The sequence below is a fragment of the Kitasatospora cinereorecta genome (genome assembly GCF_024172095.1).
Lineage (GTDB): Bacteria > Actinomycetota > Actinomycetes > Streptomycetales > Streptomycetaceae > Kitasatospora > Kitasatospora cinereorecta.
In genome coordinates, this window is sequence record NZ_JAMZDX010000005.1 from 57672 (window position 1) to 171101 (window position 113430).

The 113430-nt window shown below is 73.7% G+C and carries 100 protein-coding genes and 1 pseudogene (2 of these 101 running past the window's edge); 54 read left to right on the forward strand and 47 right to left on the reverse strand.

Going from position 1 to position 113430, the window contains the following annotated elements; all coding sequences use genetic code 11:
* Nucleotides 1-566, forward strand: partial view of a DUF6707 family protein gene (locus FHR36_RS25940; protein ID WP_253800855.1) — the 3' portion only. It extends 190 nt beyond the left edge of the window; the window shows 566 of its 756 coding nt (coding positions 191-756); the start codon falls outside the window, past its left edge; it ends in the stop codon at nt 564-566.
* Nucleotides 567-644: 78 nt separating this feature from the next.
* Nucleotides 645-935 (forward strand): hypothetical protein, encoded by a 291-nt coding sequence (locus FHR36_RS25945; protein ID WP_253800857.1) that lies wholly within the window; start codon nt 645-647, stop codon nt 933-935.
* 28 nt (nt 936-963) lie between these two features.
* Here FHR36_RS25945 and FHR36_RS25950 read toward each other — a convergent pair whose 3' ends face one another.
* Nucleotides 964-1968 carry a chitosanase gene (locus tag FHR36_RS25950; protein ID WP_301330733.1) on the reverse strand — a complete coding sequence of 335 codons (1005 nt, stop codon included), beginning with the start codon at nt 1966-1968 and terminating at the stop codon, nt 964-966.
* A gap of 206 nt (nt 1969-2174) precedes the next feature.
* Between FHR36_RS25950 and FHR36_RS25955 the strand changes: the two genes are divergently transcribed.
* Nucleotides 2175-2330 carry a DUF6131 family protein gene (locus FHR36_RS25955; RefSeq protein ID WP_253800860.1) on the forward strand — a complete coding sequence of 52 codons (156 nt, stop codon included), beginning with the start codon at nt 2175-2177 and terminating at the stop codon, nt 2328-2330.
* A 22-nt stretch (nt 2331-2352) separates the two neighbouring features.
* Here FHR36_RS25955 and FHR36_RS25960 read toward each other — a convergent pair whose 3' ends face one another.
* The 5 genes from FHR36_RS25960 to FHR36_RS25980 all read right to left on the reverse strand — a co-directional run bounded on the left by FHR36_RS25960 (nt 2353) and on the right by FHR36_RS25980 (nt 10488).
* The gene (locus tag FHR36_RS25960; protein ID WP_253800862.1) at nt 2353-2787 is read right to left on the reverse strand and encodes an ATP-binding protein; all 435 of its coding nucleotides are present in this window, start codon (nt 2785-2787) and stop codon (nt 2353-2355) included.
* A complete protein-coding gene (locus FHR36_RS25965) occupies nt 2787-3155 on the reverse strand; it encodes an STAS domain-containing protein (protein ID WP_253800864.1) in 369 nt (122 codons plus the stop codon). Before FHR36_RS25965 ends, FHR36_RS25960 begins: the two co-directional genes overlap by 1 nt.
* Before the next feature lie 158 nt (nt 3156-3313).
* Nucleotides 3314-5557, reverse strand: a complete 2244-nt coding sequence (locus tag FHR36_RS25970; protein ID WP_253800865.1) for a SpoIIE family protein phosphatase — start codon at nt 5555-5557, stop codon at nt 3314-3316.
* A 6-nt stretch (nt 5558-5563) separates the two neighbouring features.
* Nucleotides 5564-9394: a HAMP domain-containing protein gene (locus tag FHR36_RS25975; protein WP_253800867.1), complete on the reverse strand. Its 3831-nt coding sequence runs from the start codon at nt 9392-9394 to the stop codon at nt 5564-5566.
* A gap of 167 nt (nt 9395-9561) precedes the next feature.
* A complete protein-coding gene (locus FHR36_RS25980) occupies nt 9562-10488 on the reverse strand; it encodes a YhjD/YihY/BrkB family envelope integrity protein (protein ID WP_253800870.1) in 927 nt (308 codons plus the stop codon).
* Nucleotides 10489-10748: 260 nt separating this feature from the next.
* Between FHR36_RS25980 and FHR36_RS25985 the strand changes: the two genes are divergently transcribed.
* Nucleotides 10749-12188, forward strand: a complete 1440-nt coding sequence (locus FHR36_RS25985; RefSeq protein ID WP_253800872.1) for an MFS transporter — start codon at nt 10749-10751, stop codon at nt 12186-12188.
* A gap of 63 nt (nt 12189-12251) precedes the next feature.
* Here the strand turns inward: FHR36_RS25985 and FHR36_RS25990 are convergent, their stop codons facing one another.
* The 4 genes from FHR36_RS25990 to FHR36_RS26005 all read right to left on the reverse strand — a co-directional run bounded on the left by FHR36_RS25990 (nt 12252) and on the right by FHR36_RS26005 (nt 18601).
* The gene (locus FHR36_RS25990) at nt 12252-12626 is read right to left on the reverse strand and encodes a hypothetical protein (protein ID WP_253800873.1); all 375 of its coding nucleotides are present in this window, start codon (nt 12624-12626) and stop codon (nt 12252-12254) included.
* Between the two features lie 124 nt (nt 12627-12750).
* Complete coding sequence (locus FHR36_RS25995) at nt 12751-16434, reverse strand: protein kinase domain-containing protein (protein WP_253800874.1); 3684 nt, start codon at nt 16432-16434, stop codon at nt 12751-12753.
* A gap of 102 nt (nt 16435-16536) precedes the next feature.
* On the reverse strand, nt 16537-18144 hold the full coding sequence (locus FHR36_RS26000; protein WP_253800876.1) for an alpha/beta hydrolase-fold protein: 1608 nt from the start codon (nt 18142-18144) through the stop codon (nt 16537-16539).
* A 211-nt stretch (nt 18145-18355) separates the two neighbouring features.
* Nucleotides 18356-18601 carry a hypothetical protein gene (locus tag FHR36_RS26005; RefSeq protein ID WP_253800878.1) on the reverse strand — a complete coding sequence of 82 codons (246 nt, stop codon included), beginning with the start codon at nt 18599-18601 and terminating at the stop codon, nt 18356-18358.
* Nucleotides 18602-18751: 150 nt separating this feature from the next.
* Here FHR36_RS26005 and FHR36_RS26010 point away from each other — a divergent pair, with 150 nt between their 5' ends.
* Nucleotides 18752-21094: a helix-turn-helix domain-containing protein gene (locus FHR36_RS26010; RefSeq protein ID WP_253800880.1), complete on the forward strand. Its 2343-nt coding sequence runs from the start codon at nt 18752-18754 to the stop codon at nt 21092-21094.
* An 81-nt stretch (nt 21095-21175) separates the two neighbouring features.
* Here the strand turns inward: FHR36_RS26010 and FHR36_RS26015 are convergent, their stop codons facing one another.
* Entirely contained in the window at nt 21176-23506 is a 2331-nt protein-coding gene (locus tag FHR36_RS26015; protein ID WP_253800882.1) for an ABC transporter permease, read from the reverse strand.
* Nucleotides 23503-24234: an ABC transporter ATP-binding protein gene (locus tag FHR36_RS26020; RefSeq protein WP_253800884.1), complete on the reverse strand. Its 732-nt coding sequence runs from the start codon at nt 24232-24234 to the stop codon at nt 23503-23505. The genes FHR36_RS26015 and FHR36_RS26020 overlap by 4 nt, the downstream gene beginning before the upstream one ends.
* A gap of 133 nt (nt 24235-24367) precedes the next feature.
* Between FHR36_RS26020 and FHR36_RS26025 the strand changes: the two genes are divergently transcribed.
* Nucleotides 24368-25591 carry a sensor histidine kinase gene (locus tag FHR36_RS26025; RefSeq protein ID WP_253800886.1) on the forward strand — a complete coding sequence of 408 codons (1224 nt, stop codon included), beginning with the start codon at nt 24368-24370 and terminating at the stop codon, nt 25589-25591.
* Nucleotides 25591-26271, forward strand: coding sequence for a response regulator (locus FHR36_RS26030; RefSeq protein ID WP_253800888.1), 681 nt, complete (start codon nt 25591-25593; stop codon nt 26269-26271). The genes FHR36_RS26025 and FHR36_RS26030 overlap by 1 nt, the downstream gene beginning before the upstream one ends.
* Before the next feature lie 34 nt (nt 26272-26305).
* Here the strand turns inward: FHR36_RS26030 and FHR36_RS26035 are convergent, their stop codons facing one another.
* A complete protein-coding gene (locus FHR36_RS26035) occupies nt 26306-26848 on the reverse strand; it encodes a hypothetical protein (protein WP_253800890.1) in 543 nt (180 codons plus the stop codon).
* 453 nt (nt 26849-27301) lie between these two features.
* Here FHR36_RS26035 and FHR36_RS26040 point away from each other — a divergent pair, with 453 nt between their 5' ends.
* Nucleotides 27302-29728, forward strand: coding sequence for a protease pro-enzyme activation domain-containing protein (locus tag FHR36_RS26040; RefSeq protein WP_253800892.1), 2427 nt, complete (start codon nt 27302-27304; stop codon nt 29726-29728).
* Nucleotides 29729-29988: 260 nt separating this feature from the next.
* Here FHR36_RS26040 and FHR36_RS26045 read toward each other — a convergent pair whose 3' ends face one another.
* On the reverse strand, nt 29989-31617 hold the full coding sequence (locus FHR36_RS26045) for a COG4705 family protein (protein WP_253800894.1): 1629 nt from the start codon (nt 31615-31617) through the stop codon (nt 29989-29991).
* Nucleotides 31618-31700: 83 nt separating this feature from the next.
* Between FHR36_RS26045 and FHR36_RS26050 the strand changes: the two genes are divergently transcribed.
* Nucleotides 31701-32369, forward strand: a complete 669-nt coding sequence (locus FHR36_RS26050; protein WP_253800896.1) for a response regulator transcription factor — start codon at nt 31701-31703, stop codon at nt 32367-32369.
* Nucleotides 32366-33709, forward strand: coding sequence for a sensor histidine kinase (locus FHR36_RS26055; protein WP_253800898.1), 1344 nt, complete (start codon nt 32366-32368; stop codon nt 33707-33709). Before FHR36_RS26050 ends, FHR36_RS26055 begins: the two co-directional genes overlap by 4 nt.
* Before the next feature lie 43 nt (nt 33710-33752).
* Here FHR36_RS26055 and FHR36_RS26060 read toward each other — a convergent pair.
* Nucleotides 33753-33951 (reverse strand): annotated as a pseudogene (locus FHR36_RS26060) (mycothiol transferase); the annotation flags it as partial.
* A 213-nt stretch (nt 33952-34164) separates the two neighbouring features.
* On the opposite strand from FHR36_RS26060, the gene FHR36_RS26065 reads away from it, so the two are divergent.
* The 4 genes from FHR36_RS26065 to FHR36_RS26080 all read left to right on the forward strand — a co-directional run bounded on the left by FHR36_RS26065 (nt 34165) and on the right by FHR36_RS26080 (nt 43616).
* Nucleotides 34165-36480 carry a family 20 glycosylhydrolase gene (locus FHR36_RS26065; protein ID WP_253800900.1) on the forward strand — a complete coding sequence of 772 codons (2316 nt, stop codon included), beginning with the start codon at nt 34165-34167 and terminating at the stop codon, nt 36478-36480.
* A 352-nt stretch (nt 36481-36832) separates the two neighbouring features.
* On the forward strand, nt 36833-37336 hold the full coding sequence (locus tag FHR36_RS26070; protein WP_253800902.1) for a universal stress protein: 504 nt from the start codon (nt 36833-36835) through the stop codon (nt 37334-37336).
* 541 nt (nt 37337-37877) lie between these two features.
* The gene (gene dnaE / locus FHR36_RS26075; RefSeq protein WP_253800904.1) at nt 37878-41435 is read left to right on the forward strand and encodes a DNA polymerase III subunit alpha; all 3558 of its coding nucleotides are present in this window, start codon (nt 37878-37880) and stop codon (nt 41433-41435) included.
* A 234-nt stretch (nt 41436-41669) separates the two neighbouring features.
* Nucleotides 41670-43616, forward strand: a complete 1947-nt coding sequence (locus FHR36_RS26080; RefSeq protein WP_253800906.1) for a potassium transporter Kup — start codon at nt 41670-41672, stop codon at nt 43614-43616.
* On the opposite strand, the gene FHR36_RS26085 is transcribed toward FHR36_RS26080, so the two are convergent.
* A complete protein-coding gene (locus tag FHR36_RS26085) occupies nt 43591-44652 on the reverse strand; it encodes a LacI family DNA-binding transcriptional regulator (RefSeq protein ID WP_253800908.1) in 1062 nt (353 codons plus the stop codon). The genes FHR36_RS26080 and FHR36_RS26085 overlap by 26 nt on opposite strands.
* 232 nt (nt 44653-44884) lie before the next feature.
* Here FHR36_RS26085 and FHR36_RS26090 point away from each other — a divergent pair, with 232 nt between their 5' ends.
* On the forward strand, nt 44885-45265 hold the full coding sequence (locus FHR36_RS26090; RefSeq protein ID WP_253800910.1) for an MmcQ/YjbR family DNA-binding protein: 381 nt from the start codon (nt 44885-44887) through the stop codon (nt 45263-45265).
* Between the two features lie 22 nt (nt 45266-45287).
* Nucleotides 45288-45953, forward strand: a complete 666-nt coding sequence (locus FHR36_RS26095; protein WP_253800912.1) for an MOSC domain-containing protein — start codon at nt 45288-45290, stop codon at nt 45951-45953.
* A 41-nt stretch (nt 45954-45994) separates the two neighbouring features.
* On the opposite strand, the gene FHR36_RS26100 is transcribed toward FHR36_RS26095, so the two are convergent.
* Together FHR36_RS26100 and mptB are read right to left on the reverse strand one after the other, a co-directional pair.
* A complete protein-coding gene (locus tag FHR36_RS26100) occupies nt 45995-47212 on the reverse strand; it encodes a glycosyltransferase 87 family protein (protein ID WP_253800913.1) in 1218 nt (405 codons plus the stop codon).
* Nucleotides 47209-48756 (reverse strand): polyprenol phosphomannose-dependent alpha 1,6 mannosyltransferase MptB, encoded by a 1548-nt coding sequence (gene mptB / locus FHR36_RS26105; protein ID WP_253800914.1) that lies wholly within the window; start codon nt 48754-48756, stop codon nt 47209-47211. Before mptB ends, FHR36_RS26100 begins: the two co-directional genes overlap by 4 nt.
* Nucleotides 48757-49052: 296 nt before the next feature.
* Between mptB and FHR36_RS26110 the strand changes: the two genes are divergently transcribed.
* The 3 genes from FHR36_RS26110 (at nt 49053) to FHR36_RS26120 (ending at nt 51152) form a co-directional block, all read left to right on the forward strand.
* Nucleotides 49053-49937 carry a GNAT family N-acetyltransferase gene (locus tag FHR36_RS26110; RefSeq protein WP_253800915.1) on the forward strand — a complete coding sequence of 295 codons (885 nt, stop codon included), beginning with the start codon at nt 49053-49055 and terminating at the stop codon, nt 49935-49937.
* Nucleotides 49934-50797, forward strand: coding sequence for a lysophospholipid acyltransferase family protein (locus FHR36_RS26115; protein WP_253800916.1), 864 nt, complete (start codon nt 49934-49936; stop codon nt 50795-50797). Before FHR36_RS26110 ends, FHR36_RS26115 begins: the two co-directional genes overlap by 4 nt.
* Nucleotides 50798-50885: 88 nt before the next feature.
* The gene (locus FHR36_RS26120; protein ID WP_253800917.1) at nt 50886-51152 is read left to right on the forward strand and encodes a metal-sensitive transcriptional regulator; all 267 of its coding nucleotides are present in this window, start codon (nt 50886-50888) and stop codon (nt 51150-51152) included.
* 33 nt (nt 51153-51185) lie between these two features.
* Here the strand turns inward: FHR36_RS26120 and FHR36_RS26125 are convergent, their stop codons facing one another.
* Nucleotides 51186-51470: a metal-sensitive transcriptional regulator gene (locus tag FHR36_RS26125; RefSeq protein WP_253800919.1), complete on the reverse strand. Its 285-nt coding sequence runs from the start codon at nt 51468-51470 to the stop codon at nt 51186-51188.
* A 44-nt stretch (nt 51471-51514) separates the two neighbouring features.
* On the reverse strand, nt 51515-52897 hold the full coding sequence (locus FHR36_RS26130; RefSeq protein ID WP_253801911.1) for an MBL fold metallo-hydrolase: 1383 nt from the start codon (nt 52895-52897) through the stop codon (nt 51515-51517).
* Between the two features lie 182 nt (nt 52898-53079).
* On the opposite strand from FHR36_RS26130, the gene FHR36_RS26135 reads away from it, so the two are divergent.
* From FHR36_RS26135 to FHR36_RS26145, 3 genes are read left to right on the forward strand one after another with little or no spacing between them, the layout of a single operon-like run.
* Nucleotides 53080-53460: a rhodanese-like domain-containing protein gene (locus FHR36_RS26135; RefSeq protein ID WP_253800921.1), complete on the forward strand. Its 381-nt coding sequence runs from the start codon at nt 53080-53082 to the stop codon at nt 53458-53460.
* On the forward strand, nt 53457-54233 hold the full coding sequence (locus FHR36_RS26140; RefSeq protein WP_253800923.1) for a sulfite exporter TauE/SafE family protein: 777 nt from the start codon (nt 53457-53459) through the stop codon (nt 54231-54233). The genes FHR36_RS26135 and FHR36_RS26140 overlap by 4 nt, the downstream gene beginning before the upstream one ends.
* A 43-nt stretch (nt 54234-54276) precedes the next feature.
* Nucleotides 54277-54858, forward strand: coding sequence for a rhodanese-like domain-containing protein (locus FHR36_RS26145; protein WP_253800925.1), 582 nt, complete (start codon nt 54277-54279; stop codon nt 54856-54858).
* A gap of 102 nt (nt 54859-54960) precedes the next feature.
* Here FHR36_RS26145 and FHR36_RS26150 read toward each other — a convergent pair whose 3' ends face one another.
* On the reverse strand, nt 54961-55170 hold the full coding sequence (locus tag FHR36_RS26150) for a hypothetical protein (RefSeq protein ID WP_253800927.1): 210 nt from the start codon (nt 55168-55170) through the stop codon (nt 54961-54963).
* Nucleotides 55171-55552: 382 nt separating this feature from the next.
* Nucleotides 55553-56386, reverse strand: a complete 834-nt coding sequence (locus tag FHR36_RS26160) for a pentapeptide repeat-containing protein (protein ID WP_253800929.1) — start codon at nt 56384-56386, stop codon at nt 55553-55555.
* Nucleotides 56387-56598: 212 nt separating this feature from the next.
* Between FHR36_RS26160 and FHR36_RS26165 the strand changes: the two genes are divergently transcribed.
* Together FHR36_RS26165 and FHR36_RS26170 are read left to right on the forward strand one after the other, a co-directional pair.
* The gene (locus FHR36_RS26165; protein ID WP_253800931.1) at nt 56599-57027 is read left to right on the forward strand and encodes an avidin/streptavidin family protein; all 429 of its coding nucleotides are present in this window, start codon (nt 56599-56601) and stop codon (nt 57025-57027) included.
* 122 nt (nt 57028-57149) lie between these two features.
* Nucleotides 57150-58958 (forward strand): SpoIIE family protein phosphatase, encoded by a 1809-nt coding sequence (locus FHR36_RS26170; protein WP_253800933.1) that lies wholly within the window; start codon nt 57150-57152, stop codon nt 58956-58958.
* 19 nt (nt 58959-58977) lie between these two features.
* On the opposite strand, the gene FHR36_RS26175 is transcribed toward FHR36_RS26170, so the two are convergent.
* Nucleotides 58978-59946 carry a hypothetical protein gene (locus tag FHR36_RS26175; protein ID WP_253800935.1) on the reverse strand — a complete coding sequence of 323 codons (969 nt, stop codon included), beginning with the start codon at nt 59944-59946 and terminating at the stop codon, nt 58978-58980.
* A 239-nt stretch (nt 59947-60185) separates the two neighbouring features.
* On the opposite strand from FHR36_RS26175, the gene FHR36_RS26180 reads away from it, so the two are divergent.
* On the forward strand, nt 60186-60767 hold the full coding sequence (locus FHR36_RS26180; protein WP_253800937.1) for a hypothetical protein: 582 nt from the start codon (nt 60186-60188) through the stop codon (nt 60765-60767).
* Nucleotides 60768-60804: 37 nt separating this feature from the next.
* Here FHR36_RS26180 and FHR36_RS26185 read toward each other — a convergent pair whose 3' ends face one another.
* Nucleotides 60805-63600 (reverse strand): TIM-barrel domain-containing protein, encoded by a 2796-nt coding sequence (locus tag FHR36_RS26185; RefSeq protein ID WP_253800939.1) that lies wholly within the window; start codon nt 63598-63600, stop codon nt 60805-60807.
* Between the two features lie 296 nt (nt 63601-63896).
* On the opposite strand from FHR36_RS26185, the gene FHR36_RS26190 reads away from it, so the two are divergent.
* The 4 genes from FHR36_RS26190 to FHR36_RS26205 all read left to right on the forward strand — a co-directional run bounded on the left by FHR36_RS26190 (nt 63897) and on the right by FHR36_RS26205 (nt 69342).
* Entirely contained in the window at nt 63897-65141 is a 1245-nt protein-coding gene (locus FHR36_RS26190; RefSeq protein WP_301330735.1) for a glycosyltransferase family 4 protein, read from the forward strand.
* A complete protein-coding gene (locus FHR36_RS26195; protein WP_253800941.1) occupies nt 65138-66295 on the forward strand; it encodes a glycosyltransferase in 1158 nt (385 codons plus the stop codon). Before FHR36_RS26190 ends, FHR36_RS26195 begins: the two co-directional genes overlap by 4 nt.
* A complete protein-coding gene (locus FHR36_RS26200; protein WP_253800943.1) occupies nt 66295-67230 on the forward strand; it encodes an SGNH/GDSL hydrolase family protein in 936 nt (311 codons plus the stop codon). Before FHR36_RS26195 ends, FHR36_RS26200 begins: the two co-directional genes overlap by 1 nt.
* Nucleotides 67231-67296: 66 nt before the next feature.
* Complete coding sequence (locus FHR36_RS26205) at nt 67297-69342, forward strand: phosphocholine-specific phospholipase C (protein WP_253800945.1); 2046 nt, start codon at nt 67297-67299, stop codon at nt 69340-69342.
* Nucleotides 69343-69434: 92 nt separating this feature from the next.
* Here FHR36_RS26205 and FHR36_RS26210 read toward each other — a convergent pair whose 3' ends face one another.
* Nucleotides 69435-70109, reverse strand: coding sequence for a TetR/AcrR family transcriptional regulator (locus FHR36_RS26210; RefSeq protein WP_253800947.1), 675 nt, complete (start codon nt 70107-70109; stop codon nt 69435-69437).
* 141 nt (nt 70110-70250) lie between these two features.
* On the opposite strand from FHR36_RS26210, the gene qcrB reads away from it, so the two are divergent.
* Nucleotides 70251-71897, forward strand: a complete 1647-nt coding sequence (gene qcrB, locus FHR36_RS26215; RefSeq protein ID WP_253800949.1) for a cytochrome bc1 complex cytochrome b subunit — start codon at nt 70251-70253, stop codon at nt 71895-71897.
* Nucleotides 71898-71907: 10 nt separating this feature from the next.
* Nucleotides 71908-72363 (forward strand): PPOX class F420-dependent oxidoreductase, encoded by a 456-nt coding sequence (locus tag FHR36_RS26220; RefSeq protein ID WP_253800951.1) that lies wholly within the window; start codon nt 71908-71910, stop codon nt 72361-72363.
* Nucleotides 72364-72387: 24 nt separating this feature from the next.
* Here the strand turns inward: FHR36_RS26220 and FHR36_RS26225 are convergent, their stop codons facing one another.
* Nucleotides 72388-72924 (reverse strand): GNAT family N-acetyltransferase, encoded by a 537-nt coding sequence (locus tag FHR36_RS26225; RefSeq protein ID WP_253800953.1) that lies wholly within the window; start codon nt 72922-72924, stop codon nt 72388-72390.
* Nucleotides 72925-73009: 85 nt separating this feature from the next.
* On the opposite strand from FHR36_RS26225, the gene FHR36_RS40030 reads away from it, so the two are divergent.
* Nucleotides 73010-73945, forward strand: coding sequence for an NAD(P)-dependent oxidoreductase (locus tag FHR36_RS40030; RefSeq protein WP_253800955.1), 936 nt, complete (start codon nt 73010-73012; stop codon nt 73943-73945).
* Between the two features lie 61 nt (nt 73946-74006).
* Here the strand turns inward: FHR36_RS40030 and FHR36_RS26235 are convergent, their stop codons facing one another.
* A complete protein-coding gene (locus FHR36_RS26235; RefSeq protein WP_253800957.1) occupies nt 74007-74765 on the reverse strand; it encodes a crotonase/enoyl-CoA hydratase family protein in 759 nt (252 codons plus the stop codon).
* Between the two features lie 123 nt (nt 74766-74888).
* Between FHR36_RS26235 and FHR36_RS26240 the strand changes: the two genes are divergently transcribed.
* The 3 genes from FHR36_RS26240 to FHR36_RS26250 all read left to right on the forward strand — a co-directional run bounded on the left by FHR36_RS26240 (nt 74889) and on the right by FHR36_RS26250 (nt 77211).
* Nucleotides 74889-75962, forward strand: coding sequence for an SPFH domain-containing protein (locus FHR36_RS26240; RefSeq protein WP_253800959.1), 1074 nt, complete (start codon nt 74889-74891; stop codon nt 75960-75962).
* A gap of 1 nt (nt 75963) precedes the next feature.
* On the forward strand, nt 75964-76863 hold the full coding sequence (locus FHR36_RS26245) for a hypothetical protein (RefSeq protein ID WP_253800961.1): 900 nt from the start codon (nt 75964-75966) through the stop codon (nt 76861-76863).
* Between the two features lie 117 nt (nt 76864-76980).
* Nucleotides 76981-77211, forward strand: coding sequence for a DUF6296 family protein (locus tag FHR36_RS26250; RefSeq protein ID WP_253800962.1), 231 nt, complete (start codon nt 76981-76983; stop codon nt 77209-77211).
* A gap of 36 nt (nt 77212-77247) precedes the next feature.
* On the opposite strand, the gene FHR36_RS26255 is transcribed toward FHR36_RS26250, so the two are convergent.
* Complete coding sequence (locus FHR36_RS26255) at nt 77248-77823, reverse strand: TerD family protein (RefSeq protein ID WP_253800963.1); 576 nt, start codon at nt 77821-77823, stop codon at nt 77248-77250.
* A gap of 176 nt (nt 77824-77999) precedes the next feature.
* Here FHR36_RS26255 and FHR36_RS26260 point away from each other — a divergent pair, with 176 nt between their 5' ends.
* The 3 genes from FHR36_RS26260 to FHR36_RS26270 all read left to right on the forward strand — a co-directional run bounded on the left by FHR36_RS26260 (nt 78000) and on the right by FHR36_RS26270 (nt 79932).
* Nucleotides 78000-78395 carry a BlaI/MecI/CopY family transcriptional regulator gene (locus FHR36_RS26260; protein WP_253800964.1) on the forward strand — a complete coding sequence of 132 codons (396 nt, stop codon included), beginning with the start codon at nt 78000-78002 and terminating at the stop codon, nt 78393-78395.
* A gap of 3 nt (nt 78396-78398) precedes the next feature.
* On the forward strand, nt 78399-79328 hold the full coding sequence (locus FHR36_RS26265) for a M48 family metalloprotease (RefSeq protein ID WP_253800965.1): 930 nt from the start codon (nt 78399-78401) through the stop codon (nt 79326-79328).
* A gap of 235 nt (nt 79329-79563) precedes the next feature.
* Nucleotides 79564-79932, forward strand: a complete 369-nt coding sequence (locus FHR36_RS26270) for a UBP-type zinc finger domain-containing protein (protein WP_253800966.1) — start codon at nt 79564-79566, stop codon at nt 79930-79932.
* Between the two features lie 13 nt (nt 79933-79945).
* Here FHR36_RS26270 and FHR36_RS26275 read toward each other — a convergent pair whose 3' ends face one another.
* Nucleotides 79946-81427 (reverse strand): purine-cytosine permease family protein, encoded by a 1482-nt coding sequence (locus tag FHR36_RS26275; RefSeq protein WP_253800967.1) that lies wholly within the window; start codon nt 81425-81427, stop codon nt 79946-79948.
* 164 nt (nt 81428-81591) lie between these two features.
* Here FHR36_RS26275 and FHR36_RS26280 point away from each other — a divergent pair, with 164 nt between their 5' ends.
* Nucleotides 81592-81906, forward strand: a complete 315-nt coding sequence (locus FHR36_RS26280; RefSeq protein ID WP_253800969.1) for a MazG-like family protein — start codon at nt 81592-81594, stop codon at nt 81904-81906.
* A gap of 33 nt (nt 81907-81939) precedes the next feature.
* Here FHR36_RS26280 and FHR36_RS26285 read toward each other — a convergent pair whose 3' ends face one another.
* The gene (locus FHR36_RS26285) at nt 81940-82071 is read right to left on the reverse strand and encodes a DUF6126 family protein (protein ID WP_253800972.1); all 132 of its coding nucleotides are present in this window, start codon (nt 82069-82071) and stop codon (nt 81940-81942) included.
* Between the two features lie 125 nt (nt 82072-82196).
* Here FHR36_RS26285 and FHR36_RS26290 point away from each other — a divergent pair, with 125 nt between their 5' ends.
* Entirely contained in the window at nt 82197-82997 is an 801-nt protein-coding gene (locus FHR36_RS26290) for an SGNH/GDSL hydrolase family protein (RefSeq protein ID WP_253800975.1), read from the forward strand.
* A gap of 171 nt (nt 82998-83168) precedes the next feature.
* On the opposite strand, the gene FHR36_RS26295 is transcribed toward FHR36_RS26290, so the two are convergent.
* Nucleotides 83169-83579: an organic hydroperoxide resistance protein gene (locus FHR36_RS26295; protein ID WP_253800977.1), complete on the reverse strand. Its 411-nt coding sequence runs from the start codon at nt 83577-83579 to the stop codon at nt 83169-83171.
* A 122-nt stretch (nt 83580-83701) separates the two neighbouring features.
* On the opposite strand from FHR36_RS26295, the gene FHR36_RS26300 reads away from it, so the two are divergent.
* Nucleotides 83702-84160, forward strand: coding sequence for a MarR family winged helix-turn-helix transcriptional regulator (locus FHR36_RS26300; protein WP_253800978.1), 459 nt, complete (start codon nt 83702-83704; stop codon nt 84158-84160).
* Between the two features lie 48 nt (nt 84161-84208).
* Here FHR36_RS26300 and FHR36_RS26305 read toward each other — a convergent pair whose 3' ends face one another.
* Complete coding sequence (locus tag FHR36_RS26305; protein ID WP_308199642.1) at nt 84209-84481, reverse strand: DUF2630 family protein; 273 nt, start codon at nt 84479-84481, stop codon at nt 84209-84211.
* A gap of 176 nt (nt 84482-84657) precedes the next feature.
* Between FHR36_RS26305 and FHR36_RS26310 the strand changes: the two genes are divergently transcribed.
* The gene (locus tag FHR36_RS26310) at nt 84658-85047 is read left to right on the forward strand and encodes an SCO5389 family protein (protein WP_253800979.1); all 390 of its coding nucleotides are present in this window, start codon (nt 84658-84660) and stop codon (nt 85045-85047) included.
* A gap of 9 nt (nt 85048-85056) precedes the next feature.
* Here the strand turns inward: FHR36_RS26310 and FHR36_RS26315 are convergent, their stop codons facing one another.
* Together FHR36_RS26315 and FHR36_RS26320 are read right to left on the reverse strand one after the other, a co-directional pair.
* Nucleotides 85057-85617 carry a type 1 glutamine amidotransferase domain-containing protein gene (locus FHR36_RS26315; RefSeq protein WP_253800981.1) on the reverse strand — a complete coding sequence of 187 codons (561 nt, stop codon included), beginning with the start codon at nt 85615-85617 and terminating at the stop codon, nt 85057-85059.
* On the reverse strand, nt 85614-86240 hold the full coding sequence (locus tag FHR36_RS26320; RefSeq protein ID WP_253800983.1) for a TIGR03086 family metal-binding protein: 627 nt from the start codon (nt 86238-86240) through the stop codon (nt 85614-85616). The genes FHR36_RS26315 and FHR36_RS26320 overlap by 4 nt, the downstream gene beginning before the upstream one ends.
* Before the next feature lie 85 nt (nt 86241-86325).
* Here FHR36_RS26320 and FHR36_RS26325 point away from each other — a divergent pair, with 85 nt between their 5' ends.
* Nucleotides 86326-87264 (forward strand): carbohydrate kinase family protein, encoded by a 939-nt coding sequence (locus FHR36_RS26325; RefSeq protein ID WP_253800985.1) that lies wholly within the window; start codon nt 86326-86328, stop codon nt 87262-87264.
* A gap of 30 nt (nt 87265-87294) precedes the next feature.
* On the opposite strand, the gene FHR36_RS26330 is transcribed toward FHR36_RS26325, so the two are convergent.
* The gene (locus FHR36_RS26330) at nt 87295-87861 is read right to left on the reverse strand and encodes a DJ-1/PfpI family protein (RefSeq protein ID WP_253800987.1); all 567 of its coding nucleotides are present in this window, start codon (nt 87859-87861) and stop codon (nt 87295-87297) included.
* Between the two features lie 298 nt (nt 87862-88159).
* On the opposite strand from FHR36_RS26330, the gene FHR36_RS26335 reads away from it, so the two are divergent.
* Nucleotides 88160-88960 carry a tyrosine-protein phosphatase gene (locus tag FHR36_RS26335; RefSeq protein WP_253800989.1) on the forward strand — a complete coding sequence of 267 codons (801 nt, stop codon included), beginning with the start codon at nt 88160-88162 and terminating at the stop codon, nt 88958-88960.
* Nucleotides 88961-88993: 33 nt separating this feature from the next.
* Here the strand turns inward: FHR36_RS26335 and FHR36_RS26340 are convergent, their stop codons facing one another.
* Entirely contained in the window at nt 88994-89992 is a 999-nt protein-coding gene (locus FHR36_RS26340; protein WP_253800991.1) for a PHP domain-containing protein, read from the reverse strand.
* A 151-nt stretch (nt 89993-90143) separates the two neighbouring features.
* Here FHR36_RS26340 and FHR36_RS26345 point away from each other — a divergent pair, with 151 nt between their 5' ends.
* Nucleotides 90144-91094 carry an AurF N-oxygenase family protein gene (locus FHR36_RS26345; protein WP_253800993.1) on the forward strand — a complete coding sequence of 317 codons (951 nt, stop codon included), beginning with the start codon at nt 90144-90146 and terminating at the stop codon, nt 91092-91094.
* A gap of 381 nt (nt 91095-91475) precedes the next feature.
* Here FHR36_RS26345 and FHR36_RS26350 read toward each other — a convergent pair whose 3' ends face one another.
* Complete coding sequence (locus FHR36_RS26350) at nt 91476-94370, reverse strand: ATP-binding protein (RefSeq protein WP_253800995.1); 2895 nt, start codon at nt 94368-94370, stop codon at nt 91476-91478.
* Between the two features lie 191 nt (nt 94371-94561).
* Here FHR36_RS26350 and FHR36_RS26355 point away from each other — a divergent pair, with 191 nt between their 5' ends.
* Nucleotides 94562-96097: an MFS transporter gene (locus FHR36_RS26355; RefSeq protein ID WP_253800996.1), complete on the forward strand. Its 1536-nt coding sequence runs from the start codon at nt 94562-94564 to the stop codon at nt 96095-96097.
* Between the two features lie 106 nt (nt 96098-96203).
* Here FHR36_RS26355 and purB read toward each other — a convergent pair whose 3' ends face one another.
* On the reverse strand, nt 96204-97643 hold the full coding sequence (gene purB / locus FHR36_RS26360; RefSeq protein WP_253800997.1) for an adenylosuccinate lyase: 1440 nt from the start codon (nt 97641-97643) through the stop codon (nt 96204-96206).
* A 105-nt stretch (nt 97644-97748) separates the two neighbouring features.
* Between purB and FHR36_RS26365 the strand changes: the two genes are divergently transcribed.
* Complete coding sequence (locus tag FHR36_RS26365; RefSeq protein WP_253800998.1) at nt 97749-98102, forward strand: DUF6204 family protein; 354 nt, start codon at nt 97749-97751, stop codon at nt 98100-98102.
* Nucleotides 98103-98135: 33 nt separating this feature from the next.
* Here FHR36_RS26365 and FHR36_RS26370 read toward each other — a convergent pair whose 3' ends face one another.
* The 4 genes from FHR36_RS26370 to FHR36_RS26385 form a co-directional block, all read right to left on the reverse strand.
* Complete coding sequence (locus FHR36_RS26370) at nt 98136-99038, reverse strand: DUF2797 domain-containing protein (protein WP_253800999.1); 903 nt, start codon at nt 99036-99038, stop codon at nt 98136-98138.
* Nucleotides 99039-99109: 71 nt separating this feature from the next.
* Nucleotides 99110-99577 carry a MarR family winged helix-turn-helix transcriptional regulator gene (locus tag FHR36_RS26375; RefSeq protein ID WP_253801000.1) on the reverse strand — a complete coding sequence of 156 codons (468 nt, stop codon included), beginning with the start codon at nt 99575-99577 and terminating at the stop codon, nt 99110-99112.
* 76 nt (nt 99578-99653) lie between these two features.
* Nucleotides 99654-100091 carry a DUF3037 domain-containing protein gene (locus FHR36_RS26380; RefSeq protein ID WP_253801002.1) on the reverse strand — a complete coding sequence of 146 codons (438 nt, stop codon included), beginning with the start codon at nt 100089-100091 and terminating at the stop codon, nt 99654-99656.
* Nucleotides 100091-100846 carry a HipA family kinase gene (locus FHR36_RS26385; RefSeq protein ID WP_253801004.1) on the reverse strand — a complete coding sequence of 252 codons (756 nt, stop codon included), beginning with the start codon at nt 100844-100846 and terminating at the stop codon, nt 100091-100093. Before FHR36_RS26385 ends, FHR36_RS26380 begins: the two co-directional genes overlap by 1 nt.
* A 105-nt stretch (nt 100847-100951) precedes the next feature.
* Between FHR36_RS26385 and FHR36_RS26390 the strand changes: the two genes are divergently transcribed.
* Both FHR36_RS26390 and FHR36_RS26395 read left to right on the forward strand, forming a co-directional pair.
* Entirely contained in the window at nt 100952-102310 is a 1359-nt protein-coding gene (locus tag FHR36_RS26390) for an NAD(P)/FAD-dependent oxidoreductase (protein ID WP_253801005.1), read from the forward strand.
* A 114-nt stretch (nt 102311-102424) separates the two neighbouring features.
* A complete protein-coding gene (locus tag FHR36_RS26395; RefSeq protein WP_253801006.1) occupies nt 102425-103831 on the forward strand; it encodes a glycoside hydrolase family 47 protein in 1407 nt (468 codons plus the stop codon).
* Here FHR36_RS26395 and FHR36_RS26400 read toward each other — a convergent pair.
* Both FHR36_RS26400 and FHR36_RS26405 read right to left on the reverse strand, forming a co-directional pair.
* On the reverse strand, nt 103828-104985 hold the full coding sequence (locus tag FHR36_RS26400; RefSeq protein ID WP_253801007.1) for a GDSL-type esterase/lipase family protein: 1158 nt from the start codon (nt 104983-104985) through the stop codon (nt 103828-103830). The two genes, FHR36_RS26395 and FHR36_RS26400, sit on opposite strands and share 4 nt — an antisense overlap.
* A 190-nt stretch (nt 104986-105175) precedes the next feature.
* The gene (locus FHR36_RS26405) at nt 105176-106519 is read right to left on the reverse strand and encodes an aminotransferase class I/II-fold pyridoxal phosphate-dependent enzyme (RefSeq protein ID WP_253801008.1); all 1344 of its coding nucleotides are present in this window, start codon (nt 106517-106519) and stop codon (nt 105176-105178) included.
* A gap of 35 nt (nt 106520-106554) precedes the next feature.
* On the opposite strand from FHR36_RS26405, the gene FHR36_RS26410 reads away from it, so the two are divergent.
* The 4 genes from FHR36_RS26410 (at nt 106555) to FHR36_RS26425 (ending at nt 110200) form a co-directional block, all read left to right on the forward strand.
* Complete coding sequence (locus tag FHR36_RS26410; RefSeq protein WP_253801009.1) at nt 106555-107217, forward strand: pyridoxamine 5'-phosphate oxidase family protein; 663 nt, start codon at nt 106555-106557, stop codon at nt 107215-107217.
* Between the two features lie 10 nt (nt 107218-107227).
* On the forward strand, nt 107228-107851 hold the full coding sequence (locus FHR36_RS26415; protein ID WP_253801011.1) for an FMN-binding negative transcriptional regulator: 624 nt from the start codon (nt 107228-107230) through the stop codon (nt 107849-107851).
* 153 nt (nt 107852-108004) lie between these two features.
* Nucleotides 108005-109420 (forward strand): sugar porter family MFS transporter, encoded by a 1416-nt coding sequence (locus tag FHR36_RS26420; RefSeq protein WP_253801013.1) that lies wholly within the window; start codon nt 108005-108007, stop codon nt 109418-109420.
* An 87-nt stretch (nt 109421-109507) separates the two neighbouring features.
* Entirely contained in the window at nt 109508-110200 is a 693-nt protein-coding gene (locus FHR36_RS26425) for a dienelactone hydrolase family protein (RefSeq protein ID WP_253801014.1), read from the forward strand.
* Here the strand turns inward: FHR36_RS26425 and FHR36_RS40035 are convergent.
* From FHR36_RS40035 to FHR36_RS40045, 3 genes are all read right to left on the reverse strand, one after another.
* On the reverse strand, nt 110197-110850 hold the full coding sequence (locus FHR36_RS40035; protein ID WP_308199643.1) for a hypothetical protein: 654 nt from the start codon (nt 110848-110850) through the stop codon (nt 110197-110199). The two genes, FHR36_RS26425 and FHR36_RS40035, sit on opposite strands and share 4 nt — an antisense overlap.
* Nucleotides 110851-111052: 202 nt before the next feature.
* Nucleotides 111053-111232 (reverse strand): hypothetical protein, encoded by a 180-nt coding sequence (locus tag FHR36_RS40040; RefSeq protein WP_308199644.1) that lies wholly within the window; start codon nt 111230-111232, stop codon nt 111053-111055.
* A 109-nt stretch (nt 111233-111341) separates the two neighbouring features.
* Nucleotides 111342-112340, reverse strand: a complete 999-nt coding sequence (locus FHR36_RS40045; RefSeq protein WP_253801015.1) for a serine protein kinase RIO — start codon at nt 112338-112340, stop codon at nt 111342-111344.
* Nucleotides 112341-112611: 271 nt separating this feature from the next.
* Between FHR36_RS40045 and FHR36_RS26440 the strand changes: the two genes are divergently transcribed.
* Nucleotides 112612-113430, forward strand: the 5' portion of a protein-coding gene (locus FHR36_RS26440) for an MFS transporter (RefSeq protein WP_253801016.1). Its footprint extends 450 nt past the window's final position; the window shows 819 of its 1269 coding nt (coding positions 1-819); it begins with the start codon at nt 112612-112614; the stop codon falls past the right edge of the window.

Consider the following 113430-nt stretch of genomic DNA (forward strand, 5'->3'; position numbering starts at 1 on the left):
ACCTCGGACGGGCCGTCACCGCCCGGGCGGCCGCCCTGGCCGCCGAGCCCGGCCTCCCGCCCGCGCTCCGCACGGCGGCGCGCGCGGTGACCCGGGTCCGGCCCCGGTCGGCGAAGGAGCTCCGGGCGGTGGACCGGCTGGCGTACGCGTGCGAGGCGGCGGGGCGGGTCGAGGAGGCGCAGCGGGTGGCGTCCGCGCTGCTCGGTGTCCCGTTCGACGGCGACTTCGAGCTGTGGTCGCCGGTGGAGGGCGCCCTGGCGCTGCTCTGGCTGCACGCCGGGCCGGCGGACCGCCCCGGCCTGCGCGCGGTGCTGGACGTCGACACTCGCATCCCCCTGGTGGTCGACGCGGCGCTGGCCCGCCGACTGGACGGGGACCTGCTCCGGGAGGAGCGGATCGAGGCCCTGCTTGCCACCGGCGAGCACCGCGACGCCGCCGTGTGGGCGGCCGCGGACGTGCGGGAGCTGACCGTCATGCTGGCCTTCGGCGGCTCCGCCCTCTGGCCGCCCGCCCGGATCGCCGGACGGCGGGCCGAGCGACTGGCCCAGGTCCGCGACCTGGGGTGACGCGCGGTCCCACACGTGGCCGGAGATCGTCCCGGGGCGCACCATGGCAGCAGGGTGTGGCCACGCTGGAGACGGGTGATGGACGAATTCTTCAAGGCGGGCAAGGTCTACCGGCACTACGTGGCCGGCCGGCCCAGCGACCGGGGCGTCTTCGTCGTCGTCTACGTCGGACGGGCTCCGCGCGAGTTCGAGCGCCACGACGAGGAGGGCGGCGTCGCCTTCGGCTGGCGGCGCGGGCGCGGCCCGGACGGTGAGGTCCACCCGATGGGCGCCTACAGCACCCCCGACTTCGGCGGCTGGATCGAGCTCGACGACTCCGAGCTGCTGGACGCCCTCGGCCAGCCCCAGCCCGCCCCCGGGGAGCAGTGAGCCCGGGCAGCAGTGAGCCGGGGCGGGCTCAGCGCGCCACCGCGTACGAGTCCCCGTAGATGGTCCACCTCAGCGGGGTGGCCAGGGTCAGGTTCCCGGCCTTCAGGAAGACCTCCTGGATGGTGTCGATCCGGCTGGTGTCCTGCCGGGAGGCGTCGGACTTCATGACCGCCCGCCGGACGCTCAGGAACGCCTCCAGGTAGGCGGTCTCGTCGCCGCCCTGGGCCGGCGGCTTCGCCTTGGCGAGAGCGGCCGCGCGGATGCCGGCGAAGCTCTTCGGGCCGCTGCCGGGGCCGTGCATCACCATCGCGTCGTAGTAGGCGAACTGCCCGAGGGCCCGCAGCCCGTCCGCCTTGGCCTGGGCGACCGCCGGGTTGAAGTAGACCCGGTCGCGCTCGTCGTCCTGGGCGCGCCGGAAGGCCGGGTCCTGGGCGGCGGTGTGCCAGTCCGCGGTGAAGCCGGGATCCAGGCCCTGGTGCGAGTCGCTGCCGTTGACCTGCTGCAGCGCGGGCAGGTAGCGCACCAGCGGGTTGTCGGGCTCGAGTGCCTGGTAGTGCTTCACCAGCCGCAGCATGTCGTCGGTGGCGGAGGTGAAGCCGATGATGCCGCCGGTGTAGCCGCGGCCGTCCTGGATGTCCTCGATGTACGTGTACTGGGCCTTCCAGTCCAGCGAGGAGTTCTCGGCGCTGGAGACCAGCTCCTGGGCGATCTCCTTGAGCCGCGGGCTGTCCAGGTCCGGCGAGGCGGGCCGGGTGCTCGACGGTGCGGCGGGGACGCTGCTCGCGGTGGGGGTCGCCGGCGCGGGTGTCGCCTCGGCGGGGGCGCCCGCTGCGGCGGGGTCGGTGGTGCCCGGATCGGGGTCGGCCGGGCGGCCGGTGCTCGCGGCGGCGTCCGGTGCGCCGCCGTGCAGCCGGGCCACGCCGACCGCCGCGGTCACGCACCCGGCGACCAGGACGGCCACGACGGCGACCCGTCGTCTGCGTCTGCGCCGGGCTCTGGCGCGGGCCCGGGCCGCGAGACGTCGATGGCGCATTTCCGCCCGTACTCCGATCGGTGGTTCCGGTGCCGCCCGCGGCCCGTCGCTGCCGGCGGGGCCGCCCGCCCCGTCCGGCGGCGGACCGATAGTAGACGGCTCCGGGGGCCGGGATGCGCCCCGCCCCCGCACACGGAGTGACGGAACGACGTGTTCGTACCGAGATCCCGGGTACGCGCGGTGGCGAACCAGCTATGGAGGCCCTCATGATCCTGCTCGGAGTGATCCTGCTCATCCTCGGCCTGATCACCGGTATCGGTGTGCTCTGGACGATCGGCGCCATCCTGCTCGTGGTCGGCCTGGTCCTCTGGGTGGCCGGAGCGCTCGGCCACGAGATCGGCGGCCGCCGTCACTACTGGTGACACCGGACTGGACGGAACCGCCTCAGAAAGGCGGTAGCACCGTCAGCAGCCAGACCGCCTTGCCCGGCCCGCGGGGTTCGCTCCCCCAGGCCAGGGCGAGGCGGTCGACCACCAGCAGCCCGTGCCCGCCGGGGTCGGCCGGCGATCGGTCGGTACGCAGCACCGGCGGGTGCGGACTGCGGTCGACCACCTCGATCCGCAGCACCTCGCCGGGACGGCTGACCCGGCTCAGCAGCAGCTCGTACGGTCCCTCGGCGTGCATGCAGGCGTTGGAGACCAGTTCACTGACCATCAGCAGGACGTCGCCGACGGCGTCGGGCTCCCCGTGGCGGTTCCGCTCCGTCCAGCCCCAGTCGCCCAGCACCGTCCGGGTGAAGGCGCGGCTGCGCGCCACCGCGCCGGTCCGCTCGGGCAGCACGAGGGTCCGCGTTCCGTCGGGGTCTCCGGCGCCGTCCATCAGCCCGGTTCGCCCGTCAGGGCCTCGTCGAGCGTGGCGAACACCTCGACCACCTCGTCGGCGCCGGTGATCTCCAGCATCCGGGCGACGATCGGGGTCGGGGCGGCGAGCATCAGCCGTCCGCCGGCGGGTTCGGCTCTCAGCCGGGCGCGCAGCAGCAGGTTGAGGCCGGTGGAGTCGCAGAAGGACAGGCCGGAGCAGTCGACCACGATGCGCTGCGGCGGGTCGGCGAGGCGTTCCTCCAGTGCGTCGCGCAGCGGGCCGACGCTGTCGTGGTCGAGCTCGCCCTCCGGCCGGAGCACCAAGGCGCTCCCGTGGTCGCGGACCGACACCGTGAGCTGGAGGGCCGGGGCCGCCTTCGGGTCCATGCGCTGACCTCCTCGTTTCCACCATAAGACGGGCGGGCGCGCCGCTCATCCGGCCCGTCGGCTGCTCGCGGGCCGCCCGGACGCTCCGGTGGATGCTCTGCGTCTGTCCGATCCCGCGCGGGGCATGCGTGGGCGCGGCCGCCGATCGCGCCGGACGGTCAGGCGAGCACCTGGACGGCGATCAGGCAGGTGTCGTCCTCGGTGTCGGCGGCGCTGAGCTCCAGCACGGTGTCGAGCAGGGCGTCCAGGTCGTCGCCGGTCCGGGGAAGGCCGTCGGCCAGGTCGCGGAGCGAGTCCTCGACGGACCGGTCGCGGCGTTCCACCAGTCCGTCGGTGTAGAGCAGCAGGATGTCGCCGACGTCCAGCGGTACGGTGTGCTCCTCGTAGTCCTGCTCCGGGTCGGCGCCGAGCAGCACGCCGTGGGGCAGCGGCAGCGGGTCGGCCCGGCCGCCGCGGAGCAGGATCGGCGGGAGGTGGCCGGCCCGGGCCCAGCGCAGCCGGCGGCCGTCCCGGTCGTAGCGGGCACAGACCACGGTGGCGGTGGCCGCGTCGGGGAGTCCGGCGGCGGTGAGGTTGAGCCAGCGGAGCAGCCGGCCCGGTCCGGCGCCGGTGGCCGCCAGCCCCCGCAGGGCGTTGCGCAGCGTGACCATGCCGGTGGCGGCCTCCACGCCGTGGCCGGCCATGTCGCCGATGACCAGCAGGGCCCGGCCGCCGGGCAGCGGAACGGCGTCGTACCAGTCGCCGCCGACCCGCTCCTCGCGGGCGGCCGGGCGGTAGCGGACGGCGGCGCGCAGGCCCGCCCGGTCCAGTGGCGGCGGCCCGGTGGGCAGGATGGCCTTCTGGAGGCGCAGGGCGAGGCGGTGACGTTCGGCGGCCTCCTGCTCGCTGTCGGCGAGCCGCTCGCGGGTGGCGGCGAGGGCGATCTCGGTCCGGTGCTGGGCGGAGACGTCCTGGTAGGCGCCGCGGACGGCGACGGTGCGGCCGGTGGCGTCGGTGACGGGTTCGGCAATGACCCGGACGTAGCGGACCGGGCCGGTCGGGTGGACCAGCCGCAGGACGGCGGAGGCTTCCCGGTGCCGCGACAGGACCGAGCGCACCACCCGCCGGGCGGCGTCGCGGTCGTCGGGGTGGACGTGGCCGGGCAGCGCGCCGAGCGGCATCGGCGCGGAGCCGGGGGTGATCAGGTGCAGCTCGTACAGGCGGGGGCTCCAGTGGATCTCGCCGGTGCGCAGGTCCTCCTCGAACCCGCCGACCCGGGCCAGGCGCTGGGCCTGGGCGAGCAGTTCGGCCTGCCGCCGGTCCTCCTCGGTGAGGCGCCAGACCAGCAGCAGCCGTTCGCCGTCGGGCGCGGCCGCCAATCGGACGGTGGTGGCCCGGGGCGTGCCCTCGACGGGGAAGGTGAGCCGCAGCTCGGTCGGCTCCAGCGGCCGGCCGGCCCGGTGGACGTGCACCAGGCGGTCGAGCAGGCCCTCCGCGGCGGCCATGGGGTAGGCCTCGCTGAGCAGCCGGCTCTCCAGGGTGTGCGGCGGGCGGCCGGCCGGGTCGGCGAAGGAGCGGTTGACCCGCCGGATGCGGAAGTCGGTGACGGCGCCGTCCGGTTGCAGGACGGGGTCGAGCAGCAGGGCCGGGTCGAGGACGGCGTCGACGGTCGCCGTCTCCGGTCCGCCGGTCCCGGACCGAGGCACGTCGGGCGGCTGCGCCGCCGGTGCCGGCTCCCCCGGTCCGGGGTCCTCGGCGAGTGCCAGGGCGGCCACTTCGGCGAGCGCGGCCAGCCGCCGGCGGCCCGCGGGCGCCGGCGCGTCGGGCCGCTCGGGCCAGGCGAGTTCCAGCACCCCGGTGAGCCGCCCGCGCCGCTGGAGCGGCAACGCCATCCGGTACGGGGCGAGGGCCAGCCCGGGTGCGGGCCGGTCCGGGCCGTCGGGGCCGAACTCGGCCGCCTCGCGCGCCACCCGCTGGGCGGCGGTGTCGACGTCGGGCGGCACCCGGTCCCAGCCGGCCAGGTCGTCGGCCCGGAACCCGGCGGATCCGACCAGGACCAGCGAGCCGCCCGGGCCGAGCGTCCACAGGATCACCCCGGTGGCGCCGGCCATCGGGGCGGCGCCGGCCAGCACCGCGGCGGCGGCCGGGTCGCCCTCGCGGGCCCGGTCGTCCGCCGGCTCCGGCACCGGCCGGACCTGGGCGGAGGCGGCGGGGGCGGCGGTGTCGGGTGCCAGTTCGGCGACGATGTCCGCGGCCAGCTCGGGGACGGTGAGGTGGACCCGTTCGGCCAGTTCGGCCAGCTGCCGGGCGGCGTCGGCGGGCGGGCAGTGCAGGCGCGCGGCCAGGACGCCGGTGGCCATCGCGACCAGCCATCCCGGGGGGCGGGCCTCGGCGGCCGCGGTCGGCGGGTCGGTGGCCGGCATGGCCGGTCAGCGGTCCAGCCAGTGGTGGATCCGGCCGAGCAGGTGGTCGGTGTCCACCGGTTTGGTCAGGTGGTCGTTGGCCCCGGCGGCGAGGCTCTTGGCGCGGTCGCCGGGCATCGCCTTGGCGGTGACGGCGAGGATCGGGATGGCGGAGAACTCGGCCATGTCGCGGATGGCGGCGGTCGCGGCGTAGCCGTCCAGGCCGGGCATCATGAGGTCCATCAGGATCAGGTCGGTCTCCGGGTTGCGCCGCAGCAGGGCCAGGCCCTCCCGGCCGTTCTCGGCGTGCAGCACCCGGGCGCCGTGCACCTCCAGCACGTTGGTGATCGCGTAGACGTTGCGGATGTCGTCGTCGACCACCAGGATCGTCCGGCCGGCCAGACCGCCGGGGCGGGCGGCCGGTCCGGCGGCGGCCTCGGCGGGGTGGGAGGGCGCGCTGTCGGCGACCCGGATGATCCGCTCGCGCAGGTCGTCCAGGCCGGTGGCGGCCTCCAGGCGCTCGCCCGCGGGCAGTTCGGCACCGTCCGCGAGTCCGGCGGCGTAGCCGAGCACCGGCCGGTCGACGCCCTGCCGGTCGAGGTCGGCCAGCAGCCGGCCGGCGCCGTCCTCGGGCAGGGCGAGGTCGAGGACCAGGGCGGTGACGTCCGGGTCGCCGGCGGCGGCGAGCGCGGCGTCGTGGTCGCCGACCGCCCGTACCTCGAGCCGGGGGTGGCGGCCGGCGATGCTGCTCTGGGCGAGCAGGGTGAGCAGGCCGGGCGGGTCGGCCTCGACCACCAGCAGCCGCCGCGGGGCCGCCGCGGCGCGCTCCACCGCGCCCGGGGCCGGATGGGCGGCGACGGGAATCCGGAGGGTGAAGCAACTGCCCTTGCCGGGCGCGGACTCGGCGGTGATGGTGCCACCGAGCAGGTGGGCGAGTTCACGGCTGATCGACAGGCCGAGGCCGGTGCCGCCGTAGCGCCGGTTGGTGGTGCCGTCGGCCTGCTGGAAGGCGCCGAAGACGGTCTCCAGGTGCTGCTCGGCGATGCCGATGCCGGTGTCGCGCACCCGGAAGGCCAGGCCGGTGTCGGTGCGCGGCCCGGGGTGGCCCGGTTCGCCGGGCTCGATGAGCAGGTCGACCCGGCCGCGGTCGGTGAACTTCACCGCGTTGGAGAGCAGGTTGCGCAGGATCTGGCGCAGCCTGGCCTGGTCGGTGACCAGCTCCGCGGGGACGCCCGGGGCGGTGGTGACCGCGAAGTCGAGGCTTTTCTGCTCGGCCAGCGGCCGGAAGGTGGACTCCACGTACTCCAGCAGCTCGCGCAGCGCGAACGGCTCCACGCTGACGTCCATCTTGCCGGCCTCCACCTTGGAGAGGTCCAGGATGTCGTTGATCAGCTGGAGCAGGTCCGAGCCGGCCGAGCGGATCACCTCGGCGTACTCGACCTGCTTGGGCGTCAGGTTGCCGGTGGGGTTGCCGGCCAGCAGCTGGGCGAGGATGAGCAGGCTGTTGAGCGGGGTGCGCAGCTCGTGGCTCATGTTGGCCAGGAACTCCGACTTGTACATCGACGTACGGGTCAACTGCTGCGCCCGCTCTTCGAGTTCACGCCGGGCTTGCTCGATCTCCAGGTTCTTGGCCTCGATGTCGCGGTTCTGCGCGGCCAGCAGGTCGGCCTTCTCGGCCAGTTCGGCGTTGGAGTAGCGCAGTTCCTCCTGGCCGGCCTGCAACTCCTCCGAACGGGACTGGAGTTCTACGGTGAGCCGCTGGGACTCCTGGAGCAGCTCGTCGGTCCGGGCGTTGGCCAGCAGGGTGGACAGGTTGGTGCCGAGGTCCCGGGCGAAGCGGTCCAGGAAGTCGCGGTGCAACGGGGTGAAGGCGTGCAGGGTGGCGATCTCCACCACGCCGAGCAGTTGTTCCTCCACCACGATCGGCTGCACGATCAGCTCCCGCGGATCGGCCGCCCCGAGGCCCGAGGCGATCACCGCGTACCCGGCCGGCAGATCGGTGACGGCGATGACGGACCGGCTACGGGCGCTCTGCCCGACCAGTGACTCCCCGACCGCGAAGCGCTGCGCCCCGGCGTGCCGCCCGTACGAGCCGACCAGCACCAGCTGCGGGCCCTGCGCGCCCTCCTCGGCCAGGTAGAACGCGCCGTACTGGGCCGAGAGCAGCGGGCACAGCGCGTCCAGGACCAGCTCGGCGACCACCGCCACCTCGCGCTGCCCCTGGAACAGCGCGGTCAGCCGGGCCAGGTTGGTCTTCAGCCAGTCCTGCTCCTGGTTGGCGGTGGTGGTGTCGCGCAGCGACTCGACCATCGCATTGATGTTGTCCTTCAGCTCGGCCACCTCGCCGGAGGCGTCCACGGTGATCGAACGGGTCAGGTCGCCCTCGGCGACCGCGCTGGCCACCTCGCCGATCGCCCGGACCTGCCGGGTCAGGTTGCCGGCCAGCTCGTTGACGTTCTCGGTCAGCCGCTTCCAGGTGCCGGAGACGCCCGCCACCTCGGCCTGGCCGCCGAGCCGTCCCTCGCTGCCCACCTCCCGCGCCACCCGGGTCACCTCGGCCGCGAACGAGGACAGCTGGTCGACCATGGTGTTGATGGTGGTCTTCAGCTCCAGGATCTCGCCCCGGGCGTCCACGTCGATCTTCCGGGTCAGGTCGCCCCGGGCCACCGCCGTGGTCACCTGGGCGATGTTGCGGACCTGGTTGGTCAGGTTGTTCGCCATCGAGTTGACGTTGTCGGTGAGGTCCCGCCAGGTGCCGGCCACCCCGCGCATCCGGGCCTGGCCGCCGAGCACGCCCTCGGTGCCGACCTCGCGGGCCACCCGGGTCACCTCGTCGGCGAAGGCGGAGAGAGTGTCGACCATGGTGTTGATCACCCCGGCCAGCTCGGCCACCTCGCCCTTCGCCTCCACGGTGACCTTCTGGGTGAGGTCGCCCCGGGCCACCGCCGTCGCCACCTGGGAAATCGAACGGACCTGACCGGTGAGGTTGTCCGCCATCACGTTGACGTTGTCGGTGAGGTCCTTCCAGGTGCCCGACACACCCCGGACGGTCGCCTGCCCGCCCAGGTTGCCCTCCGTGCCGACCGCCCGCGCCACCCGGGTCACCTCCTCGGCGAACGCCGACAGCTGGTCGACCATGGTGTTGATGGTGCTCTTGAGGGCCAGGATCTCGCCCCGGGCGTCCACCGCGATCTTCTGGGTCAGGTCTCCCTGCGCCACCGCCGTCGCCACCTGCGCGATCGCCCGCACCTGGCTGGTGAGGTTGCCCGCCATGGAGTTGACGGAGTCGGTCAGATCGCGCCACGTGCCGGAGAGGTCCCGGACGTCCGCCTGGCCGCCGAGCCGCCCGTCGGTGCCCACCTCCCGGGCCACCCGGGTCACCTCGGCCGCGATCGCCGACAGCTGGTCGACCATGGTGTTGACGGTGTTCTTCAGCTCCAGGATCTCGCCCCGGGCGTCCACGTCGATCTTCCGGGTGAGGTCGCCGTGCGCCACCGCCGTGGTCACCTGGGCGATGTTGCGGACCTGCGCGGTGAGGTTGCTCGCCATCGCGTTGACCGAGTCGGTCAGGTCCCGCCACGTGCCGACCGCCTGCGGCACCTCCGCCTGGCCGCCGAGCCGGCCCTCGGTACCGACCTCGCGGGCCACCCGGGTCACCTCGGAGTTCAGCCGGGCCAGCCGGTCGGCCATGTCGTTGAAGACCTCGGCCGTCTCCCCGAGCAGCCCCGGTCCCGGCGGCAGCCGCAGGCCGAAGTCGCCGTCGCGGACCGCGGTCAGCCCGGCCAGCAGGCGGCGCAGGCCGTCCTCGGAGGCGGCCCGCGCACCGCTCTGGTCCCGGTGTTCGGCGGGTTTCTTCACGGGAACCCCGGCTGTCTCGGCATCCACGGGCGGCGCCGCGCCGACCGACCGCCGGACCGGCGCCCCTGCTCTCACTCTCGCATGTTTGTCCGCCTCCGACGTACTCGCACCTCGTTCCCGCGACCCGGATCACCGGACCGCCGGCGCGCCGTCGTCTCCCCCGGGCTTCACCGCCCCGCCCGGTCGCCCCGCTTGCCGCGGCGCAGCCGCCCGGCGGTGGGCCGCCGCCCGGCCCGGACCGCCGTGCCGCGGCGGGTCCGGGCCAGGGCCGCGGCCGCGAACGCGCCCCGCCGGGCCCGGGCGGCCAGCGTCGCGGGGTCGAGGAAGCGGCCGGCGAGCGCGCCGCCGTACACCGCGTAGCCCACCCCGATCAGCCAGGACTGCACCACCAGCACCGTCCCCACCGGCCCGTACGAGACCGCCTCGCTCGCCAGCATCGGCGCGAACACCAGCCGCGAGAAGATCCGCAGCCCGAACAGCGCGAGCACGGTCGCCACCGCGCCCGGCAGCAGCCGCGGCCAGGGCACCCGGCCGGCCAGCAGCAGGTGCTGCAGCCACCAGAAGAACAGGGCGCCGACGATCAGCATGACCAGCACCCGCGCCAGCGGCTGGGCGGCGGTCCCGCGCCCCGGTACTCCGCTCCAGGCGGCCACCAGGATGTAGCCGATCAGCCCGACAAGGGCGACCGCCTGTCGCCAGACGCCGTGCCAGGGGGCGGCCGGGCGGCCCCAGATCCGCGCGTAGGCGTTCTGCACGGCCGCCATCAGGGAGAGGCCGAAGACCGCGAGGGCCGCCAGGCCCAGCCCGGTGGTGGTGCTCAGCACCTGCCGCCGTGAGGCGAACAGCTGGTCGACCGAGCGGGCCTGGCGGCGGGAGAGCCCGAGGCCGTCGATGATCCAGTCGGCGATGCCGCTGCCCCGGGTCGGCGAGGCGGCCGCGATCACGATCAGCAGCGGCACCAGGGTGACGAAGCACAGCGCGGCGAACGCCATCGCCCGGTGCAACAGCTCGATCTCCCGCCCGTGCCGCCACACCGCCCGACCGGCGTCCCCCAGCTGCCGGCGTCGCGGCGGCCGGGACGCACTCCTACCCATACCCGACGCCTGCCCGTCCGCCGGTCGCCCAACCCCCGCCGCCGCCGTGCCGGCGCCGTTCCGCCGCGGGGATCGGCCGGTGTGAGCCGTGCGGTCGCGGGCAGACGACCCGGCGCGCGCGGAGACTCCGCGCGCAGCGTACGACGGAGGCCGTCATGGTCGACACGGGACGTTCGTCAGGAGCGGGAAGCATCTCGGGACAGGCACGCCGCAGGCCCGGCCGACTCGATCCGGGGGTCGCGGAGCTCGATCGGGGGGTCGTGGAGACGGACGTACCCGCCCGGTTGGACCGCCTCCCGTGGTCACGGTGGCACTGGCGCATCGTGATCGGCCTCGGCACCGTCTGGATCCTGGACGGCCTCGAAGTCACCATCGTCGGCAACATGGCGGCCCGGCTCGCCCACAGCGGCAGCGGTATCAGCATCACCACCGCCCAGGTCACCACCGTCGCCGCCGCCGTCTACGTCGCCGGCGCGTGCAGCGGCGCGCTGTTCTTCGGCTGGCTGACCGACCGGCTGGGCCGCAAACGCCTCTTCATGGTGACCCTGGCGGTCTACCTGGCCGCCACCGCGGTGACGGCGCTGTCCTGGACCGCCTGGTTCTTCTTCCTCTGCCGCTTCTTCACCGGCTTCGGCATCGGCGGCGAGTACGCGGCGATCAACTCGGCCATCGACGAGCTGATCCCGGCCCGGGTCCGCGGCCGCATCGACCTGATCATCAACGGCAGCTTCTGGATCGGCGCGGCTGTCGGCGCGTTCGCCTCGATCGCGCTGCTGAACACCGTCCTGTTCGCGACGGACGTCGGCTGGCGGCTGGCGTTCGGCATCGGTGTGGTGCTCGGCCTGGTGATCCTGCTGGTCCGCCGGCACGTGCCGGAGAGCCCGCGCTGGCTGTTCACCCACGGCCGCCCGGACGAGGCCGAGCGGGTGGTCGCCGACGCCGAACGGACCGTCGAGCGCGAGACCGGCGCCGAACTTCCGCCGGTGGAGGGCGATCCGATCCGGATCCGGGAGCGCGGCCCGATCGGCTTCGTCACCATCGCCCGCACCCTGGTCTCCAGCTACCCCAGGCGCACCACCCTGGGCCTCGCCCTCTTCATCGGCCAGGCGTTCCTGTACAACTCGATCACCTTCGGGTACGCGGTCATCCTGACCGGCTTCTTCAAGGTGCCGGAGGGCAACACCGGGTACTACTTCGCGGTGATCGCCGTCGGCAACTTTCTCGGCCCGCTGCTGCTCGGCCGCTTCTTCGACTCGGTCGGCCGAAAGCCCATGATCGCCGGCACCTACATCGGCTCCGGTGTGCTGCTGTTCGCCACCGCCTGGCTGTTCCACCGGGGCTCCCTGGACGCCACCACCATGACGGCCTGCTGGACCGGCGTGCTCTTCCTCGCCTCCGCCGGGGCCAGCGCGGCCTACCTGACCGTCAGCGAGATCTTCCCGCTGGAGACCCGCGCCCTGTGCATCGCGTTCTTCTACGCAGTGGGTACGGCGGTGGGCGGCATCACCGGCCCGCTGCTCTTCAACGGCCTGGTCAGCAGCGGCAACGTCGGCGACGCGACGCTGGCATTCTGCATCGGCGCCGCCCTGATGGCGATCGCGGGCCTGGTCGAGGCGGTGATCGGCGTCAAGGCGGAGCGGCGCAGCCTCGAATCGCTCGCCTCGCCGCTGAGCGAGGTCGGGAGCAGCGCCCCGGCCTGACTCCCCGGCCCCGGCGTGGCCCCGGCTTGATGCTGTCGCTGCCCGCCGGGGCCGCGCCGGGCGCTACTGCGGGGCGAGGACGTCCTGGTGCGCCCCGTCGAGGACGAAGCCGTTGTCGAACCGGACCCGGACCGTCACCCGACGCCCCCGCTCCCGGTGCGCGGCCCACTCGACCTCCAGCGAGGCGATCTCCGCCGCCAGCCGCTCCCGGCTCGCCGCCGGCATGGTGTGCCCGTAGTCCTCGAACAGCGCCTTGAGCCGCTGGTACTCGCGGACCGCCTCGCTCTCCGGGAGTTCCCCGTCCACCCGCTCGACGGTGCCCTCGAGCCCGGCGGCCAGCGACAGGAACCCGACGGCGGCCTCGGGCTCCCCGGCGACCGCCTCACCGATCCCCAGGTCCGCCACCAGCCTGACGCGCCGTCCTTCCTCCAGGGCCATCCGTCCACTGCCTCTCGATCGATCACCGCCGCGAGCCCGTCCGGCCCACGCCACCGGCCATTATCCGCCGTCGCGAGCTCCCGGGCCGAGCACGGTGCGCCTCGGACAGGCGCACTCGTCCACATCATCGCCTCGGTCCGCACGTCGGTTGATAGGGCAGTCCGGGAATGTACTCCGCCCACTGTTCCCGGCTGAGCGGGCCGACCTCGGCGCACATCGCCTGGGCGATCGCCGCTTGGCCGATGGGGACCGTGTACGTCGCTCCGTATTCGTCGATGGCGGTGAGCCGGGAACCGTCCGGTGAGAAGGAGAGCGCGACGACCTGGTTCACGATGCCGTTGATCGCCACGCCCACGAGGCTCTGGCGGGTGAGGTCCCACAGCTTCACCTGGAAGACCGACCCCGACTCCTGGGCCACCGCGTACAGCGTCGCATCGGGCGACACTGCGCTCGCGGCCGCGCTGCCGTGATTCGGCTCAGCCGGTGTGACGGTGCCGACGCGCAGCGGCTGGCCCTGGGGCTTGAGGGTCTGGGCGTTCCAGGTCCTCAGGTACGGCTGGGTGGCGGTCGGGTAGGCGAACAGCGAAGCCCCGCTGCTGCTGAGCGCATCCGCCTGCAGGTCGGACGGGCTCGGGACGAGCACGTCCCCGGCGGGGAAGGACACGCGTCCGAAGTAGGGGGTGGCCGTCACGGACTTTCCGTCGGGCGCGAAGAAGACCGCTGGATCGGGCATGGTCGTGGTGATCTCGCCGACCGACGTGTGAATCTTGCGCATGGTGCGCAGGTCCCAGTAGTCGAGCGTCGTGGCGTACCCCGGACCGGGCCCTGCGACCACGACCCCTTCGACGGCCATGAACCTGCCGTCGGGTGAGAAGGCCGCCGCGTACCACGTCAGGTTGTAGTCCGGCAGCTCGCCCCGCTGCGGGATTCCCGGCGCGCCGGTGTCGTAGAGGTCGATGCCACTGCCGTTCCATCCCGCCAGCAGGCGCCCGTCGGCGCTGAGTTGGATCCGCCCCGGCCGGCTCGGGAGGGTGCGCGTCCGGTCCGTGGAGGCGACGGCCCGGATGTCGGTCACGTCGGCGGCAAGGGGGGTGGCGTCCACCACCAGTTTGGCCAGGGCGACGGTGGTGCGGTCCTGGCTGACGGCGGATGTCGTGTAGCTCGACCACTTCTCGGACGCCGCGGGCGGCGCCGTGATGGCGCCGATGCCGAGGATGCGAACGGTGTCGTCCTTTCCGAGGCACACGAGTTGCGAGCTGTCGCCGGTGAACCGGTACGGGGTTTCGGGGGCGCATTCACTCGCCGCCGAGGAGTACGTCAGCACGGGCCGGGACGGGTCCCGGAACGACGCCGTCGGCGTCTTCCAGACCGTGCTGCCCAGGTTGAGGAAGCGTCCGTCCTGGCTGAACGTCAGCGGGTAGGAATGGGACCCTGCGACCGTGTTCACCGGCGCGTCGACCAGCGTGAAGTGGTTGAGCGGCTTGCTCCGGTCCGCGAGGACGACCGTGGACTGCCCGGTGGCCACCGCGACCCACTGCCCGTCCGGGCTGAAGGCCGTCGCGCTTCGGACATCGGCCGGCTTGACGCCGAGTCCGGGAGCAGGCAGCGGCTTCCCCTCCGGGAGGCTCACCCACGTGAACGGGGCGGCGCCCTGGGGGGTGAAGAAGGAGGCGGTCTTCTCGTCCGGGGAGAAGGACGCGCCCTCCCAGGGGGAGAAGAAGCTGGAGACCGAGGACAGCGAGCCCGTGCGGAAGACCGCCTTTCCGGCCCGGGTGTCCCACAGGGACATGGCGTCACCGCTGACGGCCAGGTAGTTCCCGTGCGGGCTGAGGGCGATCCGGGCGTCCATGCCGTCCGGGATCGGGACGCGGAAGGCCGACGTCCCGGCGGCCGGGGCGAGGTGCGCAAGGTCGAGCATGAGGACGGTGTCGTCCTCGCCGAGGATCGCCGCCCGGCCGCCGTCACCGGAGACCGCGACCCGCAGGACGTTTCCGGGTGCGGTCCAGGTGCCGGTCTGCTTGCGGGTCCGCAGGTCCCAGACCTCCACGCTCGCTCCGGTCGCCCTGAGCAGGGTGCGGCCCGATCCGTCGATGGCGGCGGGAGCGATCCCGCGCTTGGTCGGGACGGTGACCGGGACGGTCGGCAGCCGGAACGCCGCGGCCTCCCACTGGCTGCGCAGCTCCAGCAGGGTGGACCAGGCCTCGGGGGTGTCGCCCAGGCTCTCGGCCGCGACGGCCAGGCGGCGGGCGAGTTCGGGATCGCTGACCCGCAGGGCCTGCGCGCCGGCGGCGACCTGGGCCGAGGTGAGGCGGCCGAGTTGGCGGGTCAGCTCCTGCTTCTGGTCGGCCAGCGTGAGCTTCTGGCCCAGGACCGTGTGCCACTGATCGTAGGCGACGCCCGCCCCGGTCACCGCGGCGATCAGCAGCAGGGCCAGCACAGCGCTCAGCGCCACGCGCAGGCGGCCGCGGCGGCGGCCCAGGGCAAAACCGCCCTCCAGGAACTCCCGCTCGGTCCGGCTCAGGACGAGATTGCGCCGGCCGGTGGCCGCCCAGTCCCTCGCCTGTTCCAGGGGCGTGCCCTGGAGCAGGTCACCGCGTTTGCGCCCGTGGTCGGCCCAGATCCGGGACGCTTCGGTCAGCCGCTGATGAACCGCGAGGCCCTCGCGTTCCTCCTGCACCCAGTCGCGCAGCCGGGGCCAGGACCGGATCAGGGCCGCGCTGGCCAGGGTCACCGTGCCGTCCTCCCAGTCCAGGACGCCGGCCTCGGTGAGAGCCGCGATGACCTTCTCCACCACCCCGTCCGTCAGTCGGCCGTCGTGGAACTCCTCCGGCCGGGCCGCCCGCAGCGTGTCCTCGGCCCGCTCGCCCGCCGCGACCAGCCGCAGGAGTATCGAGGGCACGGCCTTCTGCTCCTTGGGGTCCAGCCCCGCGAACGTCACCTCGGCCGCCTCGGCACGCGACGGCACGGCGTCCTCGGGAACCGCCGCACGCGTGACGCGCTCGACGACGCCGGCCAGATCCGCACGCCCGACCAGCGACAGCAGGAGTTCCTCGGCGCCGGGACGTGCGTCGGGACTCTTTCCGAGCGCGGCGCGCACCAGGGCGTCCAGGGGCTGTGGCAGCCCGGAGGTGTCGGGCTGGTGCGTGGCGACCTGGTCGGCTATCGCCCCCACGCTGGTGCCCTCGAAGGCGTCCCGTCCGGTCGCGGCGAACAGCACCACCGCGGCCCAGCCCCAGACGTCGACCTTCCTGTCACCGGGCTCGCCGCGGTACCGCTCCGGCGGCATGTAGCGCAGCGTGCCCATCGGCACGCCCGTCGTCGCGGTGCCCTCCATGATCCGGGCGATGCCGAAGTCGATCACGCGGGGGCCGTCCGGTCCGAGCAGGATGTTCTCCGGCTTGAAGTCACGGTGCACCACCCCGGCCCGGTGGATCGCCACCAGGGCCGCCGCGAGGCCGACCGCCAGTCGTCGGAGCTCCTCCGGACCGTAGGGACCGCCGGCGTTCACCGCGCGCCGCAGATCCGTGCCGTCGACGAACTCGCTGACGACGTACGGGGTGGCGGCGTCCAGGTCGGCTTCCAGCACCTTGGTGGTGCAGTAGGGCTCCACCTTGCTCCACGCCTGGATCTCCCGCCGCAACCGCTCACGGTCCGGCCCGTCCACCGCGCGCAGCACCTTGACCGCCACCCGCCGGCCGTCGGCGCCGTAACCCTCGTAGACGACGCCCTGGCCGCCCGAGCCGAGCCGGCCGTCCAGATAGAAACGCCCCAACTGCCGCGGGTCACCCGGCAGCAACGGTTCGGTCACTTCGACTCCCTTGGTCCTGAGCGTGGTTCTCGAGCGACTGCGGGCGGACGACGCCGGGACCCGGCCGGACAGCGGCTCCGACCGGGTCCCGACGCGCCCGCGCTACGCGGGGGCCATCGGCAGGGTCCACTGCTGGTCCGTGCCGCCGCCGCAGTCCTGGATGACGGTCTGCGTGCCCGCGCCGCCCCCGTTCGCGTCGGCGAGGCAACGGCCCGACGGCGGGTTCAGCAGCGTGCCGTTCGGCTGCGGCACCCACTCCTGTCCGCCGGTGCCGTTGCACGCGGCGAGGTCGACGTTGGTGCCGTTGCCGGTGCCTCCGCCGGACACGTTCAGGCACTTGCCGAGCCCCCGGACGGTGTGGCCGTAGCCGACGGTCCAGCTCTGCGCCACGGTGTCGTTGCAGCCGTACACCTGCACGGGCGTGCCGTCGGTGAACGCCGCGCCCCTCACGTCCAGGCACAGGCCCCGATCGGCGACAGTGACCCGTCCGACGGCGGTGGCCGGCGTGGCCGGGGCCCCGGCGAAGGCGGTCCGCATGCGCGGCAGCAGGTCCGCAAGGTCCTGGTCCCAGCACGAGCGGTCGTGGTTCCCGTCGCAGGAGCCCCAGCCCTGGCCGCCGCCGAAGTCCACGAAGTACGGGTGCTGACCGGCGCTCACCAGGGCGGCGTTGAGGTGCTGCGAGGCGCTCTCCAGCCAGAACTCGGAGCTGGCGATGTTGCCCTTGCCGTTGCCGACGTAGATGGAGACGTTCATGTCGGCGAAGGCCGCGGCGTGCTCGGTCGGGTCGGCCGCGTTCCACAGCGAGTCGTCGAACGGCGGAGTGACCACCGAGAACGGGTACGGCGTCCCGTACATCGCGTCGGTGTTGGAGACGCTGGGCTCGTAGGGGTCGCTGACCGGGTGGCAGGCGCTCCAGGCCCTGGGCCCGGGGGCGAGGAGCGAGACCAGCGCGGCCGGCAGCTGGGTCTTCCGGTTGGTCATGGAGGCGACCATGACCTCACGGAAGATCATCTCGTTCCGGGAGATGTCGGCGTCGCCGGACAGGGTGGCGACCTGGCTGAACAGGTCCGGGTGCACCTGGGCCAGGTGCAGCGCGCCGAAGCCGCCCATGGAGATCCCGGCGATGCCGCGGTGCGCCCGGTCCGCCAGGGTGTGCAGGTTGGCGTCGATGAACGGGACGACCTGGTTGATCTCGAAGTTCTCCCAGTTCTGCGCACCGGCCTCGGTGTTCTGCATCAGCCAGTTGGTGTACCAGCCGCGCGAGCCACCGTCGGGCATGACGATGATCATCCCCGAACTGCTCCTGATCCCGTCGAACTTGGGCATCCGGTCCCCGTTGAAGTAGTCGCAGGGGTCGCCCGGGGAACCGTGCAACAGGTACAGCACCGGGTAGCGCTTGCCGGGGTCGGCGTAGTAGTCCGACGGCAGCACGATCCGGAGGTGGTGTCCGACCGTGCCAGGGGCGTTGGCGACCTGTGCGCTGGTCACGGTGATCCGGAAGTCGGTGGCGGTGTCGGCGGGGATGTTCGGGTTGCCGAACAGCGACGGGTCGTCGCTCCTGGGCACCTGCTTCAGCCCGAAGCCGTCGGCGAGCACCGGCGTGGCGCCGGGGGCGTCGGCATGGGCGGCGGTGGGGCCGGTGAACAGGCCGGTGACGGCGCCGATCACGGTCAGCAGGGTGGCCAGGAACGTGGCCAGGCGATGTTTCATGAGGTCCTCCTGGACGACGAGGGACGTGCGGGGGTGGTGGTGCGGACGTCTGGGTGTGCCGAGACCGTGCGGTGGTCGGTCCGACCGCGCGGTGGCTTCACCCACCCTGGGCGCGCGGCCCCCCGATCAACAGGTCAGCCGACCGGTCACATGCGACCGGTCCCGGGCACCCCGACCGACCTGGGCCTTCACGGTCCCGGGCGCCGGTGAGTCAGAACGGGTGCCGCCGGGCGGCGACGAGCGCCACCAGCACCACGAGCACCACCAGGACCGCGTAGACGGCCGCCAGGCACGCCCGTCGGCCACCGCTCCACCGCCGTCCCGCCTCACGGTGCCCGCCCGGCGCGATGCCGTCGTGCCGGCGCCTGTAGTGCTCCAACTGCACCGGGCGGACCTCGAGATCGCCGCCCCATGGTGTCTTGAACCCGCACTCCCCGCACCAGTACCGGTACTTCAAGTCGGCTCCTCCGCCTGTCCACTCTGTTCCGGACAGCGCAAAGCGTCGCCTTCCAGGCCGATATGACACCAGGTCAGAGCACCGGTCATGAATGACCGGGCGGCGCGGTAGTCTTCGCACCAACAACTTACCGGCGCGTAGGGGGCCGTGGTGACGGAGCTGGGCGCTACCCTGCGGGGCCTGCGGTCGACGGCGAAGCTGACGCAGGAGCAGCTGGCGGAACGCTCGGGCGTCAGCGTGCGCACCATCCGCCGGCTGGAGAACGGTACGCTGCCCGACGCCCGCCTGGCCACGATCAACCAACTCGCGGCTGCGCTCCAGGTGTCACCGCAGACGCTGAGCCCGCCCGCCGCTCTGCTCGACGGCTCGGGAGCCGAGGCGATCGCGCCCCCTCCCCCGGCCCTCACCGGCAGGTCTCCGTTCCAGGTCCACGGTGTACTGGAGGAAGCGGCCGGTGAGCTGGCCCGGGAGATCAGGCGTCGCTGGCGGCGCGAGGAGGACCAACGGCAGGTCCGGGACCCGTTCCAGCTCCCGGTGCGGTGGCGTCCGGCGCCTGCGGACCTGGTCGACCGGTGGGACAACGTCCAGCGGCTCGGCCCCGGAGCGGTCGCGGAGCCGCTGGACCTGTCCGGCGATCTGCCGGACGTGGCGCGGGTGTACCGCCGCATACCGTCCGGTCGCCTGGTGATCCTCGGCCGGGCGGGAGCCGGCAAGTCGATGCTGGCGGTCCGCCTCGTGCTGGACCTCCTCGAGAGCGGCTGCTCGCAGATACCGGTCATCTTCGGTCTGGGCGCCTGGGACCCGACCGCGACCTCGCTGCCGGACTGGCTCGTCGGCCAACTGCTGCGCGACCACCCGCACCTGGCCGGCCGCACCCCGGGCGGTACCAGGTCCCTGGCCGAGGCGCTGATCCACGGCGACGCCGTGCTGCCCGTCCTGGACGGCTTCGACGAGATCGCCGAGGGCCTGCGTGCGGCGGCGCTGCGGGAACTGGACACCACCTCGACGGCCCTCGTGCTGACCAGCCGACGGGAAGAGTTCGCGGACGCGGTCCGCGCCACCGGGACCCCGCTGGTCTGGGCCGCAGGCATCGAGCTCGGCGACATCACCCCGGACGACCTGGCGCACTACCTGCCCAGAACCGCCCGCAGCGGCAACGGCCAGGGCTGGGACCCCGTTCTCGCGGCAGCCCGGGAGCCGGGACACGCCGCGGGCACCCGCGTGGCCGAGGCCCTCAGCACCCCGCTGATGGTCGCCCTGGCCCGCGTGCTCTATGCCGACGGGACGGGCCCGGACCCCGACGAACTCCTGGACCCCGTCCGGTTCCCCGACACCCGCTCCCTGGAGGAGCACCTCCTGGCAGGCTTCGTGCCCGCCCTCTACCGGAGCCGCGCACCCGAACGGGCCACCTCCGGCCGGCCGCCCAAGGCCTGGTCCGCCGAGCAGGCCGGGCGATGGCTCGGCTACCTGGCCCACGGCCTGGCCACACCCGAGGCCGACCGGCACGATCTCGCCTGGTGGCAGATCGGCGACAACCTGCGCCGCACCTCCCGCACGCTGGCGGTCGCGCTGACCGCGGCGGCCACCGTCACGGCAGCAACCTGGTCGGTCGCCTGGCTGACGCCGCTCGCCCCGGTCGAGGTCCTCCTCCTCGGCCTCCTGCTCGGCCCCGCGGCCGGCCTCGCCTTCGGCCTGGCGCACGCCCTCACGATCAGGCCCGGCGGACGACCCGGCATCGAGCCCTCGCGCACCCGACTGCGCCTGCGCCGACACCGGTCGGTGGTCCGCGGACCGCGCCGGGCGCTCGTCGCCCACCTCGGCGGCGTCCTTGCCGGCGGCTTCGCGATGGGGGGCGGCACAGCCCTCTCCATGACCGTCGAGCGGAGCCTGTACTACGGCTTCCCGCTCACCGCCCCCATGGTGCCCGAAGCGACGGCGGTCAACATCATCTTCTTCGGACTGGTCTTCGCAACGGCGGGGATCCTCGTCTTCGGCCTCCTCGGCGCCCTCGAAGCACCGCTGGACACCAGCTCCGCGGCAACGCCCTCCTCCCTCCTCGCCGCCAACCGCACCGTGGTGGCCCAGCAACTCCTGCTCCTGGTACCGCTGCTGACGATCACGATCGCCGCAATCGGCCAAGCGCTCGTCATCGCCCTGCAGGGCGCCCTCGGCCCCCTGAACTGGGGGATGGCCGGACTCGAAACCGGCGCCATCGCCGGAATCGGCGGCGCGGCCGCTTACGTCTTCGCCTTCACCGCCTGGGGCCAGTGGCTGGCCCTGGTCCGCTTCTGGCTTCCACTCACCGGCCGCCTGCCCTGGAACACCTCCGCCTTCCTGGACGACGCCTACCACCGCGGCGCCCTCCGCCGCTGCGGCGCGGTCTACCAGTTCCGCCACGTCCGCCTCCAGCACCACCTCGCCCGCGCCCACCGCCGACACGACGACCGCTTCGCAGACGCAGACCTGTCGGCACCGGCCACCGACGCCGAGTAACTAAGCTGCGGGTGCCAGGGTCCGAGCAGCCTGCTGCGCTCGCCCTGGCACCCGCACCGCCGACAGCGGAATCCGCTGCCCCTACTCCGTCCGCAGGACCTCCGCGACAGGCGCCTTGGCCGCGCCCCGGGCCGGGAGGTAGGCGCCCAGCACGGCGATCACGGAGCCCGAGAACGCCAGCAGCGCCACCGTCGGCCAGTTCCACACGTGCAGCAGCGAGTCGGGCAGGTCGAGCCCGGTGCCGCGTCCGGTCATCGGGATGATGATCCGGTGCGCGAGGATCCCGAGCGGGGCGCCGACGATCCCGCCGACCGCTCCGAGCGCTGCCACGGATGTCACCACCATGGCGATCACCTGGCGCGGCGTCATGCCGATCGACTTGAGCATCCCCAGGTCCTTGCGCCGCTCGCGGGTGTTGAGGACCACCGTGTTGAACACGCCGAGGCCCGAGACGATGATCAGCATCACGGTGAGCGTCGAGACCACGCTGATGATGACCTTCTCGATGGTGTCGGAGGCGTTGTTCACCGCCGCGTTCAGCCCTGGGTCGGTGCGCGCGACCGCAGCGGCGTAGGCCTGCGGGTCGGTGCCCTTCGTGAGCTGGACGGAGAAGCTCTGGGCACGCCGGACCGGGCTGAGCGGGATGAACCGGTGCCAGTCGAGGGTCGTCACGTCCCAGCCGCCGACGATCTCGCCGACGATCTTCTGCGGCTGCGGCCCGTCGCTCGAGTCCAGGGTGATCGTGTCGCCGAGCGAGACCTTGTGCCGGTGCCAGAACTCCGACGAGACCACCACCTCGTTCGGTCCCTCGATCCAGCGTCCCCGGACGAGATCCGGGTGCAGCTGCGCCGTGTCGCCGCTCTCGACGCCCACCCGGAGGATGGCCGACGAGCCCGTCATCCGGGTTTCCAGCGCGCTCTGCGCGGACACGTGCGCGGTTCCGGGCAGCGAGCGCAGCAGCGCGAAGACCTGGTCGTCCGAGTGGGTCGGGCCGGGCGGATTCCACTGGGGGTCGGAGAGGTCGATGCGCACCTGGATCCTGTCGGTCTGGTTCTGCAACTGCCCGAACCTGACGACCGAGGCCGAGATGCCGAGCGCCATCGTCACCGTCATGACGCCGAGCACGACGGTCGACAGGGTCAGCGCGGTGCGACCCGGCCGGGCGAACGGCCAGCCCAGGCCCAGGCTCACCGGCCGGGGCAGGCGTGATCCGCCGAGCCTGCGCTGGACCATAGGTCCGCGTCCGGTCTGCTGGACGCTGCCCGCGCTGATGGCGACGGCGGCGGGGAGGCGGCGGGCGCGCATCGCCGGGATCAGCGCGGACAGTGCGACGAGTACCGGCATCCCGATCAGCACGACCGGGTGGACCCACGTGGGGACGGCAGCTCTGTCGAGGACGAGATCGCTGCCGAAGATGCCGAAGAACGCCTGGCGCACCAGCTTCCCGCCGACGAGGCTGCCGATCACCGAGCCGAGCGCGCAGCCGATCACCGCCGGGAAGGTGACCATGACGAGGTAGACCGCCGTCACCTGGTTCGGCGTGAACCCCAGTGCCTTGAGGACGCCGATGTGCCGGAAGCCCGAGACGACCGCGCCGCTGACGACGTTGCCGACGATCAGCACCGAGACGATCAGGCCCAGGACGCCGAAGACCGTCAGGAACGGTACGTAGGTGTTCGGGCCCTTGGCGAGGTTCGCCTTGATGGCCAGGTAGGTGCTGGTCCCGGTGAGGGCGTCGGACGGCAGGCCCTGCGTGGCGGCGGCCGTGCCGGCCTTCAGCGCCGCGTCGGACCCGGCGTCCCTGAAGCGGTACATCATCTGCAGCGAGGCCGAGTGCAGGGCCCGGGCCTGGTCCGGCGTGACCCAGCCGCCAGCGGACTGGCTGGCCGAGGCGGCGTAGCCGACGATCTTGAGACGCACGCCGTCCGGTGTGACGACCTCGTGCTCGGACTTGATCTGCATCGGACCGATGTACGACGGCTCGTTCATGACGATCTCGCCGGGACCGGTCGCCCAACGGCCGGCGCTGAGTACGAGGGTGTCGACCGGGGTGTCCGGCCGGTCGCGGCCGACGAGGGTGAACGAACCCGGCAGCCCGGCCGGATGGTCGCCGGTCTCCGAGGGCGAGTGGAGGACGGCCTCGGGGTAGGGACCGGCCACGGCCTCCACCTCGGGGGCGTTCGCGGCGTGGACGATCTGCGCGGCGGTCGCCTTCGAGCTGTCGAACTCGGCGACGACGTGTGCGCCGCGCGCGGCACTGTAGGCCTGGTCGAAGGGGCCCGACACGGCCGCCAGCAGGCCCAATGTGGCGACGGCCATGGCGCTGGAGACCAGGACGACGACGCCGAGGACGAAGGTCTGGAGTCTGCGGCGCTTCACCGCCGCGCGCGAAGCCCGCCAGACGGCGCTCATCGGGCGGCCTTCGTGGCCACCGCGTGGTTCACCGAGCGGTCCCGGGCGATGCGCCCGTCCGCGACCTCGACGACCCGGCGCGCGCACTGCGCGGCGAGCCGCGGGTCGTGCGTGACGATCAGGAGCGTCTGACCGAGCCCGTTCAGGTCCATGAGCAGCTGCATCACCTGGTCACCGGACCGGCTGTCCAGGGCGCCGGTCGGCTCGTCGGCCAGCAGCAGCGCCGGCCGGTTCATCAAAGCCCTTGCCGTGGCGACCCGTTGCCGCTCGCCGCCGGACAACGAGGCGGGGTGGATGTCCTTCCGGTCGGCGATTCCGAGTTCGCCCATCAGTTCCGAGGCGCGCTTGCGGGCAGTGGACGCCTTCTGCCCGACCAGTTGGCCGGCCAGGGCGATGTTGTCCAGGGCCGGCAGGTCGTCGAGCAGGTTGAAGAACTGGAAGATCATGCCGATCCGGCGGCGCCGGAACAGGGCCAGGCCCTTCTCGCTGAGCCCGACCAGGTCCTCCCCGCCGACGAGGACCGATCCGGAGGTCGGCCGGTCGAGCCCGGACACCATGTTCAGCAGGGTCGACTTCCCGGAGCCCGACGGCCCCATCACGGCGACCGACTCGCCGGCGCCGATCTCCAGCGAGACGCCGTCCAGAGCCGCGTAGTCCCCGAAGTCCTTCCGCACGTCCGTCAGTTGGACGACGATGTCGTGTTCCTCGTAACCGTCAGTGTTCGTCATGGGGAGAACACTGCCGACCGCCCTGGTCCACCGGCATCGGAGCGTCGTCCACGCCCCGGGGCGGGGACACCGACCCGGGGTGTACACCCGCGGTCCGATGCGCCCCCGATGATCACGTGGCTACGATCGCGCCATGCCCACGACCCCGACCCCGACCCTGCTCCAGCGCGTGCCGCCCGGCGGATGGACGGCACTCGCCTGGTGCGTGTCCACGCTGTACTCGTTCATCGTCCAGATCCGCTGGCCCGGGGAGTCGTGGGGGCTCGAGTACGAGAAGAGCCGGAACGTCCACCCGTTCTTCATGCTCCCCCGCGAGCAGACCGCCCTGTGGATCGCCGTCGCCCTGCTGTGCGCCGGCTGTCTCCTGCTGAGCCGCCTGCCGGTGGGTGCGACGGCCTTGCTGGTCTCCAGCGCGCTCCTCCTGACCAACGGCCCCTTCCACACCACCAGCATCGCGCCCGAGCAGTACCTGCCGGTCTGCGTCGCGCTCTGCTTCGTCGCGGCCGCCGGCCCACGGCGGACCTCCCTGTTCGCCACCGGCATCGCACTCGCCGGCGTCCTCGGCTACATCGGCGTACGGCTGGCGCTCGGGCTCGCCGTCGGCACCTCGGTCGAGGCCGTGCTGCTGATGATGATCGTCGTCGCCTGGGTGGTCGGGAACGCGCGCCGCCGGGAGCGGGCCCATGCGGAGGAGATGCGCACGCAGGTGGCGGTGCAGGCGGTGACGGCCGAGCGACTGCGGATCGCCCGCGAGTTGCACGACATGGTCGCGCACAGCATCGGCGTCGTCGCGATCCAGGCCGGTGCCGCCAAGCGCGTCATCGAGACCCAGCCGGAGGCCGCCCGCAACGCCCTCGGCGTCATCGAGGACACCGGCCGGGAGACGCTCGCCGGGCTGCGGCGCATGCTCGGCGCCCTCCATGACGCCGAGTCCGGCGACGCCGGGAAGTCGCTCGCCGGGCTGGCGGACATCGACAAGCTGGTGGAGAACGTGCGGAGCGCCGGTGTCCGGGTGGACGTCGAGTGGCGGGGCGAGCGGCGTCCGCTGCCACCGGAGGTCGACCTGTCCGCGTTCCGCCTCATCCAGGAGTCCGTCACCAACGTGGTGAAGCACTCCGGAACGCACCAGTGCCGCGTTTCGCTGATCTTCGATCCGGCGGACCTGTCCGTCGTGATCGTCGACAGCGGACCCGGAACCGGCCGGAGCACGGGCGCCGGCACGGGCACGGGCACGGGCTACGGCATCGCCGGGATGCGTGATCGAGTACAGCTGCTGCACGGCGAGTTCACCGCCGGTCCACGTCCCGAGGGCGGCTACCGTGTGACGGCCCGTCTCCCCATCCCGATGGAGGTCTGATGCCGGTCCGTGTCGTGCTCGCCGACGATCAGCCGCTGATCCGCGCCGGTCTGGTCATGGTGATCACCGATGTTCCGGACATCGAGGTCGTCGGGGAGGCCGGGACCGGTGCCGAGGCCGTACGGCTGGTCCGGGAGCTGAGTCCCGACGTCGTCGTCATGGACATCCGCATGCCCGGCATGGACGGCATCGAGGCAACCCGGATGATCACGAAGGACACCGGCCCCCCGCACGTCATCGTCCTGACGACGTTCGACGACGACGACAACGTCTACAACGCCCTGCGGGCCGGGGCTTCGGGATTCCTCGTCAAGGACATGGCCCTGGACGACATCATCACGGCGATCCGGGTCGTGGCCGCAGGGGACGCGCTGATCGCGCCGAAGGTGACGCGCCGCCTGATCGAGGAGTTCGCCGACCGTCCACAGCGGGCCACCGCCCCGCGGCCCAAGGAGATCCACGGGATCACCGACCGCGAGCTCGAGGTGCTGACACTGATCGGCCGAGGGATGTCGAACGCCCGGATCGCCGAGGCGATGTTCATCAGCGGCGCAACCGTCAAGGCCTACGTGACCCGGCTGCTGGCCAAGCTCGACGCCCGCGACCGCGTCCACCTCGTCATCCTCGCCTACGAGCACGGCCTGGTGGCGCCGACCGGAGGGTCCGGCGCCACACGCTGAGGTCGGCGGCGGGCCGAGCACGGCGGTCCGCGGTTCAGCGCGGAACGGTCGGCTCCGGCACGCCGAACGCGGGCTCGGCCGCCGTCGCCGTCACCCACATCGGAAGCTGCGCCACGGCTACGGCCGGTGAGGCAGGGGAGTCAGGGCCGATCGCCCCCTTCGGGAAGAACGCCACCCGGCAGCGGCGGCACAGCCAACCCGCCTGCCACACCAGGTGGCGCCGCTGCCAAATCGCGTGCTGCGCCCCGGCTGCGTCCTCGGCCGCCCGGACCCGTCGCTGCCTCGTCGCCAACTGCACGACCAGTCCCGCCAGGGCCATGGTCACGGCGATGATCACCGGGACGACGACATAGCCCACGAGGTAGCCGGGGTCGGAGATGTCCGCCGGAAGGCCGCGGCTCATGGTCTGTGCCCAGCCGACGGTGAGCAGGGCCGCCCCGGCGTAGAGCGCGATGGCGGGCTTGCTGCGCGCGACCGCCGCCCGCGCCGACGGCGGTGGTGGCGGCGGCAGGAGCAGGCTGTGCTCCGCCGGCCCGAGCGGGTGGCCCTGGTCGGTCAAGGCATGCGGCACGCTCACGGCCCGGTCGGACTCGGCGCACCGGGGGCAGACAGCGTTCATCGGTCGGTACTGCTCCTGGTTCTGAGGCTGCACGTGAGCGGACGGCGTGACCGCGCATGACAGCACGGGTGTCCGGCGGCCGATCAGATGATCGGATGCAGACCTTACCGCGACGCCGACCCCGGGCGCGGAGCCCGCCGCGAGGGCAGTGGGCGGTCTTCGCCACGTCATCCCCGCACTTCAGCGCCGCCCCCATCGCGCCACCCGAATTCCCAGAAATCCCCAGACTGCTCTCATTTCTCAAATGAGCCGAAATCCACCCCAATTCACTGTTTCAAGTTGCACCTTCACACTTGACTGTTATTTAGTTCCCGATTGCTGACGCATGGTCGATTTCCGCGACACCGGGGTGAAGGATTCGTGGAAGCACCTTCGGACCCTGAACGCCCCACACTTTCAGGAGGAGCCCCCGTGCGTCCCCGCTCGCTCGCCCTTGCCTCGGCACTCGCCGTCCTGCCGCTGACCGTGGTCTCGCTCGGCGTCTCCACCGCCCAGGCGGCACCAGCCCCGCAGGCCACCTCCCGGGTGACCCTGCAGAACACCGTGACCCCGGCGGTGGCCCGCTCGCAGAAGCAGGGCGACCTGCCCGCCGACCGGACGCTGTCCGTCTCGGTCAACCTGAAGCTGCGCAACACCGCCGACCTCGACCGCTTCCTCACGGCAGTCAGCACCCCCGGAACCGCCGAGTACGGCCACTACCTGACGCCGGCACAGTTCACCGCCCTCTACGGCCCGACCGAGGCGGACGTGGCGCAGGTCCGCGCCTACCTCACCGGCCAGGGCCTGACGGTCGACTCGGTGAGCGCCAACCGCCAGGTCGTGAACGTCCGCGGCACCGCGGCGCAGGTGGCGAAGGCCTTCGGCACCCATGAGAGCTCGTACAGCGACCCGCAGCAGGGCGGGCGCACCTTCTTCGCCAACGACGCCGCGGCCAGCGTGCCGGCCGAGCTGGCCGGCGTGGTCGAGGGCATATCGGGCCTCGACAATCACACCGTGCGCACCACCCGGATCGCGCAGCCACAATCGCAGGTGGCTGGCGCGTCCACCCCGCACGCGGCCCCGAGCGGCCTCGGACCGGCGCAGTACGACGGCGCCTACAACCTGGGCAGGCTCGGCACCGACGGCACCGGCACCACGGTGGCGCTGTGGGAGTTCGACGGCTACCAGTCCAGCAACCTCTCCACCTACAACAGCCAGTTCGGCCTGTCCGGTCCGGCGGCCTCGACGGTCTCGGTGGACGGCGCCAACTACGACTCCGCGCCGGGTGACGGCCAGGGCGAGGTCGAGCTGGACTCCGAGATCGTCCGCGGTGTCGCGCCCAAGGCCACCCAGCTGGTCTACGAGGCCCCGAACAGCGACCAGGGCGAGATCGACATGGCCGCCCAGATCGTGTCGGACAACCGGGTCTCGGTCGTCTCGATCTCCTGGGGCTCCTGCGAGCCGGACACCACCGCCTCCTCGATGACCGCGGTGAACAACTCCTTCAAGCAGGCCGCCGCCCAGGGCATATCGATCTTCTCGGCCTCCGGTGACGACGGCTCCCGCGACTGCACCCGCTCCACCAGCGGCTCCGGCGTCAAGGCGGTCGACTTCCCGGCCTCCAGCCCGTACAACACCGGCGTCGGCGGCACCAACCTCAAGCTCAGCGGCAACGCCTACTCCTCGGAGTCGGCCTGGTCCACCGCCGGCGGCGGCGTCTCGACCCAGTTCGCCAAGCCGAGCTGGCAGACCGGCACCGGGGTGAGCGGCACCATGCGCACCGTCCCGGACGTGTCCTCCGACGCCGACCCGGCCAGCGGCTTCGCGATCTACAGCGCGGGCGGCTGGCAGGTCTACGGCGGCACCTCGGCAGCCGCGCCGCTGTGGTCCGGCTACACCGCGCTGTACAACCAGAAGGCGGCCGCGGCCGGCAAGTCGGTGCTCGGCGAGGCCAACCCGAAGCTGTACGCGGTGGCCAACAGCACCAGCTACGCGACGACGTTCCACGACGTCACCACCGGCAAGAACCAGGACTTCTCCACCAAGGCCGGCTACGACCAGGTCACCGGCTGGGGCACCCCGGTCGGCGACGCACTGGCCAACGCCCTGCTGGGCACCGGCACGGGCGGCGGCAACACCGTGACGGTCACCAACCCGGGCAGCCAGAGCGGCACCACCGGCACCGCGGTCAGCCTCCAGCTCAGCGCCACCGACAGCGCGTCCGGCCAGACCCTGACCTACAGCGCCTCCGGCCTGCCGACCGGCCTGTCGATCTCCTCGACCGGTCTGATCTCGGGCACCCCGACCGCCGCCGGCACCTACACCGTCACGGTCACCGCCACCGACACCACCGGGGCCGGCGGCAGCGCCAGCTTCACCTGGACCATCGGCGGCACCTCCGGCTGCACCCCGGCGCAGCTGCTCGGCAACGCGGGCTTCGAGACCGGCTCCGCCGCGCCCTGGACCACCACCAGCGGAGTGGTCGACAACTCGGCCTCCGAGGCGGCCCACGGTGGCTCCTGGAAGGCGTGGCTGAACGGGTACGGCTCCGCCCACACCGACAGCGCCTCGCAGACCGTCACCATCCCGGCCGGCTGCAAGGCCACCCTCAGCTACTGGCTGCACATCGACACGGCTGAGACCACCACCACCACGGCGTACGACAAGCTGACCGTGACCGTCAACGGCACCACGGTGGCCTCGTACTCCAACCTCAACAAGAACACCGGCTACGCCCAGAAGACCGTCGACCTGTCGGCCTACGCGGGCCAGAGCGTCACCCTGAAGTTCAATGGCGTGGAGGACTCCTCCCTCCAGACCAGCTTCGTGATCGACGACACCGCGATCCAGACCAGCTGACAGTCGCACAGGACGCGGGGCCCGGCGGAGGAACCAACCGCCAGGCCCCGTTTCGCATGCCGGAACTCCGGCCGGACGCTTCCGTCTCCCCCGTATCCGGAACGGCGGGCACCGTCGGGGGTGCGGCTGGGCCGGGCGGAGCTGATCGCGACGGCCGGGGCGACCGCACCCTGTACCTGCCCGGGCAACGAGGTGCAGGTCGGGCAAGGACGCGCGGTAGGGGCCACGGCACCGGGCGGCAGGGTGCCGCCCGGGTCTTCTCAGCCGAGGGAGCCGAGGAGGGTGTTGAGCGCCGTGACCTCGGTGGCCTTGTCCGGCTTCGGGGCGCGCAGCGCTTGGAGGACGCGGTCGATCTGGCCGTCGAGGAGGGTCCAGGCCTGCTGGTTCTTGGGCTGCAGAGTGGCCTGGTCGTCGTCCCACGCCTTCTCCAGGTCGGTGATCCGACGGGTCGCGCCCGCCTGGTCACCGGAGTTGAGCTTGGCCAGGGTGTCAGCGGTGATCGTACGGAACTTCGCGATCTCGGCGGGCGGGAACGACGCCGCGGCCTGCTTCGGTGCCGGGCCGGCGGGTGCGGGGGTTTCGGCGGCGCCGGCCGCCGTGGCCGATGGCTGGGCCGTGGTGGTGGCGCTGAGCGAGGCGAGAAGGACGTTGAGCGCGTCCGTCTCGGTGGCCTTGTCCGGCTTCGAGGCACGCAGCGCCTTCAGTACGCGGTCGATCTCGCCGTCGAGGAACGTCCAGGCCTGCCCGTTCCTGGGCTGCAGAGTCGCCTGGTCGTCGTCCCACGCCTTCTCCAGGTCGGTGATCCGACGGGTCGCGCCCGCCTGGTCACCGGAGTTGAGCTTGGCCAGGGTGTCAGCGGTGATCGTACGGAACTTCGCGATCTCGGCGGGCGGGAACGACGACGTCGCCTGTTCCGGGGTGAGAGGGGTGAGCGGGGCGGACGCCGACGCCGGCGCATCGCCTTCCTCGCTCGCCACGGCGGCGTGCGGCTGCTGGTGCGCCCAGACGAGGAGCGCCGCGGTGGCGGCCGCCACGACGGCGTAGTAGCCGAGCATGATCCGTTCGCGCGCCGGGTTCGCCAGGCGTGCGGTCCGGTCCCGGCCGTGGGTCTCGATGACGTCGCTGCGGCTGCGGGTGAGGTGGAGGACCGTGGCGAGGATCGCGGCCAGGAAGACCACGCTGGTCACTGCGGTTCCCAGGCCCAGGCCGCCGTCGCTGCCGGGCGAGGCGAGCCAGTCGCCGAGGTTGGCGCCGAGCGGGCGGGTGAGGATGTAGGCCAGCCAGAAGGAGAGCACCGCGCCGGCGCCCAGGCGCCACGCGAGCACGATGGCCGCGATCAACCCGAGCGGGAGGAGCACGGAGACACCGGGGGGCCAGCCCGTGAGCTCGAGGGTCCAGTCGCCGGTCGCGGTGCCGAGGGCGAAGGTGACCAGGACCGCGAGCCAGTAGAAGAGCTCGCGGGGGCGGGTGACGATGCTGTGGATCGACAGGGTCCGCTCGCGGGCGTACCAGATCCCGAAGACGACGGCGAGGACAAGGGCGAACACACTGCTGCTCACCGCGAGGGGGACGCCCTGGCTGTCGGTGAGGATGTCGGTGTAGAGGGTGCCGGTCACGCTCAGCACCACGACGGTCAGCCAGTACACGAACGGGACGTAGCGCCTGGTGCCGAGCTGCCAGCCCAGGGCGCCGGCCAGCACGACGGTGAAGATCAATGAGGTGCTGATCAGGCCGACACCGAGCGTCATGTTGATCCAGTCGGCGAAGCTCTCGCCGACCGTGGTGCACAGGATCTTGATGACCCAGAACCAGATCGTGACCTCGGGCACCTTGTTCAGCAGCCCTTGGACGTCGGTCTCGGCGGAGCGCCGGTCCGTATTGGTAGCCATGGGGGCGAGGCTCGCATCCCGATCCTGAACGCAACCTGAGCACCGGTTCGGGGACACCACCCGGCCGGGCCATACTGGCCCGCGTGACTGCCTACCGGGTGCTGGTCGTCGAGGACGACCACGGACTTCGCGACGTGCTCGCCCGAGGCCTGCGCGAGGAGCACTTCGAGGTGTCCACCGCCGTCGACGGGGCGGGCGCGCTGCGCGCGGTCCACGACCGGGTGGACGCCGTGGTCCTGGACATCGGCCTGCCCGACTCCGACGGGCGTGACGTCTGTCATGCCATGCGCGCGGCGGGCTTCGACGCACCCGTGCTCTTCCTCACCGCCCACGACGTACTGCCCGACCGGCTGTCGGGCTTCTCCGCCGGGGGCGACGACTACCTCGCCAAGCCCTTCCACCTGGCCGAGCTCGCCGCCCGGGTACGCGCCGCGATCCGCCGCAACGGGCGCGAGCCCGGTGTGGCGGTCGACGGCCTGCGGCTGGACCCCGTTGCGCACGTGCTGCGATCCACGGGCGACGATCCGGTGGCCCTCACCCCGACCGAGTTCCGGCTGCTGGCCTGCCTGATGTCCACACCCGGCGCTGTGGTCCGCAGACGGACGCTGCTGCGCGCAGGGTGGCCCGAGGGTGCCCAGGTCAGCGACAACACCCTGGACCAGTACCTGGTGCGGCTGCGGCGCAAGCTGCGGGAGGCGGGCAGCACACGGGGCATCCTGACCGTACGCGGTGTGGGGTACCGCCTCGCATGAAGACCAGACGAGCCCCCGCCACGCTGCGCGGCCGCCTCGCCCTGCTCGCGCTGGCCACCACCGCGATCTGGGTCGCCATGCTTACCGCCGTCTTCAACGTGGAGCTGGGGGCACGCCTGCGCCAGCAGGCCGACGACCTGGTGCGCACCCGCGCGGCGGCAGTGGCCGCGACCATGGAGGCCCAACCGGACGGGCGGATCGTCGAGCACGAGCCGGCCGACGACACCGCGCTCGACGTCGGAATCTGGATCTACCAGGGCACCACAGCCATCCAGCGCCCCAGCGCATCGAGCGCCCTCCAGGACCGGGCGGACCGCCTGGCCGGACACGGAGAGACCTCCACGGACACGTCGGAGCCGCATGCCTTCCGGCTGTACGCGCTGCCGGTCATGGCCGGGGATCGACAGGTGGGCACGGTCGTGGCCTCGGTCGGCCTGGACGCCTACCGGTTCACCGCCCGCTCCGTCCTGGCCGGCTCGATCGGGCTCTGCGTCCTGCTGCTCTCCGGCATCTACCTCGTGACCCGCACGGTCGTCGGCCGGGCCCTGCGGCCGGTGAGCGAGATGAGCGCCCAGGCCTCCGAGTGGAGCGAGCACGGCACCGCCCGGAGGTTCGGCGCCGACGGCCACCTCGCCGAACTCGCGGGGCTCGCCGGCAACCTCGATCAACTCCTCGACCGGCAGGCCGCGATGCTGCGCCACGAGCAGCAGCTGACGGCCGAGCTCTCCCACGAGCTGCGCACTCCCCTGGCCAGGATCACCGCCGAGACCGACTGGCTCACCGCCCGCCCCCGGAACGCCGACGACCGGCGCACCTCGCACGAGGCCATCGCCGCTGCCGCCGCCCGGATGCAGCGGATCTGCGAGACGCTGCTCTCCGAGGCCCGGACGCGCACCGGTCAGGTGCCCGGTCGCTGCGCGGTGGAGGACGTGGCTCGCGCACTGGCCGAGCGCAGCTCCCAGGAACACCCCGATGCCCCGCCCGTCACCGTGGTGGGCGACGGCGCGACCGCCGGGGTCTCGGCCGCCCTCATGGAGCGCATCCTCACGCCGCTGCTCGACAACGCCCGCCGCTACGCGGTGCGCCGGATCACCGTGGAGTCCGAGCGGCGGCCCGGCGGGGTGCTGGTGGCGGTGGTCGACGACGGCTGCGGCGTTCCCGAGAGCGTGGGCGCGGCCGTGTTCGAGGCGGGCCGCCGCGCCCACCCGGACGACGGCCACGACGGCGCCGGGCTCGGCCTCCCGTTGGCCCGCCGCCTCGCTCGCGCCGCCGGAGGCGACCTCACCCTCGCGCCCACGTCCGACGGCGCGAGGTTCGTGGTGTCGCTTCCCACAGGCTGACGGCCGGGCGGACGAGGCCGGTTTCGTAGGCGGCGATGACGAGTTGCTCGACCTCCGCCATGTGCCGGACGAGGCCGGTCAAGGTCAAGCCGGACGGTGGCACGGAAGCGACGCCGGCCTGCTCATCGTCCAGGCCCTCGCACTTCATGGCGAGAGTGGCGCGGTGAAAAGTCGAGCCGGCTTTCGAGCGTCATGCGCTCGTCGGTGTTCAGCGGCGGCAAGGGGCGGTCGACAGTGCTCATCGGACGCCAGGACAATCCAGCCTCGAATACGTATTTCTGATTGATAGTCAGCATCATCTTGCACAATTGCTCACCCATCACCATCATCGAGCAGTAGCGACCACCCTTCGGTCGACCGCCTCCTGGCATGCCCGCCACAAGCACCTCATCGCAACCACCAACTCCCGTACCTGATCGTCCAACCGCTCCGATCACTCGTCACTGGGAGACCACTTGCGCCTGCTCCGGCTCCTGACTGCCGCGGTCTGCGCCGCCGGCACCCTCGTCCTGCCTGCTGTGACCGCCGCCGGCCCGGCGGCCGCCGCCACCACAACGCCCCAGACCGTCCCGGCACTTCGCCAATGGACCGCCGGCACCGGCGCCGGCTACACCTTCACCGCCACCACCCGGATCGTGGTCGACCCGGCCTACACCGCCCAACTCGCCGACGAGGCCGCCACCTTCGCCGACGATCTCGGCACGCTGGAGGGCCGGACGGTGAGCGTGGCCACCGGCACGGCCGCCGCCGGGGACATCACCCTCACCCTCGGCGACAGCTCGCTCCCCGCCGAGGGCTACCGGATGACCGTCGGCTCGTCGATCGCCCTCCAGGGCTCCACCGACACGGGGGCCTTCTACGGCACCCGGACGGTTCTCGAACTGCTCCACCAGTCGGTCACCGTCCCGGCCGGTACGGCCGTCGACTGGCCGACCAAGCCCGAGCGCGGCTTGATGATCGACCAGGGCCGGAAGTTCTTCACCGTGGACTGGGTGAAGCAGCACATCAAGGAGCTGGCCTACCTCAAGCTCAACTACTTCCACTTCCACCTCTCCGACACCTTCGGCTTCCGCCTGGAGAGTTCCACCCACCCCGAGATCGTCTCCGCCGACCACTACTCCAAGCAGGACATCGCCGACCTGGTGGCGCTCGGGCAGAAGTACCACGTCACCATCGTCCCGGAGATCGACACCCCCGGGCACATGAACGCGATCCTCGCCGCCCACCCCGAACTGAAGCTCAAGGACCGCAACGGCACCGCCAGCGCCGAGTTCATCGACCTCTCCCTGCCCGGGAGTTACACGCTGATCAAGGACCTGGTCACCGAGTACCTGCCACTCTTCCCCGCCCCCTACTGGCACATCGGCGCCGACGAATACGTCACGGACTACAGCCAGTACCCGCAGCTGCTGTCCTACGCCCGCGCCAACTACGGGGCGAGCGCCACCGCCAAGGACACCTACTACGGGTTCGTCAACTGGTCCGACACCCTGGTCCGGGCCGCCGGCAAGACCACCCGGATGTGGAACGACGGCATCAAGTCCGGCGACGGCACCGTCACGCCCAACTCCGACATCCTGGTCGAGTACTGGTACAACTACGGCCTCACCCCTCAGCAGTTGGCCGCCGCCGGGCACACCGTCGCCAACGAGTCATGGACGCCCACCTACTACGTGCTGGGCGGCGCCAAGCCCGACACCACGTGGATGTACGAGACCTGGACCCCCGACCTCTTCCAGGGCAGCAACACCCTCACCGACGGCAGCCGCAACCCCGGCTCACTGATCCACGTCTGGTGCGACAACCCGACCGCCGACACCGAGGACCAGATCGCCGCCGGCATCATGTACCCGCTGCGCGGCCTCGCCCAGCAGACCTGGGGCTCCCCCAAGCCCGTCGCCACCTACGCCGCCTTCACCCCAATCATCGCCGCCGTCGGCCACAATCCCGCCTGGCCCGGCCTCGCCCAACCTGGCAACCTCGCCCGCAACAAGCCAACCACCGCCTCCAGCACCGAGACACCGAACTTCCCCGCCGCCCTCGCCACCGACGGCGACGGCGCCACCCGCTGGTCCAGCGCCTACAGCGACCCGCAGTGGTTGCAGGTCGACCTCGGCTCCACCCAGACCGTCGGCCGGGTCGTCCTGCGCTGGGAGGCGGCGTACGGCAAGGCCTTCCAGATCCAGGTCTCCGACGACGCCACCACCTGGCGCACCATCTACACCACCACGACCGGCACCGGCGGCGTCCAGGACCTCGGCGGCCTCACCGGTACCGGCCGCTACCTCCGCCTGTACGCCACCCAGCGCGGCACCACCTACGGCTACTCCCTCTACGAGTTCGAGGCCTACGCTCCCGGCGGACTGGCCGGCACCCACACCCTCACCGCCGGCGGCAAGGCGCTCGACGACCCCGGTAGCTCCACCAAGGCCGGCACCCAGTTGATCACCTGGACCCCGCACGGCGGCGCCAACCAGCAGTGGCAGCTGACCCCCAACGCCGACGGCAGCTACACCCTCGTCAACTCCGCCTCCCAGCTCTGCGCCGACGTCAACGGCGGCTCCACCGCCGCCGGCGCCGCCGTCATCCAGTGGACCTGCACCGGCGCCGACAACCAGCGCTGGCTCTTCACCCCGGTCACCGGCGGCGGCTACACCATCGCCTCCAAGAAGAGCGCACTGCTGCTCAGCACCGCCTCCACCGCCGACGGCGCCCTGCTCACCCAGCAGCCCGCGGGAGGTTCGGCGCTCCAGACCTGGCAACTCGCCTGACCCACCCCGACCGGCCGCCCGTGAGCCCCACCTCGCGGGCGGCCGCCCTCCTGCAAGAGCGCCTGGGCGGCGTGATCCAATGCCCGCACCGAGCGGTGCGCCACGCGGTGATCACCGCGCTGCGCGACCCGTACCTCGGCCGGCTCCTGCGCTCCACTGCCATCAAGAGCTCGTCAATGCGCCAGCACTTCGCGTACGGAACGCGTCAACGGATTCCACGTGTCGCCACCCCTGTCGTCTCATGGATCCCAGGGACTCCGGGAGATCAGGCCACAGGTTCATCGAACCTTCCCACCTCTTCTCCAAGGATTCCCAGGAACAGCAGCCACCACCACCCGAGGGAAGCACCACCATGGCTGAGGACACACGGATCGTCGTCGGAGTCAGCGGATCGGCCGGCAACCTGGCCGCCCTGCGCCGAGCGGTGCAGGAGGCCCGCCTGCGCAACGCCGTACTCGTCCCGGTGATCGCCTGGACTCCGGTCGGCGGCGAGTCCACCTACCGCGCCGCGCCGGTACCGCGGCTGGCTCAGCTCTGGGCGCAGGCCGCCCAGGACCGGCTCGACGCCGCCTTCGCCCGTGCCTTCGGCGGGTACCCCGCGGATGTCCGCGTCGAGCCCGTGGTGAGGCGTGGCGAGACCGGCCCGGTGCTGGCGCGGCTCGCGAACCGGCCGGGTGACCTGCTGGTGGTGGGCGCCGGCCGACGCACCCCGCTGCGGACGCTCCTCCAGCGCGGATCGGTGAGCCGCTACTGCCTGGCGCACGCCGTGTGCACCGTGGTGGCGGTTCCGCCGACCGCCTCGGTGGACACCGACGCGGCGGGTCACGACGGTCGGCCCGCCCTCGCGGCCGCGTGAAGCCGGGCCGGGCGGGACGGCTCCGGCCTGGATCGCCCATCATCTCGACCTGCCGTCCGAAGCGGTGCGCCCACTGGTCGCCGCCGCCCGACAGCGGCACCGGACCACCGGCATGCCCCGGGCACCGCACGTCCCGGACTGAGGTGACCGGCCCGTCGGCCGACCGGGCCGGTTGCCCGGCAACTCCGCCTGCACACCGACCCGCAGAGCGGCAGGCTCAGGACCGGAGGCGCCGGGGCGCAGGCGGACCCCCGGATCGGGGCACCCACCGAGGGGCCGGACCTGGCCCGGTCCCGGGGAACTGTCGGCCGCGGCCGCCGAGGTGCCGGACGGCCCTGCCCCGGCCATCCGCTCGGGTGAACCGCTGCGCCTGCCTCGGTCTGGGTCCGCCTGCCGCAAGGGGTGCGTCTCGCGGCCTGAGCCCCGACGACTGGCCGGTGCGTCAAGGATTCGTTGAGGCGAGTGCGTCACGGCGAGTCGATCTTCACCGCTCGCTAGGGTGGGCACCTTCCCGGTCCGATCAGCAAGGAGCTCCACCACCGTGTCTGCCGGCTTCGTTCACCTGCACGTACACACCGAGTACTCGATGCTCGACGGAGCAGCGAAGAACGGCAAGCTGTTCGCCGAAGCGGAGCGACAGGGCATGCCCGCCATCGCGATGAGCGACCACGGCAACATGTTCGGCGCGTACGAGTTCTTCCACGCCGCCGCCAAGACCCCGGTGAAACCGATCATCGGCATCGAGGCATACGTGGCACCCGGCTCACGCCGCGAGAAGAAGCAGGTGTTCTGGTCCCCCGGCGGCCAGCGGCCGAGCGGCGCGGACGGCGAGGGCGGCAAGGACGTGTCCGGCGGCGGCCGCTACACCCACATGACCATGTGGGCGCAGAACGCCACCGGCCTGCGGAACCTCTTCAAGCTCTCCTCCCTGGCGTCGATGGAGGGCTACTACATGAAGCCCCGGATGGACCGCGAGCTGATCGCCGCCAACGCGGGCGGCATCATCGCGACCACCGGCTGCCCGTCCGGCGAGGTGCAGACCCGGCTGCGGCTGGGCCAGTACGAGGAGGCGGTCAAGGCCGCCGGCGCGTACCAGGACATCTTCGGGAAGGAGAACTACTTCCTGGAGCTGATGGACCACGGCCTGGACATCGAGCGCGAGGTCCGCGCCGACCTGCTGCGGCTTGCCGAGCAGCTGAACATCCCGCTGCTGGCCACCAACGACTCGCACTACGTCACCGCCGACCAGGCGGACGCCCACGACAGCCTGCTCTGCGTCGGCGTGGGCAAGAACAAGGACGACCCGAACCGCTTCAAGTTCAACGGCTCGGGCTACTACGTGAAGACCGCGGAGGAGATGCGCGAGCTCTTCCGCGAGTTGCCGCAGGCGTGCGACAACACGCTGGCGATCGCCGAGCGGATCGAGTCGTACGAGGAGGTGTTCACCTACGTCGACCGGATGCCGCAGTTCGACGTGCCGGAGGGTGAGACCCAGGCGTCCTTCCTGCGCAAGAAGATCACCGCCGGCCTGCAGCACCGCTACGGCGACGCCCCGAGCCAGGAGGTGCTCGACCGGATCGAGCTGGAGATGGGCGTCATCACCCCGATGGGGTTCGACGCGTACTTCCTCGTGGTCGCCGACATCTGCCAGTACGGCCGGGACAACGGCATCCCGGTCGGCCCGGGCCGCGGTTCGGCGGCCGGTTCGATGGTGGCGTACCTGACCGGCATCACCCAGCTGGATCCGCTCGAGCACGACCTGCTGTTCGAGCGCTTCCTCAACCCCGAGCGCATCAACCCGCCGGACGTCGACATCGACTTCGACGACCGCCAGCGCGACCAGATGGTCCGCTACGTCACCGAGAAGTACGGCTCCGCCTACACCGCGCAGGTGAACACCTTCGGCACCATCAAGGCCAAGGCCGCCGTGAAGGATGCCAACCGGATCCTCGGCTACCCGTTCTCGATGGGCGACCGGATCACCAAGGCGATGCCGCCGGATGTGATGGGCAAGGGCGTGCCGCTCGCCGACCTCTTCGACGAGGGCCACCCGCGCTACAACGAGGGCACCGAGATCCGGGCGCTGTACGACAACGAGCCCGACGTCCGGAAGATCATCGACACCGGGCGCGGCATCGAGGGCCTGATCCGCGGCACCGGCGTGCACGCCGCAGCGGTCATCCTCTCCTCCACCCCGCTGCTCGACCTGATCCCGCTGCACATGCGGGACAAGGACGGCACCATCATCACCGGCTTCGACTACCCGTCGTGCGAAGCCATGGGCCTGATCAAGATGGACTTCCTGGGTCTGCGGAACCTGGGCATCATCGACCACTGCATCAAGATCGTGAAGGCCAACCGGGGCATCGACGTCGACATCGAGAACATCCCGATCGACGACCCCACCACCTACCAACTCCTCGCCCGCGGCGACACGCTGGGCGTGTTCCAGCTCGACGGCGGCCCGATGCGCGCGCTGCTCAAGCTGATGAAGCCGACCGAGTTCGCCGACATCTCCGCCGTCTCGGCGCTGTACCGGCCCGGCCCGATGGGCATGAACTCGCACACCAACTACGCGCTGCGCAAGAACGCCCAGCAGGAGATCGTCCCGATCCACCCCGAACTGGAGGAGCCGCTCAAGGAGGTCCTCGGCCCCACCTACGGCCTGATCGTCTACCAGGAGCAGGTGCAGCGAGCCGCGCAGGTGCTGGCCGGCTACTCGCTCGGCCAGGCCGACCTGCTCCGCCGCGCGATGGGCAAGAAGAAGAAGGAGGTGCTGGAGAAGGAGTTCGTCCCCTTCCACGCAGGCTGCAAGGAACGCGGCTACTCCGACGAGGCGATCCAGGCGGTGTGGGACGTGCTGGTCCCGTTCGCCGGCTACGCCTTCAACAAGTCGCACTCCGCCGCGTACGGCCTGGTCTCCTACCAGACCGCCTACCTGAAGGCGAACTACCCGGCCGAGTACATGGCCGCGCTGCTCACCTCGGTCGCGGACGACAAGGACAAGATGGCCGTCTACCTGGCCGAGTGCCGGGCGATGGGCATCAAGATCCTCTCCCCCGACGTCAACGAGTCCGTGGTCGACTTCACCGCCGTCGGCAGCGACGTCCGCTTCGGCCTCAAGGCGGTGCGCAACGTCGGCGTCCCGGTGATCGAATCCCTGGTGAGGACCCGGTACGAGAAGGGCAAGTACACCTCCTTCGCCGACTTCCTGGACAAGGTCGAGCTGGTCGTCTGCAACAAGCGCACCATCGACTCCCTGATCAAGGCCGGCGCGTTCGACTCCCTCGGTCACACCCGGCTCTCCCTGAGCACCGTTCACGAAAGCGCCGTCGACGCCGTCACCGGCGTGAAGAAGCAGCAGGCCATCGGCCAGGACGACCTGTTCGGCGCCCTCGACGACGGCTCGGGCGGCGCCCCGGCGATCGGCCTGGACTTCGACCTCACCGACCGCGAGTGGCCACGAAAGCAACTCCTGGGCCTGGAGCGGGAGATGCTCGGCCTGTACGTCTCCAGCCACCCGCTGGACGGCGCCGAGCACATCCTCTCGAAGAACCGGGACATCTCCATCGCCGAACTGCTCGGCTCCGGCCGCACCGAGGGCGAGGTCAGGCTCTCCGGGCTGGTCACCGCCGTCGACCGGCGGATCAACAAGGCCGGCAACGCCTGGGCGATCGTCACCCTCGCCGACCGCGACGGCTCCGTCGAAGTCCTGTTCTTCCCCGCTGCCTACCAGCTGATGTCCACCCAGATGATCGAGGACAACGTCATCGCGATCCGCGGCCGGCTCAACGAGCGGGACGGCTCACTGAGCGTCTTCGGCCAGGAGATCACCACCCTCGACATCTCCTCCGCCGAACTCGGCACCAGGCCGCCCGTCCAGATCACGATGCCTGCCGGGAGGATCACCCCGGAGCTGGTGGCCGAACTCAAGCGGGCCCTCCAGGCCCACCCCGGCGACGCCCCGGTCCGGCTGCTCACCACCAACTGGGACAAGAACACCCTTTACGAACTCGGTTTCCGGGTGAACCCGGACAACGGACTCGCCTCCGACATCAAGACCCTGCTCGGCACCCACGCGTGGATGGGAACAGTGTGATGGGGACCCGCCTCGGGGATTCGTCGAGGCCATGTGCGGCGAACCCACCATCGAGGACTCCCCCGACGGCGTGAGCGTCGACGGCTGCCGTCGGGCGTGCCCGGACGGGGCGTCAGCACGGTACCGGTCGGAACAAAGGCGCCGGTCATCTCCCGGTTGACCCGCTGTGGGATCATCATCCGCACTCATGTACCAAGGGCTGCGGCACAGCAGCTCGCGCGGAGGAGGATCACCATGGCCGATCGCGCTGCCGCACCGCAGCCGACCGGGGTTCGGCATCCGGGCACACCCGACTCGGCGCGCCTGGCGCTGGTGGTCGGTGCGCTCGGGGTGGTCTTCGGTGACATCGGGACCAGCCCGATCTACACCCTCCAGACCGTGTTCAACCCGGACGACCCGCACCCCGTCCCGGTCAGCACGCAGAACGTGTACGGGGTGGTGTCGCTGGTCTTCTGGTCGGTGGTGGTCATCGTCCTGGTCACCTACGTGCTGCTGGCGATGCGTGCCGACAACGAGGGCGAGGGCGGCATCATGGCGCTGATCACCCTGCTGCGGCGCTCGGGCTCGCAGCGGGGCCGCCGGACCACTCTCGTGCTGGCGGCGCTGGGCATCTTCGGCGCGGCGCTGTTCCTCGGCGACAGCATGATCACCCCGGCCATGTCGGTGCTGTCGGCGGTCGAGGGCCTGAAGGTGGTCGAGCCGTCGTTCGAGAGCGCCGTCGTCCCGCTCACCGCCGTGATCATCGTGCTGCTGTTCCTGGTGCAGCGGCGGGGCACGGCGGTGGTGGGACGGCTGTTCGGGCCGGTGATGATCGGCTGGTTCGTGGTGATCGGCGCGTGCGGGGTGTCCGGGATCGCCGACCGTCCGCAGATCCTCCGGGCGCTCTCGCCGACGTACGCCCTGTCCTTCCTCGCCGGCCACTTCGGCATCGCGTTCTTCGCCCTGGCCGCCGTGGTCCTCGCGGTGACCGGCGCCGAGGCGCTCTACGCCGACATGGGGCACTTCGGCCGTACCGCGATCACCCGTGGCTGGCTGTTCGTCGTCTTCCCGGCCTGCGTGCTCAGTTACCTGGGTCAGGGCGCGCTGATCCTCGACGACCCGGCCAACATCAGCAGCCCGTTCTTCCTGCTCGTGCCCGCCTGGGGCCAGTGGCCGATGATCCTGCTCGCCACCGCGGCCACGGTCATCGCCTCCCAGGCGGTGATCACCGGCGCGTACTCGATCGCCTCCCAGGCCGCCCAGCTCGGCTACCTGCCGCGCCTGCGGATCGCGCACACCTCCGAGTCCACCATGGGTCAGATCTACGTGCCCTGGGTCAACTGGCTGCTGATGGTCTCGGTCCTCACCCTGGTCTTCGCCTTCCGCAGCTCCGCCGCTCTGGCGTACGCGTTCGGCATGGCGGTGACCGGCACCATCACCATCACCACCCTGCTGTTCTTCTACGTCGCCCGTTCGCGGTGGGGCACGCCGGTGTGGCTGGTCGCCGTCGGCGGCGGCCTGCTGCTCACCGTGGACCTGCTGTTCGTGGCGGCCAATGCCACCAAGCTCCTGCACGGCGCGTGGCTGCCGCTGCTGATCGGCGTCACCGCGTTCACCGTGATGACCACCTGGCAGCGCGGCCGCGACATCGTCACCGCCGAGCGGGAGCGGCGCGAGGGCCCGCTGCGCGCGTTCGTCGACCGACTGCACAGCGGTGAGGTGGAGACCCTCCGGGTGCCCGGCACGGCCGTCTTCCTCAACCGGGGCAGTGAGACCACTCCGCTGGCGATGCGGGCCAACGTGGAACGCAACCGGGTCCGGCACGACCACGTGGTGATCCTCTCCCTGACCACCGAGCCGGTCCCCCGCGTTCCGGCCGACCAGCGGATCCTGGTCGACGGCCTCGGCTGGAGCGAGGACGGGATCATCCACGTCACCGTACGGTTCGGCTACATGGAGACTCCCGACGTCCCCGCCGCGCTCACGCTGCTCGACCCGGCCGAGACCGAGGGCGAGCTGCAACTCGACGAGGCCTCGTACTTCCTGTCGAAGATCGAGCTCCGCCGAGGCCAGGAACCCACCATGGCCCCCTGGCGCAAGCGCCTGTTCATCGCCACCTCGTACATCACCGCCGACGCCGCCGAGTACTTCGGCCTCCCCCGCGACCGCACCGTCATCATGGGTTCGCACATCGAGGTGTAGGCCCGCCGGCCCCGGCCGGCGCGGTGCTGGCCCGCAGCACCGGTTCCGCAGCCAGCTCCACCCGCCGCACGCCGCCGTTCCCCTGATCGGTGAGCGCGAGGCGGACGGCCTCCTCCCCCATCCGGAGCAGCGGCAGCCGCACCGTACTGAGCGCCGGGGCCAGGTCGGTGGCGAGCGGGATGTCGTCGAACCCGGCCACCGAGACCTGGTCGGGCACCCCGATGCCGCAGTCGCGGAGTTCGGCCAGCACGCCCGCGGCGCAGATGTCCGAGAGTGCCAGCACCGCGGTCGGCCGCTCGTCCGCCGCTCCCGTGTCGAGGATCCGGCCGATCGCGGCGCGGCCGCCGTCGCGGCTGAACTCGGCCCGCTGGAGCCACCGTTCGGGCACCGCGAGGCCGGCCGCCGCGAGCGTGTCGAGGACACCGCCGAGCCGCTCCTCGGCGACCCGCATACGCTCGGGTCCGGTGATCACGGCGATCCTGCGGTGGCCGAGGGCGAGCAGCGCCCGGGTCAGTGCGGCGGCGCCCTGCCGGTTGGCGGGGAGCACGGCGTCGTACGCCGGGCCGTGGTCGGTGATCGCGGCGACGGCGCCGCCCTGGGCGCGGTAGGCGGCGAGTGCCTGGTCGATCCGGCGGCCGGTCTCCGGGTCGCTGTAGGCGGATCCGGCCAGCACGATCGCCCGGACCCGCTGGGCGTGCAGCATCCGGATGGCGTGGAGCTCCCGTTCGGGGTCGCCGTCGGTGCTGATGACCAGGGAGAGCAGGCCGGCCTTGGCGGCGGCGTCCCCGACGCCGCGGGCGATCGCGCCGAAGTACGGGTCGGCGACGTCGTGGAGCAGGACGCCGAGGGTGGCGCCGGTGGCCCGGGCGAGGGCCTGGGCGGGGGCGTTGGGCAGGTAGCCGAGAGTCTCGGCGCTCGCCTTGACCTTCGCCGCCAGGTCGCCGGTGACCGTCCGGGTGGAGCCGTTCAGCACCCGTGAGGCCGTCGCGAGCGAGACCCCGGCGTGGCGGGCCACGTCGCCGAGGGTGACTGCCACCGGTCCACCTTCTCCCTGCCGCACCACCGCGCATGATCGCGGGGTTCAGGGTACCGCCCGGAGCCCGGATCCCGACCCGGCCGTGCGGGGGCCGATCCGCGGCCGTGGAAAGCGCCTTCCAGGCTTCGTCCCGGGCCTCCCCGGACACCCCGCCGAGGGCCGCTACGACGCGACCGCCCGCCGGTGCGAGGATGGAGCCGCGTCCGCAGCTGTCCCACCGCCGGAGGCCGCCATGAGTGCCACCCCACCGCCGCTCGACCGGCTGCGGTCGATCTGCCTGGCGCTGCCGGAGGCGCAGGAGCGGCCGAGCCACGGCGAGGCGAGCTGGTTCGTCGGCGGCGGCAGGATGTTCGTCACCACCGCCGACCACCACCACGACGACCGCGTCGCGCTCTGGGCGGCCGCCCCGGCCGGGGTGCAGGAGCACCTGGTCGCCGCCGACCCGGAGCGCTACTTCCGGCCGCCGTACGTGGGCCACCGCGGCTGGGTCGGCGCCTACCTGGATGTCCCGGTGGACTGGGCGCGGGTCGAGGACCTGGTGGTCGACGCGTACTGCCTGGTCGCCCCGGCCCGCCTGCGCTCCGCGGTCGAAAAGCCCGGGGCCGGTGGTTGAAGCCTCGACTAGCGTGGGCCCCATGAAGCTGCTGACCGTGAACGCGGGCAAGGCCCGCCCCGTCCCGTACACCGACGCCCCGTCCGGCGCCTCCGGCATCGACAAGCAGCCGGTGGACGGCCCGGTCCGCATCGCGCACCCCGGCCCCAAGGGCTCGGCGGGGGGCGGCGTCGCCGGCGACGCCGTGTGCGACCTGCGCTTCCACGGCGGTCCCGACCGGGCGGCGTACGCCTACGCCCGCGAGGACCTGGACGCGTGGCAGCGGGAGCTCGGCCGCGACCTCGCCAACGGCTGCTTCGGCGAGAACCTGACCACCGCCGGCGTCGACGTCACCCACGCGCTGATCGGCGAGCACTGGCGAATCGGCACCACCGTCCTGGAGGTCACCGGCGGCCGGATCCCGTGCCGGACCTTCCAGGGCTTCCTCGAGGAGCCGGGCTGGGTCCGCCGTTTCACCCGGGCCGCCCGGCCCGGCGCGCTGCTGCGGGTGATCGAGGAGGGCGAGGTCCGCGCGGACGACCCGATCGAGGTGGTCCACCGCCCCGACCACGACATCACCGTCCACCTGCTCTTCCGCGCCGCGACGCTGGAGCGCGAGCTGCTGCCGCGCACCCTGGTCGCCGCCGAGTGGATGGAGTCCGGGTTCCTGGAGACCGCCCGGGAGTACGTCGCCAAGTACGGCTCCTAGTACGGCTCCTGGTACGGCTCCTGGTACGGTCACCGCCGCCGTCACCCCGGGACGCCGCTGGTCGCCGGCACCGGCTCGCGGACCGGGGCCGGTCGCGGCGCGGCCGGTGGCCGGCGGCGGATCGGCATGCCGATCAGCAGGCCCAGGGTGATCAGCAGGTACGCGTTGCCGCCGATCAGCGCCAGCGGTCCGGGGGTGTCGGCGCGGAACAGCCAGACCACACCGCTGACCAGCACCGCGTACAGCGTCCACCCGGTGGCCAGCAGCCGGGCGCGGCGCAGGCGGTCGGTGGTGCGCAGGGCGGCGTCGCCGAGGACGGCGAGGGCGGGCAGCAGCCACACCAGGTGGTGCACCCAGGTGATCGGGCTGACCAGGCAGCAGGCGAGGCCGGTCAGCGCGTAGCCGGCCAGCCGGTCGCCGGCCCTGGCGGCCCGGCGCACCCGGTACGCCCAGATCCCGAGGACGACCAGGGAGCTCGCCAACCACAGGGCACGGCCGGGCAGTTCGGGTCCGAGTCGGGCGATCGCGCCCTGCAGGGACTGGTTGGAGATGTAGCCGAAGGCGCCGACCCGGTCGGTGTCCCAGAGCGCCGCGGTCCAGAAGGTCCCGGAGGCGCGCGGTGCGGCCAGCCAGCCGACCCCGGTCGCGACCAGCGCCACCGCGGTGGCGACCAGGGCCGTACGGCGCCGGGTGAGCAGCAGGTACCCGATGAACAGGGCGGGGGTGAGCTTGAGCGCTGCGGCCAAGCCGATGCCGATGCCGGCCCAGCGGGCGTACCGGCTGTCGGCCAGCCGCCAGTCGGCGAGCACCAGGGCCACCAGCAGCAGGTTGACCTGGCCGAAGCTGAAGGTGTCCCGGACCGGGTTGAGCAGCGCGACCAGGCAGGCGGCGATGGAGAAGGCGTACCAGCGGTTCCAGCCGCGGCGCCTGGCCACCGGGTCGACCAGCCACCACAGCAGCAGGCCGGTGGCGACGGCGCCGAGGACCACGCTGACCGCGATCGCCGGGTGCCAGCCGAGCAGCAGCATCGGCAGCATGCAGAAGGCGGCGAACGGCGGGTAGGTGAACCCGTACGCCGTCCCGGGCCGGACGTAGTCGTAGATGGTGCCGGTGTCGGCCCAGTGGTGGACGGTGCCGTAGTAGACGCCGACGTCGAACCAGCCGCGGTGGCCGGGGATGACGGCCAGGAAGACGGTGGTCGAGGTCGCCAGCGCGATCAGCACCAGGATTCGGCGGACGGTGGCCGGGGCAGCGCTCACCGGGCGCGCCCCGCCATCCGCACCGCCGCGCCTTCGGCGGTCCGCGGTCGCGACGGTCCGGCCGAACTCCCTGCGCGCGACGTACCGTTGGCGCGGACACCGCGTACGGCGACCAGTGCCGCCACACCCGCTCCCGCCGCACCGCCGGCCACGGTCAGCGCGAGCGCGGCCGGGCCGGGGGTGAATCCGTCCGGGACGACGGCGAAGGCGAGCACCGCGCACGCCGCGGCCGTCCAGGACCGGGTCCGGTCGCCGAGGGGTGCGGCGGCGGCGATCAGGACCACCGCCCACAGCGCGTACCAGGGCCGCAGGGCCGGTCCGAGCAGCACCAGCGCGGCCAGCGCCAGCCCGGTGGCGTGCACCGCGCCGATCCGCCCCCGGGCGACCCGGCGGGCGAGCAGGACCGCGACCGTGGCGGCGCCACCGAGGCCGAGCCGCTGCACCAGTGCGGTCACCGCCGGATCCCCGGCGGCGAACACCGCGGCAGCGGCCCGCCCGAGCGAGCTGACCGGCGACCAGCTGCCGGCCGAGACCGGCGTGCCGAGGGCGGCCACCCAGCCGTACCCGGTGCCGGCCAGCGCCGTCACCAGGACCGTGGTCGCCACCGCCGCCACCGCGACCGTTCCTGCCGCTCTGACCAGGTCGACCGCCGTCCGCCGGGGCCCACCGCCCTCAGCAGCCTCCTGTGGTACGGCGAGCCAGGCGACGGCCGGCAGCGCCAGCACCGCCGGCGCTTTTACCAGCGCGGCAAGGGTGACCAGCGCCGCTGCCCCGACCACTTGGCCGCGCCGGGCGGCCAGCAGTCCGCCGACCAGCAGCGGCAGCAGGACGGCGTCGTTGTGGGCGCCGCCGATCAGATGGAGCAGCACCAGCGGGTTGAGCGCCCCCAGCCACAGGGCCGCCGCCGGCGGGACACCGCAGGCTCGGGCGAGCCGGGGCAGCAGCACCACCAGGGCGACGGTGCCGGCCAGCGCCAGCGCGCGCAGCGCGAGTACTCCGCCCACCACGTCGGAGCCCACCACGCCGGAGCCCACCACGCCGGGTCCGGCCACGGCGCGGGCGGTCCGGGCCAGGGCGAGGAAGAGCGGGCCGTACGGCGCCGGGGTGCGCAGCCAGACGTCCGGTACCTGCGCGGCCTCCGGGCCGCCGAGGTCGGCGGGCCCGTGGGCGTACACGTCGAGGCCGGCGTCGAGCATGGCGCCCTGCGCGAGGTAGCTGTAGACGTCCCGGCTGAACAGCGGCGCGGCGGCGAGCAGCGGGCCGGCCCACCAGGCGAGGGTGACGGCGAGCCAGCGGACGCCGACGGGTGCGGCTCGGCCGGTGCGCGCGAGTGCACGGCCGAGCAGCAGCCAGGCCGCCACCAGCAGGACCGTGCCGAGTCCGGTGAGCAGCAGCGCGGGCCCTGCGTGGCCGGGCACCGGCCGGGCGTCGGCGGCGACCGGGAGGGCGCCGCTGCGCAGGCTCCCGGCGGCCAGCGCGAGCGAGCCCGCCAGCCCCAACCATCGGCACCGGCGCGGCTCGGCGGTGAGGGCCCAGTGCGGCATGCGGGGAACGGTGACAGGCCGCCATTGCCAGCGGTGGAAGGGCCAACGTCCGTCGGATGACGAGAGGTTGACCGGCTCGCGCGCCCCGCGGCGGTCGGCCGGACGGCGCTGCCCGGCATTCAGCCGGTGCACATCTGACTTCCCTCGAATCGCAACCTCCACGCCAGCCGGATCGGGGAGACATACCAGGGACGCGAGCCGCCGGAGCGCCGTCGGCCCGATCCGGGTGACCCCCGCCGTCAGCTTCCTGCCCTCCGGTCCACCGACCCCCGCCGTCAGATCACGGAGAGTCCGCCATGGCCACCGCGCACACCCGTACCGCCCAGTCCCCGTCCGCCCCCGCCACCTCCACCTCTCCCGCTCCCGGGTACGCCGTCTCCTTCGCCCGCGACGAGGCGGACGTCCGTGCCGCCCAGCGGCTGCGCCACCTGGTGTTCGCCGAGGAGATGGGCGCGGTGCTGGACAGCGCCCACCCCGGCCTGGACGTCGACCCGTTCGACGAGTACTGCGACCACCTGCTGGTCCGGGAGGAGGGCAGCGGCGAGGTGGTCGGCACCTACCGGCTGCTGCGCCCCGAGCAGGCCAAGCGGGCCGGCCGGCTGTACTCCGACACCGAGTTCGACCTCTCCCGCCTCGGCGGCCTGCGCGACGGCCTGGTGGAGGTGGGCCGCTCCTGCATCCACCCCGACCACCGCGGCAACGGCGCCGTGATCAACCTGATGTGGGGCGGCATCGCCCGCTACCTGGTCGACACCGGCAACACCTGGATCGCCGGCTGCTGCTCGGTGCCGCTGGCCGACGGCGGGGCCACCGCGGCCGGCGTCTGGGACGCGGTGGCCGCCAAGTACCTGGCCCCCGAGGAGTACCGGGTCAGCCCGCTCCACCCGTGGGACCCGACCGGTATCGTCCGCCCGGCGCGCACCCCGATGCCGGCGCTGCTGCGCGGCTACCTGCGCCTGGGCGCCTGGGTGTGCGGCGAGCCCGCGTACGACCCGGACTTCGGGGTCGCCGACCTGTACGTGCTGCTGTCGCTGGAGCGGACCGACCCGCGCTACCTGCGGCACTTCCTGTCCGCCGCCGAGGCGATCCGGCCCGCCGCCGCGACCACCGGCGGCTCCGCGGCCGCGCTCGCCCCGGCGCCTGCCCCGCGCCCGTCCGTCCCGGGGGCGGCGGCGGCATGAGCACCTGGCTGCCGACGGCCCCGTGCACGCCCGGCGCGTGCGTGGCCGCGAGCGGTCCCGCGGTGGCGGTGCCGTGGCGGCTGCTGCGCTGCGCCGGGTGCCTGCTGGTGCTGCTCGCGGGCGTCGCCCTGGTCCCGCTGGTGCGGGCCTGGCGGTGGCTGCCCGCCGAGCGGCTGGTCCGAATCTGGACCCGGACACTGCTGGCCTCGCTCGGGGTCCGGGTACGGGCGGGCGCCACGGCCCCGCCCGCGGGCGGGGCGCTGCTGGTCGCCAACCACATCTCCTGGCTGGACATCCTGCTGGTGGCGGCCGTCCGGCCGGGCCGGATGCTGGCCAAGACCGAGGTCGGGCAGTGGCCGGTGCTCGGTCCGCTGACCACCTGGGGCGGCACCATCTTCATCGACCGCGACCGGCTGCGCTCACTGCCGAGGACGGTGGAGCAGGCCACCGAGGCGCTGCGCCGCGGCGAGCGCGTGGTGGTCTTCCCGGAGGGCTCCACCTGGTGCGGGCGGTACGGCGGGCGGTTCCGGCCGGCGCTGTTCGAGGCGGCCGTCCGGGCCGGCGCGCCGGTGCAGCCGCTGACCATCCGCTATCGGCTGGCCGACGGCTCGGCCACCACCGCGCCCGCCTTCGTCGGCGAGGACGGACTGCTCGCCTCGCTCTGGCGGGTGGTGACGGTCCGCGGGCTGGAGGCGGAACTCGAACTGCTGCCGCTGATCCCGGCCGGCCGCCACCCCGGGCGCCGGGAGCTCGCCCGCGCCGCGCAGGCCGCGGTCGACCTGCGCCGCTTCCCCGACGGCGGCGCGGTCGCGGACGGGCCGGCCGCTGCGGTGCTCCATCCGCCGGCCGCGGCGGCCTGAGCGCGGGGCGGCGGGCCGCGCTCGCTCCGCCGCCCCGATACCCCCTCAGGTATGATCGCCGGAACCACGGACGCGAGGAGATACCGCCATGCAGGTCGACGAGGAGGCCGCCGGCGCGGTGCTGAACCGGCTGCGCCGAGCCCAGGGCCAGCTGGCCGGGGTGATCGCGATGATCGAGGCCGGCCGGGACTGCAAGGACGTGGTCACCCAACTCGCCGCCGTCTCACGGGCCCTGGACCGCGCCGGGTTCAAGATCCTGGCCAGCGGCATGCGGCAGTGCCTGGTCACCGCGGACGGCGACGCCCCGCCGATGACCGAGGCGGAGCTGGAGAAGCTTTTCCTCACCCTGGCCTGAGCGGACCCGCACCCGGTCGCAGGGCGCCTGCGGCTACGCCAGCGCCAGGAACAGCTTCTCCAACTCGGCCTCGCTCATGGGCGCTCCACCCTCCTCCGCTTCGGCGAGGCACTGGCGCATCCCGCTCGCGACGATCTTGAAACCGGCCCGGTCGAGCGCCCGGGACACCGCCGCCAGCTGCGTCACGACGTCCTTGCAGTCCCGGCCGGCCTCGATCATCGCGATCACCCCGGCCAGCTGGCCCTGCGCGCGGCGCAGCCGGTTGAGCACCGCGCCGACCGCCTGCTCGTCCACCTGCACCCCGAACACCTCCTTCATACCCCCTCGGGTATCAACCCCTGAGCCGACCGGCCCATTCCCGGTCAGCCCGCGGCCACGCGCTCCACTTCCTCCCAGGCCGCGTAGCCGCCGAGCAGGTCCGCCACCCGCTCGTGCCCGGCGTGGCGCAGCAGGCTGGCCGCGATCGACGACCGGTGGCCGCCCGCGCAGTGCACCACCACGGCCCGCTCCCGCGCTATCTCCCCCATCCGCGCGGGGAGTTCGGCGAGCGGGAGATGCAGTGAGCCCTCGATCCGGCCGGCCGCGCGCTCGCCCTCGCCGCGCACGTCGACCACCAGCGGCGGCTCCGCGTCCGCGAGCCGGGCCCGCAGTTCGGCGGCGGTACGGCGGTCCGCGAGCCGCAGCTCCTCACCCGCCGCCGCCAGGACGGCCGCCGGGTCGGCCGCGTACCCCCCGACGCGGTCGAACCCGATCCGGGCCAGCCGGGTGACCGTCTCCACCTCCCGCCCCTCGGGCGCGATCACCACCAGCGGACGGTCCGGCGAGAGCACCGTCCCGGCCTGCTCGGCGAAACGCCCGTCGGCCGGCACGTTCACCGCCCCACGCAGGTGCCCGGCGGCGAAGGCGTACGGGTCGCGGGCGTCCACCACCACCGCCCCGCCCGCGCGCGCCGCCAGGAACTCCGCCGCCGCCAGCGCCACCGCGGACGCGCCGTCGAACAGCCCCCGGACCCGCCGGTTCAGCTCGGCGTCGTACCCGAAGTAGCCCGGCGCGGCGGGCTGTCCGGCCGTGACGAGGGCCACGAACTCCTCCTCGCCCATCGGCGCGCAGGCGTAGTTGGTCGCCCGCTGCTCGCCGATGGTCGACTGCCGCTCGGTCGACAGGTTCTTCCCGCACGCCGACCCGGCTCCGTGCGCCGGGAACACCCGCACCTCGTCCGGCAGCGCCATCAGCCGCCGGTGCACGCTGTCGTACAGCATCCGCCCGAGCTCCTCCGCCGACACCCCGGCCGAGGCCAGCAGATCGGGCCGGCCGACGTCGCCGACGAACAGCGCGTCGCCGGTCAGCACCCCGTACGGCACCGGGTCGCCGGCCCGCTCGCGGACCAGCACGCTGATCGACTCGGGGGTGTGGCCGGGCGTCTCCACGACCTCCAGCTCGACCGCGCCGAGCACGATCCGCTCCCCGTCGGCCAGCTTGCGGATCGGGTACTCGGTCTCGGCCCGGCTGCCGTAGCCGATCCAGGCGCCGGTCCGGGCGGCCAGCTCCAGGTGCCCGGCCAGGAAGTCGGCGTGGAAGTGGGTGTTGATCACCCCCTCGACGGTGAACCCGCGCGCCTGCGCCTCGGCCAGGTACTGGTCGACGTCGCGCCGGGGGTCGACCACGACGGCGCGGCCGGTCGTCTCGTCGGCGATCAGGTACGAGGCCTGGGACAGACAGTCCAGGTAGTACTGGGCGAAGAACACGGTGATCCTCATCTCCGCGGGCCCCGCAGGCCCGCCGCGAAATACCGGTGGGGGTATATGCTCGCTTCCAACGATATACCCCCACCGGTATTCCGGAAGCGCCCCGGCCGCCCGCAACCGCGCCCGCACCGCCTCCGACGGACCGGCCACTCCTCGCAACCCCCGCGCCCCCTGGAGGCACCATGGCCACGCCCGCCGCACGGCCCGCCGCCCCGTCCGACCCACGCGAGATCGGCCCGGCCGACGCCCACCGGCGCGTCCTGGCGGGCGAAGCCGTGCTGCTCGACGTCCGCGAACCCGAGGAGCAGGCCGCCGCCCGCGTCCCCGGCGCCGTACCGCTCCCGCTCGACCGGTTGCTGACGGGGTCCGCCACGCCGCCCGCCGGCCTCCTGCTCACCTTCTGCCGCAGCGGCAACCGCTCACGGGTCGCCGCCGACCACCTCGCCGCCCGCGGCCTCCCCGCGCTGAACGTCACCGGCGGGCTCCGCGCCTGGGCCGCGGCCGGACTGCCCGTCCACGACACCACTCGCGGCCATGGCGGCCCCGGCCGGGCCGCGATATGACCGCCCTGCTGCTCGCCCTCGCCGCCGGAGCGGTCGTCGGCCTCGCGCTCGGCGCCCTCGGCGGCGGCGGCAGCATGCTCGCCGTCCCCGCCCTGATCTACCTGCTCCACCTCGACCCGGCCACCGCGACCACCGCCGCCCTGCTGATCGTCGCCGTCACCACCCTGACCGCCCTGCCGGCCCACGCCCGCGCCCGGCGGGTCCGCTGGCGCACCGGCCTGCTGTTCGCCGCCGCCGGACTCCCCGCCGCCACCCTCGGCGGAGCCCTCTCCCGGTACGCCCCGCCCGCCGCCCTCACCGCCGGGTTCGCCGGCCTGGCCGCCCTCGCGGCCTGGCGCATGCTCGGCCCGCGGCGGCCGGCTCCCCCGCCGGCAGCGCCCGCCGCACCGGGCCCGGCCCCGGCCCCCTCCCCGACCCGCTCCCTCGCCGTCGGCGCCGCCCTCGGCCTCGCCACCGGGCTGCTCGGCGTCGGCGGCGGATTCCTCGCCGTCCCCGCCCTGGTCTCCCTGCTCGCCCTGCCGATGACCGAGGCGGTCGCCACCAGCCTGCTGGTGATCGGCGCCAACTCGCTCGCCGCCCTCGTCCCGCGCCTCGGCTCCGCCGGCCACGTCCCCTGGACCGTCGTCGGACCGTTCGCCGCCGCCGCGGTCCTCGGCGCCTGGGACGGCAAACGGCTCGCCGCCCGACTCGGCGGCCGCACCCTCCAGCGCGTCTTCGCCGCCGCGCTGCTCTCCGTCGCCACGCTGATGCTGGCCGACGCGATCCTCCACTGATCCGATCCCTCACCTGTCCCCCACCGACCCCTTGAGGACCACCGTGACCCCCACCCTGACGATCGACCAGCTCCGCGCCGACCTCGACACCCTCACCGTGATCGACGTCCGCACCCCGGGCGAGTACGCGGGCGGACACGTCCCCGGCGCCCGCAACATCCCGCTGGACCAGCTCGACCGCGCCCTGCCCGCCCTCCGCGCCGCCGCCGAACGGGGCGCGCTCGCCGTCGTCTGCGCCTCCGGAGCCCGCTCACGCGCCGCCACCGAGAGACTTGTCGCCGCGGGCGTCCCCGCCGCCACCGTCGCCGGCGGCACCTCGGCCTGGGCCGCCGCCGGCCACCCCCTCGCCCGCCCCGCCACCGGCACCGCGGCCACCACCTGGGCGATGGACCGTCAGGTCCGGCTCGCCGCGGGAGCGATCGTCCTACTGGGCCTCGTCGCCGACCTGGCCGTGCCGGGCCTGCGCTGGCTCTCCGCCGCGATCGGCGCCGGGCTCGTCCTCGCCGCGCTCACCGACACCTGCGCCATGGGAGCCCTGCTCTCCCGTCTGCCGCACAACCGCCCCCGCGGCGGCGCGTCCGCCCTGGCCGGCACCCTCGAATCCCTGCACACCGGCCACTCCTGACCACCCGCCCGACCGCACGACGGACCGCACCACCGGCCGTACGACGCCGGCCCCGGTCCCATCGCGGGACCGGGGCCGGAACGCCGCCGCCGGGCGCCCGGCCTACCGGGCACTGCTCGACGTCGCCGCAGGTGTGCAGGTGTTGGGTGTCGCCTCGTGGTGCCCCGCCAGCCAGAAGCCGACCAGCAGGCCGCCGACGGCGAGGACCTTGTGCCGGTGCTGCTTCCACCAGGACGGCGAACCGGCCGCCATGAAACGTAGTTGGGTGTAATCCGGATGTTCGCTGGGCGGTGTGTCCTTGAACAGTCCCATCTCGGGTGAACCTCCTGACCCCGTCGGGAAGTTCATGACCATACGCCCCACTCGTCTTGATCGCAGGCAATTTGTCCCCGCCGTCCCCCGTCCCCACGGCCCCCCACCCGCACCCCCTCACCCGTTCGGCCCCGCGCACACCCCGACCGACCAGCGCACACCCGGCCACCAAGCCGCGATGCGGACCCGACACGACCTACCAGTGGGTCGGGCGGGCCAGGGTGGCGGGGATGCGGGTGGTCGCGTCGCCCTTGGCGGCGTTGAGCTGGGGCTGGGTGAGGAAGAGAGGCCCCACCACCCACACCCCTCACCCGTTCAACCCCCGCCCACACCCCGACCGACAAGCGCGCACCCGGCCTCGACGCCTCGATACGGACCGGGCCTACCAGTGGCTCGGGCGGGCCAGGGTGGCGGGGATGCGGGTGGTCGCGTCGCCCTTGGCGGCGTTGAGCTGGGGCTGGGTGAGGAAGAGCGCGTCGGTGAGGTCGGCGCCGCGGAGGTCGGCGTCGCGGAAGTCGGCCCCGATCAGGTCGGCGCTGCGCAGGTCGGCGCCGCGGAGGTCGGCGGCGATGAGGTACGCGCCGCGCAGGTTGGCACCGCGCAGGTCGGCGCCCTTCAGCCGAGCCCCCATCAGATCGGCGCCGCGGTGGTTGCGCTTCTTGCCGGGTACCCGGGCGCGGACCAGTTCGCCGGCCCGGAGCAGCAGTTCCCCGACCGGGCCGCGGACCGCCGCGACGTCCGTCTCGACCAGGTCCGCCGCGTCGCGCAGCGTGAGCGCGTCGATGGTCTCCATCGCCCGCCGCAGCTCGCCGTGGACGGCCTTCGCCGCAGGCAGTCGCAGGGCCTCGTCCACGTACCGGAGCAGTTCGTGCAGCTGTCGCATGACCGGGAAGGCGGCGAACATCTGCCGGGCGGTCTCCGGGTCGCGGCGCCAGTCGGTGCCGCCGAAGGTGACCTGGGAGACCTTCTGTCCGGCGCCGAAGCAGTCGAAGACGGTGCAGCCGGAGTAGCCCTTGTCGCGCAGGCTGCTGTGGATGCCGCAGCGGAAGTCGGCCTGGAGGTTGCGACAGGGGGTACCGGCGTCCTTGTTGGCCGCGAAGTCGGCCGAGCGGGCGAACGGGAGCGCGACGCAGCACAGGCCGAAGCAGCTGCCGCAGTCGGAGATGAGGTCGAGCCGGGTCCGGTCGGCGGGCTGGACGTCGCGCGCGTGGGTCAAGGTCGGTGCACTCCTGTTGCGGCCGGCCCGCGGGCCGGCGGGTCCGCGGTGGGCTCCATTCTCCCCGACGGCGCCGGGTCACCCGGTCCGGGGTCGATCACGGGGCGGTCCGCGCGCGCCGCCCGGCGGCGGGCGCCGGTCCCCGGCAGAGTGGTTCTCGCACTCCCCGTACAGCCCGGAGGGGCTGTGCTCGACCACTCAGGAGGACGACCGTGGGCATCGCCGGCGACTGGTACAGCGAACTGGGTTCGCACATGCGGCTGGACACCGACCCGTCGGGAGCCGTCACCGGGACGTACACCTCGGCGCTGGGCCGGGTCAGCGGCGCGTACCCGCTGGTCGGCCGGTACGACCCGCCGCGCAAGGCCGCGCAGGGCACCGCGCTCGGCTGGGCGGTGGCCTGGCAGAACGACAGCGCGGACGCCGGCTCGGTGACCGCATGGAGCGGCCACTACCGGGGCGACGGGACGGAGCGGATCTCGGCGACCTGGCTGCTCACCCGGTCCGCGGAGGCCCCGGACACGTGGGAGTCCACGGTGGTCGGGCACGACGTGTTCACCCGCGAGGCACCCGATCCGGCACGCGTCGCCCAGCAGCGACTGGCCCGCCCCCTCCCCCACCCCCCGGGCGCCGAGGGCTGACCGGGACCCACCCCGTACGGTGGAGCGGACGCCCGCGGGTGCACGCGGATGCACGCCGGTGCGCGCGGCCGCCCGCTCCGCCGAACGGATGCGGATCACCGAGCCGGGCGTGACGATGGGCCGTGTGCGGAACCGGCCCGGCGGAGGAGGACGACTCGGTGGTGCTGCCCGAGCCCCCGAGCCAGCGTCCCCCGACGCCACCGCGGCACGCCGCTCCCTCCCCGGCCGCTCCCGCGCCCGCCGCTGAGCCGTCCCCCGCCGTCACGTCGGCATCGACCGCCGCCGACGCCCTGGCCGACGCCTTGGCCACCGCCCCGGACGCCGTCCTCGCACATCTGGTCGCCGCCACCCCGGCCGGTCTCGCGCTGCTCGACCGCGAGCTGCGCTGGCGCTTCCTGAACCCGGCCTTCGCCGACCTCACCGGCGCCGCGCCGGAGCGGTTGCTCGGCACCGCCGCGACCGACCCGGACGTCCCGGCGCGCGTCCTCGCCGACGGCCGCCCCCGGACCGGCACTCTCGCCGGGCACCCGGCGCACTACCGTCGGCTCGACCTGCCCGGCCTGCCGCCCGCCGTCCTGGTCACCCTCACCGAGCCACCGGTCGGCGCCGCCGAGCGGCGGGAGCTGGCGCAGGCCCGGATCCGGCTGGCCCTGCTGGAGGCGGTCGCGACCGAGGTGGGCACCACCCTGGAGCCGGACACCACCTGCGCCGAGCTGGCCGCGTTCGCCGTCCGCGACCTGGCCGACCTGGCCACCGTCGATGTGCTGCCCGACGCACCGGAGCCGGGCAAGGCGGCTCGCAGCCGCCCCCGGCTGCGCCGCGCCGCGTTCGCCGGCCGTCCCGACCTGCGCGGCGATGTCGCGGCGCCCGCGCCGCCCGGCGCGCCGGTCCGCTACCGGACGGGTTCGGCGGTCGCCCTCAGCCTGGAACACGGTCGGCCGGTCGCGGCCAACCTGCTCGACCCGGCCGACCTGGACGACTGGGCGGCCGACCCGCCGACCTTGGCCGCGTACCGGGCGGCCGGGGTGGACTCCGTCCTCGCGGCGCCGCTGCAGGCCCGCGGCCACCTGATCGGGGTGCTCACCCTCGCCCGGGCCCGCAGCACCACCCGCGACACCACCCCCGGCACCACCCCCGGCTTCACGCCGGACGAGGTCGCGCTGGTCGGCGAACTCGCCGCCCGGGCGGCGCTGAGCCTCGACAACGCCCGCCGGTACGCCCGCTCCCAGGGGATCGCGCTCGAACTCCAGCGCGCCCTGCTGGCCGAGCCGGGCAGCCCCCACCCCAACCTGGAACTGGCCTCCCGCTACCTGCCGTCCGGCACCAGCTCGGTGGTCGGCGGCGACTGGTACGAGACGGTCCGGCTCCCGTTCGGGCGGACGCTCCTTGTGATGGGCGACGTCATGGGGCACGGGGTCGAGGCGGCGGTCGACATGAGCAACTACCGCTCGATGCTGCGCTACGTCGCCGCGATGGACCTGCCGCCGCACCGGATCCTGCGCCAGCTCGACGCCCTCATCTCCGAGGAGCCCGATGCCCGCCCCGCCACCTGCCTGCTCGCCCTCGCCGACCCGGCCCGTTCCCGCTGGACGTTCGCCAGCGCCGGCCACCTGCCACCGGCCCTGCTGGCGGCCGACCGGGCCACCGAACTGGTCGAGGTGCCCACCGGCCCGCCGCTCGGCACCGGCCTCGGCGGGTACGAGCCGACCAGTACGGAACTCCGCGCCGACCAGGTGCTGCTGCTCTACACCGACGGCCTGGTCGAACGCCGCGGCGAGGACATCGACCACTCCCTCGCCCGCCTCGCCGGCCTCCGCCTGCCCATCGCGGGCCCGCTCGACACCCTCCTCGACGCCGTCCTCACCGCCCTCACCCCGCACGCCGCCGAGGACGACATCGCCCTCCTCGCCGCCCGGGTCCGCGCCCGCTGACCGGCCCGAGGACCACCGCTCAGCCCTGCGCGTGCCGCCGCCGTGCCCGGAGCGCGGCCACGCCCGCGGCCACCGCGGCCGCGGCGGAGATCGCGGCGGCCGGCCGACTGCCGAGCACGTCCAGCCCGGCCGCCAGGGCCAGGAAGAACGCCACGGTGGGCAGCACCGCCGCCCCCACCGTCCGGGTCACCACCAGCAGCATCGCGGGACGCCAGTACGCCCGCCCTTCCGGCGGCGGCCTCCCGTGACCGTAGTACTGCACCGCGCGGCGTCCGAGCGCCTCGCAGCCCTGGAGGCTGGCGTACCCCATCGCCGGGATCCACACCATCGGCATCACCACGCCGATGACGATCAGCAGGGTCATCCCCGCCCACCCCACCACCTTGCGGACCGTCCCCCGCTCCGACCCGCCCGAGCCGATCAGCCCCAGCAGGTACGCCATCCGCTTGATCATCCCGAACTTGGCCCGGGTGCTCGCCTCGGCCTCCTCCTCCGCCGACACCACCACCACCGGCTCCCCACTGGTCGTGCCCTCCTCCGCCTGCTCCTGCGCCTTCAGCTCCGCCAGCCCGGCCTCCGCCGCGGCGACCGTCGGGTAGACCCCCTGGAGCACGAGCAGCTCCGCGACCCGCTCGGTCGAGTTGGGGTCCTTCCCGGCCAGCGCCGCGATCTCCAGCGCCATCCGCAGCTGGGCCAGCAGCGCGGTGCAGAACGCGACCGGGATCAGCAGGATGAACGGTCCGCCGACCAGGCAGCCCTCCAGTACCGCCCGGCGGGCGCCCCGGGAGAGGACGACCTCCTGCGGGTTCTCCGCCTCGGCGGAGAGCTTCCCGACCTCGGCGGCGGCCTTCGGTCCCTCCTGGTGGACGGCGTAGATCGCCAGGTGCTCGGGGAGGTGCTTCGGGTCCTTGGAGGCGGTGTGCAGCAGCTCCGAAGCCGCGCCCCGCGGCTTTCGGGTCTTCGGTTCGCCCGCCTGCGACTGCACCACACCTGAAGGCTAACCAGCCTCGACGCCCGACGCCCCCTCTCCCGGCCACCGCCACCCCCAACGTCGGCGCCCCTGTCGGTCCCTCTCCTAGCCTCCCGGCCATGGGGATCCACGACGCCCCACACCGCTCCCCCACAGCCGTCCCGCCGACTACCCGCACCGCTGTCCGTCCCGCCGTCGGCCCTCCCGCCCACCGACTGCCCGCACCGCTGTCGGTCCCGTCCCCTACCCTCCCGGCCATGGGGATCTACCTGGTGAGCGTCGAGGCCGAGGACTGGGCGGAGGAGGAGGGGTTCGGTGCACTGGTGGGGGTGCTCGGCGAGGCGCTCGCCGCCCGTGGCGCGGGACCGCTGACGCCGCCGGAGCCGCGGCCGGCGGCGGCGTACGTCCGCGGCGACGGCAGCATGTTCGAGGAGAAGCTGTACCGGCCGATGGACGGCTTCGCGGCCCTGTGCGAGCGTGTGCTCGCCCCGGCCGGGACCGAGGCGCTGCTCGGTTGGGACGTCCTGCTCCCGCTGCCGCTGGACGGGCCGTTCACGGTCACGGCCGCGGGGTGGGACGGCGAGGAGGCCACGGTGCACAGCGCTCACCGCGCCCTTGCGGCGGCGCGCCGCCTGGCGACCGCCGTCGCGCTGCCGCCGTCCGTACCCGCGCACTGCGACAACCTGCAGATCGGCGTCTGGTTCGACCGGGTCCGGGAGAGCGGCACCACCCGCACCGGCGCGTGGACGGAGGACCTGGACACCGCCTTCTACACCGCCGTGTACCTGCGCGCCGCCGAGCACGCGCTGCGCCGGGGCTGTCCGCTCGTGTACAGCTGAGCGGGACCGCCCCGGCGCGCGACCTTCCGGCCGTCGGCTAGGACGACGGGCGTCCGGTGGCCGTGATCTCGGCGGCGCTGGTCCAGGGGCCGCGGTTGCCGGCCTCGGTCAGGGCGCGCAGCCGCAGGTAGCGGCCGGATTTCGCGGTGAACGCGACCTTCTTGGCGGTGGCGGTGTCGGCGAAGGTGCCGGTCGCCACGGGGGTGCCCCACGAGGTGGTGGAGTCGGAGACGTACACCTCGTACTGGCCGATCCGGCCGTTGACGCCGCCGTCCTGCCGGGGCAGGTAGCCGAGGCTGTCGACGTCGTAGCGGGCGCCGAGATCGATCTGGATCTCGTGCGGCAGTGCGGCGGCGCCGCCCGACCACTTGGTGTGCCAGATGGTGCCGCTGTTGCCGTCGAAGGCGTTGGTGGCGGCGCCGTTCTCGGCGACGGTCTCCTGGCTGTCGGCGGAGACCAGCTTCCAGGCGGTCTGCGGGATCGGCCCGGAGGTCGGCGGGACGGCGGTCCCGGCCGGCACGGTGATGCCGCGGGCGGTGACGGTGAACGCGCCGGACTGGCTGCCCGCCTTGATCCACAGCGTGCCGGCCCGGTCGGCCGCGTCGTAGTACCAGCCGCTGCTCGCGGCGTCGTACGCGGCCTTGCTGCCGAGCGCGGTGAGCGTCGTGGCGCCGACCGCCACCGAGCTCGGGGCGCCCGCGCTGTGCACGCTGAACTCGTAGCCCCGCGAGGCCGGCTTGCCGGTGTAACTGCCGTTGCTGGCGCCGACGGAGAGGGTGACGTCGCCGGTCCCGCCGGTGGGCGCGGTGACGTCGACCTGCTGCCGGGCGTACGCGCCGTTCTGGTAGGCCCGGGTCAGGCCGTCGTCCTCGTACAGGTTGAAGGACGAGGTGCCGCGCGGGTAGACGTCGTAGGTCAGGGTGGAGACCGGCTTCTCCCCGGTGTAGTTCATCTGCGGCCACATCGGCACGATCGCACCGGACTTGACGAACAGCGGCAGCGTGTCGAGCGGCGCCGCGTAGCCGTTGAGCCAGCCCGGGCCGTTGTAGACCCGGCCGGTCCAGTAGTCGGTCCAACTGCCCGCTGGCAGGTAGATGCCGTCCCGGACGGAGGTGTCGCTGACCACCGGCGCGACCAGGAAGGAGTCGCCGGCCATGAACTGCCCGCTGGTCTGGTTGCCGCGCGCCACCGGGTCGTTCGGGTATTCCAGCACCATGGCGCGGGTGGACGGCACGCCGGTGTCGTTGGCGACCTTGCTCATCGTGTACAGGTACGGCATCAGCCGCATCTTCAGCTGCAGGTACTTGCGGTTGATGGACAGGTACGGGTCGGCGTACCGCCAGGGCTGCTTGTCGTTGTAGCCGGCCGACGGGTTGGTGGCGCCCCAGCCGGACATGGTCATGAACGAGGGCGTGAACGCCTTCCACTGCAGGTCACGGACGTAGGTCTGCGGGCTGCCGTCGTAGATGCCGTCGATGTCGCCGGAGGCGTAGTTGAGGCCGGACAGGCCCGCACCGGCGATCGAGGGGACGTGCCAGCGCATGGCGTCCCAGGTGCCGTGCGTGTCACCGGTCCACACCACGGCGTTGCGCTGGGTGCCGGCCCAGCCGTCCACCGTCCAGACGAAGCGGCGGGCGTCGGAGTTGTTCTCGAGGCCGGCGACCGCCTGGTTGACGCCGGTGAACGCGGTCTTGTAGCCGCCGCCGATCCACGCAACGTCGGTCTTCACGGCGCGTGAACCGGCCGTTCCTACCTCCCAGTTGATGTTCGCCAGCCCGGTGGAGGTCCACAGGCCGGTGTTGAAGCCCTTCGCCTTCAGCCCGGCCACCGCGTTCGGCAGGTCGGTGTAGCCGCAGCCGTAGCCGTCGTTGGGCAGGAACCAGCCCGAGGGCATGTCCGCCGCCCGCGCGTCGGTGGCGTAGCCGACCACGTCGGGGGTGGTCTGGTGGCGCACCCGGTTGTGGTCACCGGTGTAGGTGGGGTTGGAGGCGTTGAAGCAGTCGGCGTTGCCCAACTCCAGTCCCCAGACGGGCGCGAGGAACGGCTTGCCGGTGACGTCGGTGTAGCCGCCGAGCACGTCCTTGAGCGAGTTCCCGGCGAAGTACCAGGCGTCGAACCGGCTCTCGTTGTGCGTCAGCGCGGTCGGGGCGCCGAAGTTGTACGACCCGGGCGCCCAGGTGTTGCGCATCACGCCGTAGCCGTTGGTGGACATGTAGAACGGCGCCGGGCTGGCGTTGGTCCCCTCGGTCCACTGGTTGGAGACCGCGACCGGGACGGTCTTGTCGCGCAGTGCCCACTCGCCCAGGTGCAGTCCGGTGCCGTAGAACTGCTCGTCCGCGCCGCGGCTGAGGTACTGCGTGGTCTGCTGGTTGGTCCAGCTGGTCGGCTGGGACTCGGCCCACACCAGGGTGGTGTCGTCGGCCCGGTAGAGGGCGAAGGTCAGCGGGGCCTTGTTGATCCGCAGGCTGACCGCAGAGGTGCCGATCCGCCAGTACGCGCCGGCGTCGGTGAGGGTGGCGCCGACGGTGCCGAAGCCCGTCCGGATCGCCAGGTCGCCGCCGGCCGGGTCGTTGGTGAACGTGCCGTCCGGGGAGAGCCAGATCCGGAAGATGTCGGCCCGGGCCATGGTGATCCGGGCGGCGGCCTTGCCGCTGGTGGTGACGGTGAAGGTGTCGCCGGAGCGGGTGACGGCGGTGGCGTTGCCCGCGGTCGCGGCGTGCGCGGCGCGGGCCGGCCCGAGGACGGTGAACAGGGCTGCGACGAGCAGGACGGCCAGGGCCAGGACGCTGCTGCGGCGGCCGGGACTGCCGGGTCGGGGCAGGACGGATCGCATACGGGCTCCTCCTCGGAGGGCTGCGGGTGCCGATGGGTCACGAACGTTGCGCGGAGGCGCAGTTGTGCGCGGGCGCAGGTGAGCGGTACACATCGCAGCAGTCGCCGGTTCTGCCGTCAAGTGCTCGTAAAGACACAGTTCCGCGCAAGTTTGCGCAGCAGCAACTCTCGCGGTGCGCGATGCGGACGCGCCGACCACCGGTCGATCACACGCCAGTGCGAAATCGCTGGCAGACGTTCGCCTGCGCGAAAGATCCCTTTGGCCGGTCGCACGCCCGGCCCGGCCAGAACGTTGGCATGCGAGTCGCCATCGTCACCGAGTCCTTCCCGCCCGAGGTCAACGGCGTGGCCCACAGCGTGCTGCGGGCCGCCGAGCACCTCGTCCGCCGGGGCCACCAGCCACTGGTGATCACCCCGGCACCGGCCCGCGGCGCCCACTGCCCGCCGCACTCGTTCGGCCCCGCGGACACCCCGCTGCCGGTCGTGCGGATCCCCTCCGTGCCGCTGCCGCGCTACCCGCAGGTGCGCATCGCGCTCCCCAGCCGCCGCCTGGCCGAGGCGATCGCCGGGCACCGGCCCGACATCGTCCACCTCGCCAGCCCCTTCGTCCTCGGCGCCCGGGCCGCCCGGATCACCGAACGGCTCGGCCTGCCCACCGTCGCCGTCTACCAGACCGACCTCGCCGGCTACGCCCAGGCGTACCGGATGGGCCGCGGCCTCGGCTCGGCGATCGCCTGGCAGCGGATCCGCTCCGTCCACCGCTCCGCCGCCCGGACCCTCGCCCCCTCCACCCCCGCGGCCCAGGACCTGACCGCCAACGGCGTGGAGCGGGTGCGGATCTGGGCCCGCGGCGTCGACTCCGTCCGCTTCCACCCCGAGCACCGCGACGAGGCGTTGCACCGCTCGCTCGCCCCCGGCGGCGAGGTCCTGGTCGGCTACGTCGGACGGCTCGCACCGGAGAAGCGCGTCGACCTGCTCGCCGAGACCTCCCGACTCCCGGGCGTCCGCGTCGTCGTCATCGGCGACGGCCCCAGCGCCCCCGCCCTCAGGGCGGCGATGCCCGGCGCGGTCTTCCTCGGCCGCCGCACCGGCGCCGAACTCGCCCGTCTCTACGCCACCTTGGACGTGTTCGCGCACACCGGGCCGCTGGAGACCTTCTGCCAGACCATCCAGGAGGCCATGGCCAGCGGCGTCCCCGTGGTCGCCCCCGCCGTCGGCGGTCCGCTCGACCTGGTCGGCCACCGGCGGACCGGCCTCCTGGTCGCCCCGCGCGACCCGGCCGCCGTCGCCCGCGCCGTCGCCGCCCTGGCCGCCGAGCCGGAGGTCCGCACCCGTTACGGCGCCGCCGGTCGCGCCGAGGTCGCCGGCCGGACCTGGGAGGCCGTCGGCGACCAACTCCTGCGCCACTACGAGGAAGTCCTCGCCGCCACCGGCTCCCTCCCCCTCCCGGCCCTCGCACCCGTCACCTTCCCCGAGCCCGCCACCCGCATCGCCGCCCCCGACCTCGCCGCCGCCGAGCTCGTCGAGGAGCAGCCCGCGTGAGCAGAAAGCTGCGCATCGTCCGGGTGGCCAACTTCGTCACCCCCGTCTCCGGCGGCCTCCGCACCGCCCTGCGCCACCTCGGCGCCGGCTACCTGGCCGCCGGCCACGAGCCGGTGCTGGTCGTCCCCGGCCCCCGCCGCAGCGACGAGTGGACCGAGCAGGGCCGGGTCGTCACCCTGCCCGGCCGTCCCCTCCCGGGCAGCGGCGGCTACCGCCTGCTGACCGACCGCCGCAGTGTCGAGCGCACCCTCGCCGACCTCGCCCCCGACCGCCTGGAGGTCTCGGACCGCACCACCCTCCGCTGGACCGGCGCCTGGGCCCGCGGCCGGGGCGTGCCCGCGATGATGGTGTCCCACGAGAGCGCCACCGGCGTCCTGCGCGCCAACGGCCTGCCGCCCGCCCTGGCCCGCTCCCTCGCCGACCGGCTCAACTCCCGTACGGCGTCCGCCTACGACACCGTCCTGTGCACCACCGCCTGGGCCGCCGAGGAGTTCGAGCGGATCGGCGCGCGCAACCTCGCACAGGCCCCGCTCGGCGTCGACCTGGAACTCATGCACCCGGACCGCCGCGACCCGGAGCTCCGCGCCCGGCTCGCCGAACCCGGCCAGGTGCTGCTGGTGATGTGCTCCCGGTTGTCGGGCGAGAAGCGTCCGGAGCGCGCCCTGGAGACGCTCGCCGAGCTGCGCCGCCGCCACCGGATCCCGGCCGTGCTGGCCGTCGCGGGTGCGGGTCCGCTGCGCCGCCGGCTGGAGCGGCGGGCGCACGAGTTGCGGCTGCCGGTCCGCTTCCTCGGCCATCTCGCCGAACGGTCCGAGGTGGCGGCCCTGTTGGCCACCGCGGACGCCGTGATCGCCCCGGGTCCGGTGGAGACCTTCGGTCTGGCCGCGCTGGAGACGCTGGCCTGCGGTACGCCGGTGGCGGTCAGCCGGTCCTCCGCGCTGCCGCAGGTGGTCGGCCGGGCCGGTCTCGCCGCCCCGGACAGCGGTGGCGGGTTCGCACTGGCCGTCCGCGAGCTGCTGTCCCGGCCGGAGGCGGAGCGGCGTGCGACCGCCCGGGCCCGCGCCGAGGAGTTCGGCTGGGACGCGGCGGTGGCGTCCTTCCTCGCCGCGCACGGGGCCGCGTCCGAGCCGGCCCGGCGGGCCGGGGAGCCGTGATGGCGGTCCGCTTCGTGGCGCTCGGCGACTCGCTCACCGAGGGGATCGGCGACCCGGTTCCCTCGGGCCGGCGCGGCTGGGCCGCCCTGCTCGCCCCGACGCTCTCGGACGGCCTGGTGGACTTCCACAACCTGGCGCGCAGCGGTGCGCTCAGCCGCGACCTGGCGTACGAGCAGCTGCCGGCCGCCCTCGCCCTGCGTCCGCACGTCGCAGCGGTGATGATCGGCGGCAACGACACCCTGCGGGCGTCCTTCGACATCGTGCGGACCGCCCGCCACCTGGACACCGCGCTCGCCGCCCTGAGCGCCGCCGGCGCCGTCCCGCTGACCGCCTGCCTGCCCGACCCGGGCCGGCTGCTGCGCCTGCCGGCGCCGATGGCCCGGCCGCTCGCCCGCCGGATGCGGGCGGTCAACGCGGTGGTCCACGAGCTCTCCGCCCGCCACCGCGCCGTCCACCTGCACGTCGCCCGACTCCCGTGGCAGCGCGAGCGCTTCCTGCTCAGCGTGGACCGGCTGCACCCGAGCGCGGCCGGCCACCAGCGGATCGCGGCCGGCTTCCACGCGCTGCTCGCCGCCGAGGGCCACCCGGTCGGCCCGCCCGCACCGCCGCTCGCCGCCGCCCCGCCCGGCGCCGCCGCCGACCTGTGGTGGATGGCGACCCGGGGCACCCGCTGGATCGCCGCCCGCTCCACCGACCTGCTCCCCGGCCTGCTCTCGCTGGCCGCGGCCGAGTCCGGCCACCTGCTCGCCCGCACCACCCACCGGCTGGACGCCGCCGCCGACCGCCGCACCGCCGCCGCGCTCGCCCGCCTCCCGCTCCCGACCCGGCTCCCGACGCCGCTCCCGACCCCGGCGCCGCGGGCCCTTCCGCAGGCGGTTCCGGGTGATCCGCACCCTTCCCGGGTTGTTCATACATCTGCCACTACCCGCGAGTAGGCTCGACACCTTCGCGCGGCATAGTGCCGGGCCGAGACGCCCCAACCACCAAGGGAGAACGCTCGGATGACCCCCGTGAACCGCAGAACATTCCTCGGATCGGCCGCCGCGCTCGGCGCCGCCCTCGGACTGGACGCCCTGCCCGGCACCACCGGCCGGGCCGAGGCCGCCACCACCGGCACCATCACCGACGTGAAGCACGTCGTGGTCCTGATGCAGGAGAACCGCAGCTTCGACCACTACTTCGGCGCGCTCAAGGGCGTCCGCGGCTTCGCCGACCGCGCCACCGTCCAACTCGCGGGCGGCTACGACGTCTTCAACCAGCCGAACGGCAGCGGCCGGCAGTACCCGTGGCAGCTGAGCGCCAACAACACCTGGTGGTGGGGCACGAGCGCCGAGTCGATAGCCCAGTGCGACGGCTCGCTGGACCACGGCTGGAACACCCAGCACGCCGCCTGGAACAGCGGCAAGATGGACAGTTGGATCTCGGCCAAGGGCTCCAACCGCACCATGGGGTACCTGGCCCGCGCCGACATCCCGTTCCACTACGCCCTGGCCGACGCGTACACCGTCTGCGACGCGTACCACTGCTCGATCCTCAGCGCGACCGGGCCCAACCGCACCTACCTGTGGTCCGGCACCATCGACCCGGCGGGCACCGCGGGCGGGCCGGCCTACGACGGCGGCGACGAGAAGAACCTGCGCTGGCAGACCTACGCCGAGGCGCTGCAGAACGCCGGGGTCAGCTGGAAGGTCTACCAGAACACCGCCGACAACTTCGGCGACAACGGCCTCGCCTACTTCAGCCAGTTCACCGGCGCGGCGAGCACCAGCCCGCTGTACCAGCGCGGCATGACCTCGGTGCCGAAGGCCAGCGGCTCGACGCCCGACGACATCGCCGCCGCCATCAGGGCCGACGCGCTCGCGGGCACCCTCCCGCAGGTCTCCTGGGTGGTCGCCGACCAGGCCCACTCCGAGCACCCGGACGCCCCGCCGAACGACGGCGCCCACTTCGTCTACCAGGTGCTGCAGTCCCTGGCCGCCAGCCCGGACGTGCTCAACTCCACCGTCCTGTTCCTCAACTACGACGAGAACGACGGCTTCTTCGACCACGTCCCGCCGCCCGTCCCGCCCGCGGGCACCGCCGACGAGAGCTACAACGGCACCGCGATCGGCCTCGGCTTCCGCGTCCCGATGGTCATCGTCTCGCCGTGGACCCGCGGCGGCTGGGTCGACTCCGAGGTCTTCGACCACACCTCGGTGATCCGCTTCCTGGAGACCTGGACCACCGCGATCGGCAAGCCCGCCGTCGCCACCACGATCAGCGCGTGGCGCCGCAAGGTCTGCGGCGACCTCACCGGCGCCTTCGACTTCGCCCACCCGGTGTACGGGCTGCCCGCGCTGCCGGACGTCAGCGCCAGCGTCCACCAGGCCGGCTGCAACGTCACCCCCAACCCGGCACCCACCACCAACGCGCTGCCCGCCCAGGAGCCCGGCACCCGGCCCGCCCGCGCGCTGCCGTACCAGCCGAACGGTTCGGTCGACCGCCTCGAGTTCGACGCCGACGGCAAGATCCTGCTCTGGCTCGCCATGGCCAACCAGGGCGGGCCCGCCACCCGCGCCGCCCACTTCGCGGTCTACGCCAACGCCTGGCGCAGCGGCGGGCCGTGGCAGTACACCGTGGAGCCCGGCGGCACCGCCGGCGACTTCTTCAACATCGGCACCGGCTTCGGCGACGGCAAGTACGACCTCACCATGGTCGGCCCCAACCGCTTCCTGCGCCGCTTCACCGGCGACGCCACCGCGGCCGGCAAGCAGCTCGAGGCGGTCAGCTCGTACGCCCCGGCGCCGGACACCGGCAAGCTCGCGGTCTGGTTCACCTTCACCAACACCTCGGCCGCGGCAGCCACGTTCACCGTCAAGGCCACCAACTACCGCAGCGGCACCTGGACCTACCAGGTCCCCGCCGGCGGCACGGTCCGCGACTGGTTCAACGCCGTCACCGTCGCGAACGGCTGGTACGACTTCACCGTCACCACCACCGCCGACGCGAGCTGGACCCGCCGCTTCACCGGCCACCTGGAGACCGGCAGCGCCAGCATCTCCGGCTGACCCGCCTCTTTGGCCAACCGGCAACTCCGGCCGACCCGCCACGACGCCCGGTATCGCTCGGCCCCACCCGAGCGGTACCGGCGGTGGCCCGCTCAGCCGCCCGGCCGCTCCTCGCCCGCCTCCCAGAGGCCGGCGAACAGCTCGTCCAACCGCTCCTCACCGACCGGCGGTTCGGGCAGCGGCGGTCCGGCCGGCGCGCGGAAGCCGTCGAGCAGCAGGGCCAGGTAGCGCCGCCACAGTCCGGGCCGCAGGTCGTGCGCGGCCGGCACCGCCCGGCACAGCGGCCCCAGCAGGAACAGCAGGTCCATCGCGACGACGTCGGTCCGCATGGTGCCCTGCCGCTGCGCGCGGGCCACCAGTTCGCCGACGGTCTCGGCGTTGCGGTGGCTCATCTCGGCGAGCGCCGGAACGCTCGGAATCGCCATCGTCACCACATCGTTGATGCCCCGGTTGTGGGCGACGAGGTCGAAGATCCGGGTGAAGTAGCCCTCGATCGCGCTCCAGGCGTCCTCGACCGCGAGCGCGTCCCGCCCGGCATCGACGACGACCCGGGCGGCGTCCGCGAAGACCTCCCCGATCAGCGCGTCGCGGGTCGGGAAGTGGCGGTAGAGGGTGGCGTTGCCGACGCCCGCACGCCGCGCGATGACGTCCAGCGGGGCGTCCGGGCCGAGTTCGGCGAAGACGTCGAGGGCCGCGGCGATCAGTGCGTCCCGGTTGCGCTGCGCGTCCCGCCGCAGCGGCGCCGGCCGAGTTCCACCCTGTGCCATGCGACCCACCCTATCCCGACCGAGGACGCCTCCCCGGAGCAACAAACGGGGACCACTCCCCACTTCCTGTAGACTCGCGCTCGCACAAAACGGGGACTGCTCCCCATTTTTCGCTGACAGGCCCGACCGAGCGGAGCCGCCATGCCCGATCACCCCACCCCTACGCACCCGCGGGCGCAGCGCGCCGCCGACTGGACGGACGGCCGCCTCGGCCTCTACGCCCTCGCCCGCGCCAACATCCGCAAGGTTTTCCCGGACCACTGGTCCTTCATCCTGGGCGAGATCTGCCTCTACACCTTCCTGATCATCATCCTGACCGGCGTCTATCTCACCCTCTTCTTCGAACCGAGCACGGCCGAGACCGTCTACCAGGGCCCGTACACCCCGCTGAACGGCATCCGGGTCTCCGAGGCGTACGCCTCCACCCTGCGGCTGAGCTTCGAGGTGCGCGGCGGCCTGCTGATCCGGCAGATCCACCACTGGGCGGCGCTGGTGTTCGTGGCGGCGATGTTCGTCCACATGATGCGGGTGTTCTTCACCGGCGCGTTCCGCAAGCCGCGCGAACTCAACTGGCTGATCGGCTTTCTGCTGCTCCTGCTCGGCCTGCTGGACGGCTTCCTCGGCTACTCACTCCCCGACGACCTGCTCTCCGGCACCGGCATCCGCTTCGTCGAGGGTGTCGTGCTGGCCCTGCCACTCGTCGGCAGCTATGTCCAGATGTTCCTGTTCGGCGGCGAGTTCCCGGGCAGCGAGATCGTGCCGCGGTTCTTCACCGTGCACGTCCTGCTGGTCCCCGGTGTGATGGTGGGACTGCTGGTGGCGCACCTGATCCTGGTGTTCCACCACAAGCACACCCAGTTCGCCGGGCCCGGCCGCACCGAACGCAACGTGGTCGGCATGCCGCTGATGCCGGTCTACCTGGCCAAGGCCGGCGGCTTCTTCTTCCTGGTCTTCGGCACCGTCGCCGCGATATCCGCACTCGCCACCACCAACCCGATCTGGGCGTACGGCCCCTACCGGCCCGACCAGGTCTCCACCGACGCCCAGCCCGACTGGTACCTGGGCTTCGCCGAGGGCCTGATCCGGGTGATGCCCGGGTGGGAGGTCGGCATCGGCGGCGGGCACACCCTCAACCTGGGCGTCCTGGTGCCCCTCCTCGCCTTCCCGCTGGTACTCGCGACGCTCGCCGGCTACCCCTTCCTGGAGGCCTGGATCACCCGCGACGACCGGGAGCGTCACCTGCTGGACCGGCCGCGCAACGCCCCCGTCCGCACCGCGCTCGGCGCCGCCTGGATCGCCCTCTACCTGGTCCTGCTGGCCGGCGGTGGCAACGACCTGATCGCCACCCACCTGCACCTCTCCCTGGGCGCCATCACCTGGGCCGTCCGGATCGGCGCCTTCACCGTCCCGGTCGCCGTCTTCGAGGTCACCCGGCGCTGGTGCCTGGGCCTGCAGCGCCGGGACCGCGACGTGGTGCTGCACGGCCGCGAGACCGGCATCCTGGTCCGGCTGCCGCACGGCGAGTACGTCGAACGCCACGCCCCGCTCACTCCGGCCGAACTCCACCGGCGCACTGCCCACCACCGGCCCACCCCGCAGCCGCTGCCCGCGCCCACCTCCGCCTCCACCTCCACCTCCACCTCCACCGACGAGAACGGCGTCGCGCCGCGCCCCGGTGTCCTCGCCCGGGTACGGGGAAGACTGTCGGAGAGCTACCACGGCGGGTCCGGCCAGGCGGCCGAACCGGCCGCCGAGGAGTACCGTCGGATCGCCGGCGGCCACCACTGAGGAGGTCGACATGCGTACGCGCGACAGGCGCCCTGCCGCCGACCGGCTCGGCGACCAGCGCCACCTGCTGCTGACCACCTTCGAGCCGGACGGCACCGAGGTCACCACCGCCACCTGGGTGATCCGCGACGGCGCCGCCCTCGGCATCTGGGCCCCCGCCGACTCCCCCGCCGTCCGGCGGCTGCGCGCGCACCCGACCGTCCTGGTCTGCGCCGGCGACGCCCACGGCCGCCCGATCGGCGCCCGCCTCGCCGCCCGGGCCACCCTCTGCGACCCGGACGCCACGGCCCGGTACCGGACCTCCCTGCTCAACAAGTACGGCCTCACCGGCCTCTTCGCCCTCGCCCGCAGCCGTCTGCGGCTCGGCCTGGACGGCACGGTCGGCGTCCGCATCACCCTCGCCGAGCAGTACCACCCGCTGCACTCCCCCGCCTGGCGTCCCCCCGACTGGTACTGCCTCAACTGATCCACCGGCGGCGATCGTCGGCATCTACCAGAGGTCGCCGCCCCGCCAGTCGCACACCGTCAGCCCACCGCGCGGATCCAGCGGCACGGCGACCGGCCGGACGTAGATCCATCCGTCCTCGTCGGCGGTCCGCACCACCCCGTCCGGAGTCAGCGCCCACGTCGGACCGGTCCACGGCAACCAGCCGCGCGCCGCGTAGAACGGCACCCCGTCCTCGCTCGCCCCCAGCGCCCCGAGGTCGTACGCCCGGTCCACCATCCGTTCCACCGCGCCCATCAGCGCACCGCCCCACCCCTGCCGCCGCCGGTCCGCCCGCACCCCGACCCCCTCGACGTAACCGGCGCGCAGCGCACGGCCGTTGTACGACAGCCGGCGCTGCACCAGCGCCGCATGCCCGACCAGCTCCGCCCCGTCCGACGCCAGCACGTGCACCCCGCCCAGGCAGTGCTCCCAGTCGTCCGCGGTCAGCTCCCCCTCGAACACCTCGACCAGCAGCTCCCGTACGGCGGCCAGCGTCCCGGCATCGAGCTCGGCGGTGTGCACCACCCGGATCTCACCCATACCGCCATCCTCCCGACCACCCCGCCGCCCCGCACCACGGTTTCCCGCCACCGCCGGCCCTGCCGGCCCCGCCGTCCGGCGCGGGGTGCCGCCCGGCCACCGCTCCGCGCAGTACGATCACGATCGACCACACCGTCACCGCGAACAGGGGGCCACCGCCGTGCAGGTCGGATTCGTCGGACTGGGCGCCATGGGCCGGGAGATGACCCGCCGACTCCTCGCCGCCGGGCACTCGGTCCAGGTCTGGAACCGCTCCCGACCCGCCGTGGACACCCTGGTCGCCGAGGGCGCCCGCCCCGCCGGTCAACTCGCCGACGTCTTCGCCAACGAGGCCGTCGTCTCCATGCTCGCCGACGACCACGCGGTCGAATCCCTGCTGCTGGACGCCCGGTTGCTGGAATCCGCCTCCACCGCCGTGCACGTCAACATGGCCACCGTCTCCCCCGGCCTGGCCCGCCGCGCCGCCGCCCTGCACGCCTCGCACGGCGTCGGCTACCTGGCCGCCCCGGTCCTCGGCCGGACCGACGTGGCCGCCGCCGGCAACCTCAACATCCTCGCCGCGGGCGCCGATCCCGACATCGACCGGGTCGAGCCGCTGTTCGAGGCGATGGGCCGGAAGACCTGGCGGCTCGGCACCCGCCCGGAGGCCGCCAACGTGGCCAAGATCTGCGTCAACTTCATGCTGACGTCCGCCATCGAATCGCTCTCCGAGGCCACCGCCCTCGCCGAGGCCAACGGTCTGGCCGCCGGCGACCTCCTCGACCTGGTCACCGGAACCGTCTTCCCCGGCCCGGTGTACGCGGGCTACGGCGCGATGATCGCCGAACGCCGCTACGAACCCGCCGGCTTCCGCCTCGCCCTCGGCCGCAAGGACGTCGGCTTGGCCCTCGACACCGCGGCAGCCGCCCAGGTCCCCCTCCCGCTCGCCGAACTCCTCCGCGAAGCCCTCGACCAGGCCATCACCGCCGGCCACGCCGACCACGACCTCGCCGCCCTCGCCGAAACCTCCCGCCACCGCTGACCCGGAGCCGGTCCGGCCGACCCGCCCCCCGACCCCCCGGCCGTCGGGCCGCGCCCCGCCCTCAGAACGCGCCGTGCCGCCCCTCCCCCTCGGCGAACCGGCGCGCCCCGGCGACGGTCTCGGCCGCGAGGGCGTACGTGCCGTGCTGCCATTCGTTGGCCATCGCCGCCGGCTCGGCCAGTCCGGCCTGCTCGCGGACGGACAGTCGGTCGTGTCGCAGGCAGGTCTGCGGGAACCGGGCGAGTTCTGCGGCGAGGGCTTCGGCGGCGGCCCGTTCCTCGCCGACCGGGACCACCCGGTTGGCCAGGCCGATCCGCTCGGCCTCCTCGGCGTCCACGGGCCGACCGGTGAGGATGAGGTCCATCGCTCGGCTCTCCCCGATCAGCCGGGGCAGCCGTACCGTCCCGCCGTCGATCAGCGGCACGCCCCAGCGCCGGCAGAAGACGCCGAAGACGGTGTCCTCGGCGACCACCCGCAGGTCGCACCAGAGCGCCAACTCCAGCCCGCCGGCGACCGCGTGGCCGGAAACCGCCGCGATCACCGGCTTGCCGAGCGTCATCCGGGTCGGCCCCATCGGGCCCGGCCCATCGGCCGCCAGCCGGTTGCCGCGCTCGGTGCCGATGGCCTTGAGGTCGGCGCCGGCGCAGAAGGTGCCGCCTTCGCCCCACAGCACGGCAACCGCCGCGCTCCCGTCGGCGTCGAACTCCTCGAAGGCGGCGACCAGTGCCGCCGCGGTCGGCCCGTCGACGGCGTTGCGGACCTCGGGCCTGGCCAGGACCACCGTCCAGACCGGCCCGTTCTTCTCCACCCTGACGGTCATGCGCTCGCACCCCTCTCCAGAGCCCTCTCGGTCATCATCGCACCCCCCACCACCCCCCTTCTCGTCCCATTGACGAAAACCAGTCCCACCGGTTATCGTCAGGGAGACGAAAAGGAGAGTCCCATGGCCGACATCACCCGCCGCTTCGGCTTCCGCCACCTGCGTGCGGCGCCCACCGCCCACATCCGCCACCTCCGGCGCGGCGAGATCGCCCACGAGGGCACCGGACTGGCTTTCTGGTTCCGGCCGTTGAGCGCAGCGATCTCCGAGATCCCGGCGGACGACCGCGAGTTGGCGATGCTCTTCCACGCCGGCACGTCCGACTTCCAGGACCTCACCGTCCAGGCGACCGTCACCTACCGGATCACCGACCCGACCATCGCCGCCACCCGCGTGGACTTCGGCATCGACCCGGACACCGGCGCCTGGCGGTCCGAACCGCTGAACCAGCTGGGCACCCTGCTCACCGAGACCGCCCAGCAGCACGCCCTGGAACTGATCGCCCGCACCACCCTCGCCGACGCCCTGGCGGACGGCGTCACCGCGGTGCGCACCCGGATCGCCGAGGGGCTGGGCGCCGAACAGCGGCTGGCGGACATCGGGGTGGCGGTGATCGCCGTCCGGGTCACCGCGGTCCGGCCGGAGGCCGAGATGGAGCGGGCACTGCGCACCCCGGCCCGCGAGCAGGTGCAGCAGGAGGCCGACCGGGCCACCTACGAGCGCCGCGCCGTCGCGGTCGAGCGGGAGCGGGCGATCGCCGAGAACGAGCTCGACAGCCAGATCGAACTGGCGCGCCGCCAGGAGGAGTTGGTGGGCCAGCAGGGCACCAACGCGCGCCGCGCGGCCGAGCAGGACGCGGCCGCCGACGCGATCCGCGCCGAGGCGGAGGGCCTGCGGCGGACCCGGCTGGCCACCGCCGAGGCCGAGGCGTCCCGTCTGCTCGCCTCCGCCCGGGCGGACTCCGAGCGGGCGCTGGGCGAGGCCAAGGCGGCCGCCGAGGCGGCCTGGCTGGCCGCGCACCAGCAGGTCGGCCCGGAGGTGCTGCAGGCGCTCGCCCTGATCCGCCTCGCCGAGCACCTGCCGAAGATCGACAGCATCACCCTCACCCCGGACGTGCTCACCGGCCTGCTCGGCCGACTCGGCCAGAGCGCGGCAATCAGCCAGAGCACGGCGACCGGCCAGGGTTCGGAGCGCTGAAATGAGCCTCGCCCCGCGCGTCGTGCTGGTCCACCGCCGCACCGAGTACGAGGACCTGCTCGCCCATCACGGCTCCCGCGGCCAGGCCGCGTTCTTCCTCACCTCCCGCGGCCGGTCGCTGGACGAGGTCGAGGCGCGCCACCACCGTACGCAGGCGGCGCTGGCCGAGGTGGCGGCGGCGATCCCGCTCGACTGGCGGCGCAGCCGGGTCGAGCGGGCGGACCTGGACCGCTTCCTGTTCGGCCCGGAGGACGTCGTGGTGGTGGTCGGCCAGGACGGGCTGGTCGCCAACACCGCCAAGTACCTGGACGGCCAGCCGGTGGTCGGGGTGGACACCGAGCCGGGACGCAACCCGGGCGTGCTGGTGCGCCACCGGGCGGAGGCGGCCGGACGGCTGCTGCGGGCGGCCGCCGGCCCGGGGGCCGAGGGGCGGCTGGAGGAGCGGACCATGGTGGAGGCGGTCGCGGACGACACCCAGCGGCTGCTCGCCCTGAACGAGATCTACCTCGGCCAGAGCGGCCACCAGACGGCCCGCTACCGGCTGTCGGCGCCGGGCGGCCCGGAGGAGGCGCAGGCGTCCTCGGGCGTGCTGGTCGGCACCGGCACGGGGGCGACCGGCTGGTGCCGATCGACCTGGCTGGAGCGCGGCAGCGCGCTGCGGATGCCGGGTCCGACCGCCGGGTCGCTGGCCTGGTTCGTCCGCGAGGCGTGGCCGTCCCCGGTGACCGGCACGGACCAGGTCCAGGGCCTGCTCACCGGCGGTGAGCAGCTGTCCGTCACGGTGGAGTCGGACCAGCTGGTGGCGTTCGGCGACGGTGTGGAGTCGGACGCGCTGCGCCTGGTCTGGGGCCAGACGGTCCGCCTCGGGGTGGCGGCGCGGCGGCTGCGCCTGCTCGCCTGAACGGGCGCAGCCGGGCGAGCGCCGAGCCGCCGGCCCCCGGGCCCGGCGTGGCGGCCGCCCCGCCCGATCCTCGCGGCTGTGCCACGATGAGAACGGAGCCCGACAAGGAGGCTGGCCATGGGCCGACGTTTCGCACTGACCTTCCCCGGCGAGCCCGGCACACATGCCGAGCAGGACGTGGTGGTGGTCGAGGACACCGGTACCACCGGCCCCGGAGGTCATCCGGTGTACGCCGACGCCAGCGGCATCGTCCGCGCCGAGATCAACGAGCAGGGCGCGGTCCGGATGCTGGCCAGCGGGGGTCACCAGACTCCCCGTACGCCCATGCACGCCGAACCGCTCCCCTGACCCGGACGGTCGCGGACAGTCCCGACGGCGGCCGGGTCAGACGTTGACGCCGTAGTCCAGCGCGATGCCGCGCAGGCCCGAGGCGTAGCCCTGGCCGATGGCGCGGAACTTCCACTCGCCGCCGTGCCGGTAGAGCTCGCCGAAGACCATCGCGGTCTCGGTGGAGGCGTCCTCGGTGAGGTCGTAGCGGGCGATCTCGCTGCCGTCCGCCTGGTTGACGATGCGGATGAAGGCGTTGCGGACCTGGCCGAAGCTCTGCCGGCGCTGGTCGGCGTCGTAGATGGAGACCGGGAAGACCACCTTGGCGACCCCGGCCGGGACGGCGGCGAGTTCGACCTTGATCTGCTCGTCGTCGCCGTCGCCGCCACCGGTCAGGTTGTCGCCGCTGTGCTCGACCGAACCGTCGGGGCTGCGCAGGTTGTTGTAGAAGACGAAGTGCTGGTCGCTGACCACCCGGCCGGCCTCGGTGCACAGCAGTGCGCTGGCGTCCAGGTCGAAGGCGGCGCCGGAGGTGGACCGGACGTCCCAGCCGAGTCCGACGATGACCGACGTGAGGCCGGGGGCCTCCTTGGTGAGCGAGACGTTGCCGCCCTTGGCGAGCGAGACTCCCATTGGTGTCCTCCTGCTTCCCCGTGCCGTCCCGGCGGGCGGCTCCCACGCGCGACGAAACGGCGCCAGGATGAATCTACAGCACTGTAGATCCACCGGGAATCCACCCCTCACCTGGCGGTCTGTCAAGCCGTGCACGACCTCGTAGGATGGCCCGGACACCCACCGAGGAGGGGCCGATGAGCGAGGATCAGGACACCCCGTCCCCCCGCGCCCGCCGGCGCGGCCAGGGCGAGCTGGAGGTGCAGGTGCTCGGCGCCCTGCGCACCGCCCCCGGCCCGGTCACCGCGGCCTGGGTGCAGGAGCGCCTGGACGACGGCCTCGCCTACACCACGGTGATGACCATCCTGTCCCGGCTGCACGCCAAGGGCGCCGTCTCGCGCGCCCGTGCCGGCCGTTCCTACCGGTGGCGGGCCGCCGCCGACGCGGCCGGACTGGCCGCGCTGCGGATGCGCCGGGTGCTCGACAACCAGGCCGACCGGGACGCCGTCCTGGCCAGCTTCGTCACCGCGCTGCTGCCGCAGGACGAGGACCTGCTGCGGGCCCTGCTGGACGCCGCGAGCGAGGGCGCCTGACCCGTGGGCGTGGCCGTCTTCCTCCCCCTGGTGCTGCCGCTGACCGCCCTGCCGATCGCCCGCCTGGCCGGGCACCACCTGCACCCGCGCGCCGCCGCCCGCCTGCTCACCGCGATCGCGGTGGCGATGGCCGTCAGCTGCGCGGTCAGCCTGGTCCTGCTCTTCGTGGTCGGTACGGCGAACATCCCGGGCAATCCGCTGCCCGACAGCTGGTCCGACCCGGACGTCCGGGACGCGGTGCCGTTCCACCGGGAGGCCGGCAGCGGCGCGATCGTGGCGCTGACCGCCGTCGTCGCCGCCTGCGCCCGCACCCTGCTGCGCGAGCGCCGGGTCCGGTCCCGCGCCCGGCACGCCCTGGCCGCGCTGCCGCCCGGCGGCCCCGACCCGGCGGTCCTGCCCGACCCCGAGCCGTACGCCTACGCGCTGCCCGGACCGGACGGCGGCCGGATCGTGGTCTCCACCGCGATGCTCGCCGGCCTCGCCGAGGACGAGCGCGCCGCGCTCCTCGCCCACGAGCGCGCCCATCTGACCCACCGCCACCACCGCCACCTGCTCGCCACCCGGCTGGCCGCCTGTGTCAACCCGTTCCTGCGCCCCCTGCACCGGGCGGTCGGCTACAACACCGAACGCTGGGCCGACGAGGAGGCCGCCGGAGCCGTCGGCGACCGCCGTCTGACCGCCCGCGCGGTGGCCCGCGCCGCACTGATCTCCCGCCCCGCCCCCGCCGGTCTGGCCGCGTTCGCCGCCCCGGGCCCGGTCCCCAGACGCGTCGCCGCCCTGCTCGGACCCGTCCCGCACAGCTGGCCCCCGGCCCACAGCCCGGCCGGCCTCGCCACCATGGTCGCCGCCGCCGGCGCCGCCGCCTCGGTCCTCTCCGCCCTCAACGCGGCCGCCGCCCTCCTGATCCTCCTGAAGCTCACCACCCCGCTCTAGGATCCGCCGTCGACCCCCGCCTGCCTGGCGGTGCCTGGGCACGCTCCCTCCCTGCCCGCCACCGGGCAGGAGGGGCCCACCACCGCGTTGTCGTCGGTCGCCGATGGCCCCCGTCCTCCGGCCGGGAGGCGCCCCCGTCCTCCTCCGCCTCGGACCCCAGGCCCTCCCGCACCCGCGAGCGGATCCCTCGCGCCTGCCGCCGGTGCTGCCTACGATGCCAAGGGAGGTGCCCGCCATGAGCGACGACGACCCGATCCCCGGTATCGACCCGACCGTCCCCCCGAGCGGCGAAGGGTGCATGGAGTGCCTGTCCGGCGAGGGTCCGGGGTGGTGGTTCCACCTGCGCCGCTGTGCGGCCTGCGGCCACATCGGCTGCTGCGACTCCTCGCCGTCCCAGCACGCGACCAACCACGCCCGTAGCGCCGGTCATCCGTTCCTCGCCAGCTTCGAACCGGGCGAGGACTGGCTGTGGAACGTGGAGACGCAGGACTTCCACCGCGGCCCCGCCCTGCTGGCACCGACCTCCCACCCGGTCGCGCAGCCCGCCCCCGGTCCGCTCGGCCACGTCCCCGAGGACTGGCAGCAGCGCCTCAACCAGCCCTGAGCGCAGCCGTACGTCAGGCGTCCGCGCCGGCCCCTGCCTCGGCCTCGGCCCCGGCCCGTACCCCGACCACCCCGGACGGCCCCGCGAGCCCGCGCGAGCGCCGCGACAGCAGCACGTACAGCGCCGCCGTCACCCCGCCCGCGAGCAGGAAGCTGACGTCGATCCCGCCGGTGAGCGCCAGCAGCGGGCCGCGGTAGACGGGGGTGTCGACGGCCAGCAGCCCGACCGCGCTGCCGCCGATCCAGGCGGCCGTCGCCGGGACGTTCCAGCCCGCCCGGTACCAGTAGATGCCGCCGCGGGTGCCCCGGTTGTAGACCTGCAGCGACTGCCGGTCGTAGTCGCCGCGGCAGCGGCGGTGCCCGATCAGCGTGATGACCGCCCAGGGCGCGCCGATCGCGGTGAGCACCAGGACGAACGAGGTGACGGCGGACTGGGCGTTCCACACGAAGTGCCCGAGGAAGACCAGCACGGTCCCCAGCGCGGCGACCACGTAGGTGGCCTGCAGCCGGGTGGCGCGGGGCAGGATGGCGTCCAGGTCCAGGCCCATGCTGTAGAGCATCAGCCCGGTGTTGCCGGCGCTGCCCAGCAGTCCGTTGACCAGCAGCGGCAGCAGGAACCAGGCGGGCGCGCCGGCGATCAGGCCGTGCACGTAGTCGGTGCCGGCGCCGGTGGCGACCGCGGTGAAGGTGCCGAACAGCTGCGGGATCAGCAGGCCGAGGAACAGGCCCCCGGCGGTCGACCACAGCACCCGCCGGCCGGAGTACCGGACGGGCGAGACGTACCGGGTGTAGTCGCCCAGCAGGGTGATGAAGGCGATCGGGCCGCTCAGTCCGGCGGCGACCACCGACAGCAGCCAGGTCGGCCAGAAGCCGCCGAGCAGGTACGTGCCGTGCGCCGAGCCGTCGAAGTGCGGCGCGAAGGCGAACAGCCCGGCCAGCAGCAGTCCGCCCATGGCCCACATCAGGACCCGTTCCAGCTTCAGCAGCAGCCGGTACCCGAACACCGCCGCGGTGGCGCTCAGCGCGGCCAGCACGCTGTACGTGGCGACGTACGCGGCGCCGCTGGTGGGCAGGCCGAGCATCCGGTTGAGTGCGCCGACCACCACGTCGCCGCCGACCCACAGGGCCAGCGCGGTGTAGCCGAGCGACAGCAGCAGGCCGACGACCGAGCCGATCAGCCGGCCGCGGACGCCGAAGAAGGCGCCGGAGCTGGTGGACAGGTTGGTCGCGGTGCGCAGCGAGACCAGGGCCAGCGGCGCGGTGAGCGCGATGCCGAGCACGGTGCCGAGGACGACCGAGGTGGCGGCGGCCCAGAAGGAGAGCCCGAAGGAGACCGGGAGCCAGCCGAAGACGACGACACCGAAGGCGAGGTTGGAGCCGACCAGGATCGACAGCACGTCGCGTGGTGAGCTGGTGCGCTCCTCCTCCGGGATGGTGTCGACGCCGTGCTGTTCGATCAGCGAGTGGCCTGGGGAGGGGGCGTTCTGCTGCGACATGCTCTTCCTGGTGCTCGACCCGGCGGGCGAGGGGACGGCCCGCCGATCCGTCCATGGTCGTCGCCGCCGGTCAGGGCCCACAACGCCCGATCCTCCACGAAACGCGGCCGCGCTCCCGGGGCGGCCTGTACGGTCGCACCAGTGGCCCGACCGGGGGGAGTGCGATGGACGAGGACGCGTGGCGGGCGGTGGCCCGGCTGAACGACTGGCTGACCGGGGACAGCCCCCGTCCGACCGAGCTGCAGCGGGTGCTCCAGGTGCTGAAGGTGAGCGAGGAGGCCGGCGAGGTCGCCGAGGCGGTGATCGGTGCGCTGGGGGCCAATCCGCGCAAGGGCCACTCGCACACTTGGGACGACGTCTCCGCCGAGCTCTGCGACGTGATCATCACCGCGATGGTGGCGCTGACCCGGATCGATCCGGCGCCGGCCGAGCGCTTCCGCACCCACCTGGCGAAGGTCACCGCCCGCTCGCTGCCCTGACCCCTCCGGGCCGTCGGGACGACCCGCGTCCGGTCAGCGGTGGCCGATGGTGAACAGCAGGATCACGAATCCGGCGAACAGATGGGTGCCGGCGATGTAGATCGAGGCCCTGATGAGCATCGCCTTGCGCCGGGCCTTCTCGTCGCGCACCGCGTCCGTCGTCATGCGCTTCAGCGTAAGGCCTGTCTGACAATTCCCGCCGGGCGGTCGGGGGCCGTGTCGGAGATCACCCTGCGCTACAGGGCACCTACGGTGGCGTAGGTCACTTCATGAGGTGAACCATCTCCCTCATGTCGAATTACGCTGACCACCAGGAGACCCTCCACATCCATTCGTACGCGTCGTACGCGGCCCTCGGTGACAGCTTCACCGAAGGGCTCAACGACCCCGGCCCCGACGGCCAGTTCGCCGGCTGGGCCGACCGCCTCGCCGGCCTGCTGGCCGCGCAGCGCCCGGACGGCGCGTTCCAGTACGCCAACCTGGCCGTCCGCGGCCGGCTGCTGGATCAGATCGTGGCCGAGCAGGTGCCGCAGATCCGCCGCATCCAGCCGGATCTGGTGACCCTGTGCGCCGGCGGCAACGACATCCTGCGCCCGGGCAGCGACCCGGACGCGACCGCCGAGCGCTTCGAGGCCGCCGTGGTCGAGTTGCGCGAGCACGCCGGGAAGGTGCTGATCTGCACCGGCTTCGACACCAGGGACGTGCCGGTGCTGCGCCACCTGCGCGGCAAGATCGCCACGTACAACGCGCACCTGCGGGCGATCGCCGACCGCAACGGCTGCGCGGTGGCCGACCTGTGGTCGCTGCGCTCGGTGCACGACCGCCGGGCATGGAGCGACGACCGGCTGCACCTGTCCCCCGAGGGCCACCAGCGGGTCGCCCTGCTGGCCGCCCGCTCGCTGGGTCTGCCGACCGAGCAGGACCCGGAGTCGCCGTGGCCGGCGGCGCCGGTGCTCTCCCCCGCCGACCAGCGCCGGGAGAACCTGCAGTGGGCGCGCACGTACCTGCTGCCGTGGGTGGGCCGCCGGCTGCGCGGCGAGTCCTCGGGCGACCACATCGAGGCCAAGCGCCCCGACCTGCTGCCGCTCTGACCGAGCCGCGCCCCGGGGCGCCGACAGCGCCGACGACACCGACAACGCCGACGGCGCCCCGAAGTCCGGAGGTCCGGAACCGACGCCGGCGGGCCGCACCACCCCTGCCGTGGTGCGGACCGCCGCGTCCGTGCCCGCCCGCCCCTGACGGGGCGGGCGCGGAGGTCGTGATTACTCGACGACCAGCTCGACCTGGATGTTCCCGCGGGTCGCCTTGGAGTACGGGCAGACCTCGTGGGCCTGCTTGACCAGCAGCATCCCGCTCTCGCCGGCCAGGCTGTCCGGGAGCTCCACGCGCAGGACCACCGCGAGGCCGAAGCCGCTCTCGTCCTTGCCGATGGACACCTCGGCGGTCACCGAGATCTCGCCGGTGTCGACCCGGGCCTGCCGGCCGACCAGCCCGAGGGCGCTGGCGAAGCAGGCGGCGTAGCCGGCCGCGAACAGCTGCTCGGGGTTGGTGCCCTCGCCGTTGCCGCCGAGCGCGGGCGGCATCGCCAGCGGCAGGTCCAGCCGGCCGTCCGAGCTGACCGTGCGGCCCTCCCGGCCGTTCGCCGTGGCCACTGCGGTGTAGAGCGCGTCCATCTGGGGTTCCCTTCTCGCCTCGGCGACCGGTCCCGGCCGCCCCACGACCAGAAGTGAAGCACACAATTTAATTGCGCACAACTGAATCGCTCGCCATGAGGCGGCCCGATACCCTTGGAGCCATGACCACGCTTCCCGAGATCCCGGACGAGGACCTGCTCCGCCTCGACCACCAGATCTGCTTCTCGCTGCACGCGGCATCCCGCGCCTTCGGCGGCCTCTACCGGGACGCCCTCAAGGACCTCGGCCTGACCTACCCGCAGTACCTGGCGATGATGGTGCTCTGGGAGCACGGCACCCTGCCGGTCAAGCGCATCGGCGAGCACCTGCGCCTGGACTCCGGCACGCTGTCCCCCCTGCTGAAGCGCCTGGAGGCGGCCGGCCTGGTGCGCCGCGAGCGCAGCCCGGAGGACGAGCGCTCGGTCACCGTCACCCCGACCGAGGCCGGCCTCGCGCTGCGCGAGCAGGCCCTGAACGTCCCGCGCCGGATCCTGGCCGCCACCGGCCTGCCGCTCGAGGACGTGATCGCCCTGCGCACCATGCTGGAGAGCATCACCGCCAACCTCGACAACGAGGTCTGACCCCCGCGGCCCGCCCCGCACGGGCCCCTCGCACGCACGCCGGGCGGCTCAGGACTCGTAGCGCTCCACTTCCTCCACGCTGCGCACCCCGGCCAGGTCCGGGTCCTCGCCGGCCGCCACCCGCGCCCGGCGCTGCCGGAGCAGGTCCCAGCACTGGTCGAGCTGCTCCTCGATGTCCTTCAACTCGCGCTGCTCGGTCGTGGCGTCGATCCGGCCGTCCGCGAGCGCGGCGCGCAGACTGCGCTCCTGCTCCACCATCTCGCCGATCCGCTCCAGGATCCGGCGATCGGCGCCGCCACCCGGGTTCAGCTGCTGCTCCACCGCACACCTCCTTGGCTCGCCTCCCACTCTAGGAATGCCCCGGCCATGTCGCGAGCGCTGCGGAGCGCCCGGACGACCCGGACGGCCCAGTCCCACTTGACACCACGTCAGTCGATTGGCCAGGATCGGTCTCCGGATCAGTTGAAAATGACTTTCACTATCAGGAAGGCCGCCCCATGTCCCTCGACGTCTCCCCCACCCTCCTCGCCAGGGCCGAGCGCAACGAGATCGCCGACGCCGAGTTCGTCGCCACGGTCCGCGAGTCGCTCCCGTACGCCTACCGGCTCGTCGACCGCCTCAGCGGCGAACTCGCTTCCGGCGAAGCCGAGTTCGCCGACAACACGGTCACCCCGAGCGATTCGGAGCGGGCCCAGCTGCTGCGCGCGCTGGCCAGCGACGCGATCCGCGGCGTGCTGGAACGCCACTTCGCCGTCCGCCTCGCCTTCCAGAACTGCCACCGCGTCGCGGTCTTCCGTCCCGGCGCCGAACAGAGCCCCGCCTACCGGGAGTTCACCTCGATCAGGGCCCAACTCCTCAACCAGTCGCCGGAGCTGCGCTCCTGCTGAGCCCGGCTGCTACCGGGCCGACTTGGCGAACGCGGTCACGAACGCCTCGCAGAAGGCCGGCAGATCGGCCGGACGCCGGCTGGAGATGAGTGTGTTGGGGCCGTCGGTGCAGACGTGCACCTCCTCGTCCACCCACACGGCACCGGCGTTCACCAGGTCGGTCCGAATGCTCGGGAACGAGGTGAGCGTACGGCCGCGCACCACGTCCGCCTCCACCAGCGTCCACGGTCCGTGGCAGATCACCGCGACCGGCCGGCCCAGGGTGAAGACGGCGCGGACGAACTCCACCGCCCGCTCGTCGGTGCGCAGCCGGTCGGGGTTGGCCACCCCGCCCGGCAGCACCAGCCCGTCGAACGCCGCCGGCTCGACCTCCCCCACCACCTGGTCCACCGGGAAGGTGTCGGCCCGGTCGAGCCGGTCGAACGCCTGGATCCGCCCGGGCGCGGTGGACAGCAGCCGCGGTGTCCCGCCCGCCTCCTCCACCGCCTGCCAGGCCCGCGTGAGTTCGACCTGCTCGACCCCGACCGGGGCGGCCAGGAAGGCGACCGTACGGCCCTGGAGGGTGATCACCTGCCGCCGCCCGCGCCGCGGCCCAGCGGGTCCGCCGGGTCGCGGCCCATCATGCCGAGCAGCCGGGTCTGGGCGTCCGCGCCGACCGGCACCGGCACCGCGGGCGCGAACACCCCCGACGCGGGCAATTTGTCGGCGTACGGGGTGATCTCCGCCAGCACGAACTCCGCGGCGTCCGGTGCCATCGCGGAGTCCTCGCCGAGCCCCACGGCCAGGTCCCACGCGTGCACCACCGCGTCCACCGTCATCTCCCGGCAGTACCCGTACGCGCCGCGGTCGCCGTACGACAGGTGCACCGTCCGCTCCAGCGCGCCCGGCTCGGCGAACGCCCGGCGGGCCGCCTCGGCCGCGTCCGACCAGGCGGCGGCCGGGTCGTCGCCCAGCACGTCGCCGTCGAACCGGTCGCCGACCTCGGCGACCGTGGACCCGGCGAGCATCGCCGGCACCCACAGCTGCTCGACGGTCAGATGGTTGACCACGTCCCGCACCGTCCAGTCGGTGCACGGCGTAGCCGCGGCCCACTGCCCGGCCCCGGCCGCGACCACCAGCTGACCGAACCGGTCCAGGGCGGCGGCGTACAGGCGGAGCAGTTCCTGCTCGTCCTCAGCGCTGTGACGTGACATGCCTCCACGCAACCACGGATCCCCGGACCGCGCCCGCGCACCGGGAGCACCCTGCGGCGCCCGCCCGCTCGGTAGGCTCGCGTCCATGACCCTCCGCCGGATCACCGTCCTCGGCGAGTGCGTGGCCGACGCCTTCACCGACCACCACCGCGAAACCCGCGGCGGACTGACCCTCCGGGTGCACCCCGGCGGCGGCCCCGCCAACACCGCGGTGGCCCTGGCCCGGCTCGGCACGCCCACCCGCTTCCTCGGCCGGCTCTCCACCGACGTCTTCGGCCGCCTCTTCCGCGAGCACCTCACCGCGTCCGGCGTCGACGTCTCCGGCTGCGTCACGGCCGCCGAGCCCAGCACCCTGGCCGTCGCCGACCTGGACGGGCAGGGCCGGGCGGAGTACTCCTTCCACGCCTCGGGCACCGCCGACTGGCAGTGGACCCCCGCCGAGCTGGCCCAGGAGCCGGCCGGCGACCCGTGCGCCGTGCACACCGGCTCCCTGGCCCTGGTCCGGCCGCCCGGCGGCACGGTGGTCGAGGATTTCCTGGCCCGTGCCGCCGAACGTGCGACGGTGTCGATCGACCCCAACGTCCGCACCCTGCTGGTCGACCCCACCGCCTACCGGGCCCGCCTGGAGCACTGGTGCGAGCTGGCCGACCTGCTGCGGCTGAGCGAGGACGACCTCGCCGAACTCCTGCCCGGCACCCCACCCGAAGCCGCCTGCCGGCGCTGGCACACCGCCGGCGTCCCCCTCGTGGTCGTCACCCTGGGCGCACGAGGCGCACTCCTCTCACTGCACGGCGAACAGGTGACCGTACCCGCTCCCCCGGTCACCATTGCGGACACCGTCGGCGCAGGCGACGCCTTCACCGCCGGACTGCTCCACCACCTGGCCGGCCAGGGCCTCCTCGGCGGCCGCCTGAACCACCTCGACCTGCCCCACCTCACCGCCGCCGCCCACTTCGCCACCCACGTCGCCGCCCTCACCTGCGCCGCCCCCGGCGCCGACCCACCATGGGCCCACCAGCTCTGACGCCGCCGGCGGGCCCAACCGCGGCCGCGCTCAGTCCACCGGCGCCTTCTCCCGCAGCAGTTCGACGAAGGCCCGCATCCACCCCGGGTGGTCCGGCCAGGCCCGGGCCGACACCAGCACGCCGTCGACCACCGCCTCGCCGTCCACGTACGCGGCGCCGGCCGCCGCCACGTCGGGCTCCAGCGCCGGGTACGCGGCCGTCCGCCGCCCGGCCAGCGCGCCGCCCCGCAGGGTGATCAGCGGGCCGTGGCAGATCTGGGCGACGGGCTTGTCCAGGTCGAAGAAGTGGGCGCAGATCCGCTGCACCTCGGGGTCGTTGCGCAGGTACTCCGGGGCCCGGCCGCCGGGCAGTACCAGGGCGACGTACGCGGCCGGGTCCACCTCGGCGAAGGCCAGGTCGGCGGGCCAGGTGTACCCGGGCTTCTCGGTGTAGGTGTCGAAGCCCTCCACGAAGTCGTGCACCACGAACTGCAGCTTCTTGCGGCTAGGCGCGGCGACGTGGACCTCGTAGCCCTCCTCGCGCAGGCGCTGGTAGGGGTAGAGGACCTCCAGCGACTCGGCCGCGTCGCCGGTGACGATGAGGATCTTGGCTGCCATGTCCGGTGGTTCCGTCCCTTCGTCGGCCCGTGCCGGGTGCCGCCGTCGGGGCGGCCGCCGTCACGGGGAATGCCTGGCCCACCTTGCCCGCTGACGGACCGTCGGACAACGGGGCGCGCGGGGCACACCCACCGCGCACCGCCGCACTCCCGTGCGCCCTTGCGGCCATCGCGCCCGGCCCGCACGAGTCGGACGCGGACGGGCGGACCGCGGGGGTGGCCCGACCGGACGCGCTCCACGGGCGCGCGGGGCCCGGCGCGCCTAGCGTGCTGGCAGGGTCCGTCGTCGGGAGGTCGTCATGCAGCACTCGCACATCGTGGACTCCGTCACCGTCGCCAACCTGCGCGATCTGGGCGGCATCGCCCTCCCGGACGGCTCCCGGACCCGCCCCGGCCTCGCCTTCCGCTCCGGCCAGCTCGACCGGCTGGACCCGTCCGGCGACCCGATGTTCGCCGCCCTCGGCATCCGTACGGTGATCGACCTGCGCACCCAGCAGGAGCGCTCCGCCCGCCCGGACCGGATGCCCGGCGGGGCGCACCTGCTGGTCGCCGACGTGCTGGCCGACACCGCCGGGACGGGCGCCACCGCCGCGCTGGCCGCCGCCATGGGCGACCCGGCCGCGGCCAACCGGGTGCTCGGCAACGGGCGCGCCGAGCGGGCGCTGACCGAGGACTACCGGGCCTTCGTCACCTGCGCCTCGGCCCGCCAGGCGTACAAGCACCTGATCACGGCGCTCGCCCACAAGGGCGGCGGCCCGGTGCTGTTCCACTGCACCGCGGGCAAGGACCGGACCGGGTGGGGCGCCTCGCTGGTGCTGATGCTGCTCGGCGCGGACGAAGCCACGGTGCGCGGCGAGTACCTGTCGGTCAACGCGGCGGTGCGGGCGGAGTTCGCGCCGGCCATCGCCGAGTTCGTGGCGGCGGGCGGTGACCCGGAGATCGCGGACGCGGTGCTCTCGGTCCGCCCGGGCTACCTGGCGGCCGCCCTGGAGACCATGACCGACCTGTGGGGCGACGTGGAGAGCTACGCCCGGGCCGGCCTGGGCCTCAAGGACGAGACGCTGGACAGCCTGCGCGAACGGCTGGCCGTGACCGCCTGAGACCTGGCGGCGGTTTGAAGACGGACCCCAGGATCAGCGACCTGCCGTCCAGGCGAGCAGCTGCTCCGCGGTCCAGGTGGTGACGATCCGGTCCGGGCCGAGCCCGGCGACCGCTGCGCGTTCGCATCCGCTGCCCTGCCAGTCCAGTTGGCCGGGCGCGTGGGCGTCGGTGTCGATCGAGAACAGGCAGCCGGCGTCGACCGCGAGCGGCAGCAGCCGGGACGGCGGGTCGCGGCGGTCCGGGCGGCAGTTGATCTCGACCGCCGTCCCGCTCTCGGCGCAGGCGGCGAACACCGCCTCGGCGTCGAACGCCGACTCCGGCCGGGGTTTGTCGCCCAGGCGCCGCCCGGTGCAGTGGCCGAGCACGTCGACCAGCGGGTTGCGGACGGCGGCCAGCATCCGACGGGTCATCGCGGCCCGGTCCATCCGCAGCTTGGAGTGGACCGAGGCGACCACCACGTCCAGGCGGGCCAGCAGCTCGTCCTCCTGGTCGAGCGCGCCGTCGTCGAGGATGTCGCACTCGATCCCGGTGAGCAGCCGGAACGGCGCCAGGTCGGCGTTGAGCGCCGCCACCGCGTCGAGTTGCTCGCGCAGCCGCTCGGCGCTCAGTCCGCGGGCGACCGTCAGCCGGGGCGAGTGGTCGGTGAGGACGGCCCACTCGTGGCCGAGTTCGCGGGCGGTACGGGCCATCAGCGCGATCGGGCTGCTGCCGTCGGACCAGTCCGAGTGCAGGTGGCAGTCGCCGCGGACGGCGGCCCGCAGCTCGGCGCCGGCCGGCGGGACGGTCAGGTCGGCGCGCGCCTCGACCTCCGCCAGGTAGGCGGGCAGCTGTCCGGCCGAGGCCTCGGCGATGACCTGCGCGGTGACCGGGCCGACCCCGGGCAGCCGGGCGGCCCGGCCGGCGTCCACCGGCCCGTCGGGCAGGCGGGCGGCCGCCTCGGCGGCCGTGCGGAAGGCCTTCACCCGGTAGGGGGAGGCCTGTTCGCGTTCCAGCAGGAAGGCGATCCGTTCCAGCGCGGTGACCGGGTCCATGCCGCCAGTTTCGCCGCCGCCTGCCGGGCCCGCGCTGCGAGCGGATCACCCGGAAGTCTTGTTGACAGGCGGTCTAATTGCTTTACTCCTCCTGGAGCCCACCGCCGCCACTCCCCCACCACGCCCCGCCCTCACGTCCCGGAGCAGCCGCATGCCGCACGCCCCCAGCCGCACCGCCGACCGCACCGCCGACCGCACCGCCGACCGCACCGCCGACCGCACCGCCGACCGCGAGCAGAACGCCGCCCGCCTGCTGCGCGCCTCCGCCCGGCACTCCTACGACCCGCTCACCGAGATCGACTGGGACACCCCCCTCGACCCGGACCAATTCGCGCTCGCCCCGCACCGGGTCTCGCTCTACGGCACCCCGCTCTGGGACCGCCTCGACCCCCGGCAGCAGGCCCGGCTGAGCGTCCACCAGCTGGCCAGCACCACCTGCGCCGGCATCTGGTTCGAACTGATCCTGATGGAGGGCCTGGTCCGGCACGCGTACGACGGCGACCTCGCCACCCAGCACACCCGGTACGCCCTCACCGAGGTCGCCGACGAGTGCCGCCACTCCACCATGTTCGCCCGCTACATCGCCGCCACCGGCTACCCCTCGGCCCGGCCCACCACCCGCGCCCAGCGCCTCGGCCGCCTGCACATGCGGCTCAACGACACCACCATGACCTTCGCCGGCGCGATCTTCGTCGAGGAGTTCACCGACGCGATGCAGCGGGAGATGATCCGCGACGAGAGCCTGCAGCCGCTCGGCCGGGCCGTCGCCCGGATCCACGTCATCGAGGAGGCCCGCCACATCGGCTACGCCAAGCCCGAACTCGAACGCCGCTGGGCCAGGATGAGCGCCCCGCGCCGCGCCGTGTTCCGCCGTGCCCTCGCCTACCTCGCCCACCAGTCCGTCGCCGAGATCGTCCACCCCCGGGTCTACACCCTGGCCGGCCTCGACCCGCGCGAGGCGCAGCGCGCCGCCGCGCAGAACCCGTACTGGCGGCAGACCCGGATCGACTGGTCCCGCAAGGCCGTCGAGTTCTTCACCGAGATCGGCGTCATCGACCGCAGCGTCGAGCGGATGTGGCGCCGGGCCTCGCTCCTGCCCTGACCGGAACGGGGGCGGGACCGGCCACGGGGAGGGCGGGGTCACCTCACCGCCGTCCGCGCCGCCCGGCCCACCCTGCCCTACTCCGTCCCCGCGGCCCGGCGGCCGGGCCGCCCCTCAGTCCCGGACCTCCCGGACCTCCCGGACTCCCCGGACTCGCCGAACTCCGCGTCGACGAAATGCTCACGTGCGTAGCGCCGGAAGCGCTCGCGCCGCCCCGCCGGGTCCGGCAGGCCGGAGCGGACGGTCTCGGCGTTCGGTGTCGCGGACAGCACTCGTGGCTTCATCGGCGGACCTCCCCTGATCGGTCGGGCTGACGTGCCCCACCAGCAAACGCGCCGGCGCCACCGGTGATCAATGCGTAGCGCTACCCATCCGGCGGCGCTAACCCTGGGTACCGCCGCCGTCCGCCGCCCGGGCCAGCGCCTCCCGCAGCTGTGCCCGCCCGACGCCGAGCTTGCGCAGCGCGCTCGCCACGTGGTGCTCGACGGTCCGCGGCGACAGGAACAGCGCCTGCGCGACGTCCTGGTTGCTGGCGCCCTGGGCGACCAGCTCCGCCACCTGCCGCTCGCGCGGCGAGAGGCCCTCGCCGTAGCCGCGTCGGCCGGGCGAGGCGATCCGGCCGAGCCGCAGGTCGCGGCGGACGTGCCGGCAGCGCGCGGCGTCCGAGGCGGCGCCGAGCGCGCCGAACGCGTCCTCGGCCGCGGCGAGCCGCTCGGCCGCGTCGGCGGGGTCGCGCTCGGCGAGGGCGCGGGCCAGCCGCTCCTCGGCCCGGACCGCCTCGTACGGGCGGCCGATCGCCCGCCAGCGGTCGCCGGCCTGCCGGTAGGCGGCGGCCGCCGCCTGCGGGTCCGGCCCGTCGAGCAGCAGGCCGCGGGCCAGGGCGAGGGCGGCCGAGGCGGCGGGGGCGTCGACGGTGGTGAGGCGGTCGGCGGCGTCCGCGGTGAGCCGTTCGGCGCCGGTCCGGTCGCCGGCGGCGAGGGCGGTCTCCACCGCGACCGGCAGCAGGTCGGCGGCGCGCGCCCAGGCGTCGGCGGCGCGCAGCGCGACGAGGGCGGGTGCGAGGGTGGCGGCGGCCTGGGCGGTGTCGCCCTCGGCGAGCCGCAGGGCGGCCAGTCCGGCGGCGGCCCGCAGGGCCACGGTGACCTGGGTCTCCCGTTCGCCGTAGGCCGTGGCGGCGGCGAACTCCCGCTGGGCGTGGGCGAGTCGGCCGCGTGCGGCGGCGAGGCGGCCGAGCAGCAGGGCGCGTTCGGCGCCGGCCATGGCGATTTCGGGGAACTCGGCGCCGAGCGCCGCGAAGCGTTCCTCGAGGCCGTCCCACCGGCCGACCAGCCCGTCCAGCCGGAGCTGGGCGATCCGGCTGTAGCACTCCAGGTACGGGATGGCGGCGAGCCGGGCCAGTTGGCGGCTCTCGGCGAGCAGCCGGGCGGCCCGGGCGTCGTGGCCGAGGTCGAGGGCGAGGTCGCCGGTGTTGAACAGCGCGCGGGTGGTCTGCCGGACGATCTCCGGGTGGTCCGAGGTGCGCGGCAGCAGGTCGAGTTCGGGCCAGAGGTCGGGGTCGCCGCCGCGGGCCCGCAGGGTGAGCCGGGTGGCGCGGACGGCGGCGGAGACCTCCGGGTCGGGGTGGTCGGCGAGGGCCTTCTCGGCGCGGGCCATCCAGTCGGCCGCGCGCTCGCCGGCGCCGTCGCGTTCGTTCATGGCGACCGCGACCATGGCCCGGGCGGCCCGGGCCGGGCGTTCGGCCAGCTCGTCGACGGCCTGCTCGATCTGGGTGAACCCGGCGCGGTCGCCCGCGTGGGTGGCCATCAGCATGCCGAGGCTGAACCGGATCTCGCCGCGGTCGGCGACCGGCAGCCGGGGGTCGGCGACGATCTCGGTGAGGGTCCTGGTGCTGGCGGCCGGGTCGACGCCGTCGGCGGCGATCCGGGACAGCGCGAGGGCGGACCGGCCGCGCCGGTCGGCGTCCAGGTCGCCGTCGGCGAGCAGCCCGCGCAGCAGGGCGCCGGCGCTGCCGGTGTCGCCCCGGGCGACGGCCTGCTCGGCGGCGGCCCAGGCGACCTCCTGCCAGGCGTGGCGGTCGCCGAGGGCGCAGGTGTGGTGGGCGATCTGGACCAGCGGCTGCGGGTCGCGGGCGGTGAGGGCGGCGACGGCCCGCCGGTGCAGCACGGCCCGCACCGGTCCCGGGGTGCGGCGGTAGGCGACCTGCTGGGCCAGCGTGTGCCGGAAGGCGTACCGGGCCGGGGGCTGCTCGTGCAGGGCGGCGGCGCGCAGCGCCTCGATCAGGCCCTCGGCGGTGGTGGCGGGGTCGAGCGCGGCGACGGCGGCGATCAGCTCCTCGTCGGCGGGCACGCCGAGCACGGCGACCGCCTCGACCACTGCGGCGGCCTTCGGGCCGAGCGCGGCGAGGCGCTCGGTGACGGCGTCGCGCAGGCCGCGCGGGACCTCGGAGTGCTCCAGGTCGGACGCGAGGTCGGCGGCGTCGGTCAGGTCGGCGGGCTCGCCCTGCTCGCCGAGGGTGATCAGGTCCTCCTCGGCCACCAGCGGCAGGCCCTCGCTGCGGTCGTACAGCACTCGGGCGAGCGCGGGGGTGGCGCGGGTCCCGAGGGCGGCCCGGGCCAGGTCGTGCACCTCGGACTCGGCGAGCGGGCCGAGCCGTACCAGCGCGCCGCCGACGCCGGGCGGGCGGCGGTAGGCGGCGCCCAGTGCGGGGGTGTCGGGCGGGAGGTCCTCGTCGCGGTAGGTGAGCACCAGGGTGAGGCCGGGGGGCAGGTCGCGGGCGAGCAGCAGCAGGAGTTCACGGGTCGCCTCGTCCACCCAGTGCACGTCCTCGACCACCAGCACCGCCTCGCCGAGGGCGCCGAGCACCGCCCGGACGGCCCGGACCAGCCGGTGCCGTTCGGCGGCGGGGTCGCCCGGGGCGGGCGGGGGCGGCGGCAGCAGCTCGGCGAGGTCGGGCAGCAGCGGGGCGAGCGCGCCGGCACTGGGCGGGATCTGCCGGACCGGCGGCAGCAGCGGTCCGATCCCGCGCAGCGCGTCGACCACCGGGCCGAACGGAAGCGGTTCGCGCAGCGGGTGGCAGAAGCCGGTCAGCACCCGCCGGCCGGACTCCGCGACCGCCTCGGTGACCAGCCGTGACTTCCCGATCCCGGCCTCGCCCTCGACCAGCACCACGGCGGGCGGCCGGCGCAGCGCCTCCACCAGCCGGGCCAGCTCGCGGCGCCGCCCGACGAACCCGAATCCGGCGCCCGCCGCCCGCGGTTCCTCCGCCCGCCTCACCACGGGCGCATCCGTTGGAGCCGTCCGGCGGCGCGGCGGCAGCGGTCGGGGCGGGTTGCGGCCATGCGCCCATGATGCCGCCCCGACCGCCCGCGATCACCCCCCGGGGTCCCGCCCGGGCCGACTTGGGCGGCGATCGGTCGATCTCCGCGGGAACACTGGCGCCGGCCCCGCCGCGGGCGGACGATCGGGGGGTGACCACAACGGGCGAGGCCGGCGCGATCCGGCTGGGGACGGCGGGCGGCCGCTGGGTGGTCCTGGCCACGGTGCTGGGCTCGGGCATGGCGATGCTCGACGGGACGGTCGTCAACGTCGCGCTGCCCCGGATCGGCGAGGACCTCGGCGCCTCGCTCGCCTCCCTGCAGTGGACCGTCAACGCCTACATGCTCACCCTGGCCGCGCTGATCCTGCTCGGCGGTTCGCTCGGCGACCGGTACGGGCGGCGGCGGGTGTTCCTGATCGGCGTCTGCTGGTTCGCCGTCGCGTCGGCGATCTGCGCCGCCGCGCCGACCATCCAGGTACTGATCCTGGCGCGGGCGCTGCAGGGCATCGGCGGCGCGCTGCTGACGCCGGGTTCGCTGGCGATGCTGCAGGCGGTGTTCCATCCGGACGACCGGGCGGCCGCGGTGGGCGCCTGGTCGGGCCTGGGCGGTGTGGCGGCGGCGGTCGGCCCGTTCCTGGGCGGCTGGCTGGTGACCGGCCCGGGCTGGCGGTGGATCTTCCTGCTGAACGTGCCGCTGGCCGTGGTGGTGATCGCGGTGACGGCCCGGCACGTACCGGAGACCCGCGACCCGGAGCAGTCCGGCCGCTTCGACGTGCTCGGCGCGGTGCTCGCCGCCCTCGCGCTCGGCGGGGTGACCTACGCCCTCACCGAGCCGGGCCGCACCTTCGCGCTGCTGCTCGGCGTCGCCGGGGTGGCCTGCGGCGTGGCGTTCGTCCTGGTCGAGCGGCGCGCGGCGCAGCCGATGCTGCCGCTGACGCTGTTCCGCTCGCGGCTGTTCAGCTCGGTCAACGTGGTGACGCTCTGCGTGTACGGCGCGTTCAGCGGCGTGTTCCTGCTGCTGACCGTGCAGTTGCAGATCGTTTCCGGGTTCAGCCCGCTGGTCGCGGGCGTGGCGCTGGTGCCGATCACCGTGCTGATGCTGGCGTTCTCCAGCCGGGCCGGGGCGCTCGGCCGGCGGATCGGCCCGCGGGTGCCGCTGACGGTGGGGCCGATGCTGTGTGCGGCCGGGGTGCTGCTGATGCTGCGGATCGGGTCGGACGCCTCGTACTGGACGGACGTGCTGCCCGCGGTCACGGTGCTGGGCTGCGGGATGACACTGCTGGTGGCGCCGCTGACCGCGACCGTGCTGGCGGCGGTGGAGGTGCGGCACGCCGGGATCGCCAGCGGGGTGAACAACGCCGCGGCCCGCGCTGCCGGCCTGCTGGCGGTGGCGGCGCTGCCGGCGCTGGCCGGGCTCAGCGGCGACGCGTACACCGTCCCGGCCGAGGTGGACGACGCCTTCCACACCGCGATGCTGATCTGCGCCGGCCTGCTGGCGGCCGGCGGCCTGATCGCGCTGACGACCGTCCGGACCAACGTCCTGGACCATGTGGAGCCGCTCGCCGAGCCGGACTGCGACTGGTACTCCGGCCCCACCAGCCCGCCGCTGGACCCCGGCCACGAGTGCCCGACGCACCATCCCGCCACGGCCGCCGAGGGCCACGAGCAACCGCCCCACCGGACCTGACCGGGCCCTGCGCGGCGGCAGACGCCGGACCGGCCCCGCCGCGGGTGCGACGGGGCCGGTCCGGCGTTGCGGTGCCTCTGACCGTCGGAGGACGGTCGGAGGGGGGTCAGAGGATGTCGCCCGGCGCGTACTTCGCGGCGGCCGGGTGGGCGTCGGCGACGGCCTCGATGCGGCGGACCACCTCGGCGACCTGGGCGCCGGCCGCGCCGGTGAAGGAGAGCCGGTCGGCGAGCAGCGCGTCCAGCGCGGCCCGGTCGAGCGGGATCCGCTCGTCGTCGGCGAGGCGGCCGAGCAGCGCGTTCTCGCGGGCGCCCTCGCGCATGGCGAGCGCCGAGGCGACCGCGTGCTCCTTGATGACCTCGTGGGCGGTCTCGCGGCCGACGCCGGCCCGCACCGCGCCCATCAGCACCTTGGTGGTGGCGAGGAACGGCAGGTAGCGGTCGAGCTCGGCCTCGATCACGGCCGGGAAGGCACCGAACTCGTCGAGCACGGTCAGGAAGGTCTCCAGCAGGCCGTCGAAGGCGAAGAACGCGTCCGGCAGCGCCACGCGGCGCACCACGGAGCAGGAGACGTCGCCCTCGTTCCACTGGTCGCCGCCGAGCTCGGCGGTCATCGAGGCGTAGCCGCGCAGGATCACGGCCAGGCCGTTGACCCGCTCGCAGGACCGGGTGTTCATCTTGTGCGGCATCGCGGACGAGCCGACCTGGCCGGCCTTGAAGCCCTCGGTGACCAGCTCGTGGCCGGCCATCAGGCGGATCGTCTTGGCCAGGCTGGACGGCGCGGCGGCGAGCTGCACCAGGGCGGTGACGACCTCGAAGTCCAGCGAGCGCGGGTACACCTGGCCGACCGAGGTCAGCACGTTGTCGAAGCCGAGGTGGCCGGCGACCCGGCGCTCCAGCTCGGCGAGCTTCTCGGCGTCGCCGCCGAGCAGGTCGAGCATGTCCTGGGCGGTGCCGACCGGGCCCTTGATGCCGCGCAGCGGGTAGCGGGCGATCAGCTCCTCGAGGCGGGCGAAGGCGACCAGCAGCTCGTCGGCGACGGTGGCGAAGCGCTTGCCGAGGGTGGTGGCCTGGGCGGCGACGTTGTGCGAACGGCCGGCCATGACCAGCTCGGAGTACTGGGCCGACAGGCGGCCGAGGCGCACCAGCACGGCGACCGTGCGGTCGCGCACGTGCTCCAGGGACTGGCGGATCTGCAGCTGCTCGACGTTCTCGGTGAGGTCCCGAGAGGTCATGCCCTTGTGGATCTGCTCGTGGCCGGCGAGGTCGCTGAACTCCTCGATCCGGGCCTTCACGTCGTGGCGGGTGACCCGCTCCCGGGCGGCGATCGACTCCAGGTCGACCTGGTCGATGACGCGCTCGTAGTCGGCGACGGCGTCGGCCGGCACCTCGATGCCGAGGTCCTGCTGCGCCTTCAGCACGGCGAGCCACAGGTGGCGCTCGAGGACCACCTTGTGCTCGGGGGACCACAGCTGGGCCAGGGTCGCCGAGGCGTACCGGGAGGCCAGGACATTGGGGATCTGGGGCTTCGCGCTCACGCTTCGCAAGCCTAACAGTCGAGGTCAGCCGCGCCGCTGCCGCCCGGCCCCCGGCACGCTGCACCGGTGGAAAACCGGATGAACCGCCCGGCCCCGGGAGGTTAGGGTCCCGCCATGACCCAGCGCACCTTCCGCATCCTCGTCCGCGGCTCCTTCGACGCCCTCACCGAGGAGCAGCGGGCCGGGCTGCTCGCCGAGGCCGCCGAGCACGACGTGCTGAGCGCCGCCTTCACGGCGGTGGGCCATCTCAGCTACGACCTGGCCGCCCGCCCGTTCTTCGCCTTCCGCTTCCTGGAGCACGGCGAGGCCGAGGAGGACATCGCTGCGGCGACCGTCCGGGCCGAGACCGCCGCCGAGCTGTGGCTGACCGACCGCGGCTACGGGTACAAGAACCTGAAGTCCACCGCCGAGGACCTCTCGCTGGCGCCGCTCGGCGCCCGGCAGCGGCGCGCCCGCAACGCCGGCTGAGACGCCGCGGCCGGACCGTCCGGCCGGCGGGGCTCAGAACAGCGCGTCCTGCGCCGCCTCGTCGGGCGGCCGGGCGCGCGCCGTCAGTTCGATCCCCTCGCACCGCTGTGCGGGGATCGCCCGCAGCGCCCAACCGGTGAGCAGCCGGGTGTCCAGCAGCAGCGGCTCGCCGCCCTCGGCCCGGTCCAGGAACAGCCGCCCGCCGATCGCCGGGCGCAGCGCCCCGGCCAGCACGGCGCCGTCGCCGAGCGCCCTGACCTCGCCGTACGCCTCCGGCACCCCGCCGGCCAGCCCGAACAGGTCGACCTGGTCGACCAGCGGTCCGTCCGGCAGCAGCTCGAGGCCGTGTCCGGCCAGCAGGCGCAGCACCTCGCCGCGCAGCTCGCCGAGGCGGCAGTGGCGCTCGGCCGGGCCCGGCAGGTCCCACCAGGCGGCCGACTTCAGGCCGGACGGGATCCGCTCCCGGGCCAGCCCGGCCTGCGCCACGGTCAGCTCGGCCCGGCGCACGGCGGGCAGCCGGCCGCGTCCGACGAAGGTGAACGCCAGCGCCGCCTGCTCCTGCAGCCGCGCGGTGCCGCGCTCCTCGGCGGTCAGGCCGACCTTGAGCAGGCCGTCGCCGAACCAGGCGAGGTAGAGCCGGTAGGTGCGGCCGTCGTCGAAGATCTGGTCCCGGGCCAGGGCGAGGCCGCGGTCGGCGCTCTGGCAGGTGGGGCACTGCACGGTCCGGCTGTCCGCGGCGATCGTCTCCCGGTACGGACAGGGGCGCTGCCGGCCGCCGGTCCACACCCCGGCGCAGCGGCGCGGGCCGGCGATCCGCCAGCCGATCCGCAGCCCCGCACCGACCACCCGGGCGTGCTCGCGCCGGCCGTCGCCCGCGGTCAGCCGCGGTTCGCCGTCGATCCAGCGCAGCCCGGTGACCGTCCACACCCCGTCCACCGCCGACTCCTTCCGCCGGCCCCGACCCTACGCGGTGCCACTGACAACGAACCCGACGACGGGAGCGGGCCTCAGGGCGCGGGCCGCTCCTGGCTGAGCAGTGGGAGGACCTGCCGGCACAGCTGCTCGAGCGCGATCCGCTGGTCGGCGCTGAGGCTGTCGAAGGCCTGCTGGGCGCGGGTCATGTCCTCGCGGATCAGCTCCAGCACGGTGCGGCCCTGCTCGGTGATGGTGACGATCTTGACCCGCCGGTCGGCGGCGGCCGCCTCGCGGTGGGCGAGGCCGAGCGCCTCGAGGCGGTCGACGATGCCGGTGACGTTGGAGGCGTCACAGCCGAGCCGGCCGGCCAGCGCCCGCATCGGGACCGGCTCCAGCACCGACTTGAGCGCCTTGGCCTGGGAGGAGTTCAGCCCGTGCCGCGCCGCGGCCGCGGCGAAGTCCTGGAAGTACGCCGCACCGACGGCGGCCATCGTCTCCATCAGTTCGGCGGTGGAGGGTGCGACGCCGGTCGCTGTGGTGCCCGTGTCCGATGTGCCCATGGCGTCCAGATTAGCGCCCATTGCTTCACCGTCTCCAGTGTTGACTCGGCCAAGCACCTGGGGGCGCCGGCGCTGCTCAGAGCACCAGCTGATCGAACAGGTGCCGCAGCTCGCCCTCGGGGTCGCCGGTCAGCCCGGTGTGCACCGGCCCCGGCTGCACCACGGCGCTGCGCGGCGCGGTCAGCCAGCGGAAGCGCTGACCGGCGTTGTCGCCGGCGGCCGGTCCGGCCTCCGGCCCGCCCGCGCAGACCGCCTCGATCCCGCGCAGCGCCCGCCGCACGCCGGCCACGTCGGCCAGCGGGTCGAGGGCCAGCAGGCGTCCCTGGTCGAGATGGGTGCGCGCACCGAGGTACCCGGCGTGCCGGCAGTACAGCAGCACGCCGATGTTGACGCACTCGCCGCGCTCGACCCGCGGCACCGCCCGGATCAGCGCGTACTCGTAGTCATGCCGGTCCTGCCGCTCCACTCGGCCCACCCCGTCCGCCCCGTCCACCGCCGCCTCCCGAACGTCCATCAGCCCGCCACCTCCGGCAGCCAGTCGCGCGGGCCCGCCAGCCGGGCCGTCAGCTGCGCCGCGTACGCCTCGCGCACCGCCTCGGGCGACTCGAAGCCCGGTTCGTCCTCCAGCCACACCGCCGGGATCGCCGCCACCGCGGCCGCCAGCGCGGCCGGGGCCCGGTCGGCCAGCTCCTCGTCGACGGCCTTGAGGTCGCCGGCGACGTGCCGCAGCGCGTGGTCCGAGGCGTCGTACGGCTTGCGGATCCAGCCGGCCGCGCCGGGCCAGTGGTGGTGGAAGATCAGGCTGGCACCGTGGTCGATCAGCCGCAGCCCGCCGGCCGCGACCAGCAGGTTGGGGTTGCGCCAGGAGCGGTCGACGTTGCCGATCAGCGCGTCGAACCAGAGCACCCGGGCGGCGACGTCCGGGTCGACCTCGAAGCAGAGCGGGTCGAAGTTGAGCGCGCCGCTGACGAACGCCATGCCGAGGTTGGCGCCGCCGCTGGCCCGCATCTGCTCCTGAATCTGCTGCTCCGGCTCGCTGCGGGCGAGCACCGGGTCCAGGTCGACCAGCACCAGTTCGGGCACCGGCAGGCCGAGTCCGCGGCCGAGTTCACCCGCCAGCGCCTCGGCGATCAGCGCCTTGCGGCCCTGCGCGGCGCCGCACCACTTGAGCACGTACAAGCGCCGGTCGTCGGCCTCGATCAGGCCCGGCATCGAGCCGCCTTCGCGCAGTGGCGTCGCGTAACGGACCGCCGTCACCTCGGTGAGCATCCGGAAAGCCTATCGGGCCGCCCCGGTGGCAGCGGCGCTTGGGCCGTGCGAGTGTGGCGAACAGTTGTCCTGGTACGGCACGGACCTGCACGTAGGGGATGAACGATGGAGCGACCTCGGATCCTGATCGTGGGCGGCGGTTTCGCCGGCCTGGAGTGCGCCCGCCGACTGGAGCGCAAGCTCGCGCCCTCCGAGGCGGAGATCTCGCTGGTCACGCCGTTCAGCTACCAGCTCTATCTGCCGCTGCTGCCGCACGTCGCGGCCGGGGTGCTGACGCCCCAGTCGGTGGCGGTCTCGCTGCGCCGCTCGCTGCACCGCACGCACATCGTGCCCGGCGGTGCGATCGGCATCGACCCGCGGTCCAAGGTGGCCGTGGTACGGAAGATCACCGACGAGGTGGTCGCCGAACGGTACGACTACCTGGTGCTCGCGCCGGGCAGTGTGACCCGCACCTTCGACATCCCGGGCCTGCCCGACTACGCGCGCGGCATGAAGACGCTCGCCGAGGCGGCGTACATCCGCGACCACGTGATCTCCCAGCTCGACCTGGCCTCGACCTCGCTGGACGACCGGGAGCGCGAGTCGCGACTGCAGTTCGTGGTGGTCGGCGGCGGCTACGCGGGCACCGAGACGGCGGCCTGTCTGCAGCGCCTGACCACCGCCGCGTCCCGGCGCTACCCGCGGCTGGACGCCCGGCTGATCAAGTGGCACCTGATCGACATCGCCCCGAAGCTGATGCCCGAACTCGGCGACAAGCTCGGCGACACCGCGCTGCAGATCCTGCGGGCCCGCGGGGTGGAAGTCTCCCTCGGCGTGTCGATCGCCGAAGTCGGCGCGGAGAACGTCAAGTTCACCGACGGCCGGTCGCTCCCCTGCCGGACCCTGATCTGGACCGCCGGCGTCACCGCAAGCCCGCTGATCGGCACCCTGGACGCGGAGACCGTGCGCGGCCGGATCGCGGTCACCGCCGAGATGCGGGTCCCGCAGTTCGAAGGGGTGTTCGCGCTCGGCGATGCGGCGGCCGTCCCCGACCTCGCCAAGGGCGACGGCGCGGTCTGCCCGCCCACCGCCCAGCACTCCGCCCGGCAGGGCCGCGCGGTGGCCGACAACCTGGTCGCCGCGCTGCGCGGCCAGCCGCTCCAGCCGTACTTCCACAAGGACCTGGGCCTGGTCGTCGACCTCGGCGGCAAGGACGCCGTCTCCAAGCCGGTCGGCATCGAACTCCACGGCGTCCCGGCCCAGTTGGTGGCCCGCAGCTACCACATGATGGCGATGCGGACCAATGTCGCCAAGTTCCGGGTCGGCGCCAACTGGCTGCTGAACGCGACCGCCGGCGACGACTTCGTCCGGACCGGATTCCTGGCCCGCCAGCCCGCCCGGCTGCGCGACTTCGAGTACACCGACGTCTATCTGAGCAAGGACCAGGTCCGCGAGCACGCCCAGGCGCTGCTGGCGAAGGGGTGAACCGCAACACCCCGAACAACCGCGGCGCTCCCGTCCTGACCTGGGCGGGAGCGCCGACACGCGAGCGCGGCGGTTGGTGCCCGAACCCGTCGGCGGGCGCTAGCGTCCGGCTCCATGCGAGCCCTCCCCCAGCCCCGCCGCCGCACGGTGCTCACCGCCGCCGCGCTCGGCGCCGCCGCCGTCTCCGCCGCACCCGCCGCCCGGGCCGCGGACCTGCCGCCCGCCGCCTCGGTCGCCCAGGAGGTGCGGGACGAGTTCGTGCACAGCTGGGAGGGGTACAAGGCGGCGGCCTGGGGCTACGACGAGGTACGGCCGGTCTCCGGCGGGCACAACGACTTCTTCGCCTCCGGCCGGACCTTCGGCCTGTCCGTCGTCGAGGCGCTGGACACCCTGTGGCTGATGGAGCTCGACCAGGACGTGGCCCTGGCCGCCGACTGGATCGAACAGCACTTCGACCCCGCCCAGGACGCCGACGTCCAGGTCTTCGAGGCGGTGATCCGGCTGGTCGGCGGACTGCTCGCGGGCCACCTGTGCACCGGCCGCCCGGCCCTGCTCACCCGCTGCCGGGAGTTGACCGACCGGCTGCTGCCGGCCTTCACCTCCTCCCCCACCGGCATCCCCTACCGGTACGTCAACCTGCGCACCGGCGCGGTCTCCGGGAAGACCAGCCCGCTGGCCGAAGTGGGCACCAACGTCCTGGAGTTCGGGCTGCTCTCGCAACTCACCGGCGACTCCCGCTACTTCGACGCGGCCAAGCGCGCGTACCTGGCGGTGCTGCTGCGCCGCAGCTCGCTCGGGCTGCTCGGCACCTCGATCGACGTGGAGAGCGGCCGCTGGACCGACACCGTCTCCCGGCTGCCCAACCCGCCGGTGGACTCCTTCGTCGAGTACCTGTGGGCCGGCGGCGAACTGTTCGGCGACGCCGAACTGAGCGGCTGGTACCGGCAGGTGACCGACGCGGTGCTGCAGTACCAGCTGGAGCGGACCGGCGGCGGCGCCTGGTTCCGCCAAGTGGACTACGCCAGCGGGGCGGTGGTCGACCGGGAGGCCTCGGAGCTCGGCTCCTTCTACCCCGGCCTGCTCGGCAAGGGCGGCGACCTGGACCTGGCCCGGGAGCACTTCCGTTCCTGGAGCGCCCAGTTGGACCGCTTCCCGGTGCTGCCCGAGGTGATGGACTACAACACCGGCAAGGTCCGGATGGGCAACAACGACCTGCGTCCCGAGTACGTCAACTCGGCCTTCGACCTGTGGCGGTTGACCGGCGACGACGAGTACCGGCAGGCCGGCTACCGCTACTTCCAGGGCATCCGGGACAACCTCCGGGTCCCCGGCGGCTACACCACCGCCGACGACGTCACCGTCTCGCCGATGCGGCTCAAGGACCTGACGCCCGGCTACTGGTACGCCGAGAACCCCAAGTACCTGTACCTGATGTTCGCGGCGGCGCCGCGCTTCGACTACGCCACCGGTCTGCTGTCGACCGAGGGCAAGCTGCTGCGCGGCGCCGTCCGTCCGAGCTAGGACGCGGCGAGGTAGACGCCGGTGGCGTCCTGGCCCGCGGTGTTCCGGCAGGACCAGTTGCCCGTGGTCTTGGCGTTCATCAGGGTCAGGCACCGGCCGAGCGCCAGCTCGCCGTAGTAGTTCGGGTGGAACGACTCCTGCGTGGCGCCCTGGACGGTGGTGCCGAGGTCCAGGAAGCGGGCCCACTCGCTGGTGGTCGCCGACGGCGCGTTGCTCGGGGTCGCCATCTTCGTCGCCTTCGAGCAGACCTCCCGGCCCTGCAGCATGTCGCGCAGGTCCAGGAACTGCACGCCCTTGGCGGCGGCCACCTGGGCGATCCGGCCGGAGATCTCCGGGACCAGGGTGTCGCGGGCCCAGTCGGAGTCGGCGTCCCAGAACGGGCAGCCGCCGGTGTTGGTGCGGCTCCAGCCGCTCTCCGGGTAGCGGTTCTCCGAGCTGCGCGGGATCGGCGAGGGGTAGGACTGCAGCACGATCCGGTAGCTGCTCGCGGCGTACCCGGCGGCGGACATCACCGCGCGGATCTCGTCCACCGACTTGCCGACACCGGCCATCGCCGCGTCCATCTTGGCGTCCACGGCGGCCTGCTGGTCGTCGTGGCAGTACGACCACCAGATCTCGTAGTCCTGGACGCAGGTGGAGATCACGTCGGCGAAGCCGAGGTCGTTGCCGCCGATCGACAGGGTGATCAGCTTGACGTTGTACTGGGCGGCCACGGCGGCGAGTTGGTCCGCCTGCGGGGCCTCGCCCTTGAACGACTGGCCGCCGTTGGAGGCGCGGAAGACGTTCTGGCTCACGGCACCGGAGCAGGCCAGGTTGATCTGCGCCTGGTTGACCGTGGGGGCGCTGCGCACCTCGGAGACGTCCGAGCGGTCGCAGCCGCTGGCGTAGGTGGAACCGTAGACGCGGCTGCCGTCGTAGCCGCTGCCGGTCCAGGCCCGGTCGGTGCCGTCCCGGCTGCCGCTGGTGGTGTCGCTGTTGCCCTTCCAGCGGCCGGCCTCTCCGGAGATGTAGCTGTCGCCCATCGAGACGGTGGCGGTGGTTCCGGTGCCGGGGCTGGCGACGGCGGGCGTCGCGACGGCGGCGAGGGGCAGAATGAGCGCTGCTGCGGTGAGCAGGGCGAGTGTTCTCGGGGTTGTGCGTCGGCTCTTGGGCACGGCGAACTCCTGCGAACGGCCTTGCGGGGTGGGGTCGCAAGGCACGGGTGAGGGTGAGGCCGCCGGCCGGTGGCGCCAAGAATGTGACATGCACCCGCTTGTTACCGCTAGGTATCTCGCACGGGTAATTCGCTGCGTCACCGACATTTTCGCTGTGTTACCAGCGAGTTTCGATACGCCGCGTAGCACGTCAGACCAGGCGCGAGCCTCCCGTCGGGGGTCCGAGCACCGCCGCCAGGTCCGCCGCCAGCGCGGTTGCCTCCCCCGGCCCGAGGGTGGAGATCGTCAGCCGTACGCCGGGCGGCGACTGCAGCCGGAACCGGGAGCCGGGCGCGGCCACCCAGCCGCGCTGCACCAGCGCGGCGGTCACCGCGGTCTCGTCCCGCACCGGCAGCCAGACGTTGAGCCCGCTCGCGCCGTGGCCGCGCAGCCCGTGCGCGGCGAGCGCAGCGAGCAGGCCCTCGCGGCGGCGGCGGTAGGCGGCGGCGACCTCGGCGGCCGGGGCGGCGTCGGTGCGCCACAGGTGCGCGACCGCGCGCTGGAGCAGGTGGCTGACCCAGCCGGCGTCCAGCCGCTGGCGGCCGAGCACCCGGGCGACGGTGTCGGCGTCGCCGATCGCGACCGAGACCCGCAGGTCCGGGGCGAAGGCCTTGGCGGCGGAGCGCACCAGCACCCAGCGCTCGACCGTGGTACGCCCGTCGGGCCCGGCGGCGAGCGAGCGGAAGGGCTGGTCGACCATGCCGTGGCCGTGGTCGTCCTCGATCAGCAGGGTGGCCGGATGCTCGGCCAGCACGGCGCGCAGGGCCGCCGCGCGCTCCGGGGTGAGGGCGGCGCCGGTCGGGTTCTGGGCGCGGCTGGTGACGATCAGCGCGCGGGCGCCGGCCTCCAGCGCGGCGGCCACCGCCTCGGGCCGCGGGCCCTCGTCGTCGAGCGCCACCGCTGCGGTGCGCAGGCCCCGCGCGGGCAGCAGGTCGAGCAGGCTGCCCCAGCCCGGGTCCTCCACGGCCACCAGGTCGCCGGGGCGCAGCGCGACGGCGAGCACCCGGTCGATGGTGTCCAGCGCGCCGGAGCAGACCGCGAGGGCGCCCTCCGGCGCGCCGTCGGCGGCGAAGGAAGCGCGGGCCAGCTCCAGCAGTTCGGGGTCGGCGGCCGGGTGGCCGTAGAGCACCGGCGGGCCCTCGGCGGCGGCCGCCAGGGCGGGGCCGAGCGGCGGCAGCAGCGCCGGGTCCGGGTTGCCGGTGGACAGGTCGCGGGCACCCGCCGGGACGGGGATGCGGACCTCGTCGCGCGGGGTGGTGACCGGCCGGGGCCGCACCCGGCTGCCCTTGCGGCCGGCGGTCTCGATGACGCCGCGCTCGCGCAGCAGCCGGTAGGCGGCGGCGACGGTGTTGGGGTTGACGCCGAGGTCGACCGCCAGCTCGCGCAGCGGGGGCAGCGCGGCGCCCGGGGCGAGCTCCCCGGCGGCGACCGCGCGTTCGACGTCGGCGGCGATCTCGTTGGCGCGCCGACCAGTGATCCGATACTCTCCTAGCACAAACACAATTATGCACTAGTACAGAGGGGGATGTCATGTCGGACGCATCCTACGCCCGCAACGCGCGGACCACGCCGACCCGCGACCGCGAGCGGGCCGGCTGGGACAAGGAGACGGTGAACGCCATCCTGGACGCCGGACTGGTCTGCCACCTGGGATTCGTCGCCGACGGCGCGCCGGTCGTCCTCCCCACCATCTACGCCCGGGTCGGCGAGCGGCTGTACATCCACGGCTCCACCGGCAGCCGCCCGATGCGCGGCGCCTCCGTCGACCAGGGCATGCCGGTCTGCGTCACCGTCACCCACCTCGACGGCCTGGTGCTCACCAAGTCCGCGTTCAACCACTCCGTCAACTACCGCTCGGTGGTGGCGCACGGCATCGCGTACCAGGTGACCGACCCGGACGAGCTGACCCTCGCGCTGGACGCGCTGGTCGACCAGACCGTGCCCGGCCGCTCCCGCGAGGTCCGCCCGGCCAACGCCAAGGAGCGGGCCGCCACCCGGGTGATCCGGCTCGACCTGGACGAGGTCTCCGCCAAGAGCCGCACCGGCGGCACCGGCGAGGACGAGGACGACCTCGACCTGCCGTACTGGGCCGGCGTCGTCCCGGTCACCACCGCGTACGGCACGCCCGAGCCCGCCCCGCACTCCACCGTCCCGGCGCCGGCCAACCTGCCGTCGAGCCGGGCCGCGGTCTGAGGAGGAACCTGTGCTGATCCGTTCCTGGGACCGGGGCACCGACGCCGAGTGGCGGGCCTGGATGGCCGGCCGCGACTTCGGCACCCTCGCCGCCAACGGGCCCGACGGTCCGGTGCTGGTCCCCACCCATTTCGTGCTGGACGCCGACCGCGGCGAGATCCTGCTGCACCTGGCCGCCCCCAACCCGTTCCGGTCCGCGATCCGGGCCGACCCGCGGGTGGTCCTCGCCGTCACCGACGACTACGCCTTCGCCCCCGGCCACTGGCGCGGCGGTACGCCGACCAGCTACTACACCTCGGTCCAGTTCCACTGCACCGCGGAGGCGGTCGAGGACGCGGCCGGCAAGGCGGAGATCCTCAACCGCCAGCTCGCGCACTTCCAGCCGGAGACCCCGGACGTGCGGGTGGTGCCCGGCGCCGAGCCGTACGGACCCCGGCTGTCCGGCCTGTTCGGGCTGCGGCTGACCGTGCGCGAGGTGCGGGCCAAGTTCAAGTACGACGACAAGCTGCCGCTCGACCAGCAGGCCGCCCTCGCCGAACGGCTGGCCGACCGCGGCGAGGGCGCGGACCCGGCCGTCCGGGCGCAGCTGCTGCGCCGCCACGCGCGGCGGGCCGGCGGCTGCCCGATCGACTGACGGCGCGTCCGCCCCGGCCGGTCGGGCCCGGTGCGGCGGGCCGTCGTCCGATCGGCCGCTGAACGCGCGCCCCGGACCGGGGGCTGATGGAATGTGAGGTGATCTCCGTCCGCCCCCGGCCGCGCAGGTGGGCCGCCTCACCCCCGGGAGCCCTTGCTGTCCACCGCACCCGTGCCGCACACCTCCGCGCAGGAGCACCTCGGCCACATCGTGTTCATCTCGGCGGCGGCCGCGATGGGCGGCTTCCTGTTCGGCTACGACAGCGCGGTCATCAACGGCGCGGTGACGGGCATCCAGAAGCACTTCGGCGTGGGCAACGGCGAGACCGCCTTCGTGGTGGCGATCGCCCTGCTGGGTTCGGCCGCCGGCGCGGTGATCGCCGGCCGGCTGGCCGACCACCTGGGCCGGGTCCGCACCATGCTGCTGGCCGCCACGCTGTTCGCGATCAGCGGCGTCGGCTCGATGTTCCCGCCCTCCATCGGCCTGCTCGGCTTCTGGCGGGTGGTCGGCGGCATCGCCATCGGCATCGCCTCGGTCATCGCCCCGACCTACATCGCCGAGGTCGCCCCCACCGCGTACCGCGGCCGGCTCGCGTCCTTCCAGCAGCTGGCCATCGTGCTCGGCATCACCATCTCCCAGCTGGCCAACTACGCGCTCAACCAGGCCGCCGGCGGCGAGTCCACCAACGACCTCGGCGGCATCCAGGCCTGGCAGTGGATGCTCGGCGTGGAGGCGATCCCGGCCCTGGTCTACGGGCTGATGGCGCTCGCCATCCCCGAGTCCCCGCGCTACCTGATCGCCGACCGCCGCGAGGCGCAGGCCCGCGAGGTGCTGGCCGAGGTCGAGGGCCCAGGCGTCGACCTGGACGCGCGGATCGCCGAGATCCGGGCCGTCCTCGACACCACTCACAAGCCGCGTGCCAAGGATCTGCTCGGCGGCCGCCTCGGCCTGCTGCCGATCGTCTGGATCGGCATCGGCGCCTCGGTGTTCCAGCAGTTCGTCGGCATCAACGTGATCTTCTACTACTCGTCGTTCCTCTGGCAGTCGGTCGGCATCAACGAGTCCAACTCGCTGCTGATCAGCCTCTCCACCTCGATCATCAACGTGATCGGCACGGTGATCGCCATGGTGCTGGTCGACCGGATCGGGCGAAAGCCGCTCGCCCTCGCCGGCTCGGCCGGCATGGCCGCCTCGCTCTCCGTCGCGGCCTGGGCCTTCTCCTTCCGCGAGGGCACCGGCGACAGCGCGACCCTCGCCAACACCTACGCCACCGTCGCCCTGGTCGCCGCCCATGTCTTCGTGTTCTGCTTCGCCTTCTCCTGGGGCGTGGTGGTCTGGGTGCTGCTCGGCGAGATGTTCCCGAACAAGATCCGGGCGCTGGCCCTCTCGGTCGCCGCCTCCGCCCAGTGGATCGCCAACTGGGCGATCACCGTCAGCTTCCCCGACCTGGCGGACTGGAACCTGTCCGCGACGTACGCCATCTACGCCGCGTTCGCCCTGCTCTCCATTCCCTTCGTGGTCTTCTTCATCAAGGAGACCAAGGGCCGCGCCCTGGAGGAGATGGGCTGACCGCGACCGATCGGCCCTGCTCCCCCACGACACCCCCCGGGCGGGACGACCCCGCCGCCCCGCCAACGCCGAACCGACGGAGAGGTCATGGGCAACCCCCGGCAGAACGTCACCTTCCCCAGCAACGGCCGCACCGCCCACGGGTACCTGGCCATGCCGCCGAAGAGCATCGGACCGGCCGTCGTGGTCGTCCAGGAGTGGTGGGGGCTGACCGCCCACATCGCCGACATGGCCGACCGCCTCGCCGCCGAGGGCTTCGTCGCCCTCGCCCCGGACCTGTACGGCGGCACCGTCGTCCACGACCGCGCCGAGGCCGCCCGGATGAAGGCCGAACTGCCCGCCCCCCGGGCCGCCCAGGACCTGCGCGGCGCCATCGACTTCCTGCTCGCCCAGCCCGAGGTGGTGGGCGACGCGGTCGGCGCCATCGGCTTCTGCATGGGCGGCGGCCTGGCCCTCGCCCTCGCCGCCCAGGAGGGCGACCGGATCGCCGCCGTCGTGCCCTTCTACGGCCTCCCCGACGACCCGGACTACGACTACCGCGGCCTCACCGCCCACGTCCTCGGCCACTACGCCGAGAACGACCGGTCGTTGCCCGTCCCCGTGGTCGACGAGGCCGCCATCCGCATCGGCGAGGCCACCGACCGCCGCCCCGAGATCCACTTCTACCCCGCCGGCCACGCCTTCATGAACGACGAGAAGCAGCCCTCCAGCTACGACGCCCTCCAGGCCGACACCGCCTGGCGCCGCACCCTCACCTTCCTCTGGGCCCACCTGGGCTAACCGCTGCGATACTTGCCCGGTCGAGGGCGGCGGACGGCGGGAAGCCCGATCAGGGTCCGGCTGAAGGCGTCGGGGTTGGGCGTCAGTGGGTACCAGGGGCGCGGCGGCGGGTAGTCGTCGCGCAGGACGCCCCTCGGGAGCGCCCCAGTGACGAGCATCGGCGGGGCCTCGTCCGGGTGGGCGAGGTGGGCCCAGACCCCGCTGTCCAGCGGCACCACGGCGGCTTCGTCGCCGTCCGGGCGCCAGGGCGTGCCGGTGAGCGGGTGGCGGGGGACGAGGAGGACGTCGGGACGCGGTCGGGGCATCGGGATCCCCGGACCGGCCAGCCCCACGGAGCGGGCGTCGGGCCCGGCCGGCAGGTACCGGCCGACGGCGTGGCCGAGCAGGTCGGCGACGGGGCCGGTCGGGAGGGTCACCGGGCGGTTGTCGGTGACCGCCACGAGGTGGGCCAGCGCGACCCCGACCGCCGCCTCCCAGCGCAAGCTCCACGACCCGTCGAGCTCGACGGGCGGGACGCGGTGCTCGGGGCGCGCCAGGTCGTCCCAGTCGGGGGGCGGTGCGGCGGGGAGCCCCGAGGGGCGGCGTACGACCGCGTCGGGCTCCAGCCACACCGTCTGCCACATCCCGCAGTCGTCCATCCGGGTCGCCACGGCCCACCCGCACCCCCGGCAGGCGAGATTGGGCCCGTCCCGGCCGTCCACCCCCCCCCCGGCAGTACCCGTCGCACTTCTCCGGGATCAGGGCCATGGACCGGGAGTCGCCGGGGGCGATGACGATCCTGTTCCGCGCACCGAAGGAGACGGCGTACACCGGCGCGTACACGCCCTGCCGGGCGGCGGCGTCCGCTCCGACCTAGTCCCACAGCCGCCAGGGCGGTCCGGTGGGCAGGGGGTCGACGGCGTACGTCGCGGGCTCCATCAGGGGAGGGTGGAGCTGCTCCCACGCCCCGTAGTGGGTGTGGACGGGGAGGGCGACCCGGGCCACCGGCGCCGTCAGCTCCGTGCCGCACCCGGCACACACGAACATGTCCAAGCAGGTTCCCTCCCACCCCGGTTGCCCGCGGATCATGCCGCGCCCGCGGGCCGGGGTTCCACCGGATTTCGGACCGGCCCGCGGTGCGGCTCGGCGGTACGGCCCCTGATCAGCCCAGGCGGGCGTCGAGGGCCAGCGACTCGACCAATTCGCCGACCCGGTGCTCGGGCAGGCCGCGGGAGACGAACCAGGCGCCGACGTTGCGGACGTCGCGCTCCAGGAACGACTTGCCGCGCGGGTTGGCGATGACGTCCACGATCTGCGGGACGTCGATGATGACCAGCCGCCCGTCCCTGACCAGGATGTTGTACGCCGACAGGTCGCCGTGCGCGTAGCCATCGGCGGCCAGCACGGAGAGGCTGCGGCCCAGCTGGTCCCACAGGTCCTCGACGTCGGCCTCCTCGGCGCGCAGCTGGGCGAGCCGGGGCGCGGCGGCGCCGCTCGCGTCGCCGACGAACTCCATCAGGATCTCCGTCCCGGTGATCTGCACCGGGTACGGGACGGCCACCCCGGCCGACCAGAGCCGGCACAGGGCCGCGAACTCGGCGGCGGCCCACTGCCCGGCGATGGCCTCCTTGCCGAAGGCGGTGCGCTTGGCCATGGCCCGGCTGACCCGGGACTCCTTGTGCTGGCGGCCCTCCAGGTACCCGGAGTCGCGGTGGAACATCCGGTGCTGGGCGTCGCGGTAGCGCTTGGCGGCCATCAGGGTGCGCCGCTCGGTGCCGGGGACGGAGCGCTCCAGCAGGAAGACGTCCGCCTCCTTGCCGGTCTTGACGATGCCGAGCTCGGTGTCGACGGCGGCCAGCTCGGTCACCACCCAGTCGGGGCGCGGCACGGGCCCCTTCTCGGTGGGGGTGGACTGGTCCCAGGTGGACCAGCGGTCGCCCTCGGGCGGGCCGTCGGTCACCGGGGTCGCGGCGTCGTCGTCGGGCGTGTCGAGGGGGAAGCCGTCGGCGTCGTACGCCGCGGGCTGGAAGTACTCGGAGTACTCGGCCGGGAAGAACTCGGGCTCGTGGTCGTCGAACCGCTCGGACCGGCGGCCGCGCCGGGAGGTGCCCTTGGGGCGGATACGGGAGAAGGAATCGCTGTCGGCAAAGCGCTCGCGCACTGCGGTGGCTCCTGGGAGACGGCCCACCGGTGCGTCGGTCTGCGACGCTTCGTCAGCCGGTGGGCGAGGAACGGAAGAGGAAGGCGTATGGCGCGCATGCAGAAGCGCGCCGCGACGTGGCGGCAACCATCCGGACACACCTCCTCTGTCGTCCGACCCGCCGGAGCGGCGAGAACGGTCACACCCTACCCAGCTGCCCGTCGGACGCAACCGAATTTCCCGGCCGCAAAATCCGTGGACACACCGACCGCGCTCCGCGCATAGTCGCGCGGTGAACAGCCGACGCTTCCCCTGGGCCAGCCGCACCTACCGGATCCAGACCGCGGCGACCGTGGTGAGCGGTTTGGGCAACGCCGCCGCGCCGATCGCCACCGCCTTCGCGGTGCTCGGCCAGGGCGGCGGCGCCGGCGAGGTCGGCTGGGTGACGGCGGCCCGGAACGTCCCTTTGGTACTGCTCCTGCTGATCGGCGGGGCACTGGCCGACCGGCTGCCGCGGCACCGGGTGATGGTCGCCGCCAACCTGTTCAACGCGCTCTCCCAGGCCGTGCTGGCCGCCCTGGTGCTCGCCGGTTCGGCCGAGCTGTGGGCGCTGCTGCTGCTCTCCGCCGCCGGCGGCGCCGGGCAGGCGTTCTACGCACCGGCCGCCGAGGGCGTGATCCTGCAGAGCGTGACCCCGGACCACGCCGGCAAGGCGTTCTCGGTGTTCAAGATGGCGGTGAACGGGGCGCAGATCGGCGGCGCGGCGCTCGGCGGCGCGCTGGTCGGACTGGTCGGCCCGGGCTGGGTGCTGGCGCTGGACGCGCTCTGCTTCGCGGTGGCCGCCGCCCTGCGCGCCCTGCTGCGGGTGGCACCGGCCGACCGGTCGGCGGAGGACCACGGCATGATCCACGAACTGCGGGTCGGCTGGCGGGAGTTCCGCTCCCGCCGGTGGCTGTGGGCGATCGTGGTGCAGTTCGCCGTGGTCAACTCCTGCGTGCTCGCCGTGGAGGCGGTGTACGGCCCGGTGGTGGCCCAGCAGCGGCTCGGCGGCGCCGGGACCTGGGGCATGGCGATGGCCGCGCTCAGCGTCGGCATGGTGACGAGCGGTCTG

Bases quoted from the DNA above. Each gene is read 5' to 3' on its own strand.
- FHR36_RS25945 (WP_253800857.1), top strand. From the start codon at position 645: ATGGACGAATTCTTCAAGGCGGGCAAGGTCTACCGGCACTACGTGGCC.
- FHR36_RS25950 (WP_301330733.1), bottom strand. From the start codon at position 1,968: ATGCGCCATCGACGTCTCGCGGCCCGGGCCCGCGCCAGAGCCCGGCGC.
- FHR36_RS25955 (WP_253800860.1), top strand. From the start codon at position 2,175: ATGATCCTGCTCGGAGTGATCCTGCTCATCCTCGGCCTGATCACCGGT.
- FHR36_RS25960 (WP_253800862.1), bottom strand. From the start codon at position 2,787: ATGGACGGCGCCGGAGACCCCGACGGAACGCGGACCCTCGTGCTGCCC.
- FHR36_RS25965 (WP_253800864.1), bottom strand. From the start codon at position 3,155: ATGGACCCGAAGGCGGCCCCGGCCCTCCAGCTCACGGTGTCGGTCCGC.
- FHR36_RS25970 (WP_253800865.1), bottom strand. From the start codon at position 5,557: ATGCCGGCCACCGACCCGCCGACCGCGGCCGCCGAGGCCCGCCCCCCG.
- FHR36_RS25980 (WP_253800870.1), bottom strand. From the start codon at position 10,488: ATGGGTAGGAGTGCGTCCCGGCCGCCGCGACGCCGGCAGCTGGGGGAC.
- FHR36_RS25990 (WP_253800873.1), bottom strand. From the start codon at position 12,626: ATGGCCCTGGAGGAAGGACGGCGCGTCAGGCTGGTGGCGGACCTGGGG.
- FHR36_RS26000 (WP_253800876.1), bottom strand. From the start codon at position 18,144: ATGAAACATCGCCTGGCCACGTTCCTGGCCACCCTGCTGACCGTGATC.
- FHR36_RS26015 (WP_253800882.1), bottom strand. From the start codon at position 23,506: ATGAGCGCCGTCTGGCGGGCTTCGCGCGCGGCGGTGAAGCGCCGCAGA.
- FHR36_RS26020 (WP_253800884.1), bottom strand. From the start codon at position 24,234: ATGACGAACACTGACGGTTACGAGGAACACGACATCGTCGTCCAACTG.
- FHR36_RS26025 (WP_253800886.1), top strand. From the start codon at position 24,368: ATGCCCACGACCCCGACCCCGACCCTGCTCCAGCGCGTGCCGCCCGGC.
- FHR36_RS26030 (WP_253800888.1), top strand. From the start codon at position 25,591: ATGCCGGTCCGTGTCGTGCTCGCCGACGATCAGCCGCTGATCCGCGCC.
- FHR36_RS26045 (WP_253800894.1), bottom strand. From the start codon at position 31,617: ATGGCTACCAATACGGACCGGCGCTCCGCCGAGACCGACGTCCAAGGG.
- FHR36_RS26055 (WP_253800898.1), top strand. From the start codon at position 32,366: ATGAAGACCAGACGAGCCCCCGCCACGCTGCGCGGCCGCCTCGCCCTG.
- FHR36_RS26070 (WP_253800902.1), top strand. From the start codon at position 36,833: ATGGCTGAGGACACACGGATCGTCGTCGGAGTCAGCGGATCGGCCGGC.
- FHR36_RS26080 (WP_253800906.1), top strand. From the start codon at position 41,670: ATGGCCGATCGCGCTGCCGCACCGCAGCCGACCGGGGTTCGGCATCCG.
- FHR36_RS26090 (WP_253800910.1), top strand. From the start codon at position 44,885: ATGAGTGCCACCCCACCGCCGCTCGACCGGCTGCGGTCGATCTGCCTG.
- FHR36_RS26095 (WP_253800912.1), top strand. From the start codon at position 45,288: ATGAAGCTGCTGACCGTGAACGCGGGCAAGGCCCGCCCCGTCCCGTAC.
- mptB (WP_253800914.1), bottom strand. From the start codon at position 48,756: ATGCCGCACTGGGCCCTCACCGCCGAGCCGCGCCGGTGCCGATGGTTG.
- FHR36_RS26110 (WP_253800915.1), top strand. From the start codon at position 49,053: ATGGCCACCGCGCACACCCGTACCGCCCAGTCCCCGTCCGCCCCCGCC.
- FHR36_RS26115 (WP_253800916.1), top strand. From the start codon at position 49,934: ATGAGCACCTGGCTGCCGACGGCCCCGTGCACGCCCGGCGCGTGCGTG.
- FHR36_RS26120 (WP_253800917.1), top strand. From the start codon at position 50,886: ATGCAGGTCGACGAGGAGGCCGCCGGCGCGGTGCTGAACCGGCTGCGC.
- FHR36_RS26125 (WP_253800919.1), bottom strand. From the start codon at position 51,470: ATGAAGGAGGTGTTCGGGGTGCAGGTGGACGAGCAGGCGGTCGGCGCG.
- FHR36_RS26135 (WP_253800921.1), top strand. From the start codon at position 53,080: ATGGCCACGCCCGCCGCACGGCCCGCCGCCCCGTCCGACCCACGCGAG.
- FHR36_RS26140 (WP_253800923.1), top strand. From the start codon at position 53,457: ATGACCGCCCTGCTGCTCGCCCTCGCCGCCGGAGCGGTCGTCGGCCTC.
- FHR36_RS26150 (WP_253800927.1), bottom strand. From the start codon at position 55,170: ATGGGACTGTTCAAGGACACACCGCCCAGCGAACATCCGGATTACACC.
- FHR36_RS26180 (WP_253800937.1), top strand. From the start codon at position 60,186: ATGGGGATCTACCTGGTGAGCGTCGAGGCCGAGGACTGGGCGGAGGAG.
- FHR36_RS26185 (WP_253800939.1), bottom strand. From the start codon at position 63,600: ATGCGATCCGTCCTGCCCCGACCCGGCAGTCCCGGCCGCCGCAGCAGC.
- FHR36_RS26190 (WP_301330735.1), top strand. From the start codon at position 63,897: ATGCGAGTCGCCATCGTCACCGAGTCCTTCCCGCCCGAGGTCAACGGC.
- FHR36_RS26200 (WP_253800943.1), top strand. From the start codon at position 66,295: ATGGCGGTCCGCTTCGTGGCGCTCGGCGACTCGCTCACCGAGGGGATC.
- FHR36_RS26205 (WP_253800945.1), top strand. From the start codon at position 67,297: ATGACCCCCGTGAACCGCAGAACATTCCTCGGATCGGCCGCCGCGCTC.
- FHR36_RS26210 (WP_253800947.1), bottom strand. From the start codon at position 70,109: ATGGCACAGGGTGGAACTCGGCCGGCGCCGCTGCGGCGGGACGCGCAG.
- qcrB (WP_253800949.1), top strand. From the start codon at position 70,251: ATGCCCGATCACCCCACCCCTACGCACCCGCGGGCGCAGCGCGCCGCC.
- FHR36_RS26220 (WP_253800951.1), top strand. From the start codon at position 71,908: ATGCGTACGCGCGACAGGCGCCCTGCCGCCGACCGGCTCGGCGACCAG.
- FHR36_RS26225 (WP_253800953.1), bottom strand. From the start codon at position 72,924: ATGGGTGAGATCCGGGTGGTGCACACCGCCGAGCTCGATGCCGGGACG.
- FHR36_RS26235 (WP_253800957.1), bottom strand. From the start codon at position 74,765: ATGACCGTCAGGGTGGAGAAGAACGGGCCGGTCTGGACGGTGGTCCTG.
- FHR36_RS26240 (WP_253800959.1), top strand. From the start codon at position 74,889: ATGGCCGACATCACCCGCCGCTTCGGCTTCCGCCACCTGCGTGCGGCG.
- FHR36_RS26245 (WP_253800961.1), top strand. From the start codon at position 75,964: ATGAGCCTCGCCCCGCGCGTCGTGCTGGTCCACCGCCGCACCGAGTAC.
- FHR36_RS26250 (WP_253800962.1), top strand. From the start codon at position 76,981: ATGGGCCGACGTTTCGCACTGACCTTCCCCGGCGAGCCCGGCACACAT.
- FHR36_RS26255 (WP_253800963.1), bottom strand. From the start codon at position 77,823: ATGGGAGTCTCGCTCGCCAAGGGCGGCAACGTCTCGCTCACCAAGGAG.
- FHR36_RS26260 (WP_253800964.1), top strand. From the start codon at position 78,000: ATGAGCGAGGATCAGGACACCCCGTCCCCCCGCGCCCGCCGGCGCGGC.
- FHR36_RS26270 (WP_253800966.1), top strand. From the start codon at position 79,564: ATGAGCGACGACGACCCGATCCCCGGTATCGACCCGACCGTCCCCCCG.
- FHR36_RS26275 (WP_253800967.1), bottom strand. From the start codon at position 81,427: ATGTCGCAGCAGAACGCCCCCTCCCCAGGCCACTCGCTGATCGAACAG.
- FHR36_RS26280 (WP_253800969.1), top strand. From the start codon at position 81,592: ATGGACGAGGACGCGTGGCGGGCGGTGGCCCGGCTGAACGACTGGCTG.
- FHR36_RS26285 (WP_253800972.1), bottom strand. From the start codon at position 82,071: ATGACGACGGACGCGGTGCGCGACGAGAAGGCCCGGCGCAAGGCGATG.
- FHR36_RS26290 (WP_253800975.1), top strand. From the start codon at position 82,197: ATGTCGAATTACGCTGACCACCAGGAGACCCTCCACATCCATTCGTAC.
- FHR36_RS26295 (WP_253800977.1), bottom strand. From the start codon at position 83,579: ATGGACGCGCTCTACACCGCAGTGGCCACGGCGAACGGCCGGGAGGGC.
- FHR36_RS26300 (WP_253800978.1), top strand. From the start codon at position 83,702: ATGACCACGCTTCCCGAGATCCCGGACGAGGACCTGCTCCGCCTCGAC.
- FHR36_RS26310 (WP_253800979.1), top strand. From the start codon at position 84,658: ATGTCCCTCGACGTCTCCCCCACCCTCCTCGCCAGGGCCGAGCGCAAC.
- FHR36_RS26320 (WP_253800983.1), bottom strand. From the start codon at position 86,240: ATGTCACGTCACAGCGCTGAGGACGAGCAGGAACTGCTCCGCCTGTAC.
- FHR36_RS26325 (WP_253800985.1), top strand. From the start codon at position 86,326: ATGACCCTCCGCCGGATCACCGTCCTCGGCGAGTGCGTGGCCGACGCC.
- FHR36_RS26330 (WP_253800987.1), bottom strand. From the start codon at position 87,861: ATGGCAGCCAAGATCCTCATCGTCACCGGCGACGCGGCCGAGTCGCTG.
- FHR36_RS26335 (WP_253800989.1), top strand. From the start codon at position 88,160: ATGCAGCACTCGCACATCGTGGACTCCGTCACCGTCGCCAACCTGCGC.
- FHR36_RS26340 (WP_253800991.1), bottom strand. From the start codon at position 89,992: ATGGACCCGGTCACCGCGCTGGAACGGATCGCCTTCCTGCTGGAACGC.
- FHR36_RS26345 (WP_253800993.1), top strand. From the start codon at position 90,144: ATGCCGCACGCCCCCAGCCGCACCGCCGACCGCACCGCCGACCGCACC.
- FHR36_RS26365 (WP_253800998.1), top strand. From the start codon at position 97,749: ATGACCCAGCGCACCTTCCGCATCCTCGTCCGCGGCTCCTTCGACGCC.
- FHR36_RS26375 (WP_253801000.1), bottom strand. From the start codon at position 99,577: ATGGGCACATCGGACACGGGCACCACAGCGACCGGCGTCGCACCCTCC.
- FHR36_RS26380 (WP_253801002.1), bottom strand. From the start codon at position 100,091: ATGGACGTTCGGGAGGCGGCGGTGGACGGGGCGGACGGGGTGGGCCGA.
- FHR36_RS26385 (WP_253801004.1), bottom strand. From the start codon at position 100,846: ATGCTCACCGAGGTGACGGCGGTCCGTTACGCGACGCCACTGCGCGAA.
- FHR36_RS26390 (WP_253801005.1), top strand. From the start codon at position 100,952: ATGGAGCGACCTCGGATCCTGATCGTGGGCGGCGGTTTCGCCGGCCTG.
- FHR36_RS26395 (WP_253801006.1), top strand. From the start codon at position 102,425: ATGCGAGCCCTCCCCCAGCCCCGCCGCCGCACGGTGCTCACCGCCGCC.
- FHR36_RS26410 (WP_253801009.1), top strand. From the start codon at position 106,555: ATGTCGGACGCATCCTACGCCCGCAACGCGCGGACCACGCCGACCCGC.
- FHR36_RS26425 (WP_253801014.1), top strand. From the start codon at position 109,508: ATGGGCAACCCCCGGCAGAACGTCACCTTCCCCAGCAACGGCCGCACC.